110 protein-coding genes, 1 tRNA gene and 2 pseudogenes (1 of these 113 running past the window's edge) are annotated in these 111,440 nt (G+C 62.5%); 63 read left to right on the plus strand and 50 right to left on the minus strand.

What is annotated here, in order from left to right; all coding sequences use genetic code 11:
- The first annotated feature begins 406 nt into the window (after positions 1-406).
- The gene (locus ACCD05_RS18260) at positions 407-718 is read left to right on the plus strand and encodes a hypothetical protein (RefSeq protein ID WP_413394432.1); all 312 of its coding nucleotides are present in this window, start codon (positions 407-409) and stop codon (positions 716-718) included.
- Positions 719-938: 220 nt separating this feature from the next.
- Positions 939-3,269 carry a hypothetical protein gene (locus ACCD05_RS18265; RefSeq protein WP_413394433.1) on the plus strand — a complete coding sequence of 777 codons (2,331 nt, stop codon included), beginning with the start codon at positions 939-941 and terminating at the stop codon, positions 3,267-3,269.
- Between the two features lie 21 nt (positions 3,270-3,290).
- Here ACCD05_RS18265 and ACCD05_RS18270 read toward each other — a convergent pair whose 3' ends face one another.
- A complete protein-coding gene (locus tag ACCD05_RS18270; RefSeq protein ID WP_413394435.1) occupies positions 3,291-5,402 on the minus strand; it encodes an integrase in 2,112 nt (703 codons plus the stop codon).
- A 134-nt stretch (positions 5,403-5,536) separates the two neighbouring features.
- A tRNA-Gln gene (locus ACCD05_RS18275) sits at positions 5,537-5,610 on the minus strand.
- Positions 5,611-5,869: 259 nt separating this feature from the next.
- On the opposite strand from ACCD05_RS18275, the gene ACCD05_RS18280 reads away from it, so the two are divergent.
- The 3 genes from ACCD05_RS18280 to ACCD05_RS18290 all read left to right on the plus strand — a co-directional run bounded on the left by ACCD05_RS18280 (position 5,870) and on the right by ACCD05_RS18290 (position 8,652).
- Positions 5,870-7,432: a Ppx/GppA phosphatase family protein gene (locus ACCD05_RS18280; protein WP_413394437.1), complete on the plus strand. Its 1,563-nt coding sequence runs from the start codon at positions 5,870-5,872 to the stop codon at positions 7,430-7,432.
- 23 nt (positions 7,433-7,455) lie between these two features.
- Positions 7,456-8,175: an RlmE family RNA methyltransferase gene (locus ACCD05_RS18285; protein WP_413394439.1), complete on the plus strand. Its 720-nt coding sequence runs from the start codon at positions 7,456-7,458 to the stop codon at positions 8,173-8,175.
- 81 nt (positions 8,176-8,256) lie between these two features.
- Entirely contained in the window at positions 8,257-8,652 is a 396-nt protein-coding gene (locus tag ACCD05_RS18290; RefSeq protein ID WP_047508248.1) for a VOC family protein, read from the plus strand.
- A 10-nt stretch (positions 8,653-8,662) separates the two neighbouring features.
- Here the strand turns inward: ACCD05_RS18290 and ACCD05_RS18295 are convergent, their stop codons facing one another.
- Entirely contained in the window at positions 8,663-10,087 is a 1,425-nt protein-coding gene (locus ACCD05_RS18295; RefSeq protein WP_113238518.1) for a DHA2 family efflux MFS transporter permease subunit, read from the minus strand.
- Positions 10,088-10,341: 254 nt separating this feature from the next.
- Between ACCD05_RS18295 and ACCD05_RS18300 the strand changes: the two are divergent.
- From ACCD05_RS18300 to ACCD05_RS18320, 5 genes and pseudogenes are all read left to right on the plus strand, one after another.
- Positions 10,342-11,321, plus strand: a pseudogene (locus ACCD05_RS18300) (MBL fold metallo-hydrolase).
- Between the two features lie 453 nt (positions 11,322-11,774).
- A complete protein-coding gene (gene guaB, locus ACCD05_RS18305; protein WP_413394441.1) occupies positions 11,775-13,259 on the plus strand; it encodes an IMP dehydrogenase in 1,485 nt (494 codons plus the stop codon).
- Positions 13,259-13,816 (plus strand): hypothetical protein, encoded by a 558-nt coding sequence (locus tag ACCD05_RS18310; protein WP_413394443.1) that lies wholly within the window; start codon positions 13,259-13,261, stop codon positions 13,814-13,816. The genes guaB and ACCD05_RS18310 overlap by 1 nt, the downstream gene beginning before the upstream one ends.
- A gap of 97 nt (positions 13,817-13,913) precedes the next feature.
- Positions 13,914-14,336 (plus strand): MAPEG family protein, encoded by a 423-nt coding sequence (locus tag ACCD05_RS18315; protein WP_413394574.1) that lies wholly within the window; start codon positions 13,914-13,916, stop codon positions 14,334-14,336.
- Positions 14,337-14,624: 288 nt separating this feature from the next.
- Positions 14,625-15,269: a TetR/AcrR family transcriptional regulator gene (locus ACCD05_RS18320; protein WP_413394445.1), complete on the plus strand. Its 645-nt coding sequence runs from the start codon at positions 14,625-14,627 to the stop codon at positions 15,267-15,269.
- 26 nt (positions 15,270-15,295) lie between these two features.
- Here the strand turns inward: ACCD05_RS18320 and ACCD05_RS18325 are convergent, their stop codons facing one another.
- Positions 15,296-16,252: a LysR substrate-binding domain-containing protein gene (locus tag ACCD05_RS18325; protein WP_018898533.1), complete on the minus strand. Its 957-nt coding sequence runs from the start codon at positions 16,250-16,252 to the stop codon at positions 15,296-15,298.
- 203 nt (positions 16,253-16,455) lie between these two features.
- On the opposite strand from ACCD05_RS18325, the gene ACCD05_RS18330 reads away from it, so the two are divergent.
- A complete protein-coding gene (locus ACCD05_RS18330; protein WP_413394447.1) occupies positions 16,456-16,755 on the plus strand; it encodes a DUF1127 domain-containing protein in 300 nt (99 codons plus the stop codon).
- A 97-nt stretch (positions 16,756-16,852) separates the two neighbouring features.
- On the opposite strand, the gene ACCD05_RS18335 is transcribed toward ACCD05_RS18330, so the two are convergent.
- The 5 genes from ACCD05_RS18335 to ACCD05_RS18355 form a co-directional block, all read right to left on the minus strand.
- Positions 16,853-17,728, minus strand: a complete 876-nt coding sequence (locus ACCD05_RS18335) for a DUF937 domain-containing protein (protein ID WP_413394576.1) — start codon at positions 17,726-17,728, stop codon at positions 16,853-16,855.
- A gap of 99 nt (positions 17,729-17,827) precedes the next feature.
- Positions 17,828-19,201, minus strand: coding sequence for a glutamate--cysteine ligase (locus ACCD05_RS18340; protein WP_413394449.1), 1,374 nt, complete (start codon positions 19,199-19,201; stop codon positions 17,828-17,830).
- 146 nt (positions 19,202-19,347) lie between these two features.
- Positions 19,348-20,088 carry a 16S rRNA (uracil(1498)-N(3))-methyltransferase gene (locus ACCD05_RS18345; protein ID WP_113199305.1) on the minus strand — a complete coding sequence of 247 codons (741 nt, stop codon included), beginning with the start codon at positions 20,086-20,088 and terminating at the stop codon, positions 19,348-19,350.
- Between the two features lie 13 nt (positions 20,089-20,101).
- Positions 20,102-21,601: an inorganic phosphate transporter gene (locus ACCD05_RS18350; protein ID WP_209232757.1), complete on the minus strand. Its 1,500-nt coding sequence runs from the start codon at positions 21,599-21,601 to the stop codon at positions 20,102-20,104.
- 64 nt (positions 21,602-21,665) lie between these two features.
- Positions 21,666-22,178, minus strand: coding sequence for an NUDIX hydrolase (locus ACCD05_RS18355; RefSeq protein ID WP_112979930.1), 513 nt, complete (start codon positions 22,176-22,178; stop codon positions 21,666-21,668).
- Positions 22,179-22,614: 436 nt separating this feature from the next.
- Between ACCD05_RS18355 and ACCD05_RS18360 the strand changes: the two genes are divergently transcribed.
- Complete coding sequence (locus tag ACCD05_RS18360; protein ID WP_413394451.1) at positions 22,615-23,772, plus strand: adenosylhomocysteinase; 1,158 nt, start codon at positions 22,615-22,617, stop codon at positions 23,770-23,772.
- A 13-nt stretch (positions 23,773-23,785) separates the two neighbouring features.
- On the opposite strand, the gene ACCD05_RS18365 is transcribed toward ACCD05_RS18360, so the two are convergent.
- Together ACCD05_RS18365 and ACCD05_RS18370 are read right to left on the minus strand one after the other, a co-directional pair.
- Entirely contained in the window at positions 23,786-24,697 is a 912-nt protein-coding gene (locus ACCD05_RS18365; protein ID WP_413394453.1) for an agmatinase, read from the minus strand.
- A gap of 92 nt (positions 24,698-24,789) precedes the next feature.
- Positions 24,790-25,788 (minus strand): zinc-dependent alcohol dehydrogenase family protein, encoded by a 999-nt coding sequence (locus ACCD05_RS18370; RefSeq protein WP_413394455.1) that lies wholly within the window; start codon positions 25,786-25,788, stop codon positions 24,790-24,792.
- A 101-nt stretch (positions 25,789-25,889) separates the two neighbouring features.
- On the opposite strand from ACCD05_RS18370, the gene ACCD05_RS18375 reads away from it, so the two are divergent.
- The gene (locus ACCD05_RS18375) at positions 25,890-26,741 is read left to right on the plus strand and encodes a LysR family transcriptional regulator (RefSeq protein WP_413394457.1); all 852 of its coding nucleotides are present in this window, start codon (positions 25,890-25,892) and stop codon (positions 26,739-26,741) included.
- Positions 26,742-26,744: 3 nt separating this feature from the next.
- On the opposite strand, the gene ACCD05_RS18380 is transcribed toward ACCD05_RS18375, so the two are convergent.
- A complete protein-coding gene (locus ACCD05_RS18380) occupies positions 26,745-27,641 on the minus strand; it encodes a LysR family transcriptional regulator (protein WP_413394459.1) in 897 nt (298 codons plus the stop codon).
- Between the two features lie 134 nt (positions 27,642-27,775).
- Between ACCD05_RS18380 and ACCD05_RS18385 the strand changes: the two genes are divergently transcribed.
- From ACCD05_RS18385 to ACCD05_RS18400, 4 genes are all read left to right on the plus strand, one after another.
- Positions 27,776-29,215: an FAD-binding oxidoreductase gene (locus ACCD05_RS18385; RefSeq protein ID WP_413394461.1), complete on the plus strand. Its 1,440-nt coding sequence runs from the start codon at positions 27,776-27,778 to the stop codon at positions 29,213-29,215.
- The gene (locus tag ACCD05_RS18390; RefSeq protein ID WP_413394463.1) at positions 29,212-30,411 is read left to right on the plus strand and encodes an FAD-binding protein; all 1,200 of its coding nucleotides are present in this window, start codon (positions 29,212-29,214) and stop codon (positions 30,409-30,411) included. Before ACCD05_RS18385 ends, ACCD05_RS18390 begins: the two co-directional genes overlap by 4 nt.
- Positions 30,412-30,669: 258 nt before the next feature.
- Positions 30,670-31,983: a glycolate oxidase subunit GlcF gene (gene glcF / locus ACCD05_RS18395; protein ID WP_413394465.1), complete on the plus strand. Its 1,314-nt coding sequence runs from the start codon at positions 30,670-30,672 to the stop codon at positions 31,981-31,983.
- Positions 31,984-32,039: 56 nt separating this feature from the next.
- Positions 32,040-32,477, plus strand: coding sequence for a hypothetical protein (locus ACCD05_RS18400; protein WP_112979938.1), 438 nt, complete (start codon positions 32,040-32,042; stop codon positions 32,475-32,477).
- Between the two features lie 102 nt (positions 32,478-32,579).
- Here ACCD05_RS18400 and ACCD05_RS18405 read toward each other — a convergent pair whose 3' ends face one another.
- Together ACCD05_RS18405 and ACCD05_RS18410 are read right to left on the minus strand one after the other, a co-directional pair.
- Positions 32,580-33,251, minus strand: coding sequence for a L,D-transpeptidase (locus ACCD05_RS18405; RefSeq protein WP_112979939.1), 672 nt, complete (start codon positions 33,249-33,251; stop codon positions 32,580-32,582).
- 123 nt (positions 33,252-33,374) lie between these two features.
- Positions 33,375-34,118: a L,D-transpeptidase gene (locus ACCD05_RS18410; RefSeq protein ID WP_413394467.1), complete on the minus strand. Its 744-nt coding sequence runs from the start codon at positions 34,116-34,118 to the stop codon at positions 33,375-33,377.
- A 212-nt stretch (positions 34,119-34,330) separates the two neighbouring features.
- Here ACCD05_RS18410 and ACCD05_RS18415 point away from each other — a divergent pair, with 212 nt between their 5' ends.
- Both ACCD05_RS18415 and ACCD05_RS18420 read left to right on the plus strand, forming a co-directional pair.
- Complete coding sequence (locus ACCD05_RS18415; protein WP_413394469.1) at positions 34,331-34,960, plus strand: DNA-3-methyladenine glycosylase I; 630 nt, start codon at positions 34,331-34,333, stop codon at positions 34,958-34,960.
- Positions 34,957-35,457: a hypothetical protein gene (locus tag ACCD05_RS18420; RefSeq protein WP_413394471.1), complete on the plus strand. Its 501-nt coding sequence runs from the start codon at positions 34,957-34,959 to the stop codon at positions 35,455-35,457. Before ACCD05_RS18415 ends, ACCD05_RS18420 begins: the two co-directional genes overlap by 4 nt.
- A gap of 12 nt (positions 35,458-35,469) precedes the next feature.
- Here ACCD05_RS18420 and ACCD05_RS18425 read toward each other — a convergent pair whose 3' ends face one another.
- The 4 genes from ACCD05_RS18425 to ACCD05_RS18440 form a co-directional block, all read right to left on the minus strand.
- Positions 35,470-36,174: an HAD family hydrolase gene (locus tag ACCD05_RS18425; protein ID WP_413394473.1), complete on the minus strand. Its 705-nt coding sequence runs from the start codon at positions 36,172-36,174 to the stop codon at positions 35,470-35,472.
- 64 nt (positions 36,175-36,238) lie between these two features.
- A complete protein-coding gene (locus ACCD05_RS18430; RefSeq protein WP_112944574.1) occupies positions 36,239-36,766 on the minus strand; it encodes a TadE/TadG family type IV pilus assembly protein in 528 nt (175 codons plus the stop codon).
- Entirely contained in the window at positions 36,766-37,296 is a 531-nt protein-coding gene (locus ACCD05_RS18435) for a TadE/TadG family type IV pilus assembly protein (RefSeq protein ID WP_245205341.1), read from the minus strand. Before ACCD05_RS18435 ends, ACCD05_RS18430 begins: the two co-directional genes overlap by 1 nt.
- The gene (locus tag ACCD05_RS18440) at positions 37,296-38,639 is read right to left on the minus strand and encodes a pilus assembly protein TadG-related protein (protein WP_413394475.1); all 1,344 of its coding nucleotides are present in this window, start codon (positions 38,637-38,639) and stop codon (positions 37,296-37,298) included. Before ACCD05_RS18440 ends, ACCD05_RS18435 begins: the two co-directional genes overlap by 1 nt.
- A gap of 329 nt (positions 38,640-38,968) precedes the next feature.
- Between ACCD05_RS18440 and ACCD05_RS18445 the strand changes: the two genes are divergently transcribed.
- A complete protein-coding gene (locus ACCD05_RS18445) occupies positions 38,969-40,018 on the plus strand; it encodes an aldo/keto reductase (RefSeq protein ID WP_413394477.1) in 1,050 nt (349 codons plus the stop codon).
- A gap of 64 nt (positions 40,019-40,082) precedes the next feature.
- Here ACCD05_RS18445 and ACCD05_RS18450 read toward each other — a convergent pair whose 3' ends face one another.
- The 5 genes from ACCD05_RS18450 to ACCD05_RS18470 form a co-directional block, all read right to left on the minus strand.
- Positions 40,083-40,460, minus strand: coding sequence for a DUF305 domain-containing protein (locus ACCD05_RS18450; protein WP_413394479.1), 378 nt, complete (start codon positions 40,458-40,460; stop codon positions 40,083-40,085).
- A gap of 73 nt (positions 40,461-40,533) precedes the next feature.
- Positions 40,534-40,908, minus strand: coding sequence for a hypothetical protein (locus ACCD05_RS18455; protein WP_413394481.1), 375 nt, complete (start codon positions 40,906-40,908; stop codon positions 40,534-40,536).
- A gap of 49 nt (positions 40,909-40,957) precedes the next feature.
- Complete coding sequence (locus tag ACCD05_RS18460; RefSeq protein WP_413394483.1) at positions 40,958-41,272, minus strand: BrnA antitoxin family protein; 315 nt, start codon at positions 41,270-41,272, stop codon at positions 40,958-40,960.
- Positions 41,235-41,513: a BrnT family toxin gene (locus tag ACCD05_RS18465; protein ID WP_413394485.1), complete on the minus strand. Its 279-nt coding sequence runs from the start codon at positions 41,511-41,513 to the stop codon at positions 41,235-41,237. Before ACCD05_RS18465 ends, ACCD05_RS18460 begins: the two co-directional genes overlap by 38 nt.
- Positions 41,514-41,578: 65 nt before the next feature.
- The gene (locus ACCD05_RS18470) at positions 41,579-42,334 is read right to left on the minus strand and encodes a hypothetical protein (protein WP_413394487.1); all 756 of its coding nucleotides are present in this window, start codon (positions 42,332-42,334) and stop codon (positions 41,579-41,581) included.
- A gap of 137 nt (positions 42,335-42,471) precedes the next feature.
- Here ACCD05_RS18470 and hisS point away from each other — a divergent pair, with 137 nt between their 5' ends.
- From hisS to hisG, 3 genes are all read left to right on the plus strand, one after another.
- A complete protein-coding gene (gene hisS / locus ACCD05_RS18475; RefSeq protein WP_209232777.1) occupies positions 42,472-44,073 on the plus strand; it encodes a histidine--tRNA ligase in 1,602 nt (533 codons plus the stop codon).
- A gap of 180 nt (positions 44,074-44,253) precedes the next feature.
- Positions 44,254-45,372: an ATP phosphoribosyltransferase regulatory subunit gene (locus ACCD05_RS18480; protein ID WP_413394490.1), complete on the plus strand. Its 1,119-nt coding sequence runs from the start codon at positions 44,254-44,256 to the stop codon at positions 45,370-45,372.
- On the plus strand, positions 45,372-46,067 hold the full coding sequence (gene hisG / locus ACCD05_RS18485) for an ATP phosphoribosyltransferase (RefSeq protein ID WP_111561794.1): 696 nt from the start codon (positions 45,372-45,374) through the stop codon (positions 46,065-46,067). Before ACCD05_RS18480 ends, hisG begins: the two co-directional genes overlap by 1 nt.
- 87 nt (positions 46,068-46,154) lie before the next feature.
- On the opposite strand, the gene ACCD05_RS18490 is transcribed toward hisG, so the two are convergent.
- Entirely contained in the window at positions 46,155-46,601 is a 447-nt protein-coding gene (locus ACCD05_RS18490; RefSeq protein ID WP_047508180.1) for a DoxX family protein, read from the minus strand.
- A 221-nt stretch (positions 46,602-46,822) separates the two neighbouring features.
- Here ACCD05_RS18490 and ACCD05_RS18495 point away from each other — a divergent pair, with 221 nt between their 5' ends.
- A complete protein-coding gene (locus ACCD05_RS18495) occupies positions 46,823-47,533 on the plus strand; it encodes a glutathione binding-like protein (RefSeq protein WP_112973703.1) in 711 nt (236 codons plus the stop codon).
- A gap of 80 nt (positions 47,534-47,613) precedes the next feature.
- Here the strand turns inward: ACCD05_RS18495 and ACCD05_RS18500 are convergent, their stop codons facing one another.
- The 3 genes from ACCD05_RS18500 to groES form a co-directional block, all read right to left on the minus strand.
- Positions 47,614-48,060 (minus strand): hypothetical protein, encoded by a 447-nt coding sequence (locus ACCD05_RS18500; protein WP_047508174.1) that lies wholly within the window; start codon positions 48,058-48,060, stop codon positions 47,614-47,616.
- 677 nt (positions 48,061-48,737) lie between these two features.
- Entirely contained in the window at positions 48,738-50,378 is a 1,641-nt protein-coding gene (gene groL, locus ACCD05_RS18505; RefSeq protein WP_018898570.1) for a chaperonin GroEL, read from the minus strand.
- A 57-nt stretch (positions 50,379-50,435) separates the two neighbouring features.
- On the minus strand, positions 50,436-50,732 hold the full coding sequence (groES, locus tag ACCD05_RS18510) for a co-chaperone GroES (RefSeq protein ID WP_018898571.1): 297 nt from the start codon (positions 50,730-50,732) through the stop codon (positions 50,436-50,438).
- Between the two features lie 433 nt (positions 50,733-51,165).
- Here groES and chrA point away from each other — a divergent pair, with 433 nt between their 5' ends.
- The 3 genes from chrA (at position 51,166) to ACCD05_RS18525 (ending at position 54,587) form a co-directional block, all read left to right on the plus strand.
- Positions 51,166-52,581: a chromate efflux transporter gene (gene chrA / locus ACCD05_RS18515; RefSeq protein WP_413394494.1), complete on the plus strand. Its 1,416-nt coding sequence runs from the start codon at positions 51,166-51,168 to the stop codon at positions 52,579-52,581.
- Positions 52,582-52,699: 118 nt separating this feature from the next.
- A complete protein-coding gene (locus ACCD05_RS18520; RefSeq protein WP_413394496.1) occupies positions 52,700-53,548 on the plus strand; it encodes a TIGR01459 family HAD-type hydrolase in 849 nt (282 codons plus the stop codon).
- A 52-nt stretch (positions 53,549-53,600) separates the two neighbouring features.
- Complete coding sequence (locus tag ACCD05_RS18525; protein WP_413394498.1) at positions 53,601-54,587, plus strand: bifunctional riboflavin kinase/FAD synthetase; 987 nt, start codon at positions 53,601-53,603, stop codon at positions 54,585-54,587.
- Positions 54,588-54,591: 4 nt separating this feature from the next.
- Here the strand turns inward: ACCD05_RS18525 and ACCD05_RS18530 are convergent, their stop codons facing one another.
- On the minus strand, positions 54,592-55,494 hold the full coding sequence (locus tag ACCD05_RS18530) for a DMT family transporter (protein WP_413394500.1): 903 nt from the start codon (positions 55,492-55,494) through the stop codon (positions 54,592-54,594).
- A 553-nt stretch (positions 55,495-56,047) separates the two neighbouring features.
- On the opposite strand from ACCD05_RS18530, the gene ACCD05_RS18535 reads away from it, so the two are divergent.
- Both ACCD05_RS18535 and mctP read left to right on the plus strand, forming a co-directional pair.
- A complete protein-coding gene (locus tag ACCD05_RS18535) occupies positions 56,048-56,245 on the plus strand; it encodes a DUF3311 domain-containing protein (RefSeq protein ID WP_112425106.1) in 198 nt (65 codons plus the stop codon).
- Positions 56,235-57,710, plus strand: a complete 1,476-nt coding sequence (gene mctP / locus ACCD05_RS18540) for a monocarboxylate uptake permease MctP (protein ID WP_413394502.1) — start codon at positions 56,235-56,237, stop codon at positions 57,708-57,710. Before ACCD05_RS18535 ends, mctP begins: the two co-directional genes overlap by 11 nt.
- A 49-nt stretch (positions 57,711-57,759) precedes the next feature.
- Here mctP and ACCD05_RS18545 read toward each other — a convergent pair whose 3' ends face one another.
- Together ACCD05_RS18545 and ACCD05_RS18550 are read right to left on the minus strand one after the other, a co-directional pair.
- Complete coding sequence (locus ACCD05_RS18545; protein WP_413394504.1) at positions 57,760-58,197, minus strand: RES family NAD+ phosphorylase; 438 nt, start codon at positions 58,195-58,197, stop codon at positions 57,760-57,762.
- A 2-nt stretch (positions 58,198-58,199) separates the two neighbouring features.
- Positions 58,200-58,613, minus strand: coding sequence for an antitoxin Xre/MbcA/ParS toxin-binding domain-containing protein (locus ACCD05_RS18550; protein WP_413394506.1), 414 nt, complete (start codon positions 58,611-58,613; stop codon positions 58,200-58,202).
- Between the two features lie 309 nt (positions 58,614-58,922).
- Between ACCD05_RS18550 and ileS the strand changes: the two genes are divergently transcribed.
- Both ileS and ACCD05_RS18560 read left to right on the plus strand, forming a co-directional pair.
- Positions 58,923-61,823 (plus strand): isoleucine--tRNA ligase, encoded by a 2,901-nt coding sequence (gene ileS, locus ACCD05_RS18555; protein ID WP_413394508.1) that lies wholly within the window; start codon positions 58,923-58,925, stop codon positions 61,821-61,823.
- Positions 61,824-61,960: 137 nt separating this feature from the next.
- Positions 61,961-62,590 (plus strand): hypothetical protein, encoded by a 630-nt coding sequence (locus tag ACCD05_RS18560; protein WP_413394510.1) that lies wholly within the window; start codon positions 61,961-61,963, stop codon positions 62,588-62,590.
- Between the two features lie 277 nt (positions 62,591-62,867).
- Here ACCD05_RS18560 and ACCD05_RS18565 read toward each other — a convergent pair whose 3' ends face one another.
- Entirely contained in the window at positions 62,868-63,299 is a 432-nt protein-coding gene (locus ACCD05_RS18565) for a nucleoside deaminase (RefSeq protein ID WP_413394578.1), read from the minus strand.
- A gap of 89 nt (positions 63,300-63,388) precedes the next feature.
- Here ACCD05_RS18565 and ACCD05_RS18570 point away from each other — a divergent pair, with 89 nt between their 5' ends.
- From ACCD05_RS18570 to ACCD05_RS18585, 4 genes are read left to right on the plus strand one after another with little or no spacing between them, the layout of a single operon-like run.
- Positions 63,389-65,503: a pseudouridine synthase gene (locus ACCD05_RS18570; RefSeq protein ID WP_413394512.1), complete on the plus strand. Its 2,115-nt coding sequence runs from the start codon at positions 63,389-63,391 to the stop codon at positions 65,501-65,503.
- Positions 65,484-66,044 carry a 16S rRNA (guanine(966)-N(2))-methyltransferase RsmD gene (gene rsmD, locus ACCD05_RS18575; RefSeq protein WP_018898585.1) on the plus strand — a complete coding sequence of 187 codons (561 nt, stop codon included), beginning with the start codon at positions 65,484-65,486 and terminating at the stop codon, positions 66,042-66,044. The genes ACCD05_RS18570 and rsmD overlap by 20 nt, the downstream gene beginning before the upstream one ends.
- A gap of 23 nt (positions 66,045-66,067) precedes the next feature.
- The gene (locus ACCD05_RS18580) at positions 66,068-66,976 is read left to right on the plus strand and encodes a patatin-like phospholipase family protein (RefSeq protein ID WP_112944549.1); all 909 of its coding nucleotides are present in this window, start codon (positions 66,068-66,070) and stop codon (positions 66,974-66,976) included.
- Between the two features lie 23 nt (positions 66,977-66,999).
- Positions 67,000-67,275, plus strand: coding sequence for a DUF1778 domain-containing protein (locus tag ACCD05_RS18585; RefSeq protein ID WP_413394514.1), 276 nt, complete (start codon positions 67,000-67,002; stop codon positions 67,273-67,275).
- On the opposite strand, the gene ACCD05_RS18590 is transcribed toward ACCD05_RS18585, so the two are convergent.
- Positions 67,272-69,080, minus strand: coding sequence for a monovalent cation:proton antiporter-2 (CPA2) family protein (locus ACCD05_RS18590; protein WP_413394516.1), 1,809 nt, complete (start codon positions 69,078-69,080; stop codon positions 67,272-67,274). The genes ACCD05_RS18585 and ACCD05_RS18590 overlap by 4 nt on opposite strands.
- A 118-nt stretch (positions 69,081-69,198) precedes the next feature.
- On the opposite strand from ACCD05_RS18590, the gene ACCD05_RS18595 reads away from it, so the two are divergent.
- From ACCD05_RS18595 to ACCD05_RS18630, 8 genes and pseudogenes are all read left to right on the plus strand, one after another.
- Positions 69,199-70,545, plus strand: a complete 1,347-nt coding sequence (locus ACCD05_RS18595; RefSeq protein WP_413394518.1) for a TldD/PmbA family protein — start codon at positions 69,199-69,201, stop codon at positions 70,543-70,545.
- A gap of 138 nt (positions 70,546-70,683) precedes the next feature.
- The gene (locus ACCD05_RS18600; protein WP_413394520.1) at positions 70,684-71,478 is read left to right on the plus strand and encodes a 3'(2'),5'-bisphosphate nucleotidase CysQ; all 795 of its coding nucleotides are present in this window, start codon (positions 70,684-70,686) and stop codon (positions 71,476-71,478) included.
- Between the two features lie 68 nt (positions 71,479-71,546).
- Complete coding sequence (locus ACCD05_RS18605) at positions 71,547-71,792, plus strand: DUF4170 domain-containing protein (protein ID WP_413394580.1); 246 nt, start codon at positions 71,547-71,549, stop codon at positions 71,790-71,792.
- Positions 71,793-71,949: 157 nt separating this feature from the next.
- Complete coding sequence (gene waaA / locus ACCD05_RS18610) at positions 71,950-73,269, plus strand: lipid IV(A) 3-deoxy-D-manno-octulosonic acid transferase (RefSeq protein WP_047508127.1); 1,320 nt, start codon at positions 71,950-71,952, stop codon at positions 73,267-73,269.
- 120 nt (positions 73,270-73,389) lie between these two features.
- Positions 73,390-74,103: an HAD family hydrolase gene (locus ACCD05_RS18615; RefSeq protein ID WP_413394522.1), complete on the plus strand. Its 714-nt coding sequence runs from the start codon at positions 73,390-73,392 to the stop codon at positions 74,101-74,103.
- 106 nt (positions 74,104-74,209) lie between these two features.
- Positions 74,210-75,253 carry a tetraacyldisaccharide 4'-kinase gene (gene lpxK / locus ACCD05_RS18620; RefSeq protein ID WP_413394524.1) on the plus strand — a complete coding sequence of 348 codons (1,044 nt, stop codon included), beginning with the start codon at positions 74,210-74,212 and terminating at the stop codon, positions 75,251-75,253.
- A 36-nt stretch (positions 75,254-75,289) separates the two neighbouring features.
- Positions 75,290-75,443: pseudogene (locus ACCD05_RS18625) on the plus strand (riboflavin biosynthesis protein RibD); the annotation flags it as partial.
- Positions 75,444-75,566: 123 nt separating this feature from the next.
- Complete coding sequence (locus tag ACCD05_RS18630) at positions 75,567-75,908, plus strand: YciI family protein (RefSeq protein ID WP_413394526.1); 342 nt, start codon at positions 75,567-75,569, stop codon at positions 75,906-75,908.
- 200 nt (positions 75,909-76,108) lie between these two features.
- Here the strand turns inward: ACCD05_RS18630 and ACCD05_RS18635 are convergent, their stop codons facing one another.
- The 4 genes from ACCD05_RS18635 to mutL all read right to left on the minus strand — a co-directional run bounded on the left by ACCD05_RS18635 (position 76,109) and on the right by mutL (position 79,412).
- A complete protein-coding gene (locus tag ACCD05_RS18635) occupies positions 76,109-76,855 on the minus strand; it encodes a phosphodiester glycosidase family protein (RefSeq protein ID WP_413394581.1) in 747 nt (248 codons plus the stop codon).
- 89 nt (positions 76,856-76,944) lie between these two features.
- Positions 76,945-77,157: a hypothetical protein gene (locus ACCD05_RS18640; RefSeq protein ID WP_018898597.1), complete on the minus strand. Its 213-nt coding sequence runs from the start codon at positions 77,155-77,157 to the stop codon at positions 76,945-76,947.
- Positions 77,158-77,217: 60 nt separating this feature from the next.
- Positions 77,218-77,448 (minus strand): DUF2093 domain-containing protein, encoded by a 231-nt coding sequence (locus ACCD05_RS18645; protein ID WP_018898598.1) that lies wholly within the window; start codon positions 77,446-77,448, stop codon positions 77,218-77,220.
- Positions 77,449-77,531: 83 nt separating this feature from the next.
- Positions 77,532-79,412 (minus strand): DNA mismatch repair endonuclease MutL, encoded by a 1,881-nt coding sequence (mutL, locus tag ACCD05_RS18650; RefSeq protein WP_413394529.1) that lies wholly within the window; start codon positions 79,410-79,412, stop codon positions 77,532-77,534.
- A gap of 180 nt (positions 79,413-79,592) precedes the next feature.
- Here mutL and ACCD05_RS18655 point away from each other — a divergent pair, with 180 nt between their 5' ends.
- Positions 79,593-81,311 carry a response regulator gene (locus tag ACCD05_RS18655; RefSeq protein ID WP_413394531.1) on the plus strand — a complete coding sequence of 573 codons (1,719 nt, stop codon included), beginning with the start codon at positions 79,593-79,595 and terminating at the stop codon, positions 81,309-81,311.
- 124 nt (positions 81,312-81,435) lie between these two features.
- The gene (locus ACCD05_RS18660; protein ID WP_018898601.1) at positions 81,436-82,794 is read left to right on the plus strand and encodes a putative bifunctional diguanylate cyclase/phosphodiesterase; all 1,359 of its coding nucleotides are present in this window, start codon (positions 81,436-81,438) and stop codon (positions 82,792-82,794) included.
- A gap of 93 nt (positions 82,795-82,887) precedes the next feature.
- On the opposite strand, the gene ACCD05_RS18665 is transcribed toward ACCD05_RS18660, so the two are convergent.
- From ACCD05_RS18665 to ACCD05_RS18685, 5 genes are all read right to left on the minus strand, one after another.
- Complete coding sequence (locus ACCD05_RS18665) at positions 82,888-83,493, minus strand: PRC-barrel domain-containing protein (RefSeq protein WP_209189315.1); 606 nt, start codon at positions 83,491-83,493, stop codon at positions 82,888-82,890.
- Between the two features lie 256 nt (positions 83,494-83,749).
- Complete coding sequence (locus tag ACCD05_RS18670; protein WP_018898604.1) at positions 83,750-84,637, minus strand: SMP-30/gluconolactonase/LRE family protein; 888 nt, start codon at positions 84,635-84,637, stop codon at positions 83,750-83,752.
- A gap of 4 nt (positions 84,638-84,641) precedes the next feature.
- Positions 84,642-85,274, minus strand: a complete 633-nt coding sequence (locus tag ACCD05_RS18675) for a 2-dehydro-3-deoxy-6-phosphogalactonate aldolase (RefSeq protein ID WP_047508095.1) — start codon at positions 85,272-85,274, stop codon at positions 84,642-84,644.
- A 24-nt stretch (positions 85,275-85,298) separates the two neighbouring features.
- Positions 85,299-86,216 carry a 2-dehydro-3-deoxygalactonokinase gene (locus ACCD05_RS18680; protein ID WP_018898606.1) on the minus strand — a complete coding sequence of 306 codons (918 nt, stop codon included), beginning with the start codon at positions 86,214-86,216 and terminating at the stop codon, positions 85,299-85,301.
- On the minus strand, positions 86,216-86,986 hold the full coding sequence (locus tag ACCD05_RS18685) for an SDR family NAD(P)-dependent oxidoreductase (protein ID WP_413394535.1): 771 nt from the start codon (positions 86,984-86,986) through the stop codon (positions 86,216-86,218). The genes ACCD05_RS18680 and ACCD05_RS18685 overlap by 1 nt, the downstream gene beginning before the upstream one ends.
- 96 nt (positions 86,987-87,082) lie before the next feature.
- On the opposite strand from ACCD05_RS18685, the gene ACCD05_RS18690 reads away from it, so the two are divergent.
- The 11 genes from ACCD05_RS18690 to ACCD05_RS18740 all read left to right on the plus strand — a co-directional run bounded on the left by ACCD05_RS18690 (position 87,083) and on the right by ACCD05_RS18740 (position 98,217).
- Positions 87,083-87,910 carry an IclR family transcriptional regulator gene (locus ACCD05_RS18690; protein WP_413394537.1) on the plus strand — a complete coding sequence of 276 codons (828 nt, stop codon included), beginning with the start codon at positions 87,083-87,085 and terminating at the stop codon, positions 87,908-87,910.
- A 239-nt stretch (positions 87,911-88,149) separates the two neighbouring features.
- Positions 88,150-88,881: an autoinducer binding domain-containing protein gene (locus tag ACCD05_RS18695; protein WP_402929327.1), complete on the plus strand. Its 732-nt coding sequence runs from the start codon at positions 88,150-88,152 to the stop codon at positions 88,879-88,881.
- Positions 88,882-89,395: 514 nt separating this feature from the next.
- A complete protein-coding gene (apbC, locus tag ACCD05_RS18700; RefSeq protein ID WP_413394540.1) occupies positions 89,396-90,562 on the plus strand; it encodes an iron-sulfur cluster carrier protein ApbC in 1,167 nt (388 codons plus the stop codon).
- Between the two features lie 417 nt (positions 90,563-90,979).
- Entirely contained in the window at positions 90,980-91,957 is a 978-nt protein-coding gene (gene corA / locus ACCD05_RS18705) for a magnesium/cobalt transporter CorA (RefSeq protein WP_018898613.1), read from the plus strand.
- 18 nt (positions 91,958-91,975) lie between these two features.
- On the plus strand, positions 91,976-93,874 hold the full coding sequence (locus tag ACCD05_RS18710) for a potassium transporter Kup (protein ID WP_413394542.1): 1,899 nt from the start codon (positions 91,976-91,978) through the stop codon (positions 93,872-93,874).
- A gap of 290 nt (positions 93,875-94,164) precedes the next feature.
- Entirely contained in the window at positions 94,165-95,253 is a 1,089-nt protein-coding gene (locus tag ACCD05_RS18715) for a cell wall hydrolase (protein ID WP_413394545.1), read from the plus strand.
- A 282-nt stretch (positions 95,254-95,535) separates the two neighbouring features.
- Positions 95,536-95,880 (plus strand): AtpZ/AtpI family protein, encoded by a 345-nt coding sequence (locus ACCD05_RS18720; protein WP_018898616.1) that lies wholly within the window; start codon positions 95,536-95,538, stop codon positions 95,878-95,880.
- 75 nt (positions 95,881-95,955) lie between these two features.
- On the plus strand, positions 95,956-96,708 hold the full coding sequence (locus ACCD05_RS18725; RefSeq protein ID WP_018898617.1) for a F0F1 ATP synthase subunit A: 753 nt from the start codon (positions 95,956-95,958) through the stop codon (positions 96,706-96,708).
- 69 nt (positions 96,709-96,777) lie between these two features.
- Positions 96,778-97,005, plus strand: a complete 228-nt coding sequence (locus ACCD05_RS18730) for a F0F1 ATP synthase subunit C (protein WP_015338972.1) — start codon at positions 96,778-96,780, stop codon at positions 97,003-97,005.
- 78 nt (positions 97,006-97,083) lie between these two features.
- The gene (locus ACCD05_RS18735) at positions 97,084-97,722 is read left to right on the plus strand and encodes a F0F1 ATP synthase subunit B (RefSeq protein WP_018898618.1); all 639 of its coding nucleotides are present in this window, start codon (positions 97,084-97,086) and stop codon (positions 97,720-97,722) included.
- A gap of 3 nt (positions 97,723-97,725) precedes the next feature.
- Complete coding sequence (locus tag ACCD05_RS18740; RefSeq protein WP_018898619.1) at positions 97,726-98,217, plus strand: F0F1 ATP synthase subunit B; 492 nt, start codon at positions 97,726-97,728, stop codon at positions 98,215-98,217.
- 99 nt (positions 98,218-98,316) lie between these two features.
- Here the strand turns inward: ACCD05_RS18740 and ACCD05_RS18745 are convergent, their stop codons facing one another.
- Positions 98,317-98,988 (minus strand): ribonuclease HII, encoded by a 672-nt coding sequence (locus ACCD05_RS18745; RefSeq protein ID WP_111561830.1) that lies wholly within the window; start codon positions 98,986-98,988, stop codon positions 98,317-98,319.
- Positions 98,989-99,153: 165 nt separating this feature from the next.
- The gene (locus tag ACCD05_RS18750; RefSeq protein ID WP_018898622.1) at positions 99,154-100,311 is read right to left on the minus strand and encodes a PA0069 family radical SAM protein; all 1,158 of its coding nucleotides are present in this window, start codon (positions 100,309-100,311) and stop codon (positions 99,154-99,156) included.
- Positions 100,312-100,452: 141 nt separating this feature from the next.
- Between ACCD05_RS18750 and ACCD05_RS18755 the strand changes: the two genes are divergently transcribed.
- Positions 100,453-100,971, plus strand: a complete 519-nt coding sequence (locus ACCD05_RS18755; protein WP_047508072.1) for a glycosyl transferase — start codon at positions 100,453-100,455, stop codon at positions 100,969-100,971.
- A gap of 3 nt (positions 100,972-100,974) precedes the next feature.
- On the opposite strand, the gene moaB is transcribed toward ACCD05_RS18755, so the two are convergent.
- From moaB to ACCD05_RS18775, 4 genes are all read right to left on the minus strand, one after another.
- Positions 100,975-101,520, minus strand: coding sequence for a molybdenum cofactor biosynthesis protein B (gene moaB, locus ACCD05_RS18760; RefSeq protein ID WP_209232810.1), 546 nt, complete (start codon positions 101,518-101,520; stop codon positions 100,975-100,977).
- On the minus strand, positions 101,507-102,418 hold the full coding sequence (locus ACCD05_RS18765; protein WP_413394550.1) for a 4-(cytidine 5'-diphospho)-2-C-methyl-D-erythritol kinase: 912 nt from the start codon (positions 102,416-102,418) through the stop codon (positions 101,507-101,509). Before ACCD05_RS18765 ends, moaB begins: the two co-directional genes overlap by 14 nt.
- A 6-nt stretch (positions 102,419-102,424) precedes the next feature.
- Positions 102,425-104,257 (minus strand): tetratricopeptide repeat protein, encoded by a 1,833-nt coding sequence (locus tag ACCD05_RS18770; protein ID WP_413394552.1) that lies wholly within the window; start codon positions 104,255-104,257, stop codon positions 102,425-102,427.
- A gap of 129 nt (positions 104,258-104,386) precedes the next feature.
- On the minus strand, positions 104,387-105,403 hold the full coding sequence (locus ACCD05_RS18775) for a polyprenyl synthetase family protein (RefSeq protein WP_018898627.1): 1,017 nt from the start codon (positions 105,401-105,403) through the stop codon (positions 104,387-104,389).
- Positions 105,404-105,512: 109 nt separating this feature from the next.
- Between ACCD05_RS18775 and ACCD05_RS18780 the strand changes: the two genes are divergently transcribed.
- The 3 genes from ACCD05_RS18780 to ACCD05_RS18790 all read left to right on the plus strand — a co-directional run bounded on the left by ACCD05_RS18780 (position 105,513) and on the right by ACCD05_RS18790 (position 107,581).
- Positions 105,513-105,740 carry a DUF2007 domain-containing protein gene (locus ACCD05_RS18780; protein ID WP_413394554.1) on the plus strand — a complete coding sequence of 76 codons (228 nt, stop codon included), beginning with the start codon at positions 105,513-105,515 and terminating at the stop codon, positions 105,738-105,740.
- A complete protein-coding gene (locus tag ACCD05_RS18785) occupies positions 105,737-106,543 on the plus strand; it encodes a tRNA1(Val) (adenine(37)-N6)-methyltransferase (protein WP_413394556.1) in 807 nt (268 codons plus the stop codon). The genes ACCD05_RS18780 and ACCD05_RS18785 overlap by 4 nt, the downstream gene beginning before the upstream one ends.
- An 89-nt stretch (positions 106,544-106,632) precedes the next feature.
- A protein-coding gene (locus ACCD05_RS18790; protein WP_413394558.1) for an IS630 family transposase occupies positions 106,633-107,581 on the plus strand; the annotation gives its coding sequence in 2 pieces (ribosomal slippage) (positions 106,633-106,968 and positions 106,970-107,581; 948 coding nt in all).
- A 6-nt stretch (positions 107,582-107,587) separates the two neighbouring features.
- Here ACCD05_RS18790 and ACCD05_RS18795 read toward each other — a convergent pair.
- Positions 107,588-108,928: an Nramp family divalent metal transporter gene (locus ACCD05_RS18795; RefSeq protein WP_413394560.1), complete on the minus strand. Its 1,341-nt coding sequence runs from the start codon at positions 108,926-108,928 to the stop codon at positions 107,588-107,590.
- A gap of 173 nt (positions 108,929-109,101) precedes the next feature.
- Between ACCD05_RS18795 and ACCD05_RS18800 the strand changes: the two genes are divergently transcribed.
- Together ACCD05_RS18800 and ACCD05_RS18805 are read left to right on the plus strand one after the other, a co-directional pair.
- Positions 109,102-109,959: a S49 family peptidase gene (locus tag ACCD05_RS18800; RefSeq protein ID WP_413394562.1), complete on the plus strand. Its 858-nt coding sequence runs from the start codon at positions 109,102-109,104 to the stop codon at positions 109,957-109,959.
- A gap of 77 nt (positions 109,960-110,036) precedes the next feature.
- Positions 110,037-110,228, plus strand: coding sequence for a membrane protein (locus tag ACCD05_RS18805; protein ID WP_018898632.1), 192 nt, complete (start codon positions 110,037-110,039; stop codon positions 110,226-110,228).
- Between the two features lie 15 nt (positions 110,229-110,243).
- Here ACCD05_RS18805 and ACCD05_RS18810 read toward each other — a convergent pair whose 3' ends face one another.
- On the minus strand, positions 110,244-110,558 hold the full coding sequence (locus tag ACCD05_RS18810; protein ID WP_413394564.1) for a type II toxin-antitoxin system RelE/ParE family toxin: 315 nt from the start codon (positions 110,556-110,558) through the stop codon (positions 110,244-110,246).
- On the minus strand, positions 110,548-110,835 hold the full coding sequence (locus ACCD05_RS18815; protein WP_413394566.1) for a hypothetical protein: 288 nt from the start codon (positions 110,833-110,835) through the stop codon (positions 110,548-110,550). The genes ACCD05_RS18810 and ACCD05_RS18815 overlap by 11 nt, the downstream gene beginning before the upstream one ends.
- Before the next feature lie 160 nt (positions 110,836-110,995).
- On the opposite strand from ACCD05_RS18815, the gene ACCD05_RS18820 reads away from it, so the two are divergent.
- Positions 110,996-111,440, plus strand: the 5' portion of a protein-coding gene (locus ACCD05_RS18820; RefSeq protein ID WP_026283030.1) for a glycine--tRNA ligase subunit alpha. It continues 518 nt past the right edge of the window; 445 of the gene's 963 nt are visible here — the first part of the coding sequence; the start codon lies at positions 110,996-110,998; its stop codon lies beyond the right edge, outside the window.

Raw genomic sequence — 111,440 nt, forward strand, 5'->3', positions numbered from 1 at the left:
AACGGATGGCCCGCGCAGGATATCGACGCTCTGATGCCGTGGAACTTCCAGTCGAGCGTGGTCGGCTAACCGCTTACATTCGATTCGAACCTCCGGGCGGACGATTCGAACATCTAGGGCAACGTTTCCAAACTCTGGGCGAACGTTTCGTTTTTCCGGATTTCCGATTCACGTCCTATCGAAAGGGTCGGACACCGTGCATCCGGCGCCATGAACATAGCCGCGAGATTGCCGGCAACCTGTCTCGACGTGCCCGCAATATGAAACAAATTGCGCTCATTCGATTCCAAACTCGAAATTTCCGATTCAAGACACAATGATTCCGTTTCGGCGACAAACGCCTTGCGCCGTGCCGCCGGTCCCTTGAGCATAAGAGTGCCATCAACGAAAACAGGGGGAAGATGACATGGCGCGACAGACCTTGGAAGAGCGGAACGCCAAGCAGAGGGAACGGCAGCAGCGGCTGAGGGACCGGCATCGGGCCGAGCGGCGCCCGGATCGCGACGACGTCGCGCGGGCCATGCTGTTCTGGACGATCACAAGCTATCTCGAGCAGGAGCGGCCGGACTGGATAGAAGAAATTGGTGACGCCGTGGTCGGAATTCTCGTTGACCAAGGCTTTGACGAGCGGGCAGCCGACGAAGTCTTCGATGATCTCGTCGATCGCTACGCTAACGATGACCGTCCCTTCCGAAGTAAGCCTCACCTGCGGGGCTGACGATTTCTGGTCATCTGCTCTGCCTGATCACCAACTATTTGTGCAAACGGCGTTATCATTGGGGACTTCGTCCCCCCGTTACTTCGTGAAACGCCGTTTGGAACTGAATCGTTTTTATGAAGCCATTCGCCTAAGGAAACCTTTGGTTACCGGAGGTTAACTCCATTCGCATAGCTCGCGTGCCCCGCCTCTGCGGGAACGACCAACAACAGCTACGTGAATGGAAATGAACCAATTTTCTGCCAAAGCCTTTCAACGCAAGATCGATGCCTTCTGCCAACTGCGGCTGGCGCCGCTTTTCAGGGACGACGAACTTCCCCGGCTGAAGTGGTATTTGCACACTCTCATTCAGACGAGGAGACCGGCGCCAAGAACCAGCGGCAGGACAGACTGGCACGTTGTCGCGGCAGCCTGCGGCCTGGAAACCAATCTGCTGGCGGGCAACGCGCGTCAGATCGATCCAGCCTTTGACGCCATTGGTCGGTGGATCCGGGACACGCGCCTCTTAGCCACGGCAGCAGACCCCGAAGTCCCTCGAACACGAAAGACGCTGAGGACGAAGGCGGTGCCCACAAGTCCCCGACCAGCCCGCCCACCCCAGAACCAGCCCAAACCAGCATCGGGCGCTACAGCAGCAAGTCCACGCACAGGTCTCGAACTCCCAGAACCGTTGTTCGACGTCAGCGAAGATCTGACGGACTTTTCCGAGGCGTTACAGCTCCAGCTCCGGCGCCATGGCGAAACGTACTGGACGCTCCATCGTGCCATCACCGGTCCGGATGACGTTACGGAAAAGACAACACTTTTAAGCTGGATCGAAGGCCGGAAGGTGCCCCGGACTGTCGAGAGTTTCGAGATCTTGTCACGGATCGAGCGACGGTACCGGCTCCCGGCCGGTTATTTCAAATCCAAGCTTGCACATCCTTCGCGGTCGGCGTCAGGGTTTGAGCTTTCCGGCATAGAGCCTGCGGAGCGGCGTCGTATTGCTTGGCATCTTCCTGAGGATTTCAACACGCTGTCCTTCCAGAAGAGGGAGGAGATCGTCGATTGGGTGCGGCGGGTTATTATCAGCGGCACGACGGACTACCGGAAGTACCAGGCTGCCGCCGCCAAGCAACGCTACGCCATCCGATTCCCCGGCGTCTCCTATGGCGGCCGGGCGCCACGCGACGGTAAAATCATTGTGCCTGCGAACTACGAGCAGACATGGGTCGAGGATCCTGATCTGCTGTCCGGGGTGATCGAAGCGCCACCAGCTCTTGCCATGGAAATGGCCGACCTCGTACGCTTCAAGACGTCGGCTCTGACGTCTGTCGGTTTTCAGCGAAACGGGGTTTGGGGCGAAGAAACCGCCTCGCAGAAGATCGAGCATCTCGGGCTGATGTTTGGTGCCCTTGCAGCAGCGAGAGATGGAGAGGTGAAGGGCTACGGGGTGCCGGTCCGGCAGTTGACGTTCGGGCTCCTCATTTTCCCCGGCGTCTGGGATTGGTATCTGCAGTGGCGGGAGACGCGCCGTGGTTTCTTCACTGCATGGGAAGTCGACATGTTGCGGATCGCCTTGGCGATTACCAAAGAGGGGACCGGATGGCTTCGGCAGCATCCGGAGCTGCTGGCGCGGGTTCAACCGATTGCCGGCCTCGTTTCGCAAAACGAGATCGACTACGCCAATGCCGACTGGCACGGCGCCTGCGACGACTTCCACAAGCATGCTGCCCACCGCGTCAAGGAAATCCAGCGGATCGCTCGCGTTCATCGCGATCCGTTCGAGCCGATCATGCCGGTCCTTGAGGCGGCAAGCCCCGTCGGCGAGTATCGCAAGATCACCGAGGAGATCATCCGCCTGATGCCGGATGAACATCGTTATCCTCGGCCGGCCGCCGAAGCGGTGCGATCATTTCTCATGCTGAGGCTTGGTTTGCATCTTGGGCTTCGCCAGAAGAACCTCAGGCAACTGATGCTCAATCCGAAAGGCTCGATGCCGCGCTCGGAACGCGCGCTGGAAAAGATGAAGCGCGGCGAAATCCGGTGGAGTGATCGGGAAGGTGGCTGGGAGGTCTTCATTCCTGCTGTTGCCTTCAAGAACGCACACTCGTCCTTCTTTGGCGACAAGCCGTTTCGGCTCGTGCTTCCGGACCTTTTGGATCTCTACAAGTACATCGACGCCTATGTCGATCGGCACCGCGCGGTGCTCTTACGGTCGGCCGCGGATCCCGGCACGTTCTTCGTCAAGACTGTCAAGACGACCAGCACAAACGCGGCCTACGACACGACCAGTTTCTACGAGGCCTGGCGTCACACCATTCAGCGCTACGGCATCTACAACCCCTATACGGGACGAGGTGCGATCAAGGGGCTGCTACCGCACGGGCCCCATAATGTCCGTGACGTGCTGGCGACCCACATCTTGAAGCAGACTGGCTCGTACGAGCAGGCGAGCTACGCCATACAGGACACCGCCGAAATGGTCGCCAAGCACTACGGGCGCTTTCTCCCGCAGGACAAGGCGGCACTTGCGGCGCGCATCCTGAACCAGGTCTGGGAAGCTGCTTAACGCAGAAGGAGACGTCGGAAATTATTTCCGACGTCTCGCTTCGTTCTTTGCCTCGCGCGCCCACGGTGGCGGCAGCCGCTTTTCGATCCATGGCAGCAGTTTGATCGGCTTCGGTTCGATGCCGTCGGTGATGATCGGATACTTGCTGAGAGCATCGCGCATCAAGGGAAGACCAGCGGGGTTGGTGTAGCGAAGGCTGGTCTCGCCCCCTTGGCTCAGCCGTCCGGAGATGTCGTCGATAACCACGGGCGGGACGCCAGCCTGGAGGAGTGTATCTGCCATACCGTGGCGCAGCGCATGAAAAGCGCGATCCCACATCTTCTCTCCGACGGATTGCTTCATGATCGGGAGGAAGACGTCGTAAAAGCGGTCGCCCGGATCGTTCACGGTCTTATCGGAAAAAAGGTCAGGGAACACGGCCTCGTACCCCAGGTTCTGGAGCGCAGCGCAATAGTCCATGAAGCCCAAGCGAACCAGCTCTTGCGGGAGCGGCAGCAGCCGCTCTGATTGCTCGGTCTTCAGCCGCCGAAATTTGTTTGTCCGCAGGATCAGCACGAGACCGCCATCGTCTTCGGCAATATCGTCTAATGCGAGCCCTGCAAACTCGCGCCGCCGGGCCCCGAGGTAGGAGAACATGATCGGCAAGAAATAGGCGGCGTCATGAAAGACGTGCGGTCCCGGCTTTTTCCGGCCTCGATCGTGGTTCAGCGAGCCAGTATAGATCGGGCTGGAAAAAATCGGTTTGATTTCGTCGGGCGTCGGCTTGTGTTGCTGTTTGCGAATAGAGCCAAGCTTCGGCTTTTTCGGTCTCAAGCCTTCAAACGTCCAATCGTCAATTTCGAATCCGTGGCCGCGGACATGCTTCAGAAAATGGTTCAAGTTTCCAAGGTGTTTGCGAATGGTGCCTGCTTTAAGGCCCACGGCCGCCTCTTTGCCCTCCGTCCCGGCCTTCTCGCGCAACCTCTCGCCCTCAGCGCGAAGCTCGGGTGCCGACATCGCCCTCATTCTGGCGCTCTGTCCCCAGCGAGCGGGAATATCGTTGAAGTGCTGGCGAAGCTCGCCGATATGATACTGGGTAATTTGGCCGGTGTGTTCGACGCCGTGTTCTTCGAGCACGCCCTTGAACATGCGAACGAGAGCGCGAGCATCGCGGGCGGTCGGCTCATCCCAAGCGTCCCCCATGTTCTTGACGAGCTTTTCGCACTCGGCTTCGAAGGCCGCGAGGTGAATGACCGGTCGGGTGTTTTCCTCAACCGGTGCATTGATGGCGGCCCGCGGCGAGGGCGTAAGATCGAGCATAATAACCGGCGGCACTTCAGGCGCAGAGGGCTCGACAACATCATCAGCGGGAACTTCGATCTCCGATAATGGCGGCGTCGTTTCCAAGGGCGCAACTTCGATGAAGGCAGGTTGTGGTGTCGAAGCCGAACCACCCGTGAGTTCGCTCAGGTCGCGATCAGCGAGTAGATGCCGTTCCGCGACGTCGAAGAGAGCGTCTGCCCTGCCACTGAAATAGGCCTTCATGGCCTTTTCCTCGTTGAGCGGGTTTGGACTGATTTCGAAGAGGTGCATTAATCTTCGAATGCCTGCCTTGAAGCCGCGCGTGTTGGCCTCGTGAAGCAGTTCGAAATAATTGGAGCCGATCGCGAAGATATGGGAGGCGGGAACCCGGTTTTGCCTGAGGTAGGCTAAGCCGCGACAATCGTCCTTGAGCGTTAGGTGATGGGTGATGCCGAACATGCCGAGCAGTCGATAGGCCCATCCATTTTCGACATCCATTTCCAGCTCTGTGATATCGGCGGGACGGCCATAGCGCCGCGCCACGATCGAGACGTCTTCTAGATGCATGAGCATCATGTCTCGTTCGTGTTCGCAAAGCTTTTGGAGCTGCGCCTTGGACATGGGTTCCTTCTGCTTCAACTTCAGTTCGGCGACCAGCATGTTGAGCTTGCGGCCGATCGCCTGCGCTTTCTTATGATCAGAACAGTGAAGGCTCAGTGAAAGCCGGCTGCCTGGTCGGCACTGCCCGAAGGCGCTTGGCACGCGCGCACGCCAATAGAAGATATTGCCGCGGCGGGTGAGGTTTTCGACGTCATGGCGGACCGCCATCAGCTTGTTGCCCTTGCCTGCCACCGGTGTTGCCGCCGCGCATGCTTCGCGTGGGCATCACCTGTGGGCTACAGTTCTGGGCATCAGGTCGCCAATGATGCCAAAACGATATCCGGCACGACTGGAAAATCAAGGAATTAAAGGCATTTAGGGAGAATTGGCTGGGGAACCTGGACTCGAACCAAGATTAACGGAGTCAGAGTCCGTCGTTCTACCATTGAACTATTCCCCAGCAGTCGCTGCCGAAGCGTGCTTGGCTGCTGTGCGGCGCTTATAACCAAATCATCGCGGAATGCAAATAGCTGTTTGAAAAAAATTTGAACGGCGCTGTGGAGTGTTGGAAAAGGCGGATTCTTGAGGGTTGGGAAAAAGAATTTGTCGTTTTGGCCGAGCGCTGGTATCTTCGCGCCAACGCAAAATCGAATGAGCGCCAGCAGCATACCTCTAGGAGTTCATCCTTCAGGACTTGCGCGGCGCGGTGGAAAAACAACGTGGAAGACCCCGAAGGCGGCTTTAAGTCGCAATCTGACGGGGCGTCGGCGGCAGCGCGCAAGGATGGCAAGAAATCCAGGCGCCGCAAGGGCAAGCGTGGCGGGCAATCCCGCAATGCAGCTCAGGCCGCTTCGCATGCCCCCTCCGGCATTGCCGGCGAGGCAGCGCGCCCAATGGATGCACGTCCAACGGACATTGCGGCCGAGACATCGGCCCGCAAGCGCAAGCGCCGCCGTCGCGGTTCCGGTGCGTCGGGCGAGGGTGCTCCAAGACAGCAGCAACAGGGTGATCAGGCCGCATCCGCCAATCGCGCGGGTGCGCATGATGGCGACGCGGCTTCGGGCAAGCGCGGCCGGCGCAAGCATCGAGGCAAGCGCGGCCTGCAGGGCCGGCCGCTGGCGCAGACAAAACCGTCCGGCCATCAGCCCGCGCAGGCGCCTGCGAATCAGCCCAATGTCGGCCGTGGCCCCGCGCAAGAAGCGCGCGGCGAAAACGACAATCGCGTCCAGCGTCATCATCAGGAGCGCGGCGAACGGCCCGCTTCTGCCCATCCCTGGCCGGATGAGCTCTACGCCGCGCTCGACCTCGGCACCAACAATTGCCGCCTCTTGATCGCGCAGCCGACCCGTCCGGGCCAGTTCCGCGTCGTCGATGCCTTCTCGCGCATCGTGCGGCTCGGCGAGGGGCTGGCTGCGAGCGGGCGTCTGTCCGACGACGCAATGGATCGCGCCGTTGATGCGCTGCGCGTCTGCGCCGGCAAGCTGAAGAACCGCGAGATCCGCCGCATGCGGCTGATCGCCACCGAAGCCTGCCGCCAGGCAAGCAATGGCGAAGAGTTCCTTCAGCGCGTTGTCGCCGAGACCGGGCTCGAACTTGAGATCATCGATCGCGAGACAGAGGCGCGGCTTGCCGTATCCGGCTGCTCCTCGCTGGTCGGCCGCGAGACGCGCTCCGTCGTGCTCTTCGATATCGGCGGCGGCTCGTCTGAGATCGCCGTCATCCGCATCGGCGACAGCCGCTTCAGCCGGCTTGCCAATCACATCACCCACTGGACCTCGCTTCCCGTCGGCGTCGTGACCTTGTCCGAGCGTCACGGTGGCCGCGATGTCACGCCCGATGTCTTCGAAGGCATGGTGCTCGAGGTCGAGGGCATGCTCTCCGGCTTCGATTGCCCCGTAATCGATGGCGATCTCGGCGATTTTCACCTGATCGGCACCTCTGGCACAGTCACCACGCTTGCCGGCGTCCATCTCGATCTGCCGCGCTACGACCGGCGCAAGGTCGATGGCATCTGGCTGTCCGATGATGAGGTCTCGGCCATGCAGGCCAAGCTCCTCTCCTGGGATTTCGCCAGCCGCGCCGCCAATCCCTGCATTGGGCCCGATCGCGCCGATCTGGTGCTCGCGGGCTGCGCCATTCTCGAGGCCATTCGCCGCCGTTGGCCGAGCCCGCGCATGCGCGTTGCCGATCGTGGCTTGAGGGAAGGCCTTCTCACCGACATGATGGCGGATGACGGCGTCTGGCGGCGCCATCGCCACCGCCGCGGTCAACGCGGCAAGTAAGTGCGGCAAATAGAGGATCAGCTATGACCAAGCCAACCATTGCGGGCAACCGCACCGGCCGCAAGCTCGGCCAGCGCGTCAAGAACAAGAAGATGAAGGCGTCCTCGCGCCAGTGGCTGCAGCGCCATATCAACGATCCCTATGTGCAGCGCGCCCAGCTCGAGGGCTACCGCGCCCGCGCCGCCTTCAAGCTGTTGGAGATCGACGAGAAGCACGGCATCCTGAAGGGTGCGCGCCGCATTATCGATCTCGGTGCCGCACCCGGCAGCTGGTCGCAGATCGCCGCCAAGGTCACCGGCTCGACGGATGAGGACATCCGCGTCGCGGCCATCGACTTCCTGGAGATGGCGCAGCTCCCCGGCGTCAAGATCCTGCAGCTCGACTTCCTCGATCCGACGGCGCCCGATCAGCTGATGAAAGCCGTCGGCGGCACGCCCGATCTCGTCATTTCCGACATGGCGGCGCCGACCACGGGCCACCACAGAACGGACCATCTGCGCACCATGCATCTCTGCGAAGTGGCCGCGCATTTCGCCATCGAGGTTCTGGGCGAGGGCGGTCACTTCCTGGCCAAGACCTTCCAGGGCGGCACGGAAAAGGACCTGCTCAATCTGCTGAAGCAGAATTTCAAGCAGGTCGTCCACGTCAAGCCGGCTTCCTCTCGCGCCGAATCCGTCGAGATGTTCCTGCTCGCCAAGGGCTTCAAGGGACGCAAAGCTGAGGCCGGTGAAACGGAGGCTTGATTTTAGCGGTATTCCGGGTGGAGTATGACACTCCCAAGACAGGGCATGATTGGCCCAAGACCGGAATGACCGCGGATATCAATGCTGCTTTACGTCACGCTCGGAACCAACGACATCGATCAGGCTCGGCATTTTTATGATGTCGTGCTCCCCGTTCTCGGCTACCGCCGCCAGCGCTATTCGGAAGAAGAGATCGGCTACGCCGCCGATGGCGATATCCGCTGCCGCTTGTGGATCGTCACCCCCTTCAACCGCCGCCGCGCCTCGAATGGCAATGGCACCATGATTGCGCTCGCGGCCGAAACCAGGGCGGATGTCGATGCCTTCTATCGCGCCGCGATCGCAGCCGGCGGCGTCAGCGAGGGCGAGCCGGGCCTGCGTCCATTCCACGCCAATTTCTATGCCGCCTATGTGCGCGATCCCGATGGCAACAAGCTGAGTGCCGTCTGTGAGGCGCCCGAGCCGGCGGCCGAGTAAAGCCGAACGCTTACTTCACGGCCTGCTGTTCCGCCTCCAGCACCGTTGCCGCGAGCGGCTTGACGCGATGGCCGGAGACCAGCGCGCCGGCATGCTTGTCCATGCGGATGAAGGGGATGGTCGCGACCACGGTCATCAGCGCGATCACGTAGAAGGCAATGTGGAAGTCCACCACCTGCAGCGCTTCGCCGCGAATGAAGATCGAGGTCTCCAGGATCGCCGCGGCCACGGCCACGCCGAGTGCCAGGCTGATCTGCTGCATCACGGAGCTCATAGAGGTCGCCTGGCTCGCCTGCGCATCGTCGATATCGGCATAGGCAAGTGCGTTGACGCCGGTAAAGAAGAAGGAACGCGAGAAGCCGCCGATCAGAAGCACTAGGATGATGACGAGATGCGGCGTCGTCGGCGTGAAGAAGCCGGTGGTCACAGTCACCAGCGTGGTCACGCCTGCTGCCGTCAGCAGCGTCGAGCGGAAGCCCACGGCCGCGAACACCCGCTTGGCCATGAATTTCGTGGTGATCGCGCCGATCGCGCCGGCAAACGTGATGAGGCCGGATTGGAACGGCGTCAGCCCGAAACCGAGCTGCAGCATCAGCGGCGTCAGGAATGGCATGGCGCCGATGCAGATGCGAAACAGCGTGCCCCCCGTCGTCGATGCGCGGAAGGTCGGGTTCTTGAAGAGCTGCAGATTGAGGATCGGCGCCGGGTGCCGTCTCGCGTGGCGCACATAAAGCGCGCCGCAGACAACGCCGATCGCGGTCGCCGCGATGCCGATGATCGGCGGCAGTGCCGGCAGGCTGACGACGGAGAGGCCGAAGACTACGCCGGCGGCGGCAAAGGAGGTGAGCACGAAGCCGGTGATATCGAGCTTCGGCGGCGCCGTCGCCTCGACCTCCGGCAGGAAGATCGTTGCCAGCCAGACACCGATGATACCGACAGGCACGTTGATCAGGAAGATCCAGTGCCAGGTGAAATAGGTGGTGATGAAGCCGCCGAGCGGCGGTCCCGCGAGCGGCCCGACCAGCGCCGGGATGGTGAGCAGCGCCATCGCCGAAACCAGATCGCTGCGCTTAGTGGTGCGCAACAGCACTAGGCGCCCGACCGGCGTCATCATCGCTCCACCCATGCCCTGCAGGAAGCGGGCGACGACGAATTCGATAAGGCCGGACGAGATCGCGCAGAAGATAGAGCCGACGACGAAGACGCAGATGGCGAGGCGGAAGATGCGCTTGGCGCCGAACCGGTCCGCCATCCAGCCGCTGATCGGGATGAAGACGGCGAGCGACACCATATAGGATGTCAGCGCCAGCTTCAGCGTGATCGGCCCGACATGCAAGTCGTTGGCGATCGCCGGCAGCGCGGTCGAGATGACGGTGGAATCCATCTGCTCCATGAAGAGCGCGACGGCAAGGATCAGGGGAACGATGCGGTTCATGCGCGAAAGCCTTGGGGGTCTAGCAAAGGCGGCTCGGAAAGCCACTGCTCTTTAGTCCTCGCACCGGCATCTGCCAAGTGCGCATTCATCTTAGGAAATGCGAATGCATCACGTCTGCGTGACACGGATGGTTCAGGGATTTCAACGCGCGGAATTGACATATGTTCGTTTCGGCGGATTGCGATAAAGCGTGGTCCGTCATGACGATGGGGGCGGTGCGCCAATGCGCCGTGCGTTATTGCAAAGGATGGAACATGGCGATTTCGATGGGGATGAACAGGCGCGCGTTTGTAGCAGCAGGCGTTGGCCTGCTGACCGCGCCGATGATTTTGAAAGAGACGGCCGTGATGGCCGCAACCGGAGATAACACCAAGATGGATGCGACAACGCAGCCCCAGTTCAATCAGTTCAAGCTCGGCTCCTTCAAGTTCACCGTCGTCAAGGACGGTGGCGTGGTTGGCGAAAAGCCGAATGAAACCTTCGGCACCAACCAGACGCCGGAAACGTTCAGGCGCTGCTCGCCAAGAACTTCCTGCCGACGGACAAGTTCGTCAACACCTTCGCGCCCTTCGTGGTCGATACCGGCTCCGACGTGATCCTTGTTGATACCGGCTTCGGCGAAAGCGGCCGCGCCAAGGGCAACGGCCAGCTCGCAGCCGGCCTCAAGGCCGCCGGCTACTCGACCGACGACATCACCATCGTGGCGCTCACCCATCTGCATGGCGATCACATCGGCGGCCTGATGGAGGGCGGCAAGCCGGCCTTCGCCAAAGCCCGTTACATCGCCGGCAAGACCGAGTACGATTTCTGGACCGACAAGGCCCGCGAGGGAACGCCGGCCGAGGGTAACCAGAAGGCTGTGCTTGCCAATGTCGTGCCGCTGGCCGAAAAGATGACCTTTATCGGCGAGGGCGACACAATCGCCTCCGGCATCACCGCGATGATGGCCCCCGGCCACATGATCTTCAACATCGAGTCGGACGGAAAGCGCCTGATCGCCACCGGCGATACCGCGAACCACTACATCCTGTCTCTGCAGAACCCGACCTGGGAAGTCCGCTTCGATATGGATAAAGCTCAGGCCGCCGCCACCCGCAAGAAGGTGTTCGACATGATCGCATCAGACAAGGTGCCGTTCCTCGGCTACCACATGCCGTTCCCGGCGGTCGGCTACGCCGAGGTCTATGAAAGCGGCTACCGCTTCGTTCCCAAGACCTACCAGTTCGACCTCTGATCCTGCTGCATGGCAGCCATACCAAGCCCGGCCACCGCGCCGGGCTTGTTGTGTTTTCTGCGTGCGTTTCTCCGCGGGAAAGCGCGCCAGTCTCTCTCGACCCTCATTCCTGTGCTCGTCACAGGAATCCAGCCGGCGCGCGTCGGCGCGGCGGGAAGAGTCCATTGCGCTCAAGGACTTGAGCGCGCTGGATCCCTGTGACAAGCACAGGGATGAGGACGCGAGGAGGGAAGCGCTGAACGTTAGCCGGCGCGCGTTCGGTGCGCCAAACCGTAGCAGCAGCCCGCCAGCCTCCCGCCGACGCCACCCACGGCCGGCCACATTTTTTACTATTCCCTTAACGCCATAGACGTGGTACCAGCCCTCGCCAACTTCCAAAGCAACCTTACACATCGCCGGTGCGGATAAGTCGTTCCGGGTGAGGGTGCATTTTTCTTTTATAAGGAATTGGCCATGGCTCGCATCATTGAAACGCCGACCGGTTTAGACGCACTCACCTTCGATGACGTGCTGCTGCAGCCTGGTCACTCCGACGTCCTCCCGGGCCAGACCAGCGTTGCGACGCGCATTGCCACCGATTTCGAACTCAACATACCCATTATCTCGTCCGCCATGGACACGGTCACCGAAAGCCGTCTGGCGATCGCCATGGCGCAGGCCGGCGGCCTCGGCGTCATTCACAAGAACCTGACCCCGATCGAGCAGGCCGAGCAGGTCCGCCAGGTCAAGAAGTTCGAAAGCGGCATGGTCGTCAACCCGGTCACCATCGGCCCGGATGCGACGCTCGCCGATGCGCTGGCGCTGATGAAGATCCACAGCATCTCCGGCATCCCTGTCGTTGAAAAGTCCGGCCGCCTCGTCGGCATCCTCACCAACCGCGACGTCCGCTTCGCCTCCGATCCGGCCCAGAAAATTTATGAGCTGATGACCCGCGAGGGTCTCGTCACGGTCAAGGAAACCGTCGACCAGCAGGAAGCAAAGCGTCTGCTGCACGCCCACCGCATCGAAAAGCTGCTGGTGATCGATGGCGAAGGCCGTTGCGTCGGCCTCATCACCGTCAAGGATATCGAGAAGTCGCAGCTGAACCCGAGCGCCTCCAAGGATGCGCAGGGCCGTCTTCGCGCCGCAGCCGCCGTCGGCGTCGGTGACGATGGCTTCGAGCGCGCCGAGCGCCTGATCGAGGCCGGCGTCGACTTGCTCGTCGTCGATACAGCCCACGGTCACTCGCAGGGCGTTCTGAACGCCGTCGCGCGCGTCAAGAAGCTCTCCAACTCCGTCCGCATCATGGCCGGCAACGTCGCGACGTCCGATGGCACCAAGGCGCTGATCGATGCAGGCGCTGATGCCGTCAAGGTCGGTATCGGCCCGGGCTCGATCTGCACGACCCGCATCGTCGCAGGCGTCGGCGTCCCGCAGCTCGCCGCCATCATGTCGGCGGTCGAAGCGGCCCGCGCCCAGGACGTCCCCGTCATCGCCGATGGCGGCATCAAGTTCTCCGGCGACGTCGCCAAGGCAATCGCATCCGGCGCATCCGCCGTCATGATCGGCTCGCTGCTTGCTGGCACCGATGAAAGCCCGGGCGAAGTCTACCTCTACCAGGGCCGCTCCTTCAAAGCCTATCGCGGCATGGGCTCCGTTGGCGCCATGGCCCGTGGCTCGGCTGACCGTTACTTCCAGGCGGAAGTGCGCGATACCCTCAAGCTCGTTCCCGAAGGCATCGAAGGCCAGGTTCCGTATAAGGGCCCGGTCTCCGGCGTTCTGCATCAGCTTGCCGGCGGCCTGAAGGCTGCCATGGGCTATGTCGGCGGCAAGGACCTCAAGGACTTCCAGGAACGCGCCACCTTCGTGCGCATCTCCGGCGCGGGCCTCCGCGAAAGCCATCCACACGACGTCACCATCACCCGCGAAAGCCCGAACTACCCGGGTTCCGGCGCCTGATGAACGACGCGAGCAGCCGTATTCCGACCTCGGTCGTCGCGCTGCTCGCGGCCATCTCCCTGGGCGTCTTCATCTGGATGCTCTTGGGCTACGTCCTGCCGTTTCAGGATATGACCCACGCCGCGATGCTCGAAGCGCGGCTGGGTCGCTATGATGCGAGCGATATCGACGCCATGCGCGGCTTGCTTGAGCGAAAGCCGGAAGCGCGCGACTTGCTTGTCGCCATGCATCGCGGCCCCGATCTCATCCTGCCGTTCGTGCTGACGGCGTTCCTTTTTACCGTTCTCGCCAAGCTGCGCCCCGCCGGCCGCTACTTCAATCGCCCGATGCATCCCTTGATGATCGCCGCGATCTATGCGCTGCCTTTCCTCTACGGCTTCTCCGACTATGCCGAGAACATCCTGACCGACAACCTCTTCGCCGGCGGCGCCGAATGGAGTTTCGCGACGGCATTGTTGCCTTGGGCGTCGAGCCTGAAGTTCGCGAGCCTCACCGTCTGCGTCATCGTCATCCTGCGCTTCCTCGTCTACCGCATCGTGCCGCCGACTGATCGCTGACGCGACTGGCCCAACCGACACTGGAAACCCCGGTTCGTTTGCTCTAAAGCTCTGACACCAAAAGAAAACTGGCTAAGGAGACGAGCATATGACCGGAATGACAGGCTATGAGATGTTCTGGCCCATCATCGCCCATGCGGCACTGGTCTACATGCTCTACATGCTGCTAGGCTACCGCCGCCAGAAGATGCTGAAGTCGGGCAAGGTGCGTGCATCCGAATATCGCGAAAACCGTGGCGAGCCGACCGAGAGCCTGATCGTCAAGAACAGCCTCGCCAATCAGTATGAGCTGCCGGTGCTGTTTTACGCCTGCTGCATCCTTCTCTACATGACCGAAGCGGATAACCTGATTGCGCTCGTGCTCGCCTGGATCTTCGTCGCCTTGCGCTATGTCCACGCCTTCGTCCACGTCACGAGCAACAACCTGCGCTACCGCAGCCCGCTTTTTGCCGCAGGCTATCTCGTGCTAGGCGTCATGTGGGTCTGGCTTGCCGTGTGGATAATGTTCCCGAACGGCTAAGCGGTCGAGAATCATCGTCTCTCTCCACGAATCAGCGATGAAGCCGGTTTTCTATAAGCGACATGGTTAGAAGCGTGTCGCGGCCAGCGTTCGGCCTAAAAATGGCGTAAATTTACCCTCCGGAACCGACCAAATCAGGGCTTATCATCCCGGTTTGGTTGAGCTTTTGCCGATCGTTAGAATACAAGCTTTCTCGTTTACGCCTCATGAAGGCCTGCATGTCATATCGGCCGAAAGGGCCGGTTTTGGGCAGTGTCCGGTCTGCGAATAAGAGGGATGGGGAACGACATGAACGTCGGGAGCTTCGATCGCATTGGCCTCCGCAGGAAGCCGAAACAGGAACGCAGTATTCAGAGGTTGGACCTGATCTTGTCCGCCGCCTCGGAGCTGATTGCAGCCAAGGGTGTCGGCGCCATGCGCATGACCGAACTCGCGGCTGCCGCCAATGTGCCGATCGGCTCGGTCTATCAGTATTTCCCCGAGAAGGCGGCGATCGTCAAAGCGCTATTCGACCGCCACTCGCTGGCCATTCGCGCAAGGGTCGCGGACGCCTTCGCGTCGGTGCAATCGGTGCCGGAAGCCCTCGATGTGCTCGAGGCAACCATCGACTGGCACTATGAGGACTATCGCAACGATGCCGCAAGCCTTGGAATCTGGCTCGGCACGGAGACCGATCAGGACCTCTCGCAGCTCAATGTGGAGCACAACAGCCGCATCGCCCGGATCTTTCGCGAAACCGCCCAGCGCATCGCGCCAGAGCTCAGCGATGTCGATACCGAGGCACGCACCTATCTGTTCAGCCACCTGATCGGTTCGTCGGTCAGGCTCGCTGTCACAAGCGATCCCTTCTTCGCCGCCCGCATCCTGCAGGAATGCAAATGTCTCGTGCGCACGTCCTTCTTTACAGCCATGCCCGCGGAACTGGTCGGCTGATGATGCGGATTACCAGCTGGTGCCAATTACCAGCTGGTCACGGTGTTCGCGACCTTCAGGCGCGGCTGCGCGCGCACGTAAGTGCCCTTCACCTCGGCATCGAGATTGTCCTCCACCACGGCAGGCGTGATGTTGTCGAGGCAGGCGGTGATGTGCGCGGTGATCGCGTTCATCAGCGAGATCGAGACGCCCGGCCGCTTCATGATGCCGATCTGCACCGGGGGGAGCGCTGGGAAGCCATCCGCCTGCGTCAGCACCTTCATGCCCGTGCGTAGCGCCGATTCAGGCATGGTCGAAACGGCAAGCCCGGAGAGAACCGCCGCCGCGATGACGGTGCACGACCAGCTGGTGAACAGGATCTGATGTTCGCGCCCGCCCGCGTCGAGCGCGGCTATGGCGGTCTGTCTCCACGGGCAGTCGCGGCGGCCGACGGCAAGCGGCACCGGCGCATCGTCGCGGATCGGATGGTTGGCCGAGCCGACCCAGCAGAGCGGTTCGGTCCGGACCACGTCCGACATGCGCACGCGCGGATTATGTGTCACCAGCGCAATGTCGAGTTCGCCCCTGTGCATGCGCTCGGCGAGATCCACCGATGGCTCGCAGACAATATAGAGCTCGACATTCGGATGCGTCTTGGCGAAGCGGCCGATGATCTCCGGCATGTAGCGTTCGGCATAGTCGTCGGGCGTGCCGATCCTGAGCGTGCCCTCGAGCCGGTTGTCGTCGAAGGCGGCGATAGCCTCATTGTTGAGGCGGATGATGCGGCGGGCATAGTTCAGCAACTTCTCGCCCTCGACGGTCAGCCGGTTGCCGCGGCCGTCCTTGATGAACAGCTGCTTGCCGATGCGTTCCTCGAGGCGGCGCATCTGCATCGAAACGGCGGATTGCGTCTTGTAGACCCGGTCGGCGGCCTTGGTGAAGCTGCCGGAATCGATGATGGCGATGAAGGTCTGCAGCTGGTCAATATCAAGAGGCGCGGCCATGGTTCTCACCTATAAACATCTCTGATGATAATCATTAGAAACATTCGTTGGACTGATCAATAGCCCTTTGGCATCTTGTGGCTGCAAATCAATCAAAGTGATGGACAGGCAAATCGGCCTTTCCGCTCGAAAACCAACTTGCCTCTCCGTGCCCGATCGCGCGGAAAGGGCGGGTTGTTGCGCGCCCATGAAAGGATCATCCCATGCGCACGACAGACCGGATATTAGAACTCGACTGCAACCCCGCGACCAAGACCTTTTCGCAGCGTCTCGTCGCCGGTTTCGCAACGCTGGCATCCGTACTGCGCGTGTTCCGCAATCGTATGGAGATCAACGCGCTGCACGAGCTCGACGACAACCAGCTGAGGGATATCGGCCTTTCGCGGGCCGATCTCGACGCGGCTTTCCTGGCGTCCACCTTCTTCGAGGATCCGTCGGATCAGCTGACGCGGTCCGCGCGCAATCGCGGTCGTAAAGCGCTTCACCGGCTTAATCAGGATTGAGCCGAAACCAGTTTTCCCCGCAGGGTGATAGCCAATAACCCTGCCTCTTGCCCGGTGCCGACCTCCCAGTCGTCTCCGGGTTTTTTTATGCCTGCTGTCAGGGTTTCGGAGAGGAGGGCGGCGTCTTCGGCATATAGCTCTCGAAGATCGCTTCCATGCTCTTCTGATAGCCCTTCTGCACCTCAAGCCCGCTGTCGAACATGGTGTTCAGCATGTCCATGTAGCTCGAGGCCTCGGGCGCCTTCTCCGCCTTTTCGCTGGCTTTCGGCGCTTCCGCCGGCTTCTGCGTTGCTGGCTGGGCGAAGCTACCCATCATGTCCTGGAATGCCTTGGTAAAGGGATTGTCGAGGAACGGATTGGCCGGTGCCGCCTTTTGAGGCTCCGGCTTCGGCGCGCTGAACATCAGCTGCATCGCCTGCGTGAATGGATTGTCGAAGATGCTCGGTTGCGGCGTCGGCGCCTGCTTCGGCGCGAAGCCGGTGGCCTGCAGCCACTGCTGGATGCTCTCGCCCATCGCCGTGTTGACGAAAGGGTTCACCGGCGCATTCATCTGCCCCATCGATTGCTTGAACAGCCCGCCCATCAGCGTGCCGGCCATGATCGGCAGCATCTGCTTGTAGATTTCCTGGCCGATCCCGGTCATCTGCGCGGCCTGCGCCGCCACCGCCCGCGACACCTCCTTGGAACCGAAGAGCTGCGCCAGGATGTCGTTGCCGTCGGAGATTCCCTGCGGCGTGAATGCCTTGCTCATGTCCTCGAAATACTTGGCATAGTTGCCTGACGACACCGCCTGCATCAGGCCCATGAAATCGTAGGGGTTGCTGCTGCTGCGCTTCAGCCCGGCCGAGAAAGCCGGCATCAGCGCGGCCATCGCCTGCGTCGCCTGTTCCTGCGCCAGGTTGAACTGCTTGGAGATCGCGTCCATCGCCGCGCCGTTCTGCGCCTGCATCATCATGTCGAAGAGTGGCAGCATGGAAAAGCCCTTTCCCGGTTCGCGACGCATGATCGCGTCACTATAGCCGGAAAAAGGAATGCGCAAACCGCTTTTTGCAGAAGGGCTTAGTGGTTGCCCTTAGTATTGGTACTCTTCGAACGCGGGCTCCACGGAGCCGTTCCAGCGGCCGTTGTAGAGCGCGAGAAGGTCTTCCGCCAGCGTCGCCTTCTTGGCCATCACCTCATCGAGCGGCGACAGGAAGATCGTCTCGTCCTGGCCTTCGCTGTTGAGCTTGCCGCGCGCCTTGAGGCCCGCCTTGGAAATGGCAAGAACCTCGCGCGCCGTATCGTAAAGCGTGTGGCCACGGAATGCGGCCTTCAGCCCCTCGGCCGGCACCGCATTGCGCAGTGCGTTCACCTCGTCGAAGCCCCAGTCCTTGGTCAACTGGTCGGCGGCCTCGAGTGCCGTTGCGTCGTAGAGAAGGCCAACCCAGAAGGCCGGCAGCGCGCAGATGCGGCGCCACGGGCCGCCATCGGCGCCGCGCATTTCGAGGAAACGCTTCAGGCGCACGTCGGGGAAGAGCGTCGAGAGATGGTTGGTCCAGTCGCCCATCGTCGGCTCCCAGGCGGCAACCTCGCCCTTCAGCGCGCCGTTCATGAACTGGCGGAAGGTGATGTGGGTACAGTCCTTGTAGCGGCCGTCGCGGACGATGAAATACATCGGCACGTCGAGCGCCCATTCCACATAGTCATTGAAGCCGAAATCGTCGCGGAAGGTGAAGTCGAGCAGGCCCGAGCGGTTGTTGTCGGTGTCGCGCCAGATATCGCCGCGCCAGGATTGCAGGCCGTTGAGCTTGCCTTCGGTAAAGGGGGAGGAGGCGAACAGCGCCGTTGCCAGCGACTGCAGCTTCATCGACACGCGCATCTTCTTGCGCATGTCGGCCTCGGATGAGAAGTCGAGGTTCACCTGGATCGTGCAGGTCCGGTACATCATGTCGAGACCCTGCGTGCCGACCTTCGGCATGTAGCGGCTCATGATGCCGTAGCGCGACTTCGGCATGACGGGGGTCTCGGCCAGCGTCCACTTCGGGCTGCCGCCGATGCCCAGGAAGCGGATGCCCATCGGCTCGGCGATCTCGCGCAGAACTGCCAGATGCGCGTTGGATTCCTTGCATGTCTGGTGGATATTTTCGAGCGGCGCGCCCGAGAGCTCGAACTGCCCGCCCGGCTCGATCGAAATCGCGCCCATGCCCGATGGCTCGGCAAGGCCGATGATGTTCTCGCCGTCGAGGATCGGCTCCCAGCCGCTCTTCGCTTCCAGACCCTTCAACAGGCCGGAAATGCTGTTCTCGCCGAAATAGGGAACCGGGCTGTTATCGGCGCGGAAGAAGGCGAACTTCTCATGTTCGGTGCCGATGCGGAACTTCTCTTCCGGCTTGTTTCCCGCCGCAAGATAATCGGTCAGCTCCTGAACCGAAGAGAGCGGGGTCTGGTCGGTGGTATCGCGAGCCATTCAAGTAACCTGTATTCGGGAAACGCCCGGAAAGTATCCGGACAGTAGGAAGGGTGATTAGGACCGCTGGCACGTATGTTGCAAGTGAAATTGTTTCAACCAGCCATCAAAAAAATACCAGCAACTGTGGCCCGTCGCCCACGCGGCTATTGGTTCCAGTCGCCGAGTGCCGCCTGTATCACTGCCATGGCGGCAACGGCTGCGGTATCGGCGCGCAATATTCTCGGTCCGAGCGGGATGGCGGTCACGAAATCGAGGCTTCTGAGCCGCGCGCGCTCGTCCTCGGAAAAGCCGCCCTCGGGCCCGACGAGCAGCGCCAGCTTGCGCTCCTTTACCGCGGAGAGGATCGGCAGAGGGTTCTGCCCGGCGTCGCCCTCGTCGCAATAGATGATCCGCCGGTCACTCGGCCATCCGTCGAGCATGTCGAAGAGCCGCACCGGCTCTGCCACGTCAGGGATGCCGAGAATGCCGCATTGCTCGGCTGCCTCGATGACGTTTGCGCGGAGCTTGTCGAGATTGTTGATCTTGCCCTGCACATGCTGCGTCATCACAGGCTGCAGCACGCCGGCGCCCATCTCGACCGCCTTCTGCACCAGATAATCCAGCCGCCCGACCTTCAACGGCGCGAAGAGATAGTGCAGGTCGGAAGGTTCCGGCTGCGGCCGCGTCTGCTCCTCAGGCACGATCATGATGCGCTTGCGGGTCGGCAGCGAAAGCTTCGCCTTCCATTCGCCGTCACGGCCATTGAAGACAAGAATCTCGGCGCCGTCGCCCATCCTCAGCACATTGGCGAGGTAGTTATACTGGTCCGGCGTCGCCTCCGCCGCCACGCCTTTGGAGAGGGGTGCTGCGACAAACAGCCGTTGCATTCTGAAATTGGCGCGCATCGAAATGTCCTGGCTAAACGAAGAGCGCGACCATAGCCCAATAGAGCGCGGCCGCAAGCACGGCGGATGCCGGCACGGTGATGACCCAGGCGGCGATGATCGTCATGAAGTGCGAACGCCGCACCAGCCGGCGCCGGCGCACTTCGTGGGTGTTGGGATCGTCAGGCTCCTCGAGCATCCAGACCTCGGCCTTTCGGCGCATGTATTCGATCCGGCGCTTGGAGTTGCGGGTGTACCATTCACGAAAGAAGCCGACGCCGAACACCGCACCGACGGCGATATGCGTGGTACTGACCGGCAGGCCGAGCCAGGAGGCGACGATGACGGTGAAGGCGGTCGCCATCGCCACGCAATAGGCGCGCATCGGATTGAGCTTGGTGATCTGCTCACCGACGAGGCGGATCAGGCGCGGCCCGAAGAGCAGCAGACCGACCGAAATGCCGAGCGCCCCGATCAGCATCACCCAGAGCGGCGGTGCCAGCCCGCGGACAAGCGGCTGGTCGAAGGAAACGCGAACGATCGCCGAAAGCGGGCCGACGGCATTGGACACGTCGTTGGCGCCGTGTGCGAAGGAGAGAAGTGCGGCCGCGCCGATCAGCGGCATCTGGAACAGCACCCGCAGCGAGCTGTTGCGGTTCTCCAGCCCCTGCGCCCGCCTATTGACCAGCGGCCGCGCCACCAGCCAGCCGACCACGCCCGCCGCGATGCCGAGCAGGATGATCGTCGACGCCGAGAACGCGTTCATGCTTTCAAGCTGCAGGATCATGTAGGCGGTGAAGCCGCCCACCATGAGCGCGATGAGGACGGGCACCCAGCGCTTGGCCGAGGTAATCTTGTCCTCGCGGTAGATGATCAGCGTCTTGACAAGATAGAGCATGCCGGCGGCAATCACACCGCCGATCAGCGGCGAGGTCATCCAGCTGGAGGTGATCTCGGCCAGAACCCGCCAGTTGACCGGCCCAGGCCCGAGCGCGCCAACGCCCGCGCCGATCACCGCGCCGACGATGGAGTGCGTGGTCGAAACGGGCGCGTGCAGCCATGTCGCGAGGTTGATCCAGAGTGCGGCCGCCATCAGCGCTGCCATCATGATCCAGGAGAGCGTGGCGGGCGGGATCTGCGAGGGATCGAGGATGCTCGACGAGATCGTCTTCACCACCGCGCCACCCGATATCGTCGCGCCGAGGATCTCGAAGATAGCGGCGATGACGAGTGCCTGCCCCATGGTCATGGCCCGCGCGCCGACGGCAGCGCCGACGTTGTTGGTCACGTCGTTCGCGCCGATGTTCATGGCCATGTAGGCAGCAAGGGCCGCGGCTGCGATCACCAGACCGGCGCCGGGGCGATCGAAGACGTAGATCGCCGCAAACAGCATGGCGAGGCCGAGGAAGACGAGGCCGATCCCAGGCGCCACCAGCTTGCGCGAGACGTATTTCGACGCGTCCTCGACCTGCGTGAGCTTGTCGAGATCCTTGTCGAGCGTTCGTTTGGTGAGGACGGTGGGGCGTTCGGGCATGCTGTTCCTTGTGATTGAGGCCCGCTTTTGCGCCGCGAATTCTAGCAGCGCAAGATGGCAGGAATCATTCAGCCGGAATCTGTTGCAGCGCCAGCGGCTCGAGTTGCTCCGTCATGCGGCGTTTGAAGAGCAGGAAGAGATCGCGCAGTTCCGGCTCGTTGACGCGCTTAGCGGCCTCTTCACAGGAGACCCACTCGTAACGCCGCTCGCCTTTTTCCTTGAAGCTCTTGGCGATCGTCGAGACCTCGAGCACGTAAACCTGAACCTTGCAGGTCACCTTCAGCCCGTTCTTCAGCACCTTGGGATAGTGGTAGCAGCCGATCGTCTGGCTCTCGACCGTCCCCCGCACACCGGCTTCCTCGTAAGCCTCGCGGGCGGCAACCTCGTAGGAGGTCTTGCCGTCCATCGGCCATCCCTTGGGGATCACCCAGCGGCCGGTATCGCGGCTGGTCAGAAGCAGCACCTCGAGCGCGCCGGTCTTGCCCTTCGTCCGGTAGCAGAGCGCAGCATATTGCTGGCGCGGAGGGCGCCGGAACATCAGCTGGACATCGGAGGCGAGGCGGGCAAGTAGGCTCAACGGTCGGGTCACCTTTATCGGTTGTGTGCGTATATTAGTGTCTCATGGAAAGCTTGCGCGATCCATGTGTGTGTTTTGCTTTCGGTTCAGGCTTTATATCTATCAATAGAGCCTTTCGTTTTGGTTTCGGTTTCAAAAAACCGCCATCGAATGCTCTATTTCCGTCACGTCGAGTGCCATTCAATATGATATCGACTTTCGTCATAATCAATCGGGACGTGATGCCGCATGCCGATAGCCCCAAACATTGGCAATTCTGCGTCGGTTCTCCACAGAAAAGATTGCCCGGCTAACATCCTTATGGGGCAATTCGGCCCCTCAGAGCCTGCTGAGACAGGTGACCCGGCGCAATGAGTCGCCACTCTCTGCGAAAAAATATCCTTGGTCGCCACCCGCCATTCGGCTTATCAATGCGTCGAAAACAGGAGGATGGTTCATGGTATCGGAAGCAACGCGCATCGATTGGATCGGAGGCAGCTGCCGGCTGCTGCAGGCAACGGCGGCGGAGTTCCGCAAGACCCGCCCCTTCGAAGGCCTGACCATCGGCACCGGTATCCATCTCGAACCGAAAACGGTGGCACTTCTGATGACGCTCAACGCTGGCGGCGCGCGTCTGGTCTGCACCGGCAATTTGAACAGCACCCAGCCCGCAACGGTCGACTATCTGCGCAGCCAGGGCATCACCGTCTTCGCCACCCAGACCACCGATCCCGCCGCGCATCACCAGAGCCTTGTTGCCGTGGTGGCCGAAAAGCCCGATCTGCTGCTCGACAATGGCGGTGATCTCTTCGCCATCGCAGCGGAAAGCCCCTACGCCAATCTCCTGGGTGGCACCGAAGAGACCACCTCCGGGCGCACTCGCCTGCTGCCGCTGCGCAACAGGCTGAACATGCCGATCCTCGTCATCAACGACAGCCCGATCAAGCAGTTCGCCGAAAACAAGCATGCCGTCGGCCAGAGCCTGTTCGAGAGCTACATGCGCTTCACCAATCGCTCCACCAACGGCAAGCGCGTCACCGTGTTCGGCTATGGCGCCTGCGGCAAGGGCACGGCCGCCTGCTTCCGCAACGCCTTCTCGCAGGTCAGCGTCGTCGATATCGATCCTGTCACCACGCTTGAAGCGCATCTGGATGGCTTCGTCACACCGCTGCGCGATGACGCCATCCGCTCCGCCGACGTGCTCGTCACCGTCACCGGCCATCCCGATATCATCACCTTGAAGGACCTGCCGCTGATCAAGAACGGCGCGATCCTGATGAACGGCGGCCACTTCCCCAACGAGATCGACGTCGCCGCCTTCCGCGCCCACGAGGACGTCGTCGCGACCGACCGCTATGAGGCCGATGGCATCGAGACCCTGCATCTGAAGGACGGCCGTGCCATACACATCCTGGGCGGAGGCCATATGGCGAACCTCGCCGGCCCGCGCCCGCTCGGTAATTCCGTGGAATCCATGGACCTCGGCTTCACCCTGCAGGTCCGCTGCCTAGAACGCGTGGCCAAAGGCGGCGTCGGCCCCGAAGCCTGCATCGTGCCGGTGCCTGCGGATATCGACGCGATGGTGGCGAGCGCCTATCTCGATCTGGCGCGGTAGCCGCGAAAGCTCGTCAGGGCTGGCGCGCGATCGTCCCGATGACGTTGGTAACCAGCCGCGCTGACGTCAGCGCGGAAATACCGTCGATATCGGCAGGCGGATAGAGTTCGACGAGGTCGAAGCCGACGATCCGGCCTCGTCTGCCGACGCCGGCAATCAGATCGATGACCTGTGTGTAGGTAAGGCCACCGGGCGATCGGGCAGCCACGCCGGGCATGAGGCTGGGGTCGAGGCCATCGCAGTCCAATGTGAATACGACCCGCGCGCCTTCGGGAACATGCCGGAGGGCGGCGTCGACGCCGTGCGCGTGAACCTCGCGAGCGGTGACGAAGCGGCTGCCATAGGCCTCAGCCGCCTCGATTTCCGTGCGGCGAGCGCTTCCGACGCCGCGCATGCCCACCTGCACCATCCCGGCGATATGTCCCATCTCGCTCGCCCGGCGCATCGGGTTGGAATAGCCGTGACGCTCGCCATGGAGCTCATCGCGCCAGTCGATATGTGCATCGATCTGGACAATCCAGATCGGCCCGTGATCCGAAAAGCCGGCGAGGAACGGAATAGGGACGGAATCGTCGCCGCCGAGCAGGATCGGCACGGCTGACATCGCCAGTATTTCCCGTGTCTTTGCCTCGATCAGCGCCCGATTCCGCGCGTTGTCATGCATCTCGGTCGGCAAATCACCGGCATCGAAGCAGCATGCCGGTTTGCCGTCAAAAAGCGGTCCGCCGAGATCAAAATCCCAATGCTCGACAAGTGGTGCGTCTTCCTGGCTCGCGGCGCGGATGGCATTCGCCGCAGTCGCGTAGCCGCTGCTGTCCTTGTCACGATAGGTGCTGCCGTGAGCGGCGCCGAAGATCACCATGCGAGGCGTGGCGCCGTCGGGCATATGAGAGTTGAGACCGAGAAAGGCAGGCGAAGCGGTCATTGCGGGATCCGGATTATTGTTCGGTGGGCGCATGCACTCAAACACCGGTGGCGCTCAACGTCCATGAGAATGTTGAGCGCCATAGCCGAGCCTCAATCGATCTCGACCACCAGCTTGCCCTCAGCCTCGCGGCTTTCGATCAACCTGTGCGCCTCGGCGACATCGGCAAGCGAAAACCGCCGGCTGTCCATGCGGGGCAACAGCTTGCCCGCTTCGGCCAGTCGCGTCACCCCGCGCAGGATCTCGCCGTGATGCGCGCGGCCTTCGCCTGTCAGCAAGGGCAGCAGCGTGAACACACCGGAATAGCTCGCCGCCTTGAACGAAAGCGGCGCCAGCGCATGCGTGCCCCACCCGAGCGCGCTCACCACATGGCCGAACCGGCTGACGGCCTTGAACGCCATATCAAGCCCGGCGCCGCCGGCCGTATCGTAGACGACATCGAAGCCGCGTCCGCCGGTATAGGTCGCGACGTGATCCTCGATGGTTCCGACGGCGCGGTCGATCGCGGTCGCGCCGAGGCTGCGGAGATAGTCGGCCTTCGCAGCGCCATCGATTGCGTAGACCTCGGCGCCGACAGCCCTAGCGATCTGCACCGCGATATGCCCGACCCCGCCGGCGCCGCCGATGACGAGGACACGCTGGCCGCTTGCAACCTTCGCCCGGTCCACAAGCCCTTCCCATGCGGTAATCGCAGCGAGCGGCAGGGCTGCGGTTTCCCGCATCGACAGATTGCTCGGCTTGAGTGCGATAAGATCGACGTCGACTGCCGCGAACTCAGCCAGCGATCCCTGAATGCCGCCGACACCGCCGGTCATGCCGTAGACCGCGTCGCCGCGCCGGAAACCGGTCACATCAGAGCCTACCGCCTCGACGATACCAGCCATGTCGATGCCGAGGATGGCGGGGAGGGGATGGCGGGCATGGGCGGCGTTGCCGGCGCGGATCTTGGTGTCGAGCGGATTGACGCCGCTGGCCTGGATGCGCACCAGGACTTGGCCTTTTGCGGCCTCGGGCCGGGCGATCTCCGTCTGGCGAAACGCGCCCTGCGGTGCGTCGACCAGAAGCGCTTTCATCGTGGATTTCGAAGACATGGAACACTCCTTTCATGTTTGTGAAAAGAGGATGCGCCGTTGAAGATCGAATGGAAATCATAGATAACGTATGAAGATCATGCAGAAATGTTTGAGCGAGCATGGAGTGGAGCGATCTCAGGCTGTTCCTGGCCATTGCCAGGCTCGGCACCTTGGGTGCGGCGGCGCGCAGCCTCGGGCTGACGCAGCCGACCATGGGCCGGCGTCTGCGCGCCCTTGAGGCAGCGCTCGGCCAGACGCTTTTCCAGCGCACGGCCGATGGTTTCGTGCTGACCGACGAAGGCGTGGCGGTCTTCGCCCATGCCGAGCGGATCGAGGAGGAGGCGCTCGCCCTGCAGCGCGAACTGGCCGGCACCGCCAGCGACCTCACCGGCTTCCTGCGCCTCTCCTCATCCGATTGGTTCGGCACCCATCTGCTGGCGCCCGTCATCGCCGAGTTTTCGCTGACCTATCCCAGGGTCGTCGTCGAACTTCTGACAGACAGCCGCCTGCTCAGCCTCTCCCGGCGCGAGGCCGACCTCGTCTTCCGCATCGCGCCGTTCACGGAGCCGGAAGTGATCTCCCGCCGGCTGCTGCGTATCGAATACGGTCTCTATATCAGGCGCGGCCTGCCGCATCCGGTCGCGGGAAGCGGGGAGGGCGTACGCCTGGTCACCATGGATGAAGCCTTCGGCGGCATGCCCGATGTGTTGTGGCTCCAGCGCCTGCTGCCGAAGGCGTCGATCGCGCTTCGCAGCAACAACCGCGATGTGCAGGCAACGCTCTGCGCCAACGGCGCCGGCCTCGCGGTGCTGCCGCGTCCGCTTGGCGACAGCATGGCCGCGATCGAGCGAGTCGATCTCGGCGAGCCGCCGCCGGGGCGCGATACCTGGGTCGGCTATCACCGCGACATGAAGCGCATGGCGCGGCTGCGCGCTCTGCTCGATTACGTCATCGAGCGGCTGGCCAACTGACCGTCATCGCTCCCAATAGGGCACCGGCCCATAAAGCTCTGCGAGATAATCGATGAACAGCCGCACCTTGGCCGGCAGGAACTGGCGGCTTGGGTAGACTGCCGACAGCGTCACGTTGCGCGATCCCTCATAGGCCGGCAGCACCTGCACCAGCTGGCCGGATTTGAGCTCCGCGCCAATATCCCAGGTCGAGCGCAGCGCGATGCCGAGGCCGGCAATCACGGCCTCGCGGATCACCTCGCTGGAGTTGGTGACAAGCATCCCCTCCGGCCGGATCGACAGCGCGCCCTCGGGCCCCTCAAGCCGCCAGACATCGTTATTGTGCGCCGGCAGGCAGCGGTGCCTCTTGAGGTCGTCGATGCTCTCGGCCGTGCCATTGGCTTTGAGATAATCCGGCGAGGCGCAGAGCACCCGGCGCACCGGGGCGAGGCGGCGGGCGACGAGGCTGGAATCGGTGAGCTCCGCGATGCGGATCGCCAGATCGAACCCGCCGCCGACGATGTCGCTGAACTCGTCTGACAGCACGAGGTTGATGGCAAGATCGGGATGGGCGTCCATGAAGCGTTTCAGATGCGGCGCGATGTGCATGCGCCCGAAGGAGGTCGGCGCCGACACCTTCAGCGTCCCATGCATCTGCGCCGAGCGGCCGGAAATGTAGAACTCCGCCTCTTCCAGCCCCGCCAGAATGCCGAGCACCCGGTCGTAAAAACCCTGGCCCGCTTCGGTGAGCGAGATTTGCCGGGTCGTGCGCTGCAATAGCCGTGTGCCCAGCCGGTCCTCCAGCCGCTTGATGCGCTTGGAAACCACCGCCGGCGAAAAGCCGAGCGCCCGCCCGGCAAGCGACATGCTGCCGGTCGCCGCCACCTTGGCGAAGATTTCGAGATCTCCCAGATTGGTCATGTCGCCCCGATAATTTCTTATTTTGTCATAAGTGCTTAGCATTTGCGCCGAATTGGGGAAAGTGTTAAGCCCGAAGCCTTGGCAGTATGGAGGATACAGCCGGTTTCGCCTGATGTGGCGAAGGGAGGAGAGGCATGTCCGACGCCATTTCGTTTCTCGCCCCGCGCGCCGATGTCATGGCGCGCCGCCGGCAGATCGTTGCCGATCTCGCCGATCTCCTGCCGCCGGAATGCCTGGTCTCCGAACCGCGCGAACTCATGCCCTTCGAGACCGACGCCTTCGTCTCCTACCGCCGCATGCCGCTTGCCGTGGCACTTCCGCGCAGCACCGCCGAAGTCGCGGCGGTGATGAAATATTGCCACCGCTACGGCATCCCCGTCGTCCCGCGCGGCGCCGGAACCTCGCTCTCGGGCGGCGCCATCCCGCAGGAGGATGCGGTCGTCGTCTGCGTCTCGAAGATGAACCGCATCATCGAGATCGACCTTTTCAATCGCGCCGCGGTTGTCGAGGCCGGCGTCACCAATCTCAACATTTCCGAAGCCGTCTCCGCTGAGGGCTTCTTCTACGCGCCCGATCCGAGCTCGCAGCTCGCCTGCACCATCGGCGGCAATATCGGCATGAACTCCGGCGGCGCCCACTGCTTGAAATACGGCGTCACCACCAACAACCTGCTCGGCGTGAAAATGGTGCTGGTCGATGGCACGATCATTGATCTCGGCGGCAAGGGGCTGGATGCCGGCGGCTACGATCTCCTTGGCCTCGTCTGCGGCCACGAGGGCCAGCTCGGCATCGTAACGGAAGCGACAGTGCGCCTGATCGCCAAGCCGGAAGGTGCGCGCCCGGTCCTCTTCGGCTTCCCGACCTCGGAGGAGGCGGGCTCCTGCGTCGCTGATATCATTGCATCCGGCATCATCCCCGTCGCCATCGAGTTCATGGACAAGCCCGCCATCGAGATCTGCGAGGCCTTCGCCAAGGCCGGTTATCCCCTCCATGTCGGCGCTTTGCTGATCGTCGAGGTCGAGGGCTCGGAAGCTGAGATGGACGACATGCTGAAGGATATCGTCGACATCGCCCGCCGCCATGGCGTCAGCACGGTGCGCGAATGCCAGTCGGCCACGGAAGCAGCATTGATCTGGAAGGGCCGCAAATCCGCCTTCGGCGCCACCGGCCGCATAGCCGATTATATCTGCATGGATGGCACCGTGCCGCTCAGCCAGCTCTCTTACGTGCTGAAGAAGACCTCCGAGATCATCGAGCGTCACGGCCTGCGCGTCGCCAATGTCTTCCATGCCGGCGACGGCAACATGCACCCGCTCATCCTCTTCAACGCCAATGATCCAGACGACGCCGCCCGCGCCGAGGCGGCCGGCATGGAGATCCTGAAGCTCTGCGTCGATGCCGGTGGCTGCCTCACCGGCGAACATGGCGTCGGCATCGAGAAGCGCGATCTGATGCGCCATCAATATTCCGATGCTGATCTCGCCCAGCAGATGGCCGTCCGCGCCGCCTTCGATCCCGGCTGGCTGCTCAATCCCTCCAAGGTCTTCCCGCTCGAAGGGCGCCAACCCGCATGATCGATCTATGCCCAGATACGGAGGAGGAAGCCGCCGAGATCATCCGCGCCCATGCGCAGGCCGGCACGCCGCTGAGCGTCGCGGGCGGCAACACCCGCTCCGGCTTCGGCAATGCTGTCACAGCCGAACACCGCCTGCGCTCGACCGCGCTGTCAGGGATCGTCGCCTACAACCCCGGCGAGATGGTGCTCACCGCCCACGCCGGCACGCCGCTTGCCGAAATCGAGGCTGCGTTGGCTGATAGCGGCCAGACGATGGCCTTCGAGCCGATGGATCACCGCCCCCTCATGGGCACATCGGGCGAGCCAACAATCGGCGGCGTCTTCGCCGCCAACGTCTCCGGCCCGCGCCGCCTGATATCGGGTGCCGCGCGCGACAGCCTGCTCGGCGTCCGCTTCGTCAATGGGCGCGGCGAGGCGATCAAGGCCGGCGGGCGGGTGATGAAGAACGTCACCGGCCTCGACCTCGTCAAGCTGATGGCCGGCTCGCACGGCACGCTCGGCCTCATCACCGAAGTGACCTTCCGCGTGCCGCCAAGACCGAAGTCGGAAGCGACGATCGTGATCTCGGGCCTCAACGACGCCGAGGCCGCCAACACCATGGCCGCCGCGATGGCGCTTCCGGTCGAGGTCTCGGGCGCCGCCCATCTTCCCATGACCGTCGCCTGGACCTTCCTCGGCAACCGTCTGCCCGAGGGCGAGGCGACCGTGCTGCGCATTGAGGGCCTGCCGGCCTCCGTCGCGACCAGAGCCGAGAATCTGGCTTCTGCGATGTCCGCCTTCGGCCCCGTCGCGTGGCTCGGTGAGGATGACAGCGCCACCCTCTGGCGCGAGATCCGCGACGTGAAACCTTATGCCGACGGCGGCCCGCGCCCCGTCTGGCGCGTCTCCGTGGCCCCCTCGGTCGGCCACCAGCTGGTCGCGGCGCTGAGGTTGGAGACCGGCGTCGACGCTTTTTACGACTGGCAGGGCGGCCTCGTCTGGATGCGCATGGAAGCCGACGCCGAAGCCGATCTGCTGCGCCGTTTCATGGCGGCACTCGGCGGCGGCCACGCCACGCTGGTGCGCGCGCCTGATGCGATGCGCGCCGCGACATCGGCCTTCGAGCCGCAGGTCGATGCCGTGGCGCTGCTGTCGGCGCGGGTGAAGGAGAAGTTTGATCCGGCGGGGATTTTCAGTCCGGGGAAGATGGGGTGAATTGGATGCTGTGCGGTGTTGCATACCCCCCTCTGTCCTGCCGGACATCTCCCCCACAGGGGGGGAGATCGACTCGTTGCAACCTTTCGCCCAGACAGCGAAGGTGGAGCGAGCGGGTACGCCCAGCCAATCTCCCCACCTGTGGGGGGCGCGAAGCGCGGGTCGAGACAAGCGGCTCGGCCCCGGCAGCCCGGCAGGGCAGAGGGGGGTACCCCACCCGCCGACAGAAAGACGGCGAGAAGGGCGGACGAGCCTGACATGCAAACCAACTTCACCCCCGCCCAGCTTGCCGATCCCCAGGTCGCGGCCTCCGAGCAGATCCTGCGCAAATGCGTCCATTGCGGCTTCTGCACCGCCACCTGTCCCACATATGTCACGCTCGGCAACGAGCTCGACAGCCCGCGCGGCCGCATCTATCTCATCAAGGACATGCTGGAAAACGATCGCCCGGCCGACACGGAGGTGGTCACCCATATCGACCGCTGTCTCTCCTGCCTTGCCTGTGTGACGACCTGTCCTTCCGGCGTAGATTACATGCACCTCGTCGACCACGCCCGCGCCCATATCGAAAAGACCTACAAGCGCCCCTTCATGAACCGGCTGACGCGCGGCATTCTCGCCGCCGTCCTGCCCTATCCCGGTCGTTTCCGCCTGGCGCTTCGCCTTGCCCGCATCGGCAGGCCGCTGGAAGCCCTCTTTCGTCGCCATCAGGCCCTGAAACCCTTCGCCGCCATGCTGGCGCTTGCCCCGCGCAGCCTGCCCGCACTCTCGCCGCTAACGGCGCCGACAACACACCGAGCCGAAGCGGGCGAGCAGCGAGGCCGCGTGGCGATCCTCACCGGCTGCGCCCAGCAGGTGCTCGACCCCGCCATCAACGCGGCGACCATCCGGCTCCTCACCCGTCTCGGTGTCGAGGTGGTGGTGCCCAAGGGAGAGGTCTGCTGTGGCTCACTGGTCCATCACATGGGCCGCGAGGAGCAGGCACTGGCAAGCGCCCGCGCCAATGTCGATGTCTGGACGCGCGAGATCGAAGAGGGCGGGCTAGATGCCATCATCATCACCGCGTCCGGCTGCGGCACGACGATCAAGGACTACGGCCACATGCTGCGGCTCGATCCCATCTACGCCGAAAAGGCCGCCCGCGTCTCCGCGCTCGCCCGCGATATCACCGAGTACCTGGCGACGCTCGATCTTCCCTCGCACATGCCGAGGGGGCTGACGGTCGCTTATCACTCCGCCTGCTCGATGCAGCACGGCCAGAAGATCACCATGGCGCCGAAGCAGCTCTTGAAGGCTGCGGGCTTCACCGTGCGCGATCCGGCCGAAGGCCACCTCTGCTGCGGCTCGGCCGGCACCTACAACATCATGCAGCCGGATATTTCCGACGCGCTGAAGGCCCGCAAGGTGAAGAATATCGAGGCGACGAAGCCCGATATCATCGCCACAGGCAATATCGGCTGCATCACCCAGATCGCGTCGGCGACAGCGATCCCCATCCTGCACACCGTGGAACTGCTCGATTGGGCCTATGGCGGCGACATGCCCGTCAAATTAGCGGCCAGAAAAATTTAAGGGTTTCGGGCTAGCCTGACGCGGCCGGATCGTCCGGCGGCATTTGGAGCTCAAGCATGCATCGTTTCCTCCTGGCGTTCACCGCTCTTGTTGGCGCCACCGAAGTCGCACACGCCGACAGCCGTTTCTTCTGTTCCGCCGATGACAAGAACGTCCGCTTCACCGTCGAAAGCGGGTTCAAGGCCGAGCCCGGTCATGAACTCAACCACTTCAGGGGCGCCTTGATCATCAAGAACGAGACGGCCCCGCAGCCGCTCGGCCGCGTCTCGATCGATTCCGATAGCCTGAGCAATCGCTGGTCGCACAATGGCGAGTTGCGTCTCGAAATTCTCTACGATGGTGGAAAGGCCGCCGGTGGACAGAGCGTCAATCTCACCGTCTCTGCTGAGCAGCCGAACGGCGCAACGGCGTTTCAGGGTGTCTATGACATGACGGTTTACGGCGGCGACAAGCCGATAACCTTCAACGGCAAGGTCAGCTGCGGCGCCAAGTAGCATTGGCCGGGTGGCACCGGGCCCATTCTCTCGCACAACAAAAGAAAAGGTGGCCAGCAAGCCGGCCACCTGTCCTAATCTTTACTATTAACGCGTGCGGCGTCAGCCGCCGAAGATCGTTCTCAGAACGTCGATGCCGCGGTCGTCGAAGGCGACATTGCCCTGCTTGTTGCCGGGGCCGACGACGATGACCTTGGTGCCGACGGGAACGCGGTCGTAGAGATCGGCGACGTCGTCATTGACCATGCGGATGCAGCCGGAAGACAGGTTGAGGCCGATCGTCCAGGGCTGGTTGGTGCCGTGGATACGGAAGATCGTGTCGCGGTTGCCCTGGTAGAGATACATGGCGCGGGCGCCGAGCGGATTGTCCGGGCCACCCGGCTGTACGGCCGGCAGGTTGTGGCCGGCGCGGGCCTCGCGAGCGCGCATTTCGGCCGGCGGCGTCCAGGTCGGCCATTCAGCTTTGCGGCCGATCTTCACCACGCCCGACCAGCCGAAGCCTTCGCGGCCGACACCGATGCCGTAGCGGGTGGCCTTGTTGCGGCCTTCGACGAGATAGAGATACTTGTTGACCGTATCGACGATCACGGTGCCCGGCGCTTCATTGGTGATGAGGCGGACGACGCGCTTCTTGTATTGCGGCTTGACCTGCTGGCTGTGCTTGACGCCACGAACGGCATCCGTCGCCGTCATCACGGGCTCGGCGCTGGCAACGGCCACCATACCCGACATCGCAACGGCAACGGCCGCCACGAGCAGAGACACTTTCTTCATTTCGATTTCCCTCTCAAGGTACGATCGCCGGCAAAGCTAACGGAATCGACCGGGATTTCAAGCTGGAAACCCTGAAAATGCGGGGGTAGGCGGCAAGGTGTGTCCTTGCCGCCATAAGAAAATTCAGATCACGATGACCCGCGTGCCCACTTTGACACGCTCGTAAAGGTCGACGACGTCCTCGTTGCGCAGGCGAATGCAGCCCGATGAAACGGCGCTTCCGATCGTCCAGGGGGCATTGGTGCCGTGGATGCGGTAGAGCGTCGAGCCGAGATACATGGCGCGCGCGCCGAGCGGATTTTCCGGTCCGCCATCCATGCGCGCCGGGAGATAATGGCCCTTCGCCGCCTCGCGGCTGATCATTTCCGACGGCGGTGTCCAGTCCGGCCACTCGGACTTGCGGGTCACCTTGTGCACGCCGGCCCACTCGAAGCCCGGCTTGCCGACGCCGACGCCGTAACGCCGCGCCTTGCCGTTCGCCATGACCAGATAGAGGAAGCGGTTATTGGTATCGATGACGATGGTGCCTGGCGCTTCCTTGGTCTGGTAGTCGACTATCTGCGGCAGGAACTGCGGTTCGATCTGGCCACGGATCACCGGAACGCCGGGATTGATTGCCGAGACTTGTTGAGCTGCCGGCGCGCGACGAACGGCGCGTGGAGCAAACAGCCCGCGCTGTTGCTGCACGATGACGGGGCGCTGATAGACGACGGGGCGAACATTACCGCCGCTGAGCTGCATGATCCACGGTGCCGCGAGATCGGGGCTCAGCACGACAGGCGGACGGGATACGTAACGGTCGTCGCCAAGGGCGGCCGTGGAAAAGACGCCGAGCAGGGCTGCGGCGAGCAAAACGGATTTCATCATCGGACGAACTCTCTACAATGGCCGAAAATGGACGGGCGGCATCCGCCACCTGCCGATCATGCTGCCACCGCGCTCGCCAGCGAATGGTAAACCTGCGTTCACTAAAAGCCGAACTGGCCCATAAACTTTTCGTCAGGGTTATCGTTCGGTTTGGAAACAGGGTTTGCAAATGGTAAAGCCGGATTCGCAGCCGCTGAAACGAATGGAACGTGATGAGCGAGACAGGCATTACAATCGGTGAAGACGGCAAGAGCCGCTGTCATTGGCACGGCAACCTGACGGATTATCTGCGCTATCACGACGAGGAATGGGGCAGGCCGGTCGTGAACGATATCCGCCTGTTCGAGAAGATCTGCCTCGAAGGCTTCCAGTCCGGCCTCTCCTGGCTCACGATCCTGCGCAAGCGCGAGAACTTCCGCGCGGCCTTTGCCGGCTTCGATTTCGAGAAGGTGGCGGTGTTTACGGATGAGGATGTCGAGCGTTGCGTCACCGATGCCGGCATCATCCGCCATCGCGGCAAGATCGTTTCGACGATCAACAACGCCAAGCGTGCGATCGAGCTGCGCGACGAGTTCGGCTCGCTGGCGCATTATTTCTGGAGCTACGAGCCCGGTCATAACGAACGCCCCAAGGTGGTCGATCGCGCCACGATCATGGCCAATCCGACCACGCCCACCTCGGTCGCCATATCCAAGAATTTGAAGAAGCGCGGCTGGACCTTTGTCGGCCCGACCACAGTTTACGCATTCATGCAGGCAATGGGTCTCGTCAACGATCATCTCGAAGGCTGCTACTGCCGTCCCCAAGTAGAGGCGATGCGCGACGCATTGGTACGTCCATGAAGAAACTGAAACTGATGGCAATGGCGATCGCCATAAGCGCGATCGCGCCCGCCGCCATGGCGCAGACACCCGAGCTGCAGCGCGGCGAAAGGCTGGAAAAGCTGCAGTTTCCGGCAGCGACGATGGAGCTGAAGGGCTGGACGAAGTTCGGCAACGGCAAGGTCTATACCTTGCCCGTCAAGGCCGGCCAGCATGTGAAGATCGATTTCTCGACGAAGAGCCAGTTCGCTTTCCTCGCGATCTTCGATCTCGCGGCCCCTGACGACGAGGCGATCTTCGGCACCGACGAGGACGGTCAGACCTTCCAGACGACGGTCAAGCAGGACGCCACCTGGCTGCTCCGCCCCTATTATTCGAAGGCTTCGCCAAGGCGCGGCCTCGGCGCCCCCTACAGCATTCTCGTGGAACCGCAGGCTGCCTCGGCCGCGCCGGCGACACCCGCGCCAGCCCCAGCCGACGACAGCAAGCCGTCGCCGCTCTTTCCGTCCCGCAAGTAAACACGGATTAAATTAGCCGAGGCTGTCGATCACGCCGCGCAATTCGCCGAGCCGTTCGATCTTGCGAAAGCGCGGCGCCTCCGTCGGCTCCTCGACATGCTCGAGCACCCAGGTCAGTTCGTGCGGCACGAACACGCCGTAGCTGCCGGCGGCGATTGCCGGCACGATGTCCGATTTCAGCGAGTTCCCCACCATCATCGCCCGCTCCGGCCCGCCGCCGATCTTGGAAAAGATGCGGCGATAGGTGACCGCCGTCTTGTCGGAAACGATCTCGACGGCATGGAAGAAATCGCCAAGGCCGGACTGCGCCAGCTTGCGCTCCTGGTCGAACAAGTCGCCCTTGGTGATCAGCACGAGCAGGTAATGGTCGGAAAGGGCGGCCAGCGTCTCGCGCACTTCGGGCAGCGTCTCAACCGGATGTGACAACAGATCCCGGCCGGTATCGAGGATTTGCGCGATGACGGAAGCCGGCACGTTGCCCTCGGTAATTTCGATCGCGGTCTCGATCATCGAAAGCGTGAAGCCTTTGATACCAAAGCCGTAATGCTGAAGATTGCGCTTCTCGGCGGCCAGCAGCCGCTCCGAAACCAGCGTGCCCTCCGCATAGTCGGAGAGCAGTTCGGTGAAGTGCGTTTCCGTCAGCCGGTAGAATTGCTCGTTCTGCCACAGCGTGTCGTCTGCATCGAAGCCGATCGTGGTCAGCGTGCGGGTCGTCATGGGCGCACCCTCTTGTTCATTCAAAACAATTAGGAGCCTCTCGCCTTCGCCGCAAGGGATGGCGTCACTGATAGACGATGGCGCCGATGAAGCGCGGGCGTGAAAAGGCGGTCTCGGCGAACGTCATGCTGCCGAAGCCCATGATGCTGGTCATCGCCGTGTAGCTGGCCGCACCCTCGACATAGATCACCGAGTCGCCATCCGTCAGCTGCGGCAGCGTCGAGCTGCTGAGAACCTGCGCCTTGAGCAGGCCGGCCGTGCCGCTCTCCTTCGTCCAGTCCAGCTTGTAGACGCCGGCGGTCTTCTTGATGCTGGAGATCCGAAGCGCGATCGGGGCCGTGCTGTTCTGCTGCAGATGCGTGAAGACGCTGTAGAGATTGGACACGAAGGTATTGTCGATCGAGGTCTGGCGCGAGATCACGTCGGCGACGATACCATTGGCCTGCACGATGTTCTGGTAGGTCCGGTACATGTCGAACACCGTGATGCTCGCCAGAAAGAAGAACAGCAGGATCGGCGCGAGAAGGGCGAACTCGATAGCGGATGCGCCGGAGCGCTCGCGGATCAGGCGGGAAAAGGCGTGCTTCAACATCAGGTCGGCTCGTTGACGAAGGCAAAGCTGGAGGTCAGCTGGATGGCGCCGGTGTTGTCCTTGGGGAAACTCAGGCCGAAGCCGAGCCCCGGCACCAAGGGATCGACGACATAACAGGCGCGGGTGAAGATGATCTGCGACGGCTGGCCGGAATTGTAGCTGGTGACGGGATCGATCGCGACGGAGCGATCGACGCATGGCGTGCCCGTCGTCGGAAAGTCCGAAGCCTTGGTGACCGGTGTGAACTCGATGCGGATCGACTTGACGCAATCGCTGAGGATCACCGCTTCCTTGCACACCGAAGCCTTGAAATCGGCATAGCTCATCTTGGCGCCGTTGATCTGCAGCGCGCGCGAACTGCGGCTGACTGCACGGTCGAGCATGATCGACTGCGTCATGATGAAGCCAGCCTCGAAGATCGAGAAGATGACCGCGAAGACAATCGGCGCCAGAATGGCGAACTCGATCGCCGCCGCTCCCTTGCTGTCGCCGAAAAGCCGGCGCGCGCTACTGAAAAAGCCCACTCTCATCACTGCGTCAGTCTCAATTTGCGGATCGATGTCGAGATCGACTTGAACGCGTCGCCGATGCCGGAGCCGGAGGCCTGGTAGAAGTGGGCGGAGCTCGTCGCGCAGTTCTTCATGGCGTTGATCGCCGTGGTGTCGCTGCCGAGCTCGAAGCCGATGGTGAAGATGGTGATGCCCTTCGCCTTGGCGGTCGTGCAGATATTGCTCAAGTAGGTCGCCGTGTTGCCTGACATCGTGTAGTTGCTCGGGCTGAGATCCGGAGAGCGCTTGTAGTCGTTCGGGCGGAATTGCGCGGTGATCACGCCGTCAGTCATCAAGACGAGCACCTTCATCGTATCGGCGTCGCTGAAACTTGAGGGGCGGTTGGAGAATTTCGAAGACATCTGCCCGCTCGCAATCGCCGCCTGGACGATGCTTGAGGAGGCCGGATTGAGCAGCATGTAGCCCCACTGCATGGCGTTCTGCGTGCCGGTGCCGTCGTAGAGCTGCAGCGCGTTCAGCCGGGCCTTGAGATAGGTCGCGTCGTTGGAGAAATAGGTAATCGCGTCCTCTTCGCCGGGACACCACCACCATCTCTTTTCCTTGTCCGTCGTATTGTAGTTCCAGTTCGTGAAGATCGGCAGGTTCGACCGAGCCTTGAAGCTCGGGATCGCATCGCTGCCAAAGCCGGCATTGTCGAGCTCGAAGCATGACCCCTTGTAATTCGGATCCTTGGTCGGCTGCGACTGGCCAGTCAGGCGGGAGCCGCCGAGCTTGTCGAACACCGCGGAACCCACGTTGACGTGGCCCGCATAGGGCACGACGCTGATCGTCGTATAGTCCTTGGTGTCGTCGGTCAGGATCTGGTCGATAAACTGCTGCGAGGCGATCTTCAGGTTCTTGATCTTGCTGCCCACCATTGAGCCCGACATGTCGAGCATCAGCGACAGCTCGATATTCTGCTTGGCCTCTTCGGCGCTCGACGCCGTTTTGATCGTCAACGTCTTGACGCCGGCCAGATGCATGAAGGCGGTGTTGATCGTATAGGAGGCGTTGGCGGAGATCTTGCGCGAGTTCATCGCCGTCGCCTCGGAAAAGTCGATGGCCACGTCGGCGCCGTAGGCGAGATTGTTCATATAGCTTTTCAGGACGTCGGCGGTCTTCTGCTTCTGCGACAGCGACGCCGCCGCGAGCACGCCGCGATCCAGCCCATCCTGCATTTCCACGCGCACGGCTTCATAGCGCGCGAGATCGACCCCGGCGCCACCGGCCAAGACCATTGGCACGAACAGCAGCGCGACGATCATCGCCACATTGCCGCGCTTGTTGCGCAGCAGTGAACTCACAAGCTGAACCAAGAATGTCATGATTGCCCCCGCATCTGCGAGGATTGTTTAGGTGGGTATCAATTAGAATTTTATGAATCCGCTCGGAAAACGCAGCAAATACAATCACTAAGAGCGAGAATTGTTGGGTGCAATCACGGTTGTGCGCCAATGAGTTGCGAGCGACCTATGTTGCCGCAACCCCTGCGTATCGCGTGAGCCGTTGAAACCGAGCGCGCGCAACTTATGTCTGATGGGTTCATGCCTGCGGCAGGCGCGGCCATGCCAGCGCTGCGCCGCCCAAAAATCATAGAACCGGGATCATTCCCTCCGCCGGCTTCACGGCGGTCCTCACAAGGAAACGTTTGACCATGCGTTACAACCAGCTTGGAAATACCGGCCTGTTCGTCTCCGAAATCTGCCTGGGCACCATGACCTTCGGCGCCGCCGACGACAAAAGCCCGTGGGGCGCCATCGCCGATGTTGACCAGAAGGCGGCCGATGCGATCGTCGAACGGTCGCTTTCGGCAGGCGTCAATTTCATCGATACCGCCGACGTCTATTCCTTCGGCGAGTCTGAAAAGCTGCTCGGCCAGTCGCTGAAGAACCTCGGCGTCGCCCGCAAGGACGTTGTCATCGCCACCAAGGTCTATGGCGCGATGGGCGACAAGCCGAACGATCGCGGCGCCTCGCGCGGACACATCATGGATTCGGTCGAAAAGAGCCTCGAGCGCCTGCAGACCGATCATATCGATCTCTACCAGATCCACGGAACAGACAGCGTCACCCCGATCGACGAGACGCTCAGAGCGATGGACGATCTCGTCTCGCGCGGCCTTGTCCGCTATGTCGGCGTTTCCAACTGGCAGGCATGGCGTATCGCCAAGGCGCTCGGGATTTCGGAGCGCCGCGGCTTTGCCCGCTTCGAGACCGTGCAGGCCTATTACTCGATCGCTGGCCGTGATCTTGAGCGCGACATCGTGCCGATGATGAACGAGGAAAAGGTTGGCCTGATGGTCTGGTCGCCGCTCGCCGGCGGCTTGCTGTCGGGCAAATACGGCCCCGGCGCGCCCGGCAACGGCGAAGGCCGCCGCGCCGCCTTCGACTTCCCGCCTGTCGACAAGGACCGCGCCTGGGCCTGCGTTGCCGTCATGCGCGAGATCGCCGAAAAGTACGGCGCCAGTGTTGCCACCGTAGCGCTCGCCTATGTGCTGGCCAAGCCTTTCGTGACAACTGTTATCATCGGCGCCAAGCGCATCGAACAGCTCGACCAGAACCTCGCCGCCGTCAAACTGAAGCTTGATGCCGATGACCTGAAGAAGCTGGACGAGGTGAGCGAACTGGCCCCCGAATATCCCGGCTGGATGCTCGCCCGCCAGGGCACCGGCCGCCGCCCCGCGCCGTTCGAGCCGAAGGCCTGAGCGCCATTGCAAGACTGGACGCCGAGGTAAACCCGGCGTCCAGCATATAACCGCGGAGGCGGTCTTACTTGGCGTGCGCCTTCAACCACGCCTGCATCTCGGTGATCTCGGCCTCCTGCGCCTTGATCACGCCCTCCGCCAGCTTGCGCATCTCGGGATCCTTCCCGTATTGCAGCTCCACCTTGGCCATGTCGATCGCCCCCTGGTGATGAGCAATCATTCCGCGCACGAAGTCGATATCGGCGTCGCCGCTATATTCGATCATCATGTCCTTGTGCATCTTGTTGTTGGCCTCGGAAAAAGCATGGCTGGACGGGCTGTGGTCGCCCATCGGCATGCTCATGTCCATATCCATCGGCTTGTCTTGCGCGCTTGCAGGAAGAGCGATGAACGAGAGGCCGGCGATGAGGCCAGTGGTGAGAGCGAGTAGTTTGAAAGACATGGGATTTCCTTCCTCAGTCTGGCAATGAAAGTCCGATGCGGCTGATCGTGCCGCGTTTCTCAGGGGCTTGATGTCAGATCAGTCGGGGAGGGGGCGCCTGAGGCGCCGGCCGCGCGCCGGGAAAGGCGAGCGCGATCGCCGGCGAGGGATAGGAAAACGCCTGCTTGCCATCGGCATGAACGATCACGTCGACGGGCACGACCAGACAGGCGGAACAGAGCGGCATATGCGCCATGCCTCCGTCAGCACACGGGTTCTTCGCCGGCGCCGAAACCTTCACGGTCTCGCCCATCTCCATGCCAGACATATGATGATGCGGCTTGCCGGCAGCCATATCGACAGCGGCGGGCTGGTTCATCGACGCGCACATCGGGCATCCCGCCCACGCGAACATCGTTCCGTAGGTCAGCCAGGCCAGCATCATCGTCGCGAGAGAGAAAAGCCGCATCGGCCAAACATAGGCAAGCCCGCCACCGCTGCCAAGACATCGCGCGGCACTAATCGAGCTTGGCGGCCTTGCGTAACGCATCATTGATCCGCCCCTGCCAACCCTTGCCGGTCGCCTTGAAGGCGTCGATCACATCGGGATCGAGCCTCAGCGATATCTGCCGCTTCGGGCTCTCCACCGCCGGCCGCCCTCGCGAACGCCGGATACTCTCGGCAAGCTCCGGGAAGACTTCGGCAAAGGGCCGCGCCTTCTTGAAGTCCTCTTCGGTCCATTCGGGGTTCTCGGGGTCCTTGGCAATGCCGCGCTGGATCGCGGCCTCTTCCTCGTCAGTGAGGCCGAGCATCTTTCGACTGGAATTGTTCATAGAGCCTCCTTTCCTGGCGGCTTGCCCGGCGCATCGAGATGACGGAAATTCCCTCGCGCCCGAGAACAGCGAAAACGACGGCGATCACATCCTCGATCAGGACACCCACGGCCTTCAGCCGCGGGCTCCTGGCGTCGAGGATCAACGCCGCCGCGAAGAAATCCTCATCCAGGTCGCGAAAATCCAGCCCATGCTTTGCAGCATTGCGCACACGTTTCGGCTCATCCCAAACGATCTTCATCGATACGATATCGCAAAATAAAAGTGATACAATAAATCTTTGATCGCATCACGATATCTTGCAATTCACCAGGCGGCAATCACCTGATGGATCACCTGGTAATCCGGGCTTTCCTCGCCTATCGGCACCACCGGCCAAGCCCACGCCGCCCGCGCCTCTGGCACCGCGACCCCGTGCATCAGGTCGCTCTCCTCGTGGGTCTCTCCGTTGCGATCGATCACCGCATAGGAGACGTCTGTGACAAGACAACTCTTGAACGGCATGCGCGAGAGGCCAGAAAGATGCGCCGCAATCAACTGCTCCACCGTATCGGCAGGCATCCGCTCCCGCTCGGCCTCGAACCGCCGCTGCACCCCACGCCCGATCTGCGAGAGCAGATTGGCCGAAACCACGAGGTCGAGATAGGGCACATTGCGCAGGAAGCCCAGCGGCTCCGGCGTCTCGCCGGCCGCAAGCGCGTCATAACCGGAGAGATCGCGCTCGATCAGCCGGATATTGCGATAGGCCTTGCGGCGCATCTTCATCCTCACCGTCGCGACATGCACGAGATCGATCAGAACGACGGTATCGAAGCTGGCCGCCAGCTCCCGGATCGGCACGTCGCGCAACAAGCCGGAACCCAGCACCACAGCCGTCCGCCGCTGCTTGCAGCCCGCCATGGCCGCAAGGATCGCCCGCCTCGTATTCTCCTCATGCTCCGCCCACTGCCGGCTGCAACGATTGGCGCGCGACCACAGATTGACGGAGTAGCGGACGTATTTGCGGTGCGCCTTTTGTGTCCGCCAGACGGTCGCGGCGTAGAGGAGTGCTTCAGCGATCATCATATAGCTCCGCCATTCGATCCATTCTCTCTCGTTCAATCGATTCTGTCTTCCGGATCAAGGGCCTTCGCCCTTGCCGCATCCGGCCCTTTCCGCTAGGAAACCGCCACTGTCACACTGAGCGGAAGACGTTGGAAATGAACGACAAGCAGAAGAAACCACAAAAGCTCAAGGCCAGACTTCCCCGCGGCTTCGTCGATCGCTCGGCGGCCGATATTCGCGCCGTCAACGAGATGACCGCGAAGATCCGCGAAGTCTACGAGCATTATGGTTTCGATCCTGTCGAAACGCCGCTCTTCGAATACACCGATGCGCTCGGCAAGTTCCTGCCCGATGCCGATCGTCCGAACGAAGGTGTCTTCTCGCTGCAGGATGACGACGAGCAGTGGATGTCGCTGCGTTACGACCTGACGGCGCCGCTCGCCCGCCATGTCGCGGAAAACTTCAACGAGATCCAGCTGCCCTACCGCACCTATCGCGCCGGCTATGTCTTCCGCAACGAGAAGCCCGGCCCCGGCCGCTTCCGCCAGTTCATGCAGTTCGACGCCGACACCGTCGGTGCGCCCGGCGTGCAGGCCGATGCCGAGATGTGCATGATGATGTCGGACACGCTGGAAGCTCTCGGCATCAAGCGCGGCGACTATGTCATCCGCGTCAACAACCGCAAGGTTCTGGACGGCGTTCTCGAAGCGATCGGCCTCGGCGGCGACGACAAGGCCGCCCAGCGTTTGAACGTGCTCCGCGCCATCGACAAGCTCGACAAGTTCGGCCCCGAGGGCGTGGCTCTCCTGCTCGGCCCCGGCCGTAAGGATGAATCAGGCGATTTCACCAAGGGTGTTGGTCTTGAGCAGGGTCAGATAGACAAGTTGCTCGGGTTTATGAGTATTCTGCAAAGCGCGGAAGCAGCTTTGGACTCGCATCCGCTTGTGCAGAACCCAGTGCCTGGAGTTGAGATCGACGGTCCAAAGGCTGTTCGGGGTGCGATTTTCGATACTCTGCATAACAACTTCAAAGATTCACCAACCGGTGTCGAAGGCGTTTTCGAGCTCAAGCAAATCTGGCAGTTGGTCGAGGCGGCCGGCTATCAGTCAGATCGCATCAAGATCGACCCCTCCGTCGTCCGCGGCCTCGAATACTACACCGGCCCGGTCTACGAAGCCGAGCTCCTGTTCGACGTCACCAACGAGAAGGGCGAGAAGGTTGTCTTCGGTTCCGTCGGCGGCGGCGGTCGTTACGATGGTCTGGTCTCCCGCTTCATGGGTCAGCCGGTTCCGGCCACGGGCTTCTCCATCGGCGTCTCGCGCCTGATGACGGCGCTGAAGAACCTCGGCAAGCTCGGCCAGAGCGAAGTCGTCGAACCCGTCCTCGTCACCGTCATGGATGGTGATGTCGAGGCCATGGGCCGTTACCAGCGCATCACCCAGGAACTCCGCCAGGCCGGCATCCGCGCCGAAATGTACCAGGGCAACTGGAAGAAGTTCGGCAACCAGCTGAAATACGCCGACCGCCGCGGCTGCCCCGTCGCCATCATCCAGGGTGGTGACGAGCGCGCCGAGGGCGTCGTGCAGATCAAGGACCTGATCGAGGGCAAGCGCCTCTCCGGCGAGATCGAGGACAACGCCTCGTGGCGCGAGGCCCGTGTCGCGCAGGAAACGGTCAAGGAGGCCGATCTGGTCGCCAAGGTGAAGGAAATCCTGGCGGCGCAGGCGGAAGATCGCAAGCGAGCCTCTGATGTTTGAGCGGGGAATACCCCCCTCTGTCCTGCCGGACATCTCCCCCACAAGGAGGGAGATCGATGTGTTGCGCGGCTTGCGCCAAACAGTGAATGTGGAGCGAGCGGATGAACCTGGCCGATCTCCCCCCTTGTGGGGGAGATGTCCGGCAGGACAGAGGGGGGTAGCCCCGGAGACACTAACCCCATGCCCCTGATCAACCTCCCAGCCTTCTCCGAAGACCTGCTCGCCGAGTTCGCCGCCCGCCGCACCGAGCGCGTCGACACCCCGGTCATCCAGCCGGCCGAGCCGTTTCTCGATATCGCCGGCGAGGATCTTCGCCGCCGCATCTTCATGACCGAGAGCGAAACCGGCGCCAGCCTTTGCCTGCGTCCGGAGTTCACCATTCCCGTCTGCCTGCGCCATATCGAAAGCGCCATGGGCACGCCGAAGCGTTACGCCTATCTGGGCGAAGTGTTCCGCCAGCGCCGCGAAGGCGGCAATGAGTTTTATCAGGCGGGCATCGAGGATCTCGGCGATATCAATATCCCGAGCGCCGACGCCCGCGCCATCGGCGATGCGGCCGGCGTGCTGTCGCGGCTGCTGCCGGGCAAGAAACTGGCCGTCACGCTCGGCGATCAGGCCGTGTTCGAAGCCGTCGTCCAGGCGCTCGGCCTGCCGCTCGGCTGGCAGAAGCGGCTGATCCATGCCTTTGGCGACACCACCCATCTCGAGGCGCTGCTTGCCAGCCTCGTCAGCCCGCAATTCGTCACCGGATTGAGCGACGATATCGCGCGCCTCCTGGGCGCCGACGACGAAGAGGCGCTGGTCGCCCATATCGACGTCACCATGCAGGCGACAGGCTATTCCACCAATGCCAGCCGCTCGCCGCAGGATATCGCCCGCAGGCTGAAGGAAAAGCTGATCCTGTCGGAAACCCGGCTCGATGACGCAGCCTTCCTTGTCCTCAAGGAGTTCCTGTCGCTCAACGTGCCGCTGATCAATGCCTCGGCGGCACTCTCCGGCTTCGCCGATGCCGCCGGTCTCAAGCTCGGCAACGCGCTGTCGCGTTTCGATGGTCGCGTCGCCGCACTCGCCAATGCCGGCGTCGATCTCTCGCTCATCGATTACCGCGCCGCCTTCGGTCGCCCGCTGGATTATTACACCGGCCTCGTCTTCGAGATCGGCGTCGAGGGTTCGGATGCCGTGCTTGCCGGTGGAGGTCGCTTCGACAAGCTGATGACCCTGCTCGGCGCCAAGGAGCGCATCCCGGCCGTCGGCTTCTCGCTGTGGCTGGATCGCATCGAAACGGAAAGGGCCGCCTGATGACCATCACCATCGCGCTGCCCTCCAAGGGTCGGATGAAGGACGACGCCTCCGCCATCTTCGAGAAGGCCGGCATGAAGATCACGGCTGTCGGCAACGATCGCTCCTATCGCGGCCGCGTCGAAGGCTGGGATGATGTCGAGGTCGCCTTCCTCTCTGCCTCCGAGATCTCCAAGGAGCTCGGCAACGGCACCGTTGATTTCGGCGTTACCGGCGAAGACCTGATCCGCGAAGGCCTGGCGGAAGCCGACAAGCGCGTCGAGTTCTGCGCCCGTCTCGGCTTCGGCCACGCCGATGTCATCGTCGCGGTGCCGGAGATCTGGCTCGATGTCGACAGCATGGCCGATCTTGGCGATGTCGCCACTGATTTCCGCGCCCGCCACGGCCGCCGCCTGACGATCGCCACCAAATACTGGCGACTGACGCAGCAGTTCTTCTCGCGCCAGCACGGCATCCAGCTCTATCGCATCGTCGAGAGCCTGGGCGCCACCGAGGGAGCACCGGCCTCGGGCTCGGCCGATATCATCGTCGATATCACCTCGACGGGCTCGACGCTGCGCGCCAACCACCTGAAAATCCTGTCGGACGGCGTCATCCTGCGCTCAGAGGCCTGCCTCGTGCGCGCCCGCAAGCAGAGCCACGCCGACGAGCCTTCCGTTGCGCGCCTGATCGAAGCCGTCCGCGCCGCGCTCTGATATCTATCGTCGTATCAATCACGAAAAAGCCCGCCACCAGATGAACTGGCGGCGGGCTTTTTTATGCTTGGGAGAATGAGGTGCCGATTAAGCGGCGACCGGCAGGGCGCCACGGCGGGCGTCGATCGAGTAGAGGCCCGGGCCGAAGGTGGCGAGCAGGATGTAGGCGCCAGCCAGCGTGAAGTTCTTCATCAGCATGATGCCGTTGAGAGCGTTGATCCAGCCGAGAGCCGCATCCGGCCAGCCGGGAACGGCAACGGTGCCGGAATGGAAGACAGCGCCGGTGAAGATGCAGAATGCGGCCAGTGCCCAGCCGACGATCTTCGTCTGGAAGCCGACGAGAACGGCAAGACCGGTGACGAGTTCGAACAGGCCGGCGAGGTAGGCAAGGGCGGTCGCGGCAGGCAGGCCGGCGCCGGTGATCATGCCGGCGGTACCAGCCGGGTCGGTCAGCTTGCCGAAGCCGGAATAGATGAAGATGAAGGACAGGAGGATGCGGGCGACAAGAATGACAATGTTCTGGGTATTCGACATGGAACTGTCTCCGGTTGAATGAGCTGAGACCGGTGTGCCCCCGGCACGGTTGTCGATCTCGTATGCACCGTTTCTCCTCTTTTTTGGCCGTCATGGAAAGATAGACGGGAGCGGACAGTTTGTTCAGTAATAGTGAACGACCGATCGCGCACGATCACCGCTTGCCATGTCCCTCGGGGCTCTTCTATGGTCGGCCGCCTTATCCCGCATGGAGAATTCAGATGGCAGATCTTTCCGCATTCCCGATCACGAAACGTTGGCCGGCGAGCAACCCCGATATCATCCAGCTTTATTCGCTGCCGACGCCGAACGGCGTGAAGGTGTCGATCGCGCTGGAGGAGCTCGCTCTGCCCTACGAGCCGCATCTGATCTCCTTCGGCACCAACGACCAGAAGTCTCCGGAGTTCATGTCGCTCAATCCGAATGGCCGTATTCCGGCGATCATCGATCCCAATGGCCCTGATGGAAAGCCGATCGGCCTGTTCGAATCCGGAGCGATCCTTGTCTATCTCGCCGAAAAGACCGGCAAGCTCATCCCGGCGGATGCTGCCGGCCGCTACGAGACGCTCCAGTGGGTGTTCTTCCAGATGGGCGGCATCGGGCCGATGTTCGGCCAGTTCGGCCACTTCCACAAGTTCGCCGCCGACAAGGTCGCCAACAACTCCTATCCGGTGGAGCGCTATCGCGATGAATCCAAGCGCCTGCTCGGCGTGCTGGAAGAGCGCCTGCAGGGCCGCCAGTGGATCATGGGCGACACCTACACCATCGCCGATATCACCACGTTCCCATGGGTGCGCGGCGCCGACGTCTTTTATGGCGGGAGGGAGCTTTTGGAATACGACAAGTTCCCGGCGGTCATGGACTGGCTGAAGCGCTGCATCGCGCGCCCGGCCAGCGAGAAGGGCCTGAACATCCCGGCGCGCCCGGCCTGAGCCGCCTACAGCGGTCACATGTGTCCATAACGTCAAAAGCCGGCCCACTGGGCCGGCTTTTCCGTGACAGCAGGTAGATTTTACTGGCGGCGAATGGCGGCCTTGCCGGTGTCGGCTTCGATGCGCGGGAAGATGAACATGCCGATCATGCTGCCATTGCCTTCCTCTTCATAGCCGTTCGATTCACCCATGCAGAAAAGCGGCTGGCGGTAGCCGTTTGGCATGATGATCGTGGTCGAAAAACAGAAGGACGAGGATAGCGCCGCGGCCTGTTCGAAAATCTGGACGATACGGCCGCGATCCTTGGGATCGTAACAGCGCATCAGGCTGAGCAGGCCGCATTCGGGTACGCTCAGGCCATGAAGCCGGGCGCTGCGTTCCTGAAGGCGGATCACGCCGCTGGAAAAGTCGCCGACCCAGCTTTCCGATATCGAGAGCTGAGCGAGCATGTCGGGATTGTTGTCGTTGAGTTCCAGCGATCCGCGCAAGAGCGGTGCCGCTGCGGTGGTTTTTGTTATCTTAAACACATTGTTCCCCAGTTTGGGCGCAGCGTTCTCCCATGCTGCACACCCGGCAAACATCACAGATTCAGTCGACGCCGGGCATCATGCTCGGTGGCTGGAAAATAGCGTTCCGAGCGGTCGCTCCGTAAAGTGAGCCCACTCTGCCCAGCCTTTCCAAAATATGCAACTTCTAATTTAATTCAGGATAAGTAACTCTGTCCATGCGTCAATGCAATTCTGAGCGGTGTCGGCGATGCGGCGGCAAGAGCGCCTGAACGAAACGCCGAACACAGCGCGAATCTATAAGTTTTTTTGCAGAAACGGCAATGGCTTTTCACACGCTGGCGTACGCTGACGCTCAACGGTTAACGATCAGAAATAGCGGAAAGGTTGATGAAAACACTGCTAAATAATGCAGAATTGATGGACTTGCGGGCTTTTCAAGCTGCTGACGACAACCATTGGATCGAAAACTCGATTGTTACGGGAATTTGACCCCTCGGTAAAAATCGCCCGTCGAGCAAGCTTCACGAAAGCCTCGCCAAGCTCAACGGCTCGCCATTTGTCTGATTATACGTTTCATCACGTGGTTGAAAAAATGTTGGAGAGAATGTGAGTGCGAATCACAAAACGAAAAGGGCGACCCGAGGGCCGCCCTTCCGTAACTGAACCTGATGGCTCAGACATAAGACCCGAAGGTCTTACATCATGTCCATGCCGCCCATTCCGCCCATGCCGCCAGGCATGCCGGCGGGAGCGTCCTTCTTCGGCAGCTCGGCGATCATGGCTTCGGTGGTGATCAGCAGCGAAGCAACCGAAGCTGCGTTCTGCAGAGCCGTACGAACAACCTTGACCGGGTCGACGATGCCCATGGCGATCATGTCGCCATATTCAGACGTCTGGGCGTTGTAGCCGTAGTTGTCTTCGTTCTTCTCGAGGATCTTGCCAACAACGATCGAAGCTTCGTCACCGGCGTTCTCGGAGATCTGGCGAACCAGGGACTGCAGAGCGCGACGGATGATGTTGACGCCAGCTTCCTGGTCGTCGTTTGCACCCTTTGCGGTGATCTTGGAAGCCGAACGGAGGAGAGCAACGCCACCACCAGGTACGATACCTTCCTGAACAGCAGCGCGCGTTGCGTTCAGAGCGTCGTCGATGCGGTCCTTGCGTTCCTTGACTTCGATTTCGGTCGAGCCGCCAACGCGGATGACGGCAACGCCGCCAGCGAGCTTGGCAAGACGTTCCTGCAGCTTTTCGCGGTCATAATCGGAAGAGGTTTCTTCGATCTGAGCCTTGATCTGAGCAACGCGGCCTTCGATGTCGGACTTGGCGCCAGCGCCGTCGACGATCGTCGTGTTTTCCTTGGAGATCGAAACCTTCTTCGAACGGCCGAGCATGTCGAGCGTTACGGATTCGAGCTTGATGCCGAGGTCTTCGGAGATGACAGTGCCGCCCGTGAGGATAGCGATGTCTTCCAGCATGGCCTTGCGGCGATCGCCGAAGCCAGGAGCCTTGACGGCAGCAATCTTCAGGCCGCCACGCAGCTTGTTGACGACGAGGGTCGCAAGAGCTTCGCCTTCGACGTCTTCAGCGATGATGAGGAGCGGCTTGCCGGTCTGAACGACGGCTTCGAGAACCGGCAGCATAGCCTGCAGGTTCGAGAGCTTCTTCTCGTGGAGGAGAATGTAAGCGTCGTCGAGGTCGGCGACCATCTTTTCCGGGTTGGTGACGAAGTAAGGCGACAGGTAGCCGCGGTCGAACTGCATGCCTTCGACGACTTCGAGTTCGGTTTCAGCGGTCTTGGCTTCTTCGACGGTGATAACACCTTCGTTGCCAACCTTCTGCATGGCTTCAGCAATGTCGTCACCGACCTGCTTGTCGCCGTTTGCGGAGATCGTGCCGACCTGGGCAACTTCAGCCGAGGTGGAGATCTTCTTTGCCTTTGCCTGCAGGTCCTTGACGACTTCTGCAACAGCGAGGTCGATACCGCGCTTCAGGTCCATCGGGTTCATGCCGGCAGCAACGGCCTTGGCGCCTTCGCGAACGATCGCGCGGGCCAGAACGGTTGCCGTCGTGGTGCCGTCGCCGGCGATGTCGTTGGTCTTCGAAGCAACTTCGCGGACCATCTGGGCGCCCATGTTTTCGAACTTGTCTTCGAGTTCGATTTCCTTGGCGACCGATACACCGTCCTTGGTGATGCGCGGAGCGCCGAAGGACTTGTCGATAACGACGTTACGACCCTTCGGGCCGAGGGTTACCTGCACTGCGTCAGCGAGGATGTCGACGCCGCGCAGCATCTTTTCGCGCGCAGAGCGGCCGAACTTTACTTCTTTAGCTGCCATTTTGAGAACTCCTGAAAAGGGGTGTCAGCGAATTACGATGGATGGGAAACCGGCTGATTAGCCGATGATGCCCATGATGTCGGCTTCCTTCATGATCAGAAGGTCTTCGCCGTTGATCTTGACTTCGGTGCCGGACCACTTGCCGAACAGAACGCGGTCGCCAGCCTTGACGTCGAGAGCGACGACCTTGCCGGACTCGTCACGAGCGCCGGTGCCGACGGCGACGATTTCGCCTTCCTGCGGCTTTTCCTTGGCGGTGTCAGGAATGATGATGCCGCCCTTGGTCTTTTCTTCGGACTCAACGCGGCGAACAACGACGCGATCGTGAAGGGGGCGGAAGTTGGTGCTTGCCATTGTCTAATCCCTCGATCAAATGACACTCGCAGGCCGGTATGGCCCACACGGATGGGTGTTAGCACTCTCCTCTGGTGAGTGCTAGCGACCTGCATGTAGGAGCGGCCATCTGGGGAGTCAAGGGAAGCTGTCGTAATTTTCCGACGCCCCATGTCTATAGCCGTTTGATGGCAAAGTTGTGAACCTGCCGACCGTCCGTCGAGGCACGGAAAACGCTTCGATGGTTAATGCCGGAAAGGGCAGGGACAGCGCCTGTCTCCCAAGCGCCGAAATCATGGTCCACATTGTCATAAACCCGTGTCCGGAATTTGCGAAAGGCGAACAGGAAGCGCCGTCTCGGTCGTGCCAGCGGGCCGGGATTGTCCAGCCCCGACGTGGGTGGTATCGAGCGACAGGGGATAGCCGGTAGAGGTCGGCAAAGAGGTGGATGTATATGAGCGTGGACGGAGCGGTGATGGCGGATGACAGCGTGGCATCGGTGCCCTTTGGCGAAGCCATCCGCGTCTGGGCCAGGATCGGCTGCCTGAGCTTCGGCGGCCCCGCCGGCCAGATCGCCCTGATGCACCGGACCATCGTCGATGAGAAGCGCTGGATCTCCGAGGATCGCTTCCTGCACGCGCTGAACTACTGCATGCTTTTGCCAGGCCCCGAGGCGCAGCAGCTCGCCACCTATATCGGCTGGCTGATGCATGGCGTGCGCGGCGGCATCCTCGCCGGCCTGCTCTTCATCCTGCCGGGCTTCGTGGTCATGCTCGGCCTATCCGCCCTCTACGCCGTCTTCCAGGAGACGACCTGGCTTCCAGCCCTGTTCTTCGGCCTCAAGGCCGCCGTGCTTGCTGTTGTCGTCGAGGCGCTGCTGCGCCTTGCCCGCCGCGCGCTGAAAACCCGCGCGCATTACTACATCGCCGCCGCATCCTTCCTGGCGCTGTTCATGCTGAACGCGCCGTTCCCCATCGTCGTCATCCTCGCCGGCCTCACGGGTTTCGCTCTGCACCGCTATGCCCGCCGACACGCGCCGACGCAGGAAGCCAAGGCGCAATCGCCCCTGCGCCAGCCCACGTTTACGACCCACGCCATCGCCCGGCCGCTGCTGGTCCTCGTCTTCTGGATCCTCATCTGGCAGGCGCCGTTGCTCCTCGTCCGCAATCTGCATGCGCCATCCGATCTCATCGCCGAAGCGCTAAGCGGCGAGACCAATGTCTTCGGCGCCCTCTTCATTTTCTTCTCCAAGATGGCGGTCATCACCTTCGGCGGCGCCTATGCGGTGCTCACCTATGTCGCGCAGGTCGCCGTCGGTCATTATGCCTGGCTGCAGCCGGGCGAGATGCTGGATGGCCTGGCGCTGGCCGAAACCACGCCCGGCCCGCTGGTTCTGGTCCTCTGTTTCGTCGGCTTCCTCGCCGGCTACCGCAATCCGCTTTTCATGGCGCCGCTGATGGGCGGCGCGCTCGGCGCCACGCTGGTCGCCTGGGCCACCTTCGTCCCGAGCTTCGTCTGGATCTTCGCCGGCGCGCCCTTCGTCGAGAAGCTGCGCGACAATGTCGGTCTGTCCGCCGCTCTGTCGGCCATCACAGCGGCCGTCGTCGGCGTCATCCTCAATCTGTCTCTCTGGTTCGGCCTGCACGTGCTCTTCGCCGAGGTCGGCCGGATCGCACTTCTGTCGCGCGGCGCGGGCCTCCCCATCGTCAGCCTCGCCTGGCCGCAATGGGCCACGATCGATGTTGCCGCGCTGGCGATCTTCGTGATCGCGTCCGTCCTGCTGTTTTATGTGAAGATGGGCATGGTCAAGGTGTTGGGGCTTTGCGCCGCCGCCGGCCTTGCCATCAAGGGTGCCGAACTGCTGCTCTGAAGGCCGTAGGAGCCGACCAGGTCGCAAGAATTTCATCGTCCCGCATTGCAAAATTTCTTGCCATCGCGGCGGGGCTTTGCGATGTCAGCCCTCATCGAATGAAAACCGGGACTTTGAAATGGCGCAGCGCATCGAGAATTTCGCAGAGATCACCAGCCACTATGATGCGGTGTTCTGCGATGTGTGGGGCGTTTTGCACAACGGCGTCTCGCCCTTCCCAAAGGCCGCCGCAGCCCTGCAGGCCGCGCGCGAGGCCGGCCTCACGGTCGTCCTGATCACCAATTCGCCGCGCATCGCGCCGCTCGTCGTCGATCAGCTCCGCCACATCGGCATCCAGGACGAGGCCTATGATCGCATCGTCACGTCAGGCGATGTTACCCGTGGCCTGATCGCCGAGGGCCCGAAGAAGGTCTTCCTGCTCGGCCCGGATCGCGACATCGCCATCATCGAAGGCATCGGCGTCACCCGCGTTTCCGCCGAGGAAGCCGATTGCGTCGTCTGCACCGGCTTCTTCGACGATGAGACCGAGACGCCCGAGGATTACACCGACATGCTCAAGGCCTTCCAGGCCCGCGACGTGCCGCTGATCTGTGCCAACCCCGATCTGATCGTCGAGCGCGGCCACAAGATGATCCCCTGCGCCGGCGCCATGGCCGCCTACTACGATCAGCTCGGCGGCAAGACGCGCATTGCCGGCAAGCCGCACAAGCCGATCTATGACGCCGTGCTTTCCGTTGCCCGCGAAATGCGCAGTGACCTCAAGATGGACCGCATTCTGGCGATCGGCGACGGCATGCCGACGGATGTGCGCGGCGCCCTCGATTACGGCCTCGATCTCCTCTATATCAGCGGCGGCATCCATGCGGCCGAATACACGCTGAACGGCGAGACCGACGAGGCGATCCTCACGGCCTATCTCGAACGTGAAAAGGCAACGCCGAAGTGGTGGATGCCGCGTCTGGCCTGAGCCGCCCTGTGACCACCTTGTGTAAGCCCGAAGCATCAGTAAAGTCTGCCCGATGACCGTCTTCCATCGCAATGAAACCCGAGAACCCTTGCCGGATCACCTCAGCGGCGGCGTGATCGCCATTGGCAATTTCGACGGCGTTCATCGCGGCCATCAGTCGGTTTTGGAAAGGGCGCTGGAGATCGCGCGGGATCGTGGCGTTCCCGCGCTGGTGCTCACCTTCGAGCCGCATCCGCGCACCGTGTTCCGCCCGCAGGAGCCGGTTTTCCGCATCACGCCCGCGCCGCTGCGCGCCCGCATTCTCGAAGCCATGGGCTTCGGCGCCGTCATCGAATATCCGTTCGACCGTGAATTCTCGCAGCGCTCGGCGGATGATTTCATCCACTCGATCCTCAAGGATTGGCTGGGCGCATCCGAGGTGGTGACCGGCGTCGATTTCCATTTCGGCCGCGGCCGCGAGGGTGGTCCGGCCTTCCTCATGGATGCGGGCAACAAATACGGCTTCGGCGTTACCCTGATCGACACCTTCCGCGACGAGAACGCCGACGTGGTCTCTTCCAGCCGCATCCGCGCGCTGTTGAAGGAAGGCGAGGTCAGCGAGGTTGCAGGCCTGCTCGGCTATCACTACACGGTCGAATCCGAGGTGATCGGCGGCGAAAAGCTCGGCCGCCAACTGGGCTTCCCGACAGCCAACATGCGCCTTCCGGCCGAGGTCGAGTTGAAGCCCGGCATCTACGCCGTCCGCTTCCGCTTCGAGGATGGTACGATGCATGACGCGGTGGCGAGCTACGGCCGCCGCCCGACAGTCACCGACAACGGCGCGCCACTGCTCGAGACCTTCGTCTTCGATTTCTCCGGCGATCTCTATGGCCAGATCTGTTCCGTCTCCTTCTTCTCCTACCTGCGCCCTGAACTGAAGTTCGACGGCCTGGATCCGCTGGTCGAGCAGATGAACCGTGACAAGGAAGAGGCGAGGGCGGTGCTATCAGGCATGCAGCCGATCAGCGCGCTCGACCGCAAGCTCTGCGGTCTCGTCTGACGGTTTATTCCTCCTCCGCATTGCGTTGAAGCAATGCCGCCACGGGATCCTCCGGCTCGATCGTCACGATGACGATCGAGAGAAAGATCAGCGCCGCCCCGACACAGGCCATCACAGGCGGCCGCTCTAGCAAGACAAGGCACGCCCCGATCGCGCCGAATATGCTCTCGCCGGAGACGAGCACCGCCGCCTTCGATGCCGGCACATGACGCTGCGCATAGGTCTGTAGCCCAAACGCGGCCGCGGTGGAGAGAATGCCGAGCATCGCCAGCTCCGGTGCCGCCCGCCACATCATCTCGCCCGTCAGCGGCTCCAGCAGCGGCGCCACCGGCATCAACAGCAGCGCGGCGATTGCGAATTGCACGAAGGCTGAGGTGAACGGCCCGCCATGACGCCGCGCGTGGTGCCCGAGCAGCACCATCCAGAAAGCATAGAAGACGGCGGAGACCAGGCAGGCGACATCGCCCGTGTTCAGCGCCGCGAAGCCGCCGATCCCGTCGGCCATCAGCCCGATGCCGACAAGCGTCAGGCAGGCCGCGAAGATACCCAGCCGTCGCGTCGTCTCGCCGAAATAGACCCATGCCACGACAGGCGTGAGCACGGTTGCTGTGTTGATCAGGAAGCTCGCATTGACGACCGTGGCGTTGACATAGGCCGTCTGCTGTATCGCTATTGCCACGGTGAAGGTCAGTGCAACACGAAGGATGCTTCGCGTCCATCCCGTGCTGCGCGCCCCGTTACGTTCGACGACCGCCAGCGGTAGCATCACCAGCGCCGCGATCAGGCAGCGCAGCATGGTGGCCGACAGCGGGCCCATATGCGTGAGCACCGTCTTTTGCGCGATATTGCCGAAGCCCCAGAAGGCCGCGGCGAGGATCAGCGAGACATAGGCGCTCCGCTTCGACATGGCGGTTCAGACCACGACCAGGCGGTGCGCCGCCGCATGATATGGAAAATCATCCATCGACATGCCCTCCCGAAAAGAGATCGAGCCGCGGATGTCATAAGGGTATCGAGCGCTTGCGGTCGACGGCCGCCGCCGCCGCCCGCAAGCGTCGCCCCTCAAACACCCTGTCTGCTATTTGGATCTGCTAATTGGTATTGTTGGGATAGCGCCGGTCACTGCCGCGGTCGCTATCGATCACATGTTTCATCCGCGCCCCTCTCGCTGAAAACAGGCAGCCTTCGCGCGCGGCGATTTCGCCACGAGCCACCGCCTGGAACCATGTAACGTCAGATTGAAATCAACTTATAGTATATTAGCAATATTTGAATTTAATGTGAAGGCACGCGAGGAAAGCGGCGCGGCGAGGGAACCTCCGCGCCCAAATCGTTATCGGTCGCTCACGAACTGTGTCTTTTTCGCGGCAGAGATGCTTGCCGAGCGAGCCGGCTGGCATATGTCATCTATTTGATAAGACGCGGATAAGCCGCGCCCGATCCGCGAAAGGCACTCTCCCATGGACAAAAGATTTGGAACGGCGGCCTGCTGGCTGCTCATCATTCCCTATATTGGGCTGCTCTGGGTCCCCTTCTACAATTTCCACGATCCTGTGATCTTCGGCTTCCCCTTCTTCTACTGGTACCAGCTCGCATGGGTGCCGATCACCGCCTTCCTGACCTGGATCGCCTACCGGAGCATGCGCAATGACGACTGATCTCAACGTCACGGCGCTCAGCGTCTTTGTTTTCTTCTTCGTCCTTGTCACCGTCATGGGCTTCGTCGCCTCGCGGTGGCGCCGGCCCGAGACCATGGCCCACATCGACGAGTGGGGCCTTGGCGGCCGCTCCTTCGGCACCTGGATTACCTGGTTTCTGGTTGGCGGTGATTTCTACACCGCCTACACCGTCATCGCCGTTCCGGCGCTCGTCTACACCGTCGGCGCCTATGGCTTCTTCGCGCTGCCCTATACGATCGTCGTCTACCCCTTCGTCTTCATGGTTATGCCGGTGCTCTGGAAGCGGGCGCGGGACTTCGGCTATGTCACGGCCGGCGACGTCGTCCATGGCCAATATGGCTCGCGCGGGCTGGAGCTTGCGGTCGCGGCAACAGGCGTCATCGCCACCATGCCTTATATCGCCCTTCAGCTCGTCGGCATGACGGCGGCGCTGAAGGCGCTCGGCCTGCATGGCGAGGTGCCGCTTGCCATCGCCTTCATCGTGCTGGCGCTCTACACCTATTCGGCGGGCCTGAGGGCGCCGGCGCTGATCGCCTTCGTCAAGGACATCATGATCTACATCGTGGTGATCGCCGCCGTTGCGCTGATCCCGTCGAAGCTCGGCGGTTACGCCAATGTCTTCGCTTCCGCCGACGCGGCCTTCCAGGCCAAGGGTTCCGGCAGCCTGCTGCTCGGCTCCAACCAGTATGTCGCCTATGCGACGCTGGCGCTCGGTTCCGCGCTCGCCGCTTTCATGTACCCGCATACGCTGACCGGCATCTTCGCTTCCAACAGCGGCAACACCATCCGCAAGAACGCGGTGCTGCTGCCGGCCTACACGCTGCTGCTCGGCCTCTTGGCGCTGCTCGGCTACATGGGCCACGCCGCCGGCCTCAAGCTCGACAGCGCCAATGACGTGGTGCCGGCGCTGTTCCAGACGCTCTTCCCCAGCTGGTTCGCCGGCTTCGCCTTCGCGGCCATCGCCATCGGCGCTCTGGTGCCGGCGGCGGTGATGAGTATCGGCGCCGCCAACCTCTTCACCCGCAACTTCTGGAAGGCCTATGTCAATCCTCAGGTGACGGATGCGGGCGAAGCAAAGGTCGCGAAGATGACCTCGCTGGTCGTCAAGGTCGGCGCCCTGCTTGTCATTATCTTCCTCCCCACCCAGTTCGCCCTCGACCTGCAGCTCCTCGGCGGCATCTGGATCCTGCAGACGTTGCCGGCCCTGGTCTTCGGCCTCTACACCAACTGGTTCCGCGCCCCGGGCCTGCTCGCCGGCTGGTTCGTCGGCTTCTTCGGCGGCACGCTGCTGGTCTGGATCAACGGCCTGAAGCCGCTGCAGCCGGTGACGATGGGCGAGACCTCGTTCACGATCTATATCGGGCTGCTGGCGCTGGCGGTGAATATCATCGTCGCGGTGGTGGTGAATGCGGTGGTGCCGGGCAAGGCTGTGGCTCGGGCTTGAGCGTGTTGTGAGGGGAGGGCTGCGGGTGAGCCGGCCCTCTACCATGACGTCAAGCGCGAAGCAGCCGACTGTCGAAAGGATAGCGTTTCACGTCCTCGATCACGATTTCGCCGGCCCTGGGATGCGATGGATTGATCAGCAGGTTGCGTGCCTCGGGCATGATGGCCGAGGTGACCCGGATGAGGCAAACGGTCTGATCTTGAAGAAGACGGTCACCAGCCATCCGCGTCCCATTGATATCGTTGAGGTCCACGTCGTCAGCGTCAACGTCGGTGATAGCGATGTCGTCAGGGCAAGTGATCTTCAGCAGCTGAAAATCCCGGGGAAGCTGGCTAACATCGATCTGAACCAGAATTTCAAGCAAGGCTGTTGACGGGTGGTCGCAGCAATAGACAACAGGCGTTCCAATATTGTGCCAACGGCCGGGAGCGACGAGACCGCCGCGTCCGGATAGGTCGGCATAATTGGAAATCCGCCACAGGATCATCGTCAGATATAAATCCCGAAGTCGATCTGATGCAGAGCCTGCTCGACCAGAAGGGCGCCGGTCTCCGATTCCAAAAGATCGATCGGGACGATGCCCTGCATGCCGCGATTGGGCTTGCGGAGCCATCTGCGTGCGATCTCGGGATCGCCGAAGACGCGCTCCGCCATCGTCATGATCCGCACCAGCCGCAGCGCGCTGTCATTTTCTTCGACAGTGAGCGGCTGATGACTTCCGATCCGTCTTGTCAGCGTTCGGCGCGGTGCGACGAGGCGGTAGATTTCATCCATGCTGAAGCCGAGTTGGGTGAGATCGAACACCGACGACCCGTCATAGACGCGCACTTGGCCGTGCGAAGCGATCTTCAGCCGCTCCTGGATTGTCATGGCGTCCTGCTCGGCCGCCTTTGTCGCCACCATCGAAGCCTCCTGTGCCAATTGCCCATAAATATAAGCGCAAATGGCCAGACTGCAAATGCCGCCTTCTGACGGTCGATCTCCTCTTCCTTTTCCCACCAAAAGCGCCTATGAACCGGCGCGATGAACAAGTTCCGGCTGGCGATCACGATACGAATTATCGGCCCGGCCTTCCGCGCGCGCTAAGCGGCCGGAAGGTCCGGGTTTTCGGCGCTCGACCTCAGAGCGCTTCCGCCACCACGATATTTCCAAGTCCGTTGCGCCCGTTTGCGAGGCGTAAAGCACGATCGCTAGAAGAGACGATTGCCAGACATGACCGATACAGCCGAAAAGATCGATTACTCCAAGACCCTCTATCTCCCCGAAACCGATTTCCCGATGCGCGCCGGCCTGCCGCAAAAGGAGCCGGAAACCGTCGCCCGCTGGCAGGAGATGGGCCTCTACAAGAAGCTGCGCGCATCCGCCGCCGGCCGCGAGAAATTCGTCCTCCACGACGGCCCTCCCTATGCCAACGGCAATATCCATATTGGCCACGCGCTGAACAAGATCCTCAAGGACGTCATCAACCGCTCGTTCCAGATGCGCGGCTTCGACGCCAACTACGTTCCCGGCTGGGATTGCCACGGCCTTCCGATCGAGTGGAAGATCGAGGAAGAGAATTACCGCGCCAAGGGTAAGGCCAAGCCTGATCTCAAGCAGGCCGAGGCGATGATCGAGTTCCGCAAGGAATGCCGCGCTTACGCTGAAAAGTGGATCAAGATCCAGGGCGACGAGTTCAAGCGCTTGGGCATCGAGGGCGATTTCGACAACCCGTATCTGACGATGAACTTCCACGCCGAAAGCCGCATCGCTGGCGAACTGTTGAAGATCGCTATGAGCGGCCAGCTCTATCGCGGCTCGAAGCCGATCATGTGGTCGGTGGTCGAGCGCACGGCGCTGGCGGAAGCCGAGGTCGAGTACCACGACGTCGAGAGCGACATGATCTGGGTGAAGTTCCCGGTCGTGGGTGGCGCCGGCGAGCTGGCCGATGCCCATGTCGTCATCTGGACGACAACGCCGTGGACGATCCCCGGCAACCGCGCCATCGCCTACTCGCCGAAGGTCGCCTACGGTCTCTATGAGGTCACGGCTGCTGAAAACGACTTCGGCCCGCAGTCTGGCGAGAAGCTGATCTTCGCCGACGCGCTGGCCGAAGAGTCCGCAAAGAAGGCCAAGCTCACCTTCAAGCGCCTGCGCGGCCTCTCTGCCGACGAGATGGCATCAATCACGACCGCCCACCCGCTCAAGGGCCTCGGCGGCGGCTATGAGTTCGACGTACCGCTGCTTGCCGGCGACCACGTCACCGATGACGCTGGTACCGGCTTCGTCCACACCGCCCCGTCGCATGGCCGCGAGGACTTCGAGGCCTGGATGTCCTCCGCCAAGGAGCTGGAAGCCAAGGGCATCGACACCCGCATCCCGTTCCCGGTTGACGACAGCGGCACCTATACCGCAGATGCCCCCGGCTTCGAAGGCGCCCGCGTCATGGACGACAACGGCAAGAAGGGCGATGCCAACGAGCGGGTTATCAAGACGCTGATCGAGCGCAACGCTCTCTTTGCCCGTGGCCGCCTGAAGCACTCCTATCCGCATTCCTGGCGCTCCAAGAAGCCGATCATCTTCCGCAACACGCCGCAGTGGTTCGTCTACATGGACAAGGACCTCAAGGACGGCACGACGCTGCGCACCCGTGCGCTGAACGCCATCGACGACACCCGTTTCGTACCCGCCGCCGGCCAGAACCGCCTGCGCGCCATGATCGAGCAGCGTCCGGACTGGGTGCTTTCGCGTCAGCGCGCATGGGGCGTTCCGATCTGCGTCTTCGCCGATGAGGACGGCAACGTCCTGCAGGACGAAGAGGTCAACAATCGCATCCTCGAAGCCTTCGACGTCGAAGGTGCCGATGCCTGGTTCGCCGAAGGCGCCAAGGATCGCTTCCTCGGCAACGGTCACGACCACGCCAAGTGGAACCAGGTCATGGACATCCTCGATGTCTGGTTCGACAGTGGCTCGACCCATACCTTTACGCTGGAAGACCGCCCGGACCTGAAGTGGCCGGCCGATCTCTATCTCGAAGGCTCCGACCAGCATCGCGGCTGGTTCCACTCGTCGCTGCTGGAATCGGCCGCTACCCGTGGCCGCGCGCCTTACAACGCCGTTCTTACCCATGGCTTCACCATGGACGAGAAGGGCGAGAAGATGTCGAAGTCCAAGGGCAATGTCACCTCGCCGCAGGAAATCATGAAGGATGCCGGCGCCGACATCCTGCGCCTCTGGGTCATGACCTCGGACTATGCTGACGACCTGCGCGTCGGCAAGACGATCATCCAGACCAATGTCGATGCCTACCGAAAGCTGCGCAACACCATCCGCTGGATGCTCGGCACGCTGGCGCACGACAAGGGCGAGACCTTCGAAGTCTCCGAAATGCCGGAGCTGGAGCAGCTGATGCTCCATCGCCTGGCCGAGCTCGACCAGCTGGTGCGCGAGAATTACGACGCCTTCGATTTCAAGAAGATCGCTCGCGCGCTGATCGACTTTGCCAATGTCGAGCTCTCGGCCTTCTACTTCGACGTCCGCAAGGATGCGCTCTATTGCGATGCGCCGTCGAGCCTGCGCCGCCGCGCCTCGTTGTATGTCATCCGCAACATCTTCGATTGCATGGTGACCTGGCTGGCTCCGATGCTGCCCTTCACCACCGAAGAAGCATGGCTGTCGCGCAACCCCGGTGCCGTCTCCGTCCATCTCGAGCAGTTCCCCGAGATTCCAGGCAACTGGAAGAACGAGGCGCTGGCCGATAAGTGGAAGAAGATCCGCGCCGTGCGTACGGTCGTTACTGGTGCTCTGGAAATCGAGCGCAAGGACAAGCGCATCGGCTCCTCGCTGGAAGCGGCTCCAGTCGTGCATATCGCCGATGCCGAGCTCCTGAAGGCGCTTGAAGGCCAGGATTTCGAGGAGATCTGCATCACCTCGGGCGTCGTCATCGAGGGCAATGAAGGCCCGTCCGACGCGTTCCGGCTTCCCGAAGTGGCCGGCGTCAGCGTCGAGCCGAAGCTTGCGGAAGGTGAGAAGTGCGCCCGCTCGTGGCGGATCACGACGGATGTGGGCTCCGATCCCGAGTATCCCGACGTTTCCGCCCGCGATGCTGCGGCATTGCGCGAACTTGCGGCATAAACCGAAGAAAGTTACCGGATGAATTGCGCTATCGCGGTTCATCCGGTAAAAGCTGCCTGAAATTGGCCGGATTTTTCCGTCACGGGGAGGGTGTCCGGTTGAGCATTGACTGCACCGGCATGGCTGGAAGGGTTTTCATGTTATCGAAGCGTTGGTTCCGTTTGGGCGCATGCCTGACTGTTGCGATGGCAGGCACTGCGATGATGTCGAGCTGCACGAGCGGCCCCCGCTACGGCACGGACAAGACGGCATTCGAGCAGCTGACCGATGACCTTGGCCAATCCACCTCGCTGACCGGCACTGAGCCCAAGAACAAGGGCGTGAAGTACAACCCGCGTCCGGGTCTCGTGGTTCCGAAGGCTGGCGACAAGGAAAACCTGGTCGCGCCGCAGCAATCGATCGCCAGCAAGGACAACCCGCAGTGGGTCGAATCGCCTGAGGAAACCCGCGCCCGCCTCGTCAAGGAAGCCGACGAGAACAGCGACAAGTCCGGCTACCAGTCGCCGCTCGCCAACAACGAGGTCGAAGGCGGTCGTCGCACGACGGAAGCCCAGGCCAAGGCCTTCCGCGAAGCCCGCGCCATCCAGAAGGGCGCCTATATCGACCAGCGCCGCTACATCTCCGACCCGCCGACCGAATACCGCCAGGTCGACGACCCCACCAAGCTCGACGATCTCGGCGAGCCTGAGCTGAAGAAGATGAAGAAGAAGAAAAAGGACGCCGCTGTCGCCGGCTCCGGCAAGCAGTGGTGGAACCTGCTGCAGTAAGGTTTCGGGCCGGGCGGTAGCGAAAGCTGCGTTTTCTAGACTTTGATTCTTCGTTACGGCAGTGATGCTGGCGTGGTTCCGTGCGGCACCCCCCTCTGTCCTGCCGGACATCTCCCCCACAAGGGGGGAGATCGACTCGCGGTTAAGGTCTACGCCAAGCACTTGAGGTGGAGCGAGCGGATGCTCCTAGCCAATCTCCCCACCTGTGGGGGAGATGCCCGGCAGGGCAGAGGGGGGTACCTCACGGTAAAACCTCCCCTGAGCGCGCGAAGCACCCCTAATCCCGCTTCCCCTGAAAGAACCCCCGCAAGATCTCCGCCGCCTGCACTTCGCTCATCCCGGAATACACCTCCGGCGCATGATGACACGTCGGCTGTACGTAAAACCGCACCCCGCTGTCCACCCCGCCACCCTTCGGATCTTCCGCCCCGTAATAGAGCCGGCGGATGCGCGCGAAGGAGATCGCGGCCGCGCACATCGTGCACGGTTCCAGCGTCACGTAGAGATCAGCACCCGTCAGTCGCTCCTGGCCGAGCGCCTCGCAGGCCATGCGGATGGCGGCGACTTCGGCATGCGCGGTGATGTCGTTGAGCTCGCGGGTGCGGTTGCCGGATGAAGCAATCACGGCTCCATCGAGGACGACGACCGCGCCGATCGGCACCTCGCCGCGCGCGCCTGCGGCACGCGCCTCCTCAAGCGCCAGCTCCATAAATTGATTTGTCTTCACGATCCGACAATTTCCACTTAACCGCAGGGGCGCGAACTGATAGAAGGCCCCAAAAGGCAGGCAAACAACAAATGACATTCAAAGACAAGCCAAAACGGCCGGGTGGCAAGCCATCCCCGCGCGATACCGGCGCGAAATCGGGTGAGAAGCCCGCAAGGAAGTTCGCAAAATCGGCTGACAAGGCGGATGCCGTGTCCGACGTGACGAGCGACAGCAAGGCGGAACGCATCTCCAAGGTGATGGCGCGCGCCGGCGTAGCCTCGCGCCGCGATATCGAGCGCATGATCCTCGATGGCCGCGTCACGCTGAACGGAAAGCCGCTGGATACGCCCGTCGTCAACGTCACGCTGACCGACAAGATCGAAGTCGACGGCATGCCGATCCGCGGCATCGAGCGTACGCGTCTGTGGCTCTACCACAAGCCGGCCGGCCTGGTGACCACCAATGCCGATCCGGAAGGCCGCCCGACCGTGTTCGACAACCTGCCGGATGATCTGCCGCGCGTCATGTCGATCGGCCGCCTCGACATCAACACCGAAGGTCTGCTGCTCTTGACCAACGACGGCGGCCTGGCGCGTGCGCTGGAGCTGCCGACGACCGGTTGGCTGCGCCGCTACCGCGTGCGCGCCCACGGCGAGATCGACCAAGAAGCGCTCGACAAGCTGAAGGACGGCATCGCCGTCGACGGCGTGCTCTACGGCGCCATCGAAGCGACGCTCGACAAGGTGCAGGGCTCCAACGTCTGGCTCACCATGGGCCTGCGTGAAGGCAAGAACCGCGAAATCAAGAACGTGCTCGGCGCGCTCGGTCTCGACGTCAACCGCCTGATCCGCATCTCCTACGGCCCGTTCCAGCTCGGCGATATCCCCGAGCGGGCGGTGATCGAAGTGCGTGGCCGCACCCTGCGCGACCAGCTCGGCCCGCGCCTGATCGAGGATGCCAAGGCCAATTTCGACGCGCCGATCTACAATGCGCCCGCAGTCACCGAGGAAGAAGAAGCCGACGCCAGGCCCGAGCGCCGCGAGCGCTCATGGAAGCCGGAAGACAAGCGCGAACGCGCGCTGAGCCGCCTCGACACCAAGCGCGATGATAAGCGCGACGACCGCCGTGGCGGCGATCGCGACCGTGGCCCGAGCCGTGGTGGCGACCGCAAGGACGAGGGCCCGAAGCGTCCGGCGCTCGGCAGCCGCCGCAACGCCAATGTCTGGATGGCGCCCGGCGCCCGTCCGCTCGGCGAAAAGGCAGCCGCCAAGGCCGAGAAGAACGCCCAGACCGCGCTTCGCCGCGGCGAAAAGCCTGGCCGTTCCAAGCCGCAGCCGACAAGCTACGACGAAGGTCCGCGCGTGCAGATCAATCGCGCCCGCGACGAAGAGGGCGAATGGATCCGCTCCAGCGATGTGAGCCGCGACGATGACCGCAAGCGCGGCGACCGTGGTGATCGCGGCTTCGGTGACCGTCCCCGTGGCGACCGCTCCTTCGGAGATCGCGGTGATCGCTCCGGCGGCGACCGCACGGCACGCGGCGACCGGCCTTATGGTGATCGCTCACCCCGTGGCGACCGCCCCTTTGGCGACAAGCCTCGCGGCGAGCGCAAGCCGCGCGAGGATGGCGACCGTCCGCGCTCCTTCGGCGACAGGCCAGCACGTAGTGATCGGCCGCGTGGCGATCGACCTTTCGGTGATCGTCCTCCCCGTGGTGACCGGCCAGCTGGCGACCGCCCATTCGCAGGAAAGCCTCGCGGCGACCAACGTCCGCGTGAAGACGGCGACGACCGTCCCCGTTCCTTCGGCGACCGCGCACCACGTGGCGATCGGCCTTTCGGCGATCGTCCCCCACGTGGTGATCGGCCGTTCGGCGACAAGCCGCGCCGTCCGCGCGAAGAGGGTGACGAGCGTCCCCGCGCCAATCGTTTCTCCGGCGAGGCTCGCTCCGAGCGTCCGGCCGGCGAACGTTCGTATGGCGACCGGCCCCGTGGTGAACGTCCGCAGGGTGATCGTCCCCAGGGCGAGCGCCCGCGCGGCAAGAGCTTTGGCGGCAAGCCCGGCGGCTCCAAGCCGGGTGCGAAGAGTTTTTCGGGCAAGCCTTCGGGCGATCGTCCCGGTGGCGGTGGCAAGCCCTCGGGCGGGCCGTCTCGTGGTGGACCAAAAGGCAAGGGAATAGGACGCGGTGCGGATCGTCGGCGGTGAGTTTCGCGGACGGTCGCTCGCCGTGCCTAAATCCAACGACATCCGGCCGACTGCCGACCGGACGCGTGAGAGCCTGTTCAATATTCTGAGCCATGCCTATCCGGAATGCGTCGATGGCACCCGGATACTCGATCTCTTTGCAGGCACCGGCGCCGTCGGTCTGGAAGCCGTCTCGCGCGGCTGTCGCCATGCGCTCTTCGTTGAAAACAGCGTCGAGGGCAGGGGCCTGCTCTGGGAAAACATCGATGCGCTCGGCCTGCACGGCAAGACGCGCATCCTGAGGCGCGACGCGACCGATCTTGGCAGCGTCGGCAACCTCGAGCCGTTCCAGTTCCTCTTCGCCGACCCGCCCTATGGCAAGGGTCTCGGCGAAAAGGCAATGGCCGCCGCCGCCAAGGGTGGTTGGCTGTTTCCGGGCGCGATTGCCGTGCTCGAGGAGCGCGCCGACGTTGCCGTTTCGGTCGATCCTTCCTATCTGTTCCTGGAAAGCCGGATTTTCGGCGATACCAGGGTGCATTTCTACCGCTACCAGCCGGAGTAGGTAGCGGCTATCGGGGGTAAAGGGTGACACAGCAGGCCGAAAAGACCAGTTCCGCGTTCCCTGCTCTCGAAGATGTCGCCTCCGGCGCGTCGCCGCGTATCGCGATTGCGTTCGGCGGCGGCGGCGCCCGCGGGCTTGCCCATATCCACGTTATCGAAACGCTCGATGAGCTCGGCATCCGCCCGGTGGCGATATCGGGCTCCTCGATCGGCGCCATCATGGGCGCCGGCATGGCGGCCGGCATGACCGGCGAGGCGATCCGCGAACACGCGCTGATGACCGTCGGCAACAAGACCGCCGTGGTGAGCCGCCTCTGGGGTCTGCGCCCGCAGACGGTGCGCGACGCGGTGGCGAACGGCGTGCGCATCGGCCAGTTCAACCTCGAGCGTATCCTCAAAGCATTTCTCCCGGCCGATCTCCCCGATCGCTTCGAGGACCTGCCGATCCCGATGACGGTGACCGCCACCGATTATTACGGCCAGCAGGAGGTGCTGGTGAGCGAGGGCCAGCTGTTTCCGGCGCTTGCGGCCTCTTCCGCCATCCCCGCTGTCTTCATGCCGGTCAGGTTGCATGGCCGGGTGATGATCGACGGCGGCATCAGCAATCCCGTTCCCTATGAGTGCCTTATGGACCGCGCCGATATCGTCATCGGCATCGATGTCGTCGGCGCGCCCGAGGGCGACGGCACCCATATCCCGAACCGCATGGAAAGCATCTTCGGCTCCGGCCAGCTGATGATGCAGACGGCGATTACCCTCAAACTCCGCATCCAGCCCCCCCACATCTTCCTCCGGCCCGCCGTCGGCCGCACCGGCGTCATGGACTTTCTGAAGGCCCGCGAAGTTCTGGCCATGTCTCAGGGCGTGAAGGACGAGCTGAAGTATGCGCTCGATGGGGCGATCGAGGCGCATGCGAGATCCGAGCGGCTGTGATAACGTCCGCTTAGGAGGGCGTCATGAGCAACGCGAACCCACCAATGCGTACAGTCACATTGAAAGCGTCCGACGACGTCTGGTCACTGATCGACCGCGCCGCGAAGGTACGTGGGCAGACAGGCGCCGAGTTCATAGTCGATGCCGCGCAGCGCGTCGCCGAGGATGCCCTTGCCGATTGCCCGGTCGCGTTGGTCTCGGCCTCAAGCTACGACCACTATCTCCAAATCTTGGATCAGCCGCCATGCAATGATGGTTTTCGACGGCTCATGCGCGTGGAAAAGCCCTGGCAGGGCTAAGCATCCGCCACCGCATCCCCCGTGCCCGCCAGCGGGTCCTGCGAGAAATCCATCGTCCGCTTCGGCTTGACCAGCGGTTCCGGCTTGACCGGTTGCGAGTAGAGCATGTCGCGGCCGGCCTGTAGTCCCTCGGTGACCTGCAGCACCAGCCGCTGCTCGTCGCGGCGGCGGATGTCTTCGCCGATCTCGTAGGCGGCGGCCTCGCTGATGCCGAGGGCTTCCAGCGTCCGCCGGCCGAAGAGCAAGCCTGATTCCAGCGTTTCGCGCAGCTCGTAGTCGACATTGAGGTTGCGCAGCGCGATCGAGTGGACGCGGTCGTAGGAGCGCACGAAGAGCTTGGCTTCGGGATAGTCGGCCTGCACCAGTTCGACGATCTTGTCGGTCACTTCCCGCTTCTGCGTGCAGACGACGACGATCTTGGCATGGTCGATGCCGGACGCCCGCAGCACGTCCTTGCGCGTGCCATCGCCGAAATAGATGCGAAAGCCAAAAGAGGAGGCTTGGCGGATACGATCGGCCGAGGTGTCGATGACGGTCACCGCGCGCCCGCCCGCAAGCAGGATCTGCGCCGCGATCTGGCCGAAACGCGAGAAGCCGATCATCAGCACGTCGGCGCCCGCACCCTCGAAGTCCTCTTCCAACGTCTCCTTCGTCTCGCCGCTCTCGAGCCTTTTGGCAAGCTTGGTGCCGATCGGCGTCAGCGCCATGGAGAGCGTCACGATGGCGATGAGAAGAGATGCCGTGCTCGATGGCATCAGCGACGAAGCGCCTGCCGTCGAAAACAGCACGAAGCCGAATTCCCCGCCCTGCGGCAGCAGGAAGGCGATGCGGATCGCGTCATTGTGATCGGAGCCGGTTACGCGGCAGAGCCCGTATATGATCAGGGCCTTCGCCGCCATGACGACAGGCACGGTGACGAGGATGACCAGCGCGTTGTCCCAGAGTACGTCGAGCTGCAGCGACAGGCCGACGGCGATGAAGAAGATGGCGAGAAGCACGCCGCGGAAGGGCTCGATATCCGCCTCGAGTTCGTGTCGATAGGAGGATTCCGCCAGCATCACGCCCGCCAGGAACGCCCCCATCGCCATCGATAGCCCGGCCATCTGCATCAGCGCTGCCGATCCCATGACGACGAAAAGGGCTGCCGCGATCATCGCCTCGCGCGCGCCGGTGCTGGCAATGATCTGGAACAGCGGCGTCAGCAGATAGCGCCCCATCACGATCATCGCGCCGACAGCGCCGATGGCGATCCCGAAATCGACGATCGGCGTGCCGTGGCCCTTGCCGGTGTCGAGAATGTTGATCAGCGCCAAAAGCGGCACGATGGCCAGATCCTGGAACAGGAGCATCGAGAAGGAGCGTTGGCCATATCGAGTGCTGACATCGCCGTCGTCCTCGAGGATCTGCATGGCGAAGGCGGTGGAAGACAGCGCCAGGCCAAAGCCGGCGATGATACTGCCGCGCCAGTCGAGCAGGCCGGAGAGATCGGCGAGCGCCGTTAGCACCAGCCCTGTCAGGATCACCTGCGCCGTCCCCAGTCCGAAGATGTCGCGCCGCATCTGCCAGAGACGGCTCGGCTTCAGCTCCAGCCCGATGATGAAAAGCAGGAACACCACGCCGAGTTCGGCGACGTTGAGGATCTGCTCTCCATCCGTCAGCCCGTGAAAGATTGGGCCGATCACCACGCCTGCGGCGAGATAGCCGAGCACCGTTCCAAGCCCCAGCCGCTTGAAGATCGGGGCCGAAACGACGGCGCCGCCGAGCAGCAGGATCGTTTCGGTGAAGAGGGCGTTGGGCTCGGACATCCGCTAAGCTTCTTTCAATGGTCATGGTTGCGCAAGCAGCGCGAAAAAGAATCGGCACCGTCGGCCTTGATGCTTTCCGTAGCGCACAATAAATGGAACGCGAAGGAAAGGCCAAACCATGTCCTCTGAAATTGATTCCTCGACGCTTCTCTCCCGCGCCAGCCAGCTGATCGATCTCGCCAGGAAGGCGGGCGCCGATGCCGCCGATGCGGTTGTCGTTCGCTCCCGTTCGCAGTCCGTCAGCGTGCGGCTCGGCAAGGTGGAGGAAACCGAATCCTCCGAGAGCGATGATTTCTCGCTGCGCGTCTTCGTCGGCAATCGTGTCGCCAGCGTCTCGGCCAATCCCGGCTTCGACATGTCGGTGCTCGCCGAGCGCGCGGTCGCCATGGCCAAGGTCTCGCCGGAAGATCCCTTCGCGTGTCTGGCGGATGAGAGCCGGCTCGCCAAATCCTATCCCGACCTGCAGTTGCTCGACAGCACCGAGGTCTCCGCCGACCAACTGCGCGAAGCAGCGCTCGCGACGGAAGCCGCCGGCCTTGCGGTCAATGGCGTGACCAATTCCTCTGGCGCCGGCGCTTCGGCCGGTCGCGGCGGCATGGTGCTCGTCACCTCGCACGGGTTTGAAGGCAGCTACATGGGCTCGCGCTTCGGCCGCTCCGTCAGCGTCATCGCCGGCGAGGGCACCGGCATGGAGCGCGATTACGATTTCGACAGCCGCATCTATTTCTCCGAACTGGACGATCCGGCCGAGATCGGCCGCCGCGCCGGCGAGCGCGCCGTCAAGCGCCTGAAGCCGCGCCAGGTCGATACCGGCAAGAACGTCACCGTGATCTTCGATCCACGTATCGCCCGCGGCTTCGTCGGCCACATCGCCGGCGCCATCAACGGTACGTCGGTCGCCCGCAAGACCAGCTTCCTGCGCGACAAGATGGGCGAGCAGGTGCTGAAATCGGGCCTGTCGATCACCGACGATCCGATGATCGTGCGCGGCCCGGCCTCGCGCCCCTTCGATGGTGAAGGTGTTTCCGGCGAGCGCATGGTGATGATCGAGGACGGCGTGCTGAAGCACTGGTTCCTCTCGACGTCGACCGCCCGCGAGATCGGCATGGAAACCAACGGCCGTGGCGTGCGCGGTGGCAATTCCGTGACCCCCGCCTCGACCAACTTGGCGCTCGAGCCCGGCGACATCTCGCCCGAGGACCTGATCCGCGGCGTCGGCAACGGCTTCTACGTCACCGAGCTGATCGGCCAGGGCGTCAACATGATCACCGGCGAATACAGCCGCGGCGCCACCGGTTTCTGGATCGAAAACGGTGAACTAACCTTCGCGGTTTCGGAAGTGACCATTGCATCGAACCTCAAGGAGATGTTCATGCGGGTAACGCCTGCCAACGATATCGACCGCAAGTACGGGGTAGCCGCCCCGACGATCGCGATCGAAGGAATGACGCTGGCCGGACGGTGATCGCGGGCTAAAGCGCGTCGCGATCTCTCAGATTCGCTCGTTGCGCTTTAGGTCTTTCTTTTACCGCATGTCGTCATCGCAAAACCGCTTCACACTTTTGCGCGACATGCTCTAGCCGCTGACGGATTGGAACTTGGGATGAGCGACATGGACAATGCCCGCTGGCAGAGCGATCTGGACCTGATCGCCGACGCTGCAAAGCGGGCGGGTGCCGTGGCGCTCAGCCATTTCAATCAGTCGCCGGAGGTCTGGTGGAAGAACGAGGGCCGCTCGCCGGTCAGCGCCGCCGATTTCGCCGCCAATGAAATCCTCGAAATGCTGCTGCGCGCCGCGAGGCCGGACTACGGCTGGCTGTCTGAGGAGACCGAGGACAGCGCCGATCGCCTGTCGCGCGACACGCTCTTCATCATCGATCCGATCGACGGCACGCGCGGCTTTCTCGCCGGCCAGAAGCTCTGGTGCGTCAGCGTCGCCGTCGTCCACAAGGGCAGGCCGGTGGCAGGCGTCCTCAACGCGCCGGCACTCGATGAACTCTATGAAGCGGTCGCTGGTGGCATCGCCTTGAAGAACGGCCTGCCGATCCGCGTATCGGAGCCGAAACCGCCCGTTCGCTTCGCCATTGCCGAGGATGTGCTGAACGGCTTTAAAGAGCCGCTGCGCAGCAGGATCGAGCGCGTCAAGCACGTGCCCTCGCTTGCCTATCGCGTCGCCATGGTGGCTGATGCGGCGATCGACGGCACCTTCGTGAAGCGCAATTCTCACGACTGGGATCTGGCCGCTGCCGATCTCATTCTGGAAAGGGCAGGCGGCCGTCTCGTTAATCTCGACGGAACGGCGCTGACCTATAACCGCGCGGATGTGAGACACGGCGAGCTTTGCGCCGGCTCTGAGCCGCTGTTGAATGAATTTCTATCCCCTATCGCCGCGCGCTGAGCGGTTGACGTTTCCGTCAAAATCCCTCAGATGAAACGGCGGAGGAGCAGATGAAGGAAGTAACTGAAATGACCAAGTCGGGTGAAAAGAAGCAACTGTTGCACCTCGTGTTTGGCGGCGAACTGGAAAGTCTCGATGACGTGCAGTTCCGCGACCTCTCTGGCCTCGATATCGTCGGCATCTTCCCTGATTACGCATCTGCATTGACGGCCTGGAAGTCCAAGGCGCAGTCGACCGTTGATAATGCCCACGTGCGCTATTTCATTGTCCATATGCACCGCTTGCTTGATCCCGAAGACAAGTCCGGCAAATAATTTTCGGCCCTTGCGGCCCTGTTTTACCCAGCCGCCTGTCATATCCAGGTACAGGGGCGGTTGTTGACGCATTCTGAACAAACTGATCGGTCATTTCGGCCGCAATGATATTTGGGAATGGGTTGATGTCGATCATCGTTGATCGGAGACGTGTTATATGAGCGGCCGCATGGCGCGTTTGGCGCTGGGCGCTTATCAGGCGGTTGGGACGTTGATCACGCCCTTCGTCGGCGGCTATCTGACCTATCGCGCTGCCAAGGGCAAGGAAGACAGGGCCCGGCGGCTCGAGCGCTCCGGTTACGCGAGTGCCGATCGCCCGGCCGGTCCGCTGGTCTGGTTTCACGCCGCGAGCGTCGGCGAGATGAATGCCGTCATTCCCCTGATCCGCGAGATCCGCCGCCGCGACGTTCACGTCATCTTGACCACAGGCACCGTGACCTCGGCCAAGCTCGCCGCCGAGCGTGTCGGCACTGAAGTCATCCACCAATATGTGCCGCTCGACCTCAAGCCCGCCGTCAGCCGCTTCCTCAATTACTGGCAACCCGACTGCGCGCTGATCGCCGAATCCGAGATCTGGCCGGCGACCGTCATGGAGCTCGGCCGCCGCCGCATCCCGCAGATCCTCGTCAACGCCCGCATGTCGGATCGCTCCTTCGCCCGCTGGACCCGCCGCCAGGCGCTGGCCGAGGCGCTGTTCGAGAATCTGGCGCTTGTCATCGCCCAGTCGGATGTCGATGCAGAGCGGTTCCGCGATCTGGGCGCCCGCCAGGTGCTGATGTCCGGCAATCTCAAGGTCGATACCGACGCGCCGTCTTACGATCCCGCCACCTTCGCCCGCTACCAGCAGCAGGTCGGCGACCGAAAGACATGGGCGGCAATCTCCACTTTCGATGGCGAGGAGAAGGCCGCCGGCATCGTTCACCGCACGCTGAAGGAGCGCAACGGCCAGCTGACGATCATCGTGCCGCGCCATCCCGAGCGCGCCGATGCGATCGAGGCCGAACTGGTCAAGCAGGGGCTGAAAGTCGCCCGCCGCACCCGCGACGATGCGCTGACGCCCGATATCGACGTTTTCCTCGGCGATACGATCGGCGAGATGGGGCTCTATCTGCGCATGACCGAGGTCGCCTTCGTCGGCCGCTCGCTGTTTGGCGAGGGTGGGCAGAACCCGCTGGAACCCGCCATGCTCGGCTGCGCGGTGCTGTCGGGCAGCAACGTCCAGAATTTCCGCGAGGCCTATCAGCGCCTCGCCCGCCGTGGCAGCGCCCGCATGGTGCGCGACACCGAGATGCTGGCCAAGGGCGTGCACTATTTGCTGACCAACGACCCGGCGCGCCGCAATATGATCGAGGCCGGAGCCGCCGCCGTGCAAGAAATGCGCGGTGCGCTGACGGCGACGATGAAGGGTCTCGAGCCCTACATCAACCCGCTGACGGTGAAGGCCAGACTGCTGCCGAAGACGGCGGCGCAACGCTAAAGCATGTCGCGCAAAAGTGCGAAGCGGTTTTGCGATAACGACATGCGGTAAAACAAACAGCTAAAGCGCAACGAGCGAATCTGAAAGATCGCGAGGCGCTTTAAAGCTAGGGATAAGGCTATGCAGGCGATCAAGGGTATCCTGTTCGACAAGGACGGCACGCTTCTCGATTATGACGAGAGCTGGCTACCCGTGAACCGCGAGCTGGCACGCATCGCCGCCAAAGACGACGCCGCACTGGCCGACCGCCTGCTGCTTGCCTGCGGCATGGACCCCGTGACCGGTCACATCGTTCCCGACAGCCTGCTCGCCGCCGGCAATACGCGCCAGATCTCGGAGGGGCTCGTTGCCGCCGGCTCGACGGTACCGGTCGACGAACTGACGGTAAGGCTCGACGAACTCTTTGCGCATGCCGCCGATTTCTCCGTGCCGGTCACCGATCTCGCCGCTTTCTTCGCCCGCCTGCATGCCCGTGGCTTCAAGCTCGGCGTCGCCTCCAGCGACAATGAGCGCTCGATCCGTCAGACGGCCAAGCGCTTCGGCTTTGCCGATTACATCGATTACGTCGCCGGCTATGACAGCGGCCACGGTACCAAGCCGGAGCCAGGCATGGTGCTCGGCTTCTGCGCGGCAACCGGTCTCGACCCCTCCGAAGTCGCCGTTGTCGGCGACAACAACCACGATCTGCACATGGGCCGCAACGCCAAGGTGGGCCTGACGGTCGCGGTTTTGACCGGCACCGGATCGCGGGAATCGCTCGCCGCCGCCAGCGATCATTGCCTCAACGATATCACCGAACTCGAAGGGCTGCTGCCCGACCTGCAGTTCGCCTGATCGACCAAAGGCTTGCTTTTTCTTGAAAATTGCCTTCTCTTTTCGCCCGGTTAGGGGTGGCGTCCGCGTGGAGCGGGCCGGTGGCGCGAAAGGCAGGACGGCAAAGATGGTATCCGAAGCGCCACCGTTTTGGTGGACGAAAGCCGATTGGCGCGCCTGGACGCTTTATCCGATCTCCTTTCTTTACGGCCGTATCTCCGGCTACCGCATGGTGAACGCCAAGCGCGCTTCCGTGCCTGTGCCCGTCATCTGCGTCGGCAACTTCACTGTCGGCGGCGCCGGCAAGACGCCGACTGCGATTGCGATTGCCCGTGCCGCCAAGGCCAAGGGGCTGACCCCAGGCTTCCTCAGTCGGGGCTATGGCGGCTCGCTCGATGTGACGACCGTGGTCGATGCCGGCCACCACCGCGCCGTGGCCGTCGGCGACGAACCGCTGCTTCTCGCCCGCGAGGCGCTGACCGTCATCTCCCGCCGCCGTGTCGAAGGCGCCAAGCGCCTCGTCAAGGAGGGCGCCGACCTGATCATCATGGATGACGGCTTCCAGAGCGCGCGCCTCGCCATCGATTACGCGCTGCTCGTCATCGACGCCACCCGCGGCCTCGGCAACGGCCATATCGTTCCAGGCGGCCCGGTGCGCGCGCCGATCAAGCTGCAACTGCGCTACGCGACGGCACTTCTGAAAGTCGGGGCGGGTGCCGCCGCCGACCAGATCGTGCGCATCGCCGCCCGCGCCGCCAAGCCCTATTTCACCGCCTCCGTCACCGTCTCCGACGGCGCCGACTTGAAGGGTCGCCGGGTGCTGGCCTTCGCCGGCATCGCCGATCCCTCGAAATTCTTCCGCACGGTGGATGGCATAGGCGCCGAAACCGTCGCCCGCCGCTCCTTCGGCGATCACGAGCATCTGACCGACGACGAAATCGACGACATCCTCGAAACCGCCGCCCGCGACGACCTCCAGATCGTCACCACCTCCAAGGACTTCGTGCGCCTCACCGGTCACCACGGCAAGGCCGAGACGCTGGCATCCAGGTGCCGGGTCATCGAGGTGGAAATGACCTTCGAGGACCATCTGGCGCCTGGGCTGATCATCGATCGCGCGCTTGATGCTTGCAGGGAACGGCGGTTGAAGGAGATGGCGGCGGCGGGGTAGGGGCGACGTCCGTCTTAGCGGCCGTTGTGCCGAGAGGCACCCCCCTCTGTCCTGCCGGACATCTCCCCCACAAGGGGGGAGATCGACTCGCGGCTAAGGTCTACGCCAAACAATCAAGGTTGAAGCGAGCGGGCACGCCCAGCCAATCTCCCCACTTGTGGGGGAGATGCCCGGCAGGGCAGAGGGGGGTAATTTTTGCGCCACGCCTGCCTGTTGCAATAACCGCCCACGTCATCACCCCCACCCCCCATCACATGTCGGATGCCGCCGCCCCCAATCGTCTCTACGATAGGTTCAACATGGAGGAGACGTCATGCCCCGCTATCTGGTAGCCATTCACCACCCCGACGACTACGACCCTGCCGTCTCGGAAGATGAGGCGATGCATCGGGCGATCGATGCGCTGAACGACGAGATGATCGCGGCCGGCATCCGGCTCTTCGTCGGCGGCCTGCATCGGGCGCAGACCGCCAAGTCGTTGCGCGCCGATGCCGATGGAAACGTGTTGGTGAGTGACGGTCCCTATCTGAGGACCCGCGAGCATGTCGGCGGTTTCTGGGTGCTGGAGGCGGATGGCATGGAGGACGCGCTGGCCTGGGGCCGCAAGGCTGCTATTGCTTGTCGGGCTCCTGTCGAGGTGCGGGCTTTTCACTGATTGCCATCGCGCCAAGATCACCCCCCTCTGTCCTGCCGGACATCTCCCCCACAAGGGGGGAGATCGGCCAGTGGTTAGGTCTACGCCAAACAATGAAGGTTGAGCGAGCGGATGCGCCCAGCCGATCTCCCCACCTGTGGGGGAGATGCCCGGCAGGGCAGAGGGGGGTAATCCTGGCTCTAACCTCGCGGCAAGCCGGCCTACTCCACCACCCCAAACACCGGCCCATACCCGCCATGCCAGGAAAAATCGCTGCGCCCCAATTCCGCGCTATAGAACCCCGCGCCACCCCCGCCATCGAGAAACAGCGCATCGGCGCATTGCAGATGATCGCGGAAAAGCTGAGCGAAATCGTGGAAATTGACTGGATCATCGCTGACCGCGAAGCGAACCATCCCGTCCGCGCAGACACCCACCCCGCTGCGCCGCGTCCGGTCGCTGGAGCCGACGATGAAGATCGGGTTGATCTTGTTTGCAATCACCAGCATCGGCCCCGACTGCGTGGCAAGCCGGACGTCGGGGCGCTGCTTCTCGAACGTCGCGGTCGGCAGGATGCCCGCGCCCTTGTCGCCGATATAGAACACGCCATTGGTGTTCTTGTAGAAGTTCGGCACCGGCCCGCTCGCCTTTGGCGCCTTGACGCTCGCGACCGGCCGCAACTCCTGACCATCTTCGACATAGAGCCCGATCGGCGAGAAATCTTCGTGATACATGCCGGCATTGAGCGCGAAGACGAGCGTCTTGCCCTTGGCGGTCACGGCGTCGGCGATACCGGGGAAAGAGCGGTAGGGCGCTCCGTCGTCGCCCTTCCAGAAGAGACGCAGATCCGCCTTGGCGGGATCGACGGTGCAGATCACGTAGTTGGTGTTCTCGACTGTTTCCGGCGCGCAAGGGCCGGCAAGCGCGGAGCCCGCGGTCCCAAATACAGCACCTAGCAGAATGGCCATCCCGATAAAGACAGCGGAGAGCAGGGCGGATGAACGGATAGGCACCAGTTCTCGTCCTTTGCGGTGTGAGGAACTCGCGGTGCCCCGGTTTAGCTCTTGCGCGCTTCCAGGCGCCGGCGGTCGCGCTCGACGGTCTGGAAGCCCATCGGCGTCAGGCGGAATTGCCGTTTCTGGAATTCGCCGCGGATTTCGACGAAACCCTGCGCTTCGGCTTCGTACAAGGTCTTCAGCCCCATCTCCTTGGGAGGAGTCTGCCAATCCCGGCCGACGGCGCTGTGCAGCAATGCGAGGATCTTGATCATTGTTTTCTCCATGGCCGAGGCACGGCTTCCGCCGTCCCGCCAATGCCGTCAGGCGAGCGACTACCGCTTCTGGTTCGGCAGCACGCCGGCGCGCTTGTCGGCCTCGAAGGAGGAGATCGCGTCGGCATAGGGTTCCTGGCGCGCGACGCTCCAGTAGCGCAGCTCGTCGAGCGGGATCTGCTTGCCCGTCATGGCGCAGACGACATAGGAACCTGGCGACAGGATCTGAAAATCCGCATCGAGATAGCGTATCTTCGCTTCGCGGTTTCCGTTTCCTTCAAACAAGTTCATGCGCTCCAATCCTTAAAGCCAATCCTCAAAACGAGGCGTCATCGGATTGCCATAACCCGCAACAGCCGCCATTGCCAGCGTTTTCAGCTCCGGCCGAACAGCCGCTCGATGTCGGAAAGCTTGAGCTCGATATAGGTCGGTCGGCCGTGATTGCACTGTCCGGAACCCGGCGTCACCTCCATCTGGCGCAACAGCGCGTTCATCTCCTCAGGCCGCAGCCGCCGTCCCGAGCGCACCGATCCGTGGCAGGCCATGGTCGCCGCCACATATTCGAGCTTGGCCGAAAGCCCCGAGGCCGTGTCCCACTCGGCGATTTCGTCTGCCAGCTGCCTGATCAGCCCGGATGCATCGACCTCGCCCAGCATCGCCGGCGTCTCGCGCACCGCGATCGCCCCCGGCCCGAACCGCTCGACACCAAGCCCGAGCTCGCCAAACTCCGATGAGAACTGCATCAGCCGGTCGCAATCCTCTTCCGGCAGGTCGATGATCTCGGGGATCAGAAGCACCTGCGAGGCCAATCTCTTGGAATGCAGCGCCTTGCGCATCGCCTCGAACACCAGCCGCTCATGCGCCGCATGCTGATCGACGATCACAAGCCCGGTTTCCGTCTGCGCCACGATATAGTTCTCGTGCAGCTGCGCCCGCGCCGCGCCAAGCGGGAAGCGCGACGGCGCCTCGGCCTCGGCGGCCGGCGATGGCGCCGTCCAGGACGAGGTCTGCGCGGTCTCGGCCCGCGCCGCCGGCATGGTCAGCCCGTCGAACGAGGCCTGTGGCCGCTCGCCGAAGCCGTTGCCGACAGGGCGCTGATAGGATGGGGAATATGAGGACGAGCCGGCAGGTGCGGAGGAGAACGGCCGCGATGGCGAGGTCTCGGCGCTCCATGGCTGTTGCGGCGCTTGCTGCGGCCGGTATCCGTTCGGCTGGAAGCCGGGGCGGAAGGCGCGCAGCATGCCGTCGGCGCCTGTGGTTGCCGCCCGGCTGCCGTCGCGCGCCAAAGCTTCGCGGATCGCGCCGACGATCAGCCCGCGCACCAGCTGCGGATCGCGGAAGCGCACGTCGGATTTCGCGGGATGCACGTTGACGTCCACAAGCGCCGGATCGAGCCCGATCGACAGCACCGCCACCGCGTAGCGTCCCGATGGGATCGTCTCAGCATAGGCGCCGCGGATCGCCGACAGCACCAGCTTGTCCTGCACCGGCCGGCCGTTGACGAAGGCATATTGATGCGCCGCGTTGCCGCGATTGAAGGTCGGCACGCCGGCAAACCCCGTGAGCGTCACATCCTCGCGCTCGGCATTGATCTCGATCGCGTTGTCGCGGAAATCCTTGCCGAGGATCTGCGCCATGCGCGCCAGATGGTCCTCGCCGGTCGCCGGAAATTCCAGCGTCGTGCGGTCGGTGCCCGAGAGCACGAAGCGCACCTGCGGGAAGGCGATCGCCATGCGCTTGACGATCTCGGTGATCGCGGCCGCCTCGGCCTTTTCCGTCTTCAGAAACTTCAGCCGCGCCGGCGTCGCGAAGAACAGGTCGCGCACCTCGACGATGGTGCCGGGGTTGAGCGCCGAGGGCCTGAGATGCTGTAATTTGCCGCCGGCCACCGAAATCTCCGCCCCGCCATCGCTGTCGCGGCGGCGGCTCGAAATCGTCAGCCGCGCCACCGAGCCGATCGAGGGCAGCGCCTCGCCGCGAAATCCGAGCGTGCTGATATCGTCGAGCGTATCTGTGATCTTCGAGGTGCAGTGCCGCCGTACCGCAAGCTCGAGATCGCGCTCGTCCATGCCCGAACCGTTGTCGGTAACGCGCAGCAGGCTCTTGCCGCCGCCCGAGGTGGCGATCTCGATGCGCGTCGCACCCGCGTCGAGCGCGTTCTCGATCAATTCCTTGGCCGCACTCGCGGGCCGTTCGATGACCTCGCCGGCGGCGATTTGGTTGATGAGTGTTTCGGAAAGCTGCTTGATCGACATGCCGCCATTTTCGCGGATTCGACGGGGATAGGGAAGGGTGAAAACGACGATCTCGGGGCTTGTCCAGACCCTAGGATTCCGCTGCTTAATGTTAAGCACGCCTTAAGACAAAACTGGCATTTTGCCGATAGTACCCCGCCGAGAATACAATCCAATCGGACAGATGTAGGACGCGTAAGTATGAGTGCCGGTCGCGATCAAGCGGACACAGCCCCGCAGGAGGGCGCGGTTGAGACCGCTGCTGGCCTCCAGTCGGCGCTGTTCGACGCGGTCTGCGAAAGCCTGTCCTCCGCCTTCATCGTCTATGACAAGACCGATCACATCGTCTTCGCCAGCCGGCAGGTGCTCGATTTCTTCCCGATCTGCGCCGATCTCTTACAGCCCGGAACGCGGCTTCGCGATTTCCTCGGCGCCGTCTATGAAACCGGCATCCGCAGCCGCTCGGCCGGCAAGCAGGGCGCGCTCAGCCGCGAGGATTGGCTGTCGCAGAAGATCGCCACGCACTGGCGCGAGCGCTACGAAGCGGTCGAGCGCTACGGCAACGATTGCTGGGTCGGTTTCCAGAAGCGCCGGCTTGCCAATGGCTATGGCGTCTGCGTCATCTCCGATATCTCGGAGGTGAAGAAGCGCGAGGAGCAGTGGCGTCTCGATCTCGAGCGTGTGCAGCTGACCGAGGATATTCTCGACAACCTGCCATTCCCGCTCTTCGTCAAGGACCGTAACCTCACTTATGTCGCCGTCAACGTCGCCTTCTGCGATAAGTACCAGACGACGGCCGATGAGGTGCTGGGCCGCAAGAGCACGGAACTCTTCTCGCCCGAAGTCGCCGCCCGCTTCGAGGAAAGCGATCGCCATGTCCTCGAAACCGGCGAGATGTCGGTCGTGCGCCAGCGCCAGATCGCCCGCGATGGCTCGGAGCGCGAAATCATCTCGCGCAAGCACCGCATCGGCAAGCCGGGACGCTATTTCCTAGTCTCGACCATGCAGGACTTGCCGCGCGAGGGCGGCGATCTCGAGGAATTCGAGAAGGCATCGAGCGTCACGACATCGGCCAAGAGCACCTATCGCCGCGCCTATGTTCCGATGAACGGCGACAGCGAGCGCCGCGAACCGGCAGCCATGGAAGCCATTGTGCCCGAAAATTTCTCCGGCCGCCGCATCCTCGTCGTCACCGGCGATATCGCCGCCGAGACCGCGGCGCTGAGAACGCTCGCCAAATATGGCTTCGAGGCTTGCTCGGTGCGCAATGAGGACGAGCAGGAGCAGTTCCTGGAGATCGCCTCGCCGGCGGGCCTGTCGCTCGATCTCGTCATCATCGACAATCAGATGGGCATGCGCTGCCTGGAGCTTGCCGAGCAGTACGGCATCTCGTCGCTGGTCATGGACGGCTTCCAGATCTCCACCGAGCTCACGTTCCAGATCGCCCGCCATTTCAATCGCAACAATCGCGGCGCCATGGCCGACCGGATCGACAGCGACTGGGAGATCACCACGTCGGACGACCAGCTCGAACTCGATGTGCTGGTGGCCGAAGACAACGATATCAACCAGATCGTTTTTTCGCAGATCCTCGAAGGTCTCGGCTACCGCTACCGCATCGCCGCCACCGGCGATGAAGCCGTACGCATGTGGACCGAGCACCGGCCGAAGATCGTGCTGATGGATATCTCGTTGCCGGGCTTCAACGGTTTCGAGGCCGCCCGCCTGATCCGCCAGGTGGAGGGCGATGGACCCCGCACCCCGATCATCGGTGTGCTCACCCAGGCCTTCGAGCGCGACCGCGCCGAATGCGCCAATGCCGGCATGGACGACGTGATCATGAAGCCCGTCAGCCCCGATATCCTGGAAACGGTTTTCCAGAAATTCATGCAGCCAGAGGCACAGCGAGCCTCCCTTTAAGCGCCAATTGCGGTCAACTCCCCAATTCTTGGGAGGCAATTCACGATGATCCAGGGTTGTCGAATATCGAATTTTTAAGACTTGCCCGCCATTCTGCCGGGTATTGGGGAAGCTCTGGATCAGAATGATGATGTTGGCGGATATGCCATTGGCGCCGGTAAGCCAGAACGAGCTTCAGACGATGGCCTATACCGACCCGCTGACCGGGCTCGGAAACCGCTATCGCATGCGCGACCGTATCGCCCAAATCTCGGCCGAACGCGCCGACGATCCGGCGCCGTTTACCATCGGCATCGCCAATCTCGATAGCTTCAAGCCGATCAACGACCTCTTCGGCTCGGCCGCCGGCGACGAAATTCTCTGCCAGGTCGCGCACCGCCTGAAAGCCTGCATTCCCGATGGCGCCGTCGTCACGCGCCATGATGGCGACGAATTCGCCTTCGTCCTGCCGCTGGTCTTCGAGCGCGCCAGCGCCGAAAAGTTCGGCCAGATGATCCGCGAGGTCCTGTCGGCACCCTACGATCTCGGCGACCGCAACGTCCGTCTCTCCGCTTCCTTCGGCTTCGCCATCTATCCATTCGCGGGCGAGGAGTTCGAGGAACTCTTGAAGAGCGCCGAGACCGCGCTCTATCGCTCCAAGCGTCGCGGCCGCAGCCAGATCACCGTCTATTCGCGCGAGATCGCGCAGGAGATGAAGCGCGCCACGCAGCTTGAGCAGGCGCTCAGAAACGCCATCATCTCCGACGCCATCGATGTGCATTTCCAGCCGATCGTCTCGCTCGCCACCAGCCAGGTCCTCGGCTTCGAGGCGCTGGCGCGCTGGAACGATCCGGATCTCGGCTTCGTCTCGCCCGGCGTCTTCGTGCCGCTCGCCGAAGAACGCGGCTTCATCGATGCGCTCTCGGAAGCGCTGCTGCGCAAGGCGGCCGAAGCTGCCCTCTCCTGGCCGCGCGAGATGTTCCTGTCCTTCAACCTCTCATCCGCGCAGCTGATGGACCCTGGCACCAGCGCCAACGTGCTTTCCATCCTCGGCCGCGTCGGCTTCGATCCGCACCGTCTCGAACTCGAGATCACCGAGACCGCCGTCATGGGCTCGGCCGACACCGCGAACCGCATCATCGCCGACCTGCGCCAGGCCGGCGTGCGCATCTCGCTGGATGACTTCGGCACCGGCCAGTCCAGCCTCGGCCGCCTGCGCGATTTCATGTTCGACAAGATCAAGATCGACCGCGCCTTCGTCTCGCGCATCAATTCCGACCGCGCCTCCGAGCACATCATCAAGGCGATCCTGACCATGTGCGAAGGCCTCGATCTCGAAGTCGTCGCCGAAGGCATCGAGGATTATTCGGAAGCCGCGAAACTGCGCATGCTCGGCTGCGGCATGGGGCAGGGCTACTATTTCGGCAAACCCGCCGACGCCATCGCGACGCTCAGGTTCCTGCATGAGAACGAATACGACACCGGCGAACGGGCGATGGCGTAAAGCGCCGCAAATCCAGAAATAAGAACACAAAAGCCGATGGCGCCCTCTCGGACGCCATCGATTACGCATGCACTGCGACTAACGATGCAGTGTTTACTTGTTGGTCGTGGAGCCGGTTGCGGTGTTGTCCATCGCGCCCGGAGCCGGGGCCTTTTCAGCCGACTGCATCTGCAGCGTCTTGAATTCCGGCGCTGCCTTCAGCGTTTCGGCCGTTTCCGAGGTCGTCAGCTTGACGCTGCCATCAGTCGTGTTCTGGGCCACGGTGATCTTTTCCATCGGCACGGCGACGTTCTTTTCGCCGATGCCGAGGAAGCCGCCGACACCGATCACGGCTGCGACGAGGCCGCCATCCTTCTTCATGATCAGGTCGTTGACGTTACCGATGCTTTCGTTCGTGCCGTTATAGACGGCCTGACCGATATAGGTGTTGGCGCTGACCTGGTCAGCGGACTGCTCCGTCAGATAGGTGCCGCCGCCCGCCTGTGCGGTATCGGTGGTAGCGGCCGGTGCGGGCGCCTGAGCGGCATCACCTGCCGGCTTCATGGCATCCGGCTTCGGCGCTGCCGGGTCGGCCGGTGCCGACATGGACGGTGCACTCGGCGAGGCCGGCTGGGTCGCGCTCTGCGAGAAAGCGACCGGTGCGAAGGCCGTGGCAAACAGGGCGCCAGCGGCAACGGTGGTGAGAAGTTTGCGTGTCATATCGTACCTACTTTCAGTGTCCTTGGGTGATCTCTGGCCGCGCTTTTCTCTTCTAGCGAGAGCTGTCTCAGCTCGGCCGGTTCGTGAAGTAAATGAATGGGTTGGCTAATGGTTCCCAGAAAAATACACGCAGAAACTGACGGAATTTTCGGAACTTTTCCGGCGCCGGGACGGCGCGGGTGCAAGATCATCGCGCCCTCGCAACGCAAAAGGGCGTCCCGAGGGACGCCCTTTAAAACAGATCCTGGAGGGTGCCTTAGAGAATATAGGCCGCGTCGAAAACGCCGCGGACGCTGACGCCGAGCTCGAGCAGGGCACCGGCATCGGGCTGGTTGGCACGGGCCGCATCGTCAAGGCCTTCCCAGGCGGTGGTGACCGCCAGCCGGTCGGCATCCGGGCCGATGAAGGCAGGGCAGGAGGGCTGTGCAGCGGGCACCTTGTAGCGGGCGATGCGCAGGCCATCGGGGCTGTAGCGATCGACGGTGCCGGCACCCCAGCGTGCGTTCCAGATATAGCCGTCGGCATCGACCACGGAGCCGTCGATGCCGCCGTCTTCCTCCATGCTGTCGACAAGCACGATCGGCTCGCCGGTCGGCAGGCCGGTCTCGCGATCGACCATCACCCGCATCAGCCGGCTGAGATGCGTATCGGTGAAATATCCGACAGAGCCATCGGGCGAAAAGCAGATCGAGTTTGGAATGGTGATGCCGCCGAAGAGTTTCGTCACCTTGCCCCGCGCCACATGATAGATCGCGCCGGCCTGGGTTTCGGCGCGCTTGCTCATCGTGCTGATCCACAGGCTGCCCGAGGGATGCATGCGCCCATCATTGGATCGGTTTTCCGGCCGGTCGTTTTCGAGCGCCGCGTAAAATGTCAGGCCGCCGCTTTCGATATCGCGCACGAACAGGCCCTGCTCGGTCGCAAGCAACTGCCGCTTGTCGTCGATCCGCGCCAGCACGCTCGCCATGACAGGCAGCGCGTGCACCTTCTTCTCCTCGGTCGAAAGGTTCAGCTCGTGCAATTCCTTGCCGAGAATGTTGAACCACCAGATGGTATTGGTATCGGGATCGTAGGTCGGTCCTTCGCCCAGCACCGAATTGGTGCTGGAAAGGGTCCGCCCCGCGAACTCATGAATGTCGGTCATACGCTCAAGCTCCCACTGCTGCGTCGTATGCGTAAATGGTTGCCTTGGCGCGCTCGGCAACCTCAGCGACAGTCATTCCCGGCTTGTAGATGCTCGTGCCGAGACCGAAGGCCAGGATTCCGGCCTTGGTGTATTCGGCGAAATTCTTGTCGGAGACGCCGCCGACAGCCGCGATCGTCAGTTCCGGCGGCAGGATGGCGCGGATCGCCGTGATGCCGGATGGGCCGAGCACGCTGGCCGGGAAAAACTTCAGCCCGGTGGCGCCGGCGCGCGCCGCGGCCAGCGCTTCGGTGGGCGTGAAGACGCCGGGCATCGTCACCATGCCGTAGTCACGAGCGCGGATGATCACGTCTGGCTCGACATTCGGCGTCACCAGCAGCTTGCCGCCGGCATTGTGCAGGCTGTCCACCGCCTCGGTCGTCAGGACGGTGCCGGCGCCGATCAGCACGTCGGCCGGCGCCATCTTGGCGGCGATCTCGATCGACTTGAAAGGCTCGGGCGAATTCAGCGGGATCTCGATCGCGGTCAGGCCGTTTTCGATCAGCGCGCCGACGACGCCTTCGGTCTCCTCGGGCTTGATCCCACGCAGGATGGCGATCAGCGGGCGCTTCATGGCGGGGAAGGGGATGCGGTTCATCGCTCTGTTCTTTCTTGATTGGGCTTAGTTGGGCCAGATGGCGTTTGCGGCGGCCGAAAGGCCGGCAAGCACCGCCGTATCGGCATCGATGGTCGTGACGTTCAGCGAAAGCGCCTTGAAGGCGGTCTCGTAAAGCTTCTGCAGACGGCCGGAGGCGACGAGCGCGATCGGCGTGTCGTTCGCGGCATCGGCCAGCGCGCCCGATATCTCCAGGCCGATCAGCGTGCCCGAAATCCGCGCCTGCGCCGCCGAAGCGGTCATGCCGTGCAGCAACTGGCCGGAGCGGGCCGTGAACAGCAGGTTGGTCGCCATCTGCGGCTGGCGGAAGGCGGTCGAGACCGATGCCTTGAAGGCGGAATTGTCGGCCGGTGATTGCTCGGCCCCGGCAACCGCATGCGACAGGATCGTGTGCTTGGTGATCGCGTCGAACAGTTCGCCGGTCATGAAGGTGGAGAAGCCGATGACCTCGCCTTCCTGCACATGCACCCATTTCGAATGCGTTCCGGGCATGCAGACGGCCTGCGCGCCCGTGCTGTCAGGGCCAAGCGCGCCCAAGAGCTGGGTCTCTTCGCCGCGCATCACGTCGGGCGATGCCCGGTCGCGCTGGGCAAGACCCGGCAGGATGCGGATGTCGCGGCTTTGGCCGGGCACGGGCACGGCGCCGGTCAGGATCGCCGACAGCGATGTGGGGACGTCGACATAACCGGCCTCGACCCAGCCCTGCTTGGCGCCGGCCATGCCGCAGACGATGGCGGGGATATCGGCGGGCGCTTCGACCTTGGCGAGATGCTTGGCCAGCACCTCGGCGAAGCCGGTCTTGGCCGCCGTCGTCATGCCCTCGTCGCTGCGGCTTTCATTCAGCACGCTGCCATCGCTGCCGATCAGCCATAGCCGGAAGCTGCTCGTGCCCCAGTCGACCGCGATATATCGGGGTGTTGCCATCAGAAAATGCCTCCATCGACAATAAGGGACTGCGCCGTCATCGCGGAGGCGCCGTCGGATGCTAGAAACAGGCAGGGCCCGACAATGGCGTCGGCCTGCAAAACGCGTTTGATGCACTGCCGCTCGATCATGCCGGCGATGCCCTCTTCGGTGAGCCACAGCTTCATCTGCCGCTCGGTGACGATCATGCCCGGCAGGATGCAGTTGACGCGGATGTTGTCGGGGCCGAGCTTGCCCGCAAGGCTCTTCGTCAGCCCGATGATCGCCGCCTTCGCCGTCGTGTAGGCAGGGAAGTCGGGCATGTTCAGCATGAAGGCGATCGACGACATGTTGATGATCGCCCCGCCGCCGGCCTCTCGCATCGATGGTGCCACAGCCTGCGCCGCGAAGAACACGTGCCGCAGGTTGGTCGCCTGATTGTTGTCCCAATATTCCGGCGTCACCTGGTCGAAATCATGCCGGTCGTCGCGCGCCGCGTTGTTGACGAGCACGCCGATCGGGCCGGAATGGGCAGCGATCGCCTCGATGGTCGCGCGGATCGCCGCGACATCGCGCAGGTCGGTACGATGGAAGCGCACCGGGTGCAGGCTGTCGCGCGACAGGCGGTCGGCCAGCGCGTGGCTCTCTTCCTCGGCGATGTCGATGAAGGAGACCTTGGCGCCCTGGCGCGCGAACCCCTCGACGATGGCGGCACCGATGCCGGAGCCGCCGCCCGTCACCACCACGCTTCGGTCCCTGAATTCGGGATATTGCGCTCCAAGCTCCGCCACCACTATCCTCCCGATAGTTCCATTATTCAGAACTCAATTTGACTATATGGAATTATCGGATTAGCCTTGGGTCTCTGTCAAGGCATGAGGGCCAGCATGGGCGCGACTGATGGCGACATCATGGATAAAAACGCCACGGATAAGAACGAGGGTGCGGAAAAGCGCGAGACCGGCACGCTCGGCAAGCTGATGGTGCTGCTCGATATCGTCACGCATGCCGACAGCCCGATGCGCTTCACCGATATTTTAGCGGTCGCCGGCCAGCCCCGCGGCACGCTGCATCGCCAGCTTGGCCATCTCACGGAGGAGGGCCTGCTGGAAGTGCTGGCCGACGGCCGCTATGCACCCGGCCTGCGTCTTCTCGATCTCGCCTCGCGCAGCTGGGCACGCAACGAGTTCCGGCTGATCGCTGAGCCGCATCTCAACGCCCTGCAGCAGCTGACCGGCGAGACCGTGCATCTCGGCGTCCTGCGCGGCGCCTCCGTCATCTATCTCGACAAGGTCGAAGGCAGCCAGCCGGTCCGCATGTATTCGCAGATCGGCAATGCCTCGCCAATCTATTGCACCGGTGTCGGCAAGGCGGCGCTCTCGGCGCTGCCGGACGATCGGCTAGACGCGATCATATCAAGCGTGTTGTTCCAGCGCTTCACGGATAACACGCTGACGCCGGAGACGCTGCGCCGCGAGATCGCCGACATCCGCCGCTCGGGCAATGCCTTCGACCGCGAGGAACACGAGGTCGGCATCCGCTGCGTGGCGGCACCCGTCTGCTCCGAGGACCTCTCCTTTGTCGGCGGTGTTTCCGTGACCGGGCCGGCCTATCGGCTGACCTTCGAGCGGTTGGAGGAGTGGGCGCTGCCCGTCCGTCGGACCGCCGAAAGCATCATGAGCGGCATGCGCATCGGGCTCGGCCCCCGCCGCTGACGCTCGGTCAACTTGACAATCGTCAAATCCAGAGCCGCTTTGTCAGTTTTCGTGCAGAAATATGCTCATTTTCATCGGCTGGGCATATTGTGATTTTGTGAAGAATCATCACAATTGGCAGTTGTCAACCCCAAGTCCTGGGGTGTAGTGCCGTAGGCTATATTGACGGCGATGCTGCCGTCGGCATGCGACCTGAGCAGGCCACTTACGACGTTCCTGATTTTTGAGCTGATGACACCATGAACCCTTTGCCGCATTCGACTTCCGTGAACGTATACGTAAATGAGGTGTCTGGGCTAAATACCCAGTTCGATATCTTTCGCTTCATGAAGAGGCTGACGGAAGCCTACCGGGTTCGTGCCTTCATGGTGCTCAATCTTCCCTCGGCCACTGCACGCGATCTGCAGAGCAACACTGTCATCACCAACTGGCCGGCCGAGCTTTTGTCGGCCTATGACCACGAGGCGCTGCTGACCAACAGTCCCGTCATGGGCAAGCTGCGATCCTCGACCGTGCCGTTCTTCAACGACCTTTCGAAGGCGAAGCTGGATCGCTCCGACGGCAAGTCCGGCATCGTCACGGCCCTGTTTGAACGCTTCCGGATGATGCGCTGCGCCTATTTCCCGACGCATGATCCCTCCGGCGCCCGCGGCGCGGTCTCCTTCTCCGGCGATCGCGAGCCCTTCGCGCCCGAGGAGATGCTGGAGCTCCATTATATCTCGACGCATGTCTTCGACAGGCTGGCCGAGATCCGCGCGCTCGACAACCGGGTGGTCGACGCCCTGACCGACCGCGAGATCGATTGCCTCAACTGGACCGCCGCCGGCAAGACCAGCGTCGAGATCGCCGATATCCTTGGTCTTTCCGAGCATACGGTCAATCACTACCTCAACCGCGCCACCAAGAAGCTCGACACGGTCAATCGCACCCAGGCCGTTGCCAAGGCGTTGCGCATCGGCCTGATCAAGTAGCTGCCCAAATACTGTGCGCTATTGTCGCAGCAGCCTAAAAATTGCGCCAGGGCGCCGGTCATCCAGCCTCTTTTGCTGCGGATAGGGCCGGATTCGGCGCCATTTTGAATTGGCACGCTTTCTGCTTCCTAATTGTCAGCGGTCCAGAGGGGACTTGGCAACGACGCCATATTAAAGGCGCGACCTTCAACCCGCCGCTCGATCCCGGCAGCCTAGTGCGCTGGACATCGAGCGGCGGTTTGTTGTTTTTGGGATACGCCTCCCGGCCTATAAGCGCGAGCTGATGCATTTTTCCCTCAATTCTGACTGGTCTTTCAGATCTGACGCCCTAGAAACCCCTTATCCACTTGGGTGACCGTTGTGCCATCAGGGCGAAAGCCCGGCGGACTTGATGGCTCAGCGGTCTCCTTTGGAAACTCCCCCTCGTTTCGCAGCTATCGATGCCCGCCGATTTTGTTTGGCGATCACTTCGCGCTCCTCTATCTACAGAGCCAGATAAGGGTGTGAGGACGATATGACTGAAGTCACCAAGGAACAGGTGCTGGAAACGCTGGCAACGGTGCGCGGCCCCGATCTCGAACATAATATTGTCGAGCTCGGCATGGTCTCCGATGTGTTCATCTCGGATGGCAAGGTCTACTTCTCCATTACCGTCCCCGCCGAGCGCGCCAAGGAGCTGGAGCCGCTGCGGCTCGCCGCCGAGCGCGTCATCAAGGAAATGCCGGGCGTCAAAGGCGCCCTGGTCGCGCTGACCGCCGACAAGAAGAGCGCGCCATCGGGCGCCGCCGCCTCCCGCACGCCGCCGCAGGCTGGTCATGGTCATGCCGGCCATGGGCATGAAGGCCACGCACACGCGCAGCCACAGCAGCGTGCCGGCAAGATCGGCGTACCCGGGATCGGCGCCATTGTCGCGGTCGCCTCCGGCAAGGGCGGCGTCGGCAAGTCCACCACATCGGTCAACCTCGCGCTCGGCCTGCAGGCCAACGGCCTGCGCGTCGGCATTCTCGACGCCGATATCTACGGCCCCTCCATGCCGCGCCTCCTGCAGATTTCCGGCCGCCCGACGCAGACAGATGGCCGCATCATCAATCCCATGGAGAATTACGGTCTCAAGGTCATGTCGATGGGCTTCCTCGTCGATGAGGAGACCGCGATGATCTGGCGCGGCCCCATGGTGCAGTCGGCGCTGATGCAGATGCTGCGCGAAGTCGCCTGGGGCGAGCTCGATGTTCTCGTCGTCGACATGCCGCCCGGTACCGGCGACGCGCAGCTGACCATGGCCCAGCAGGTGCCGCTCGCCGGTGCCGTCATCGTCTCGACGCCGCAGGACCTGGCGCTCATCGATGCCCGCAAGGGGCTGAACATGTTCAAGAAGGTGGAAGTGCCGGTTCTCGGCATCGTCGAGAACATGAGCTACTTCATCGCTCCCGACACCGGCGCGCGCTACGATATCTTCGGCCATGGCGGCGCGCGCGCCGAAGCCGAGCGCATCGGCGTGCCTTTCCTCGGCGAAGTGCCGCTGACGATCAACATCCGCGAAGCCTCCGACGCCGGCACCCCGCTGGTCGCCAGCGAGCCGAACGGCATCGTCGCCGGTATCTATCGCGACATCGCAGCCAAGGTCTGGGCGCAGCTCGAGGGCAAGCCGCAGCGCGCCGCTCCCGCGATCGTCTTCGAGTGATGTGTGCCGTTTCGGACCGCGCGGCTAGACTCCCAATTGCGGGCAAAATGTGATCAAACAACGCAGTTCACGTAAGATGTCTTGATTCTTGCGTGGGTTTCCGTCATATGGCGCGCCGTCGCCATGAGGGCGGCATGTGCGAATGCTCGATGATAGCCAGCCCTGCAGCGGCGAATGCCTGCTGCATGTTCGGAGTTCTCTTGTCGATCGAAGGATTGGTGACTGCGATGCGGTTGAGCATAGTGCATACCCGAGCTTCGGCCGGCTATGACGGGATATTGATGAACATTCTTCAGCCGCTTTCGTTAATCTCGAAGACTTGCAGCTTGAGCGCCGCTTTTTCTGGCGCTTCGCGGAAGGTTTTTTGATGCGAACGGCGATGGCTCTCACAGCCGTGGATCACGGGAGACGCGCCCGGTGATCACTGCCTATTGCTCCAATTGCCAATCGGTCGAGCTCGGTGATCTCACCAAGGTCGAGACCATGCGCGACGATATCGTCTGGATCGACATGATCGAGCCGACGCGCGAGGAAGAGGCCTATGTCGAGAAGGCGCTCGGTATCGAGGTGCCGACCCGCGAGGACCTGAAGGACATCGAGCCCTCCGCCCGTCTCTATACCGAAGGTGACGCCGTCTTCATGACCGCCTCTCTGGTCTGGAAGGCCGAGACCGATGCGCCCGTTCTGACGGATGTCGCCTTTATCCTCGCCGGCAAGCGCCTGATCACAATCCGCTACGCCCAGCCCAAATCCTTCGCGCTCTTCATCGCGGCCCTTCACCGCATTCCCGCCCACTGGCGCAACGGTGCGTCGCTGCTCGCCAAGCTGTTTGAGACCATCATCGACCGCACGGCGGAAATTCTCGAAATCTCGGTCGCCCGCATCGATATCCTCTCGACCCACGTCTTCGGCGACCGCGCCAAGAAGGTCCGCAAGCCCTCGAACTATCTCGAGGAGAAGCTGCGCGATATCGCCGCTCATCAGCGCCTCGTCAGCAAGGTGCGTGACAGCCTGGCCTCCATGTCGCGGCTGATGACCTTCTTCTACAACGTGCCGGCCGTGCAGCAGGACCGTGCCACCAAGGAACTCTGCCGCACCGTCTCGCGCGATATCCAGTCGCTGAACGAGCACTCGTCCTATATCGCCGGCAACATCACCTTCCTTCTCGATGCATCGCTGGGTCTGATCAACATCGAACAGAACTCGATCATCAAGATTTTCTCGATCGCATCGGTGGTCTTCTTGCCGCCGACGCTGGTCGCCTCCATCTATGGTATGAATTTTGAATTCATGCCGGAACTGCATTTCGCCCAGGGCTATCCCTATTCGCTCGGGCTGATGCTGGTTTCCGCCGTCATTCCCTTCTTCTTCTTCCGTTGGAAAGGCTGGCTCTGAAGAGCCTGTTTTTGTTTCATGTCCGCAGACAGCCATTCACACGACCAGAACATGAGCCCCCGCAAGCTCTTCTATCTTGCGCTGGGCTCCGTTGGCGTCGTCTACGGTGACATCGGTACCAGCCCGCTCTACGCGTTTCGCGAAGCGCTGAAGCCCGTCGCCGCCGATGGCCTCACCCGTTTCGAGGTCATCAGCGTCGTCTCGCTGATGATCTGGGCGCTGACCATCATCGTCACGATCAAATACGTCCTGCTTCTCTTGCGCGCCGATAACGAAGGCGAGGGCGGCACGCTGTCGCTGCTGGCGCTTCTGTTGAAGACCGCCAACGGCCACACCGCGCTTCTGATGATGCTCGGCCTCGTCGGCGCGGCACTCTTTTTGGGCGACGCGATGATCACGCCGGCGCTGTCGGTTCTGTCGGCCGTCGAAGGTCTGAAGCTCGTCGCGCCGCAGCTGAGCAGCTACATCGTGCCGATCTCGGTCGCCATCCTCGCCGTGCTCTTTGCCGTGCAGTCGCGCGGCACGGGAACGATGGCCCGCTATTTCGGGCCGATCACCGCGCTCTGGTTCATCGTGCTCGCCGTTGTCGGTATCTCGCATATCTCGGATGATTTCGGCATCCTCGCCGCCTTCAACCCCTATTATGCCGTGAGCTTCCTAATGCATGAGGGCTTCTTCGGCGTGATCGTGCTCGGCGCCGTGTTCCTGACGCTGACGGGCGCCGAAGCGCTTTATGCCGACCTCGGCCACTTCGGCCGCCGCCCGATCCAGTGGGCGTGGTTCGTGCTGGTCTTCCCGGCGCTGACGCTGAACTATCTCGGTCAGGGCGCTCTGGTGCTCGGCAACCCGCATGCCATGTCGGACCCCTTCTACCTGATGTTCCCGAAGTGGGCGCTGCTGCCGGCCGTTATCCTCGCCACCGCCGCCACCATCATCGCCAGCCAGGCGGTCATCACCGGCGCGTTTTCGCTGATCCGCCAGGCGATCAACCTCGGCTTCCTGCCGCGCATGGAAATCCTCTTCACCTCGGAGACCAACACCGGGCAGATCTTCGTGCCGTCGGTCAATCTGCTGTTGTTCTTGGGCGTGATCTTCCTGGTCATCTCCTTCGGCTCGTCGGATTCGCTGTCCACGGCCTATGGTATCTCCGTCACCGGCGCCATGGTCGTGACATCCATCATGGCCTTCGAGTTCGTCCGCGTCCGCTGGAACTGGTCGGTGCTGACGGCGACGGCCGTTCTGGCGCCGCTCTTCGTGCTGGAAATGATCTTCCTCGGCGCCAACCTGATCAAGATCCACGATGGCGGCTATATCCCTGTCATGATCGCCACCGCCTTCGTGGTCGTCATGTGGACATGGCGTCGCGGCTCGGCGCTTCTGATGGAAAAGACCCGCCACACGGATATCCCGCTGGCCTCGTTCATCTCCTCGATCGAGCGCAAGAGTGACCACTCGCCGGCCCATGTGCCCGGTACCGCGATCTTCCTCACCAGCGATCCGGAATCCGCACCCGCCGCGCTGTTGCACAATCTGAAGCACAACCACGTCCTGCACGACAAGAACGTGATCCTGACGATCCGCACGGTCAACAAGCCGCGCGTGCCGAGCGCCGATCGCTACAAGGTCGAGCAGATCTCCGAGCGCTTCTCGCGCGTCGAGCTTCTGTTTGGCTTCATGGAATCGCAGAACGTCTCGCAGGCGCTGGCGACCTTGCGCAAGACCGGGCTGAAGTTCGACATCATGTCGACCTCCTTCTATCTCGGCCGCCGCAAGCTGGTTCCGGACGCGAAGTCGGGCATGCCCTATTGGCAGGACCGCCTCTACATCGCGCTCGCCAACGCTGCCGCCAACCCGTCGGATTATTTCCGCCTGCCGGCCAACCGCGTGGTCGAACTTGGCTCGCACGTCATCATCTGACGTGGCACTCCATCCTCCAAAAGCCCGGCCCTCGCGCCGGGCTTTTGCGTTTCAGTGTCTATAAGCAAATGCTGTATCAATTGAGGGCGGCGTATTAACCAAGCATCAAGGTTAATGAGACATTTTTATCGGCATGTTCATGCGTCCCATGCCGGAGTCTGGTGTTGCGTCGAAATAGTCGAGTTCCTGGCAAATCACGCGCCTCTGGTGCGTCGCGCCGCTTCGATAAGCTGCGCCCTTTGCTGCAAAGATGGAGTTCCCCCGCGCTCTTCGGCGTCTGCGCGTGGCTGATGTTCCCGACCATGGCCTCGCATGCCGATCTGGCAGCCCTTCTGGCTGGCCTCGACCAGGGCCGCGAGAACTGGCGCATGGTGTTGACCAACTCGCCCGCCGGCTCCATCCATCAGGCCGAGCTCGCCTTTGCGGATCCCGCTGTCACCGGCGCGATCGCATCCGGTGCCGGCATGGTGCTGCCCGATGGCCGCAAGGTCGCCTTCACCACCGAGAACAAGGGCCACGAAGACACGCCCGATGAAGACCGCGTCAACCGCGCCACCAAGAAGGGCAGGGTGGTCGCCGTCGAGCGCGTTCAGCCGCCGAAAGATTTCTCCGCCGGGTCGATCCTGCAGCGGACCCGCCTTCTGTTTCAGCCGACCTTCAACCTGAAGGACAAGTCGGCCTTCGTGAAGCCGAAGATCCGCGGCAAGGAAATCGAGATCGCCACCAATTTCTACCGCAAGCAGCCTCCGAAGCCCGCAGCCGACATCTCGCCGATGCTGGCCGATCTCGTCACCAGCAACAAGTCCGACGTGCTCGCAACCGCCTTCGCCCCCGCCGCTCCAGACTACGCTCGTCAGTCCCCCTTCGATTCGATCCTGACCGACAAGGCCGACAATGGTCGCTTCGTGCCGCAAATCGGCCCGAAGGATCACGCCTGGGCCGCGAGCATCCTGCCGGCCAGCGTCTTTTCACCAGCCGAGCAGCAGTGTCTCGCCTCAGGCATCTATTTCGAGGCGCGTGGTGAAACAGTGAAGGGCCAGGCGGCCGTCGCCCAGGTCATTCTCAACCGCGTGCGCAACCCGGCTTACCCGAAGACCATCTGCGGCGTCGTCTACCAGAACGAGGATTGGCGCAACCGCTGCCAGTTCTCCTTCGCCTGTGACAACATCAAGGACCGCGTGAACTCGCAGGCCCATTGGAGAATCGCCCGCGATGTGGCGATGGCGGTGACCGCCGGCCGCATCTGGCTGCCCCAGGTTGGCTCCGCCACCCATTACCACGCCGTCTACGTTCGCCCGAAATGGGCAAAGACCATGGAAAAGGTCGGCCGCATCGGCCTGCATGTCTTCTACCGCACCTATGGCGGCGGCTGGAGCTGATAAAAACCCGGTAAAAGGCGCGTTTTCGCGCCTTATTGCCGCGTCAGCCCGCGGATTCTTTCCCCCGATTCCGCCACAACCCGCCCGTATCGATCTAACCATATGTTTTTGATCGCTTATTTTATGGCTGGACATCGGCCTGCTACGCCTTGACTATGGATTTTGCTAAAACTATGTTGCGCGCGACTTCAAAGCGGGCCGGAAGGTTCTTCAGCCTTGGGGTCGTTGTCCGGTAAACCGGGGTAGCGGCGTAGCGGACGGCGGCAGGCGGAGGAGAGCACGATGGCGGATGACCGCGAGGAGAGTCTGGAAAAGCGCCGTGCGCAACTGGGAGCGGAACTCGCGACCAAGCGCATAGAGGCGGGGAAGGACGAGGCCGACGAGGCCCGCGCCGAGGTAAGCCGCAAGGGCTATGCCCAGGCGATGAAGCTTTCGAGCGAGTTCATTTCCGCGGTCGTGGTCGGCGCTGTCCTGGGCTATCTCTTCGACCGTTTTGTCGGCACTGCGCCTTGGGGATTGATCGTACTTCTTCTTCTTGGATTTGGTGCCGGCGTGCTGAACGTGATGCGCGCTGCGGGCAAGGTTGCGAAACCTGATCTCGATATGCGCGAAAGCGACCGGAAATAGGGCGGAACGTTCAGGCGTTCGATCCAGTGCAATAATCCCGTCTCGTGCGGGTATAAGATATAGAGAGAACAAGCGGTGTCTAACGATCCGACTCATCAGTTCCTGATCCAGAAGATTGTGCCGATCGAAATCGGCGGGATTGATTTCTCGTTTACGAACGCCTCGCTGTTCATGGCGGCTTCTGCTGCCGTGGCCGCCGGCTTCCTCTATTTCTCGACGTCGAACCGCGCCATCGTGCCGGGCCGCTCGCAGTCGGTCGCCGAAATGTCCTACGAGTTCATCGCGGGAATGCTGAAAGAGGGCGCCGGATCCAAGGGGATGAAGTTCTTCCCGCTGGTCTTCTCGCTCTTCATGTTCGTGCTGACCGCAAACCTGCTCGGCATGTTCCCTTACTTCTTCACCATCACCAGCCAGATCATCGTTACCTTTGCTCTTGCGCTGCTCGTCATCGGCACGGTTCTGGTCTACGGCTTCTACAAGCACGGATTCCACTTCCTGAATGTCTTCGTGCCTCAGGGCGTTCCCGGCATCTTGCTGCCGCTGGTCGTCGCCATCGAAATCATCTCGTTCCTGTCGCGTCCGATTTCGCTCTCCGTTCGTCTCTTCGCCAACATGCTGGCCGGTCACATCACCCTTAAAGTGTTCGCGGGCTTCGTTGCCTCGCTTGGAGCCATGGGTGCGGTTGGTATCGGCGGCGCCGTTCTTCCCCTCATCATGACCGTCGCCCTGACGGGTCTCGAGTTCCTCGTCGCCTTCCTACAGGCTTACGTCTTTGCGGTGCTGACTTGCATGTACCTCAACGACGCGATCCACCCGGGTGGCCACTAAGGGATACCGACATTGACGTCCGCGGGCGTCAGTCAATTCGCCGCAACAACCATTTCAAAGGAGTACAACATGGACGCGGAAGCAGCAAAATTCATCGGTGCAGGCCTCGCTTGCTTTGGTATGGCCGGTACGGCTCTCGGCCTCGGCAACATCTTCGGCAGCTACCTGTCGGGCGCCCTGCGCAACCCGTCTGCCGCTGACAGCCAGTTCGGCCGTCTGGTATTCGGCTTCGCCGTTACGGAAGCTCTGGGCATCTTCTCGCTGCTCGTCGCTCTCCTTCTGCTGTTCGCCGTTTAATTTCGGCGCACTGAGGGATCACGGCCTGCGAACAGCGAGCCGTGATCCTTTGTATTTGCAGTACACCTGGAGGTGAGCATGTTTTTTGTGACCCCGGCTTACGCTGAAGAAGCCCCGGCGGGAACCGCAGAAACTGGTGCAGCGACCGGTACAGACGCGCATGCTGCCCCGGCCGCAGGCGAGGTTCATACCGAGACCGGCGTGCCAGCCGAACACCATGGCGGTGTTTTCCCGCCTTTCGATACTTCGACGTATGCGTCCCAGCTGCTCTGGCTGGCGATTACCTTCGTCATTTTCTTCGTGCTCATGCAAAAGGTCATTGCACCGCGCATCGGCGGTATCCTCGAGCAGCGCCACACGCGCATTGCCCAGGACCTCGATGAGGCTGCACGCCTGAAGGCGCAGGCAGACGCAGACGTTGCTGCCTACGAAGCCGAACTCGCAGAAGCCCGCGCCAAGTCGAACGCAATCGGCACGGCAGCGCGCGACGCCGCCAAGCTCAAGGCCGAGGCCGACCGCCGCGCGGTTGAGGCCGCTCTGGGCGAAAAATTGAAGGCTGCGGAAGGCCACATCGCCGATATCAAGGCGAAGGCGTTCGCGGATGTCGGCACGATCGCCGAGGAAACGGCAAAGGCCGTCGTCGAGCAGCTGATCGGTGGCACCGCCACCAAGGCTGAAGTCACGTCCGCCGTCACCGCGGCCAAGAAGGGAGCTTGATCGATGGAATTTGCACTGGACGCAACATTCTTCGCATTCGTCGGTCTCGTCCTGTTCTTGGCGCTGGTCGTCTACCTCAAGGTTCCCGGCATGATGGCGACGTCGCTCGACGACCGCGCCGATCAGATCCGCAACGAGCTGTCGGAAGCCAAGCGCCTGCGTGAAGAGGCCCAGCACCTGCTGGCCGAATATCAGCGCAAGCGCAAGGAAGCCGAAGCGGAAGCTGCCCATATCCTGGCAGCCGCCGAGCGCGAAGCGGAAATGTTCACCGCCGAAGCCAAGAAGAAGACCGAGGAATTCGTTGCCAACCGCACCGCGGTTTCGGAAGCGAAGATCAAGCAGGCCGAAGCCGATGCGATGAAGGCGGTTCGTTCCGCAGCCGTCGACCTCGCCATCGCCGCCGCTGAAACGGTTCTCGTCAAGAAGGCCGACGCCAAGGTTCAGTCCGAACTCTTCGGCAACGCCCTTGGCCAGGTAAAGACCCGCCTCAACTGAGATCGGTCCTATCGCATTTCAAAGCCCCGGTTCGCCGGGGCTTTTTGCGTTTTGGAGGTGTTGTTCGCGGTAGCGCCCGGAAGCCGGCCGAGGTGCCGCCTACTCGCCGTCGGTGACCAGGAACTGCTTGAGCCGCCCGAAGCTCATGCGGTGCAGCGGGCAGGGTCCATGGCTGTCGATGCCGGCGCGGTGCCGTGCCGTGCCGTAGCCGGCGTGCGCCGCGAAGCCATAGGCTGGGAAGATCAGGTCGGCGCGTGTCATCATCCGGTCGCGCGTGACCTTGGCGACGATGGAGGCGGCGGCAATCGATACCGAGCGGGCATCGCCCTTGACGACGGCCTGGCCGGGGCACTCAAGCCCGGGGGGCACGTCCAGTCCATCGGTCAGCACATAACTTGCGGGGATGGAGAGGCTCAAGATCGCGCGGCGCATGGCATCGAGGCTCGCCTTGCGGATATCGGTTTCGTCGATGCGGCGCGAGCTGGATGAGGCGATGGCGACGGTCGCGGTGGCAAGGATCTGCTCGAAAAGCTCTTCCCGCCTCTGTGCGGAAAGCTGCTTGGAATCGTTCAGGCCATCAGGGATGCGCTTCGGATCGAGAATGACGGCGGCGGCGACCACAGGTCCCGCCAGCGGCCCGCGCCCTGCCTCGTCGGCGCCGGCGACCGGCCAGTGGCCAGCCTTGCGCGCCTTCAGCTCCAGCCGGAAATCCGGAAGCAGCGGGACATCTTCGAAAAGCATGGGAGAATCGGGTGGCGTGCGACGTTTCATGCGGCTGAACTTCGCACGCCAACCCGATTTCCTGCAAGTCCCCGGATCAGGGCGGCGGGCCGGGGACTTGAGAACGGAAGGCCAGGGTCAGCCGTCCGTAAGGGAATATCCGAACATGTCGCGCAAAAGTGTGCAGCGGTTTTGCGACAACGACATGCTGCAAAACTAGAGCAGCGACAGCTGCACGCCGCTGCCGTTGGGCGGCACGAACAGGTCGTCTCGCAGCGGCATGCTGCGGCGGGTCATGCCGAGCCGCTTCGTGGCCATCTCGAAGCGCCGGGCGATCTGCCACGCATAGGGACCGGCGCCCTTCATGCGCTTGCTGAAATCGGCGTCGTAATCCTTGCCGCCGCGCATCGAGCGCACCAGCGACATGACGTGCCGGTAGCGGTCGGGATAGTGCTGCAGCAGCCAGTCGCGAAACAGCGGCGACACTTCCAATGGAAGACGCAGGATCACATAACCCGCTTCCGTGGCACCGGCGGCATGGGCCGCATCGAGCACGCGCTCGATCTCATGATCGTTCAGCGCAGGAATGACCGGCGCCATCATTACCGACGTGCGGATGCCGGCGTCGCTCAGCGCCTTCAGCGCATCGAGCCGCTTCGATGGGGTCGATGCACGCGGCTCCATCGTCCGTGCCAGCTTGCGGTCGAGCGTCGTCACCGACAGCGATGCACGCACGAGGTTCTTCTCCGCCATGCGCTGCAGGATATCGAGGTCGCGCAGGATGAGCGCAGACTTGGTGACGATCGAGACAGGATGGTTCGCCCGCTCCAGCACCTCGAGTATATCCCGCATGATCCGCCATTCCTTCTCGATCGGCTGGTACGGATCCGTATTGGTGCCGATGGCGATCACCCGCGGCTTGTAGCCGGGCTTGGCGAGTTCGCGTTCCAGCAGCTTGGCCGCATCCGGCTTGGCAAACAGCCGCGCTTCGAAATCCAGCCCCGCAGACAGGCCCATATAGGCGTGGGTGGGCCGCGCGAAGCAATAGATGCAGCCGTGCTCACAGCCGCGATAGGGATTGATCGAACGGTCGAAGGGGATATCCGGCGATTCATTGCGGGTGATCGCCGTGCGCGGCTTTTCGATCTGCACCTCGGTCTTGAACGGCGGCAACTCTTCCAGCGTCTGCCAGCCATCGTCGAAGCCTTCGCGGCTCTGCGGCTCGAAGCGCCCGCTCGGGTTCAATCCCGCACCACGGCCACGCCGGCGGTCGACCTCGATCCTGAGGCCGGAAGAAACGATCATCGCGTCGGCAATATCCGCCGTATTGGCAGGCGCGAATGCGGCCTGCCCTGCAAGGGACTGTTCGTTCATCGGGTTTCTCCGTCGATGGAAGACTCGTCGTCCCCATCCGTTCTGGTGATTAAATTCCTATCGCTGAAATGAGAACAATGCAAGAACAAATTTGGAAAACTGTCGCTGGTAATGTTTTGTGCGTCGCACTATAAATGAGCAATGTTGACTGTCGTATTGGAATGCCGGGATCAGGAACCTGAGCTGGCGCAGACATTATCGGTGTTGGTTGCTGGTGCCGTGGAGGGGCTGGTGAGCGACGTGGTTGTGCTCGACCACGGCTCGCGCGATGGCTCGTCCAAGGTCGCGGACGCTGCCGGCTGCCGCTTCCATCAGCATTGGGATATCAAGGACATACTGCGTTCGGCGCGCGGCGAATGGCTGCTATTCGTCGAGCCCGGAGCGCGCCCGCAGAGCGGCTGGATCGACGAGATCGCCGAATATGTGGCGCTGAACAAGCTGCCCGCCCGCTTCACCGCCTCGCGTGGTTATCGCCGGCCCTTCTATCAGCGCCTGCGCCGTCTGGCGCCGCTTGAACTTGGCCTGTTGCTGCCGAAAAAACATGCTCTGGCGACGGCGCGCAGCGGCATGCAACTGGCGGAATTCGTCAAGGGGCAGAAGCTGCGCAAGCTATCGGCCGAGCTCATCCCGTCGTGGGTGGCGCGCTCGGCGCGGAACTAGGCTCTAAGCGCCGCGCTTCAGGTGTTCGTCGAGCCTGGGCATGATTTCCACGAAGTTGCACGGCATGTGGCGATAATCGAACTGCGCCTTCAAGATGCCGTCCCACGCGTCCTTGCAGGCGCCGGGCGATCCCGGCAGCACGAAGACGAAGGTGGTGCCGATCAGCCCCGCCGTCGCGCGTGACTGCACGGTCGACGTGCCGATCTTGTCCTGCGAAATGCGGTGGAAGACGGCCGAGAATCCGTCCATGCGCTTGTCGAACAGCGGCTCCAGCGTCTCGGGCGTCACGTCGCGGCCGGTAAAGCCGGTTCCGCCGGTGGTGATGATCACGTCGACATCCGATTGCGCCGTCCATGCCTGCACCTGCGCGGCGATCGCCTGTCTGTCGTCGGGCGCGATGGCGCGCGCGATCAGCCGGTGCCCAGCCTCCGAGATACGGGCCGCCAGCGTATCGCCTGAGCGGTCGTCCGCAGCCGTGCGCGTGTCTGAAACCGTCAGCACGGCAAATCCCACCGGAATGAACGGACGCGTGTCGTCAACGCCTGTCATCATCATCTCCCGCCAATGTCTCTGTTGCCTCGAAATACCAGTCCGGCCGCTTGCAGTGAAGCGCGTCCGCTGCGGCATTCGCTTCGTCCGCGCTGGCGAATATGCCGAAGCACGTCGCGCCCGATCCCGACATCCGCACGAAGCGCGCGCCTTGATCGCGCAGCATGTCCGAGATTTCGGCGATCTCGGGCAGCAGCGCGCGCGCCGGCGGTTCGAGATCGTTGCGCATGCCGCGCAGCGCGTCGAGCCAGGAGAGGCCGGGTGCTACCGCAAGCGCGCCGTTCGTCTTCGTCGCCAGCTTGCGGAACACCTCGGGCGTCGAAACGCCCTTCAGCGGATTGGCGAGCACCATGGGAAAGGCAGGCAAGTCGCGCACCGTCTCGATCCGCTCGCCGATCCCGCGGGCAATCAGCGGCCGGCTCGCCAGACACATCGGCACATCGGCGCCGAGCTTGATGGCGATGGCGTCGATGGTCGCGGCGGGCAGGGGAATGCCCCAGAGCCGCATCAGCCCGCGCAGCGCCGCTGCCGCATCCGCCGAGCCGCCGCCGATGCCTGAGGCAATCGGCAGATCCTTGCGCAAATGGATGCTGACCGGCGGTGCGGTCCCGCCAACGTCAAGGACGGCAAGACGCAACGCATCGCGCGCCTTCAGCACCAGATTGGTGCCGCCATCGCTCGCAAGCGCATCGCCGAAGCGGCCGGAGATATGAAATTCGTCGGCATCGGCTGGCGCGAAGTCCAGCTGGTCGCCCGCCCGCGTGAACGTCACCAGCATTTCCAGCAGATGATAGCCATCGTCTCTCTGGCCCGTCACATGCAGGGCCAGATTGATCTTGGCAAAGGCATCCTCGCTGATCGCAACGCCGTCGGCGAAGCCGAAGCCGGTGTCAGCCATGGATGATCAGGTCTTCTTGTCGGCCGGCTTCGGGTCGACAGGGGCCGGATCGGGCATCTTCTTGTCAACGGTCTTGGCGTCGTCGGTCACTGCAGGCAGGCCGTTGGCGATCTTGTCCTTGATCTTCGGGATCTCGGCGGCCTCGGGTTCCGAGCCCAGCGCCCGGTTCCACTGGTAGACGGCCTCAAGCTTGCGTCCGACGCGCCAGTAAGCATCGCCCAGATGGTCATTGATCGTCGCGTCGCCGGCCTTGATCTGTGCCGCGCGCTCCAGTTCCTCGGTGGCGTCATCGAACTTGCCGAGGCGGAAATAGGCCCAGCCGAGCGAATCGATGATGTAGCCATCGTCGGGGCGCAGATCCACGGCCTTCTTAATCATCTCCAGACCCTCGTCGAGGTTCCGGTTCATGTCGATCCAGGAGTAGCCGAGATAGTTCAAGACCTGCGGTTGGTTCGGGTTGAGGTCCAGCGCCTTGCGGAAGCTTGGCTCGGCCTTGTCCCACTGCTTCAGCCGCTCATAGGCGATGCCGCGCTGGAAGAAGACAGTCCAGGTGTTCTTGCCCGGCAGCGGGCCGATAACCTCGACAGCCTTGTCGTAGTTCTCGGCCATCGCCTTGTAGTCCTTGGCGTCGGAGAGAACGCTGCCATAGGCGAGGTAGCTGCGAATATCCTTCGGATCCGATTGGATCAGACCACGCAGATGCGTGCGGGCTTCTTCGACCTTGCCGCCTTCGGCGAGCGCCAGGCCGAGCTGCAGCTCGGAGATGCGGCTCATCGGCGAATTGTCGGGCACTTCCTTGTAGAGCGCGATGGCGCGGTCCAACTGGCTCTGCTTCTCGGCGATACCGCCGAGCATGACCAGCGCGTCGGCGCTATCAGGGTCGAGCGCGCGGGCGATCTGCAGGTAGAGCGAGACGATATCCTCGGCGCCGTCGCGGTTCAGCGCGCCGGCAAAGGAGAACAGAACGCCGGCCGCACCCTGCTTGGCGGTGGTGATCTGCTGCACCTGCTTTTCGTCATTGGTGATGCTCTGGCGCAGCGCGTTGAGCGGCGCGTAGTTGGGCAGCAGGTTGTCGCCGACCGAAACCGTATCGAGCGCCTTCTGCTTGTTGCCCTGCGTCGCTTCCAGGCGAGCGAGCGCCATGATGGCGCGCATGAAGGTATCGGGAGCAGTGGCCGCACCATCCTTGTCAAGCACGGCGTCGTTCAGGTGCTTGCGCGCCGAGCGCACGTCGCCGTTGACGATGGCGATCGCGCCGGCATTGTAGTTCTGGAAGATGGCGAGCCACTCCGGCCCCTTCAGCTTCTCGACCTGCGACAGCGCATCCTTGCCCTTGCCGGCGCCAAGTCGCGCCCAGGCGGCCATCAGGTCGTTCATGACGCGGTCGAGATCGGTCGGGCCGGTGGTCTTCAGCGCGCTCTCGGCCGTCTTGTATTCGCCGCGGCGGATCGCGTCGGCGCCGCGCACGATGGTCGAGAGGCGCTCGATGCTCGGATCGTTCTTCAGCTCGTTGGCGTAGCGCACACTGTCCTTGATGTCGCCATTGAGCAGCAGCGAGATCATCAGGCGCTGGCGGATCTCCGGATTGCCGGGCTCGATCTGCAGCGCCTTCTTGTAGAGCTCGATCGCCGTTTCGTAATCGTGGTCGACATCGGCGGTGCGGGCGGCAAGCAAAGCGCCGGAGAAGGTGTTGACGCTATCAGGATCGAAGATCACGGTCGCGCTGGCGTCGTCCTTCTTGGCCGCGTCTTCGGCATTGGCGCCGCCGAGCACGCTCAGCGACAGAACTGCCGCAAGCGACGCGCTCGAAAGAAGACGTATGGCAAATTTCCGCCGCATTAGAAAACCTTTCGTGAGAACAGCCCACCAGCGTCGACTGCAAAATCAGTTGAGAAGACTGATTCACGACAGGATGGCTTTTTTGAAGCGACCCCGCAAGAAAATCAGCCTTGGACCAATGATCGTCGGTTAATTGACGCGCTCGATGCAGAAGTCGATGACTTCCATCAGTGCGGATTTCCATGCCGTATCGGGAAGCGGCGCCAGTGCATCGCGTGCAATCGTGCCATAATGGACCGCCCGACCAATGGTATCGTTCAGCGTTCCGTACTTGGTGATCAGGCCAAGTGCCTTTTCGAGGTTCTGATCGTTGCTTTCGCCACCCTCGATCGCCTTGCGCCAGAAGGCGCGTTCTTCCTCGGTGCCGCGCCGATAGGCGAGGATGACGGGAAGCGTGATCTTGCCCTCGCGGAAGTCGTCGCCGACATTCTTTCCGAGATCGGCTGCCTTGCCGCCGTAATCGAGCACGTCGTCGACCAGCTGGAAGGCGAGGCCAAGGTTCATGCCGTAGGACTTCATCGCGTTGCGGCCGGCCTTGCCGGCATCCGCCACGATCGGGCCGACTTCGGCAGCCGCCGCAAACAGCGCCGCGGTCTTGGCGCGGATGACCGAGAGATAGTCGTCCTCGGTGGTTTCCATGTTCTTGGCGACGGAAAGCTGCAGCACTTCGCCTTCGGCGATCACGCAGGCGGCGGAAGAGAGCACGTCGAGCGCATCGAGCGAGCCGACATCGACCATCATGCGGAAGGCCTGGCCAAGCAGGAAGTCGCCGACCAGCACGCTTGCCTGGTTGCCCCAGATCATGCGGGCGGTGGACTTGCCACGGCGCAGGTCGCTTTCATCGACGACGTCGTCGTGCAGCAGCGTTGCCGTATGCATGAACTCGACCGCGGTCGCGAGCTTGATGTGGTTTTCGCCCTGGTAGCCGTAGAGCGCGGAGGAGGCGAGCGTCAGCATCGGGCGCAGCCGCTTGCCGCCGGACGAGATCAGATGGTTCGCCACTTCGGGGATCATCTGCACGTCTGAACCGGCCTTAGAAAGGATCAACTGGTTGACCCGCTCCATGTCCGCCTTGGTTAGATCCACCAAAGGCTTGACGGATGCCAGTTTGTTTTTGCTTTCTTCAAGCGGTATGACCACGCCCAACGACCCGGACTCCTGTTCACTCATTGGATTTGACAATAGAAAGGGGCGGCTTGAGCGGCAAGAGGCGAAATTGCCACGTCGCGGAAAATTGAAAGGGATTTCACGGTAAATGCATGAACTTATCCGCGCCAATGATCCCGTGCTGCTCTCCTTCGCTGAAAGCCTGATGAAGGATGCCGGCACCCATTGCTTTATCGCCGATCAGGGCATGAGCATATTGGAAGGCTCGCTCGGCATGCTGCCGCGCCGCCTGCTGGTCGAAGACGACCAAGCCGACCGTGCCCGCCGCATCCTCATCGACGCCGGTCTCGGCGACGAATTGCGTGAGCAGAAGTGAGCGACGCCGTGACCAGCGAGCCCAGGGCCGATCAGCCCGTAACCGAGACCATCGACGCCTTCCATCGCGGCGCCTTTCACATTCTCCAGCCGAAGGGCAGAGGGCATCGCTCCGGCATGGATGCCATGCTGCTTGCGGCATTGGTGGATGAGGGGAGAGCGGTAAAGGTCGCCGATCTCGGCGCCGGCGCCGGTGCGGCGGGCCTCGCCGTCGCCTCGCGGCTGCCGAAGGCCGAGGTCGTGCTCTTCGAGCGTTCCGCCGAGATGGCCGATTACGCCCGCCGCAGCCTGGATCTTGCGGAAAACGCCCACATGCTGGGCCGTGTCACCGTGATCGAAGCGAATGTGACGCTGAAGGCCAAGGCGCGCAACGACGCCGGCCTCATCGACGAGAGCTTCCACCACGTCATCCTCAACCCGCCCTTCAACGATCCCGGCGACCGAAAGACGCCGGATGTGCTGAAGGCCGAGGCGCACGCGATGACGGAGGATCTGTTCGAAAGCTGGCTGCGTACGGCCGGCGCCATCATGATCCCTGGCGGCCAGCTATCGCTGATCGCTCGGCCGGAATCGATCGCGGAAATCATCGACGCCTGTGGCCGTCGCTTCGGCGGCATCGAGATCACGGCCATCCATCCGCGCGAAGGTGAAAACGCCGTGCGCATCCTGGTGACCGCGATCAAGGGCTCGCGCGCCCGGCTGTCGCTGCGCGCGCCGCTGATCATGCACGAAGAGGGGAGCCACAAGTTCTCCCCCTTCGTCGACGACCTCAACAACGGCCGCGCAGCTTACTCCAGGCGTTAGAGCGTTTCCGTATTTTTCTGAATCGACAGCGTTTCCCAAATCAGTTTTGTTCTGATTCATTGATGCTGGCTGGATGGAGGCCAGCATCAATGACCGCACCGATATCGAATGATCTTCGTGAGCGCGTTGTTGCCGCCGTACTGAGTGGCGAGAGCGTTCGTTCAGTGGCGACGCGGTTTGAAATCGCCGCGTCTTCCGTCGTGAAATGGTCCCAGCGCCATCGTGCGACCGGATCGGTTCATCCCGGCAAGATGGGCGGTCACCGCAAGCGGATACTCGAACCGCATCGTGATATCATTGTGCAACGGCTCGCCGAGAACCCGCACGTGACACTCCATGGCCTGAAGGCGGAGTTGTCCGAGCGGGGGATTTCCGTCTCGCACAATACGATCTGGGAGTTCCTTCGCAGCGAAGGGCTGCGCTTCAAAAAAAACGCTGCTCGCCCTTGAGCAGGCGCGTGCCGACGTCGCTCGCAGAAGACAGCGGTGGAAGGCCCTGCAAAATCATCTCGATCCCGAACGGCTAGTCTTCATTGATGAGACCTGGATCAAGACCAACATGTCGCCGATCAGGGGCTGGGGGCCAAAAGGCAAGCGACTGCGGGCATTTGCACCGCATGGCCACTGGCGCACGCTGACATTCCTGGGCGCCTTGAGAAACGATCGGCTTACAGCGCCCTGTGTCTTCGACGGACCGATGAACGGCCAGTGCTTCCGCGCCTATGTCGAACAGCAGTTGGTGCCGGTCCTCAAGCCAGGCGACATCGTCGTCATGGACAATCTCGGCAGCCACAAGTCGGCAGCCATCCGTCGGTTGATCAAAGCAGCCGGTGCGCGGCTCTGGTTCCTGCCACCCTATTCGCCGGACCTCAATCCGATCGAACAGGCCTTCTCCAAGATCAAACATTGGATGAGAAATGCACAAAAGCGCACCATCGACGACACATGGCGCCATATCGGCAGGCTGGTCGAAACCATCCAGCCCGCCGAATGCCAGAACTATCTCGAAAATGCCGGATATGGTTCCGTTAAAAGATGAAACGCTCTAGCCGATCACGAAGTCGAACAGAAGCTTGATGTTCAGTCCGGCGATGATGATGGCGATCGTGTAGGCGATGGCAGACAGCCAGCGCGGTGCGACGAGGTCGCCCATCTTCGCCTTGTTGGCGGTGAACATCACCAGCGGGAAGACAGCGAAGGAAAGCTGCAGGCTGAGAACGACCTGCGTCAGGATCAAGAGCTCTGCGGTGCCCGCGTCGCCATACCAGATGGTCACGAAACCAGCCGGCACGATGGCGATGGCGCGGGTGATCAGCCGGCGGATCCAGGGCTGCAGCCTGATCTTCAGGAACCCTTCCATGATGATCTGCCCGGCCATGGTGGCCGTCACCGTCGAGTTCAGGCCGCAGCACAGAAGCGCGATGCCGAAGAGCGTCGGTGCCAGCGCAAGTCCCAGCAGCGGTGCGAGAAGCGAGGAGGCTTCGCCGAGTTCCGCGACGTCGGTGCGTCCATTGGCATGGAAGGCTGCGGCGGCGAGGATCAGGATCGAGGCATTGATCAGAAGCGCGAAGCAGAGCGCCACGGTGGAATCGATCGTCGCATAGGTCAGCGCCTCGCGCTTTTCCGGCACGCTGTGGCCGTAATCGCGGGTCTGCACGATGCCCGAATGCAGGTAGAGATTATGCGGCATGACCGTGGCGCCGAGAATGCCGAGCGCCAGATAGAGCATCTCCGGATTGGAGACGATCTCCGTGGTCGGGAAGAAGCCGCGGATGACTTCGCCCCACTGCGGATCGGCCATGAAGATTTGCACGCCGAAGCAGACGGTGATGATCCCGAGAAGCGCGATCACGAAAGCCTCGACCCAGCGGAAGCCGATCTTCTGCAGATAGAGGATAAGGAACACATCGAGCGCGGTGATGAGGACGCCGAGTTCGAGCGGAATGCCGAACAGCAGGTTGAGGCCGATCGCCGTGCCGATCACCTCGGCGATATCGGTGGCGATGATCGCGATTTCGGCAAACAGCCAGAGCGGGATCGATACCCAGCGCGGGAAGGCATCGCGGCAGGCCTGCGCCAGATCGCGGCCCGAGCCGATGGCGAGGCGCGCGCAGAGCGATTGCAGCACGATCGCCATCAGGTTGGAGAGCAGCGCCACCGTCAGCAGCGTGTAGCCGAACTTCGAGCCGCCGGCGAGCGAGGTCGACCAGTTGCCGGGGTCCATATAGCCGACGGCCACCAGATATCCGGGACCGACGAAGGCGATGGCGCGGCGCCAGCGCGAGGCGTGCTTCTGCGTTCCGATCGTACGGTGGACATCGGCCATCGACGCCTCCTCGCGCTCGTGGCGCCAGCCCGTCTTGGCCTTGGGTGTCATAATGTCCATGCAGCATCCGCCTGTTTAACCGATAAAAGCAATATGGCCGATTAGAATGATAATGCAAGTCATTCGCAACAAGAAACTTGGCGCGCAGTTGTTTTGCGTCTCGCCCATTGTGTTTGCCCTTGCGACGCATACATGGGAGAGACGTTTCACGCAGCCTATACGAAGGAATGGGAATGGCCGGATTTTTGAGAAAACTGATGCCGAAGCGCTTCAGCAAGGAGGGCATCGTGATCCCGGTTGTCAGGCTCCAGGGCGCGATCATGACCGGCGGCAGCCAGTTCCGCCCGGCGCTGAACCTTGCCTCGACCGCGCAGGTGCTCGAAAAGGCCTTCAGCTTCAAGGACGCGCCGGCCGTCGCGATCTCCATCAATTCGCCCGGCGGTTCGCCGGTTCAGTCGCGGTTGATCTTCACCCGCATCCGCGAGCTGGCGCGCGAAAAGCAGAAGAAGGTCATCGTCTTCGTCGAGGACGTAGCGGCCTCCGGCGGCTACATGATCGCGCTTGCGGGCGACGAGATCATCGCCGACCCGACCTCGATCGTCGGCTCGATCGGCGTCGTCTCCGGCGGCTTCGGCTTCCCTGAGCTTCTGAAGAAGATCGGTGTCGAGCGCCGCGTCTATACCGCCGGCGAAAACAAGGTTATCCTCGATCCCTTCCAGCCGGAGAAGGAAAAGGACATCGAATATCTAAAGACGCTGCAGCTGGAGATCCACCAGGTCTTCATCGCGATGGTCCGCGAGCGCCGCGCCGGCAAACTGAAGGATGACACGACGGTCTTCTCCGGCCTTTTCTGGACCGGCACGCGCGGCTTGGAGCTCGGCCTTATCGACGGTCTCGGCGACATGCGCCAGGAACTGAAGAAGCGTTACGGCTCGAAAACCAAGCTGGAACTCGTAACCCCTGCAAGGGGGCTTTTCGGACGCCGCATTCCCGGCATATCATCATCGCTCGAAGGAGCCGCCTCCGGCTTCGCGGCCGGTCTTGTCGAGACGGCCGAAGACAAGGCATTGTGGAGCCGATACGGGCTCTGACGCAATTCCGGCAAAAGCGCAGCGAACCTGCGCAGCCGGACCTGCGTTGAAATAACGAGGGGTTGAAGACAGACGACATGCCGCAGCTTTTGATCATGGGTGTGCTCGTCCTGGGCGCCTGGCTCCTCTACCGCCGCTTTGTGGCCGAAGCCAAGCGCCTGCAGGAAAAATCCCGCCGCGCCCAGAGGGAGCAGCAGACCGGAGCGATCGGCACGCTGGTGAAAGACCCGGTGACGGGCGAGTATCATTTGAAGAAGGATGATGAGTGAGGGAGAGGGCTTTGATCAGCTGCGTTCACGAACCCGCGCCTGCCAATCCGCTCCGCCATAGCTGATGCAGAGAACAAAGACGGATTGGGTTTCGTCATTGACGGTAAAGCAGACGGTCGCTTTATCCGACGCGGGAATGGCGCGCAGATGCGGGTGAAAGTCGCTTCGGACGGTGCCGATATGAGGAAAGTCGGCAAGAGAGCGGAGCTTTTGCTCAATCAGGTCGATTTTATCCTCGGCAACTTCATAGCCGGCGTACTCACCAACCAGCATGGTGATGTCGAGAAGATCGTTCTTAACGAGAGGATGGCGCGTAACCCTATACGCCATACTTCCTCGTCGCTTTACGTTCGCGGATGAATGCTCTCACCTCATCGAACATGGTGTCGCCTTCGAGCGGTATCCGCTGATCCTCGGGCAACTCCATTCGCCGACGGATCTCGTCGGCCATTCCCGCAAGAGGATCGCTTGAGGCATCGCGCTTCCTCATCCGTGCCAACCCTTCTTTGACGACGTCCGACACGCTCGGAAACCGCCCATCCTCAACGAGTTTCTCCGCGTAGCGAAGATCCTCATCCGATAGCATCACGGCGTTCTTGGCGTTCATAGTCGTCTCCAAGGCAAGGTCTGTACTCACTATAAGGCAACCGACACCGCTTGTCCTCCCTGCAAACTGTGGGGAAGAGATCGGGATGCGAAACCCTTGACCCTCATCGCCGCTCGTGGCACCTGTCGCCCACCGATCCAATTGAATGGCGACTAACCTCATGTCTGCACCCAGCATCCCCGACCACATGAACCCGAAGCGCTCGTTTCAGGCGCTGATCCTGACGCTGCACAGCTACTGGGCGGACAAGGGTTGCGCGGTGCTGCAGCCTTACGACATGGAAGTCGGCGCCGGCACGTTCCATCCGGCGACCACGCTGCGCGCGCTGGGACCCAAGCCCTGGAAGGCCGCCTATGTGCAGCCCTCGCGCCGCCCGTCCGACGGTCGCTACGGTGAAAACCCGAACCGCCTGCAGCATTATTACCAGTATCAGGTCATCCTGAAGCCGAACCCGCCGAACCTGCAGGAACTCTATCTCGGCTCGCTCGCTGCGATCGGCCTCGATCCGCTTCTGCACGACGTCCGCTTCGTCGAGGACGATTGGGAAAGCCCGACGCTTGGCGCCTGGGGTCTCGGCTGGGAGTGCTGGTGCGACGGCATGGAAG

The organism is Rhizobium sp. Rhizsp42 (genome assembly GCF_047304155.1).
Lineage (GTDB): Bacteria > Pseudomonadota > Alphaproteobacteria > Rhizobiales > Rhizobiaceae > Rhizobium.

Excerpts from the sequence above, each read along its gene's own strand:
- ACCD05_RS18260 (WP_413394432.1), top strand. The coding sequence starts at position 407 with ATGGCGCGACAGACCTTGGAAGAGCGGAACGCCAAGCAGAGGGAACGG.
- ACCD05_RS18265 (WP_413394433.1), top strand. The coding sequence starts at position 939 with ATGGAAATGAACCAATTTTCTGCCAAAGCCTTTCAACGCAAGATCGAT.
- ACCD05_RS18285 (WP_413394439.1), top strand. The coding sequence starts at position 7,456 with ATGACCAAGCCAACCATTGCGGGCAACCGCACCGGCCGCAAGCTCGGC.
- ACCD05_RS18290 (WP_047508248.1), top strand. The coding sequence starts at position 8,257 with ATGCTGCTTTACGTCACGCTCGGAACCAACGACATCGATCAGGCTCGG.
- ACCD05_RS18295 (WP_113238518.1), bottom strand. The coding sequence starts at position 10,087 with ATGAACCGCATCGTTCCCCTGATCCTTGCCGTCGCGCTCTTCATGGAG.
- guaB (WP_413394441.1), top strand. The coding sequence starts at position 11,775 with ATGGCTCGCATCATTGAAACGCCGACCGGTTTAGACGCACTCACCTTC.
- ACCD05_RS18310 (WP_413394443.1), top strand. The coding sequence starts at position 13,259 with ATGAACGACGCGAGCAGCCGTATTCCGACCTCGGTCGTCGCGCTGCTC.
- ACCD05_RS18315 (WP_413394574.1), top strand. The coding sequence starts at position 13,914 with ATGACAGGCTATGAGATGTTCTGGCCCATCATCGCCCATGCGGCACTG.
- ACCD05_RS18320 (WP_413394445.1), top strand. The coding sequence starts at position 14,625 with ATGAACGTCGGGAGCTTCGATCGCATTGGCCTCCGCAGGAAGCCGAAA.
- ACCD05_RS18325 (WP_018898533.1), bottom strand. The coding sequence starts at position 16,252 with ATGGCCGCGCCTCTTGATATTGACCAGCTGCAGACCTTCATCGCCATC.
- ACCD05_RS18330 (WP_413394447.1), top strand. The coding sequence starts at position 16,456 with ATGCGCACGACAGACCGGATATTAGAACTCGACTGCAACCCCGCGACC.
- ACCD05_RS18335 (WP_413394576.1), bottom strand. The coding sequence starts at position 17,728 with ATGCTGCCACTCTTCGACATGATGATGCAGGCGCAGAACGGCGCGGCG.
- ACCD05_RS18340 (WP_413394449.1), bottom strand. The coding sequence starts at position 19,201 with ATGGCTCGCGATACCACCGACCAGACCCCGCTCTCTTCGGTTCAGGAG.
- ACCD05_RS18345 (WP_113199305.1), bottom strand. The coding sequence starts at position 20,088 with ATGCGCGCCAATTTCAGAATGCAACGGCTGTTTGTCGCAGCACCCCTC.
- ACCD05_RS18350 (WP_209232757.1), bottom strand. The coding sequence starts at position 21,601 with ATGCCCGAACGCCCCACCGTCCTCACCAAACGAACGCTCGACAAGGAT.
- ACCD05_RS18360 (WP_413394451.1), top strand. The coding sequence starts at position 22,615 with ATGGTATCGGAAGCAACGCGCATCGATTGGATCGGAGGCAGCTGCCGG.
- ACCD05_RS18365 (WP_413394453.1), bottom strand. The coding sequence starts at position 24,697 with ATGACCGCTTCGCCTGCCTTTCTCGGTCTCAACTCTCATATGCCCGAC.
- ACCD05_RS18370 (WP_413394455.1), bottom strand. The coding sequence starts at position 25,788 with ATGTCTTCGAAATCCACGATGAAAGCGCTTCTGGTCGACGCACCGCAG.
- ACCD05_RS18375 (WP_413394457.1), top strand. The coding sequence starts at position 25,890 with ATGGAGTGGAGCGATCTCAGGCTGTTCCTGGCCATTGCCAGGCTCGGC.
- ACCD05_RS18380 (WP_413394459.1), bottom strand. The coding sequence starts at position 27,641 with ATGACCAATCTGGGAGATCTCGAAATCTTCGCCAAGGTGGCGGCGACC.
- ACCD05_RS18385 (WP_413394461.1), top strand. The coding sequence starts at position 27,776 with ATGTCCGACGCCATTTCGTTTCTCGCCCCGCGCGCCGATGTCATGGCG.
- ACCD05_RS18390 (WP_413394463.1), top strand. The coding sequence starts at position 29,212 with ATGATCGATCTATGCCCAGATACGGAGGAGGAAGCCGCCGAGATCATC.
- glcF (WP_413394465.1), top strand. The coding sequence starts at position 30,670 with ATGCAAACCAACTTCACCCCCGCCCAGCTTGCCGATCCCCAGGTCGCG.
- ACCD05_RS18400 (WP_112979938.1), top strand. The coding sequence starts at position 32,040 with ATGCATCGTTTCCTCCTGGCGTTCACCGCTCTTGTTGGCGCCACCGAA.
- ACCD05_RS18405 (WP_112979939.1), bottom strand. The coding sequence starts at position 33,251 with ATGAAGAAAGTGTCTCTGCTCGTGGCGGCCGTTGCCGTTGCGATGTCG.
- ACCD05_RS18410 (WP_413394467.1), bottom strand. The coding sequence starts at position 34,118 with ATGATGAAATCCGTTTTGCTCGCCGCAGCCCTGCTCGGCGTCTTTTCC.
- ACCD05_RS18415 (WP_413394469.1), top strand. The coding sequence starts at position 34,331 with ATGAGCGAGACAGGCATTACAATCGGTGAAGACGGCAAGAGCCGCTGT.
- ACCD05_RS18420 (WP_413394471.1), top strand. The coding sequence starts at position 34,957 with ATGAAGAAACTGAAACTGATGGCAATGGCGATCGCCATAAGCGCGATC.
- ACCD05_RS18425 (WP_413394473.1), bottom strand. The coding sequence starts at position 36,174 with ATGACGACCCGCACGCTGACCACGATCGGCTTCGATGCAGACGACACG.
- ACCD05_RS18430 (WP_112944574.1), bottom strand. The coding sequence starts at position 36,766 with ATGTTGAAGCACGCCTTTTCCCGCCTGATCCGCGAGCGCTCCGGCGCA.
- ACCD05_RS18435 (WP_245205341.1), bottom strand. The coding sequence starts at position 37,296 with ATGAGAGTGGGCTTTTTCAGTAGCGCGCGCCGGCTTTTCGGCGACAGC.
- ACCD05_RS18440 (WP_413394475.1), bottom strand. The coding sequence starts at position 38,639 with ATGACATTCTTGGTTCAGCTTGTGAGTTCACTGCTGCGCAACAAGCGC.
- ACCD05_RS18445 (WP_413394477.1), top strand. The coding sequence starts at position 38,969 with ATGCGTTACAACCAGCTTGGAAATACCGGCCTGTTCGTCTCCGAAATC.
- ACCD05_RS18450 (WP_413394479.1), bottom strand. The coding sequence starts at position 40,460 with ATGTCTTTCAAACTACTCGCTCTCACCACTGGCCTCATCGCCGGCCTC.
- ACCD05_RS18455 (WP_413394481.1), bottom strand. The coding sequence starts at position 40,908 with ATGCGGCTTTTCTCTCTCGCGACGATGATGCTGGCCTGGCTGACCTAC.
- ACCD05_RS18460 (WP_413394483.1), bottom strand. The coding sequence starts at position 41,272 with ATGAACAATTCCAGTCGAAAGATGCTCGGCCTCACTGACGAGGAAGAG.
- ACCD05_RS18465 (WP_413394485.1), bottom strand. The coding sequence starts at position 41,513 with ATGAAGATCGTTTGGGATGAGCCGAAACGTGTGCGCAATGCTGCAAAG.
- ACCD05_RS18470 (WP_413394487.1), bottom strand. The coding sequence starts at position 42,334 with ATGATCGCTGAAGCACTCCTCTACGCCGCGACCGTCTGGCGGACACAA.
- hisS (WP_209232777.1), top strand. The coding sequence starts at position 42,472 with ATGAACGACAAGCAGAAGAAACCACAAAAGCTCAAGGCCAGACTTCCC.
- ACCD05_RS18480 (WP_413394490.1), top strand. The coding sequence starts at position 44,254 with ATGCCCCTGATCAACCTCCCAGCCTTCTCCGAAGACCTGCTCGCCGAG.
- hisG (WP_111561794.1), top strand. The coding sequence starts at position 45,372 with ATGACCATCACCATCGCGCTGCCCTCCAAGGGTCGGATGAAGGACGAC.
- ACCD05_RS18490 (WP_047508180.1), bottom strand. The coding sequence starts at position 46,601 with ATGTCGAATACCCAGAACATTGTCATTCTTGTCGCCCGCATCCTCCTG.
- ACCD05_RS18495 (WP_112973703.1), top strand. The coding sequence starts at position 46,823 with ATGGCAGATCTTTCCGCATTCCCGATCACGAAACGTTGGCCGGCGAGC.
- groL (WP_018898570.1), bottom strand. The coding sequence starts at position 50,378 with ATGGCAGCTAAAGAAGTAAAGTTCGGCCGCTCTGCGCGCGAAAAGATG.
- groES (WP_018898571.1), bottom strand. The coding sequence starts at position 50,732 with ATGGCAAGCACCAACTTCCGCCCCCTTCACGATCGCGTCGTTGTTCGC.
- chrA (WP_413394494.1), top strand. The coding sequence starts at position 51,166 with ATGAGCGTGGACGGAGCGGTGATGGCGGATGACAGCGTGGCATCGGTG.
- ACCD05_RS18520 (WP_413394496.1), top strand. The coding sequence starts at position 52,700 with ATGGCGCAGCGCATCGAGAATTTCGCAGAGATCACCAGCCACTATGAT.
- ACCD05_RS18525 (WP_413394498.1), top strand. The coding sequence starts at position 53,601 with ATGACCGTCTTCCATCGCAATGAAACCCGAGAACCCTTGCCGGATCAC.
- ACCD05_RS18530 (WP_413394500.1), bottom strand. The coding sequence starts at position 55,494 with ATGTCGAAGCGGAGCGCCTATGTCTCGCTGATCCTCGCCGCGGCCTTC.
- ACCD05_RS18535 (WP_112425106.1), top strand. The coding sequence starts at position 56,048 with ATGGACAAAAGATTTGGAACGGCGGCCTGCTGGCTGCTCATCATTCCC.
- mctP (WP_413394502.1), top strand. The coding sequence starts at position 56,235 with ATGACGACTGATCTCAACGTCACGGCGCTCAGCGTCTTTGTTTTCTTC.
- ACCD05_RS18545 (WP_413394504.1), bottom strand. The coding sequence starts at position 58,197 with ATGATCCTGTGGCGGATTTCCAATTATGCCGACCTATCCGGACGCGGC.
- ACCD05_RS18550 (WP_413394506.1), bottom strand. The coding sequence starts at position 58,613 with ATGGTGGCGACAAAGGCGGCCGAGCAGGACGCCATGACAATCCAGGAG.
- ileS (WP_413394508.1), top strand. The coding sequence starts at position 58,923 with ATGACCGATACAGCCGAAAAGATCGATTACTCCAAGACCCTCTATCTC.
- ACCD05_RS18560 (WP_413394510.1), top strand. The coding sequence starts at position 61,961 with ATGTTATCGAAGCGTTGGTTCCGTTTGGGCGCATGCCTGACTGTTGCG.
- ACCD05_RS18565 (WP_413394578.1), bottom strand. The coding sequence starts at position 63,299 with ATGGAGCTGGCGCTTGAGGAGGCGCGTGCCGCAGGCGCGCGCGGCGAG.
- ACCD05_RS18570 (WP_413394512.1), top strand. The coding sequence starts at position 63,389 with ATGACATTCAAAGACAAGCCAAAACGGCCGGGTGGCAAGCCATCCCCG.
- ACCD05_RS18585 (WP_413394514.1), top strand. The coding sequence starts at position 67,000 with ATGAGCAACGCGAACCCACCAATGCGTACAGTCACATTGAAAGCGTCC.
- ACCD05_RS18590 (WP_413394516.1), bottom strand. The coding sequence starts at position 69,080 with ATGTCCGAGCCCAACGCCCTCTTCACCGAAACGATCCTGCTGCTCGGC.
- ACCD05_RS18595 (WP_413394518.1), top strand. The coding sequence starts at position 69,199 with ATGTCCTCTGAAATTGATTCCTCGACGCTTCTCTCCCGCGCCAGCCAG.
- ACCD05_RS18600 (WP_413394520.1), top strand. The coding sequence starts at position 70,684 with ATGAGCGACATGGACAATGCCCGCTGGCAGAGCGATCTGGACCTGATC.
- ACCD05_RS18605 (WP_413394580.1), top strand. The coding sequence starts at position 71,547 with ATGACCAAGTCGGGTGAAAAGAAGCAACTGTTGCACCTCGTGTTTGGC.
- waaA (WP_047508127.1), top strand. The coding sequence starts at position 71,950 with ATGAGCGGCCGCATGGCGCGTTTGGCGCTGGGCGCTTATCAGGCGGTT.
- ACCD05_RS18615 (WP_413394522.1), top strand. The coding sequence starts at position 73,390 with ATGCAGGCGATCAAGGGTATCCTGTTCGACAAGGACGGCACGCTTCTC.
- lpxK (WP_413394524.1), top strand. The coding sequence starts at position 74,210 with ATGGTATCCGAAGCGCCACCGTTTTGGTGGACGAAAGCCGATTGGCGC.
- ACCD05_RS18630 (WP_413394526.1), top strand. The coding sequence starts at position 75,567 with ATGCCCCGCTATCTGGTAGCCATTCACCACCCCGACGACTACGACCCT.
- ACCD05_RS18635 (WP_413394581.1), bottom strand. The coding sequence starts at position 76,855 with ATGGCCATTCTGCTAGGTGCTGTATTTGGGACCGCGGGCTCCGCGCTT.
- ACCD05_RS18640 (WP_018898597.1), bottom strand. The coding sequence starts at position 77,157 with ATGATCAAGATCCTCGCATTGCTGCACAGCGCCGTCGGCCGGGATTGG.
- ACCD05_RS18645 (WP_018898598.1), bottom strand. The coding sequence starts at position 77,448 with ATGAACTTGTTTGAAGGAAACGGAAACCGCGAAGCGAAGATACGCTAT.
- mutL (WP_413394529.1), bottom strand. The coding sequence starts at position 79,412 with ATGTCGATCAAGCAGCTTTCCGAAACACTCATCAACCAAATCGCCGCC.
- ACCD05_RS18655 (WP_413394531.1), top strand. The coding sequence starts at position 79,593 with ATGAGTGCCGGTCGCGATCAAGCGGACACAGCCCCGCAGGAGGGCGCG.
- ACCD05_RS18660 (WP_018898601.1), top strand. The coding sequence starts at position 81,436 with ATGATGATGTTGGCGGATATGCCATTGGCGCCGGTAAGCCAGAACGAG.
- ACCD05_RS18665 (WP_209189315.1), bottom strand. The coding sequence starts at position 83,493 with ATGACACGCAAACTTCTCACCACCGTTGCCGCTGGCGCCCTGTTTGCC.
- ACCD05_RS18670 (WP_018898604.1), bottom strand. The coding sequence starts at position 84,637 with ATGACCGACATTCATGAGTTCGCGGGGCGGACCCTTTCCAGCACCAAT.
- ACCD05_RS18675 (WP_047508095.1), bottom strand. The coding sequence starts at position 85,274 with ATGAACCGCATCCCCTTCCCCGCCATGAAGCGCCCGCTGATCGCCATC.
- ACCD05_RS18680 (WP_018898606.1), bottom strand. The coding sequence starts at position 86,216 with ATGGCAACACCCCGATATATCGCGGTCGACTGGGGCACGAGCAGCTTC.
- ACCD05_RS18690 (WP_413394537.1), top strand. The coding sequence starts at position 87,083 with ATGGGCGCGACTGATGGCGACATCATGGATAAAAACGCCACGGATAAG.
- ACCD05_RS18695 (WP_402929327.1), top strand. The coding sequence starts at position 88,150 with ATGAACCCTTTGCCGCATTCGACTTCCGTGAACGTATACGTAAATGAG.
- apbC (WP_413394540.1), top strand. The coding sequence starts at position 89,396 with ATGACTGAAGTCACCAAGGAACAGGTGCTGGAAACGCTGGCAACGGTG.
- ACCD05_RS18710 (WP_413394542.1), top strand. The coding sequence starts at position 91,976 with ATGTCCGCAGACAGCCATTCACACGACCAGAACATGAGCCCCCGCAAG.
- ACCD05_RS18715 (WP_413394545.1), top strand. The coding sequence starts at position 94,165 with ATGTTCCCGACCATGGCCTCGCATGCCGATCTGGCAGCCCTTCTGGCT.
- ACCD05_RS18720 (WP_018898616.1), top strand. The coding sequence starts at position 95,536 with ATGGCGGATGACCGCGAGGAGAGTCTGGAAAAGCGCCGTGCGCAACTG.
- ACCD05_RS18730 (WP_015338972.1), top strand. The coding sequence starts at position 96,778 with ATGGACGCGGAAGCAGCAAAATTCATCGGTGCAGGCCTCGCTTGCTTT.
- ACCD05_RS18735 (WP_018898618.1), top strand. The coding sequence starts at position 97,084 with ATGTTTTTTGTGACCCCGGCTTACGCTGAAGAAGCCCCGGCGGGAACC.
- ACCD05_RS18740 (WP_018898619.1), top strand. The coding sequence starts at position 97,726 with ATGGAATTTGCACTGGACGCAACATTCTTCGCATTCGTCGGTCTCGTC.
- ACCD05_RS18745 (WP_111561830.1), bottom strand. The coding sequence starts at position 98,988 with ATGAAACGTCGCACGCCACCCGATTCTCCCATGCTTTTCGAAGATGTC.
- ACCD05_RS18750 (WP_018898622.1), bottom strand. The coding sequence starts at position 100,311 with ATGAACGAACAGTCCCTTGCAGGGCAGGCCGCATTCGCGCCTGCCAAT.
- ACCD05_RS18755 (WP_047508072.1), top strand. The coding sequence starts at position 100,453 with ATGTTGACTGTCGTATTGGAATGCCGGGATCAGGAACCTGAGCTGGCG.
- moaB (WP_209232810.1), bottom strand. The coding sequence starts at position 101,520 with ATGACAGGCGTTGACGACACGCGTCCGTTCATTCCGGTGGGATTTGCC.
- ACCD05_RS18765 (WP_413394550.1), bottom strand. The coding sequence starts at position 102,418 with ATGGCTGACACCGGCTTCGGCTTCGCCGACGGCGTTGCGATCAGCGAG.
- ACCD05_RS18770 (WP_413394552.1), bottom strand. The coding sequence starts at position 104,257 with ATGCGGCGGAAATTTGCCATACGTCTTCTTTCGAGCGCGTCGCTTGCG.
- ACCD05_RS18780 (WP_413394554.1), top strand. The coding sequence starts at position 105,513 with ATGCATGAACTTATCCGCGCCAATGATCCCGTGCTGCTCTCCTTCGCT.
- ACCD05_RS18795 (WP_413394560.1), bottom strand. The coding sequence starts at position 108,928 with ATGGACATTATGACACCCAAGGCCAAGACGGGCTGGCGCCACGAGCGC.
- ACCD05_RS18800 (WP_413394562.1), top strand. The coding sequence starts at position 109,102 with ATGGCCGGATTTTTGAGAAAACTGATGCCGAAGCGCTTCAGCAAGGAG.
- ACCD05_RS18805 (WP_018898632.1), top strand. The coding sequence starts at position 110,037 with ATGCCGCAGCTTTTGATCATGGGTGTGCTCGTCCTGGGCGCCTGGCTC.
- ACCD05_RS18810 (WP_413394564.1), bottom strand. The coding sequence starts at position 110,558 with ATGGCGTATAGGGTTACGCGCCATCCTCTCGTTAAGAACGATCTTCTC.
- ACCD05_RS18815 (WP_413394566.1), bottom strand. The coding sequence starts at position 110,835 with ATGAACGCCAAGAACGCCGTGATGCTATCGGATGAGGATCTTCGCTAC.